Genomic DNA, 102,006 nt, shown 5'->3' on the forward strand with positions numbered 1-102,006 from the left:
TTCATAAAACAAACATTACTTTTATTGCAGACGACTGGCGCAAAGCCTTTGAGCAGATACTCAATTCTGAATGTTCACTCTTTGTAGGAACAAATAAAGAACTCCTCGAACTCATCAAACCTGACGTCTCTAAGCTCAACAGAGAAGTAGACGGGTACATGGTGTCTGATACACTCTTTAGAAGTACATTTAAAGTAGGCGGGTTTGTCTATCAGGAAAAGGAACTGATTCCTTTTCATTTAGAATATCTGCTTCGTGCTATAGACTTTTGTGAAACACATGAACTCCCTTATTCAGTGGACCGTCTTAAGTATACGAAGCATTTTACCCCGGTCTTCATAGATGGTAAACTCAAAAGTACACAGGCAAGCAAAAGTGCTAAAGTAGCTATCTTTACCGACAATCTCTCAGATATCACCAAAGCAAGAGAATATGTCATGAGAAGTAATATGTGGGTAAAAAGTGTTGTAATGACACCGCCTAAGACCAAAGTACCGGGTATTGACCACCCGCACTGGTTTGAAACAAAAGAAGAGTTACAGGACCTTCTTAAAAATATCCATTATAACTATGCATTTATCTACAATGCAGATAAAAGTATGTTAAATACGATCCAGGAAGAGTACTCACTTTTCTAGATATCTTTTTTACACTTGCAATGACTGTAAGTGTAAAGGTTTTCTCATAAGCACCATGTTTTTCCCATTATCAGCGATAAATTCAACACCATACTTTTTACAAAGTACTCTAAAAGTCTGCGCAGTAAAGAAAACGATATGTGTAGGGTCCTGGTGGTAATACCACTTTTTGAAAGCCTCTACATCATTGGGGTGAAACTGTGTCTGCAGTGCCAGGTAACCGCCCTCTTCCAACCGTCCCAAGAGACTCTCAAATACTTCTTTAGGCTGATGCAGGTGTTCAAACACTTCTGTAGAGACGATCAGCTCATATTTTTTATTTTCTACTAATGTGTCAGGATGATAGATAGGATCATAGTAGTCACACGCTATACCTTCTTTTTTAAGCATTGAAGCAAGTAAAGAACTTCTGCCGCAACCAAAATCAAGTGCTGTTTTCGGTGTGTTCACTAAAGGGAGTATGAAATCAAGGAATCGTTGGAAATACGCCTGGTATCCTGTATCATTTTCATCATTTTCATGCAGATTATATCGTTCTTTTTGTGTGTTAAGGTCCTGATGACATTCAGGTGATTTAAAAATATATTCACAGTTAGTACAATGATAGTAAGCGATATTTGTTTTCTTGTCTACAAAAGTTTCACATATATTATGACAAATATGACAGTCCATTTTACCCCTTTAAAACGATTGTTATGTTACTATTAAATCTATTAATTCAAGGACAAAACAGCATGAAAAGAAGAGACTTTATATCCGGAACAGCCATTGGAGCCACTGCTTTAGCACTAAGCGGATGTCATAGAGCTGAAGAAAAAAAAGCAGGGGCTTCTGCGAATATAAACCGGGGTAAAAAAGTAACTCTCAAACTTGCTACTTCATGGCCTGCACACTTTCCCATTATGGGTACAGGGGTAGACAGTTTTGCCAAACGCTGTTCTGAACTCAGTGGCGGGACGCTTGAGATCAAAGTCTATGCCAAAAATATTCTTGTCCCTGCCCTTCAGGTTTTTGACTCTACTTCTGCAGCACAAATAGATGCATTTCACTCCGGTGTCTACTACTGGAAAGGCAAGAACCCTGCATTCTCCATCTTTGGAGGCATGCCACTGGGTCTCACCAGCGAAGAGATGATCACATGGATGAAATTTGGCGGTGGGTATGAACTTTGGCGTGAGATGTACGGTAAATTCAACCTTTATCCTCTTATAGGAGGAACTACCGGACCGCAGATGGGTGGCTGGTTCAAAAAAGAGATCAACTCACTTGCTGATCTTAAAGGGCTCAAGATGCGTATCCCCGGGTTAGGTGGAGAAGTGATGAAAAAACTGGGAGTGAACCCTGTACTTTTGCCTGCCGGAGAGATCTATACTTCACTTGAACGCGGTACCATAGATGCTACAGAATGGGTAGGACCCGCGCTTGACAGTATGATGGGTTTTGCAAAAGCGGCACCCTACTACTATACGGGTTGGCATGAGCCTGGTTCTATACTGGAGATCACTTTTAACAAAGCCCGATGGGAGAAGCTCAGTACCGAACATCAAGCCATCATCACTGCAGCCAGTGAAGAGATGTCCGCTAATATGCTTCAGGAATTCAGATACAAAAATGCAAAAGCACTGCAAGGACTTCCAAAAAATGTAGAGATAAGAACATTTCCCAAAGATATGATGGATGCAGCCAAAGTAGCACTGGAAGAAGTACTGGATGCGGAAAGTGCTAAAAGTGAAGATTTTAAACGTGTATTAAAAAGTTACCAGGATTTTGTCAAACTCAATAAACCCTGGGATGATATCAGTACCAAGAACTTTTTAAATATCAGAGGGTAATACCCCTAAATCCCTTTAGGCATTCCAAAAAAGAAGTGTTACTCAACTGTGTATGCTAATACTTCTTATTGGTATATTCTATGAGATCTTTCTCACTCAGGTCCGCTATCAGACCCGTGAGGTTCCTCAATGAAAAAAGTTGTAACTTCTCACCTTTTTCCTTTTTCAGTTCAGACGAGAACTTGTTTTTAGAGAAGATGACAAAAGTATCGACATCCAATTGCGCTTGTGCACATTTTTCTTTGAGCTTTGTAAGTTCACTTTTATTGGCTTTTGACTTGGAGTACTTTGTGACACCTGCGATCATTTCACCAGACTTTCTTTTGATCAATATGTCGATCTCAACATTCTTGTCCCAATACCCACCGATACTAACGATAGGGTCGCCTTCAAAAGCATCTTTAAAACTCTTTTTGAGCATTTCAAAAACCAATTGATCATAGATAAGCGTAGAGAACCCTGCTTTCATGTGAGACCAGTGTGCTTTCATCTCTGAGTAGTCACCCGCTTTGATGCCTTTATAGTAAGGAGAGATACAGGCAAACCAAAAACGCATAAACGGTTGTACAAACAGGAGTTTATCAGAGTTTCCCTCTTCTTCTTTCAACGGTTTTTCTACAGATCTATCAAAAATCAAAAGATCGCTTTTGACAAGCCAATCTATAGCCTCTTCTCCCTCTTCTCTTTTTACATTCGCCTTTTTAAATGCAGAATGTTCCCGTCTGTCACCTGATGCAATGGCAGAAAGAAGTGCATGGTAGAGAGGTTTGCTCTTTGTCGTATGTGCAATGTCCCCATGAATGTATCTGTAGTTGCGAAGCACTTTTTCTTCTATGAGATCGTCGATGGGTTTAGAAAAGTCAATCTGCCACCCCATACCGCCAAATACAGCAAAATACTCTACTGCCTGTTCAAAGTCAGTAGCATTGTTTTGGTAACAAAAAGAACGGAAGTGTTGTAGTAGTGTCGGATTTTTCGCCATAAAGATACCCTTGAATTAATTCATAGATTATACCTAAGATGCTGTTATATCCCTACCATCTTCTATCATGTTTTATGTAGTTTATATCTTCTATCCTTATTTATTTATAACATTATAAGTGTCTTCAAAGCTTTACTAGCTAATATGGGCTTATGAAATTAAACGAATTACAATTAACCAACCCCTATTTAAAACTACCTTCTGAGTGTTATGATAGAGTGGCACCAACACCTCTTGTAGACCCCTTCCTTATACATGCCAACACAGATGTGGCCAAGGTACTCGATATTGACGAGGAGGAACTTCAAACCGAGGCATTTGTGAAGTTTCTTAATGGTGAGTATACATTAGAAGAGTCAGAACCTTTTGCCATGTGTTATGCGGGGCATCAGTTTGGGTATTTCGTACCAAGATTAGGAGATGGTCGAGCGATCAATATCGGTACGATCGACAAGTATAATCTACAGTTAAAAGGTGCGGGGATGACTGAGTATTCGCGTAATGGTGATGGACGTGCAGTACTGCGTTCAAGTATCAGGGAATATCTTATGAGTGAAGCGATGCAATGTCTGAGTATACCCACAACACTCTGTTTAGGACTGATAGGTTCAGAACATGATGTAAGACGTGAAAAGATGGAAAAAGGGGCTATCGTCTGCCGTGTGAGTTCTTCATGGGTTCGCTTTGGTACGTTTGAATATTATGCCCATCAGGGGATGTTCAAAGAGCTTGAGGCTTTGGCTGATTATGTCATAGAGGAGAATTTTCCGCATCATAGCGGTAAAGAGAATCGTTATACCCTGCTCTTTAATGATGTGATGATCATTACAGCCAGACTGATGGCACAATGGATGTCTGTTGGTTTTAACCATGGCGTAATGAACACAGACAATATGTCTATAGCCGGGCTGACCATAGACTATGGACCGTATGCCTTTTTGGATGATTTCCGCCATGAAAATATATGTAACCATACAGATGTAGACGGACGCTACAGTTTTGCAAACCAACCCGAAATCGCCAAATGGAATCTTCGATCGCTGATGATGGCCCTTAGTCCTTTAAGTAGTACGGAGAAAATGGAAAAGAACCTGGCGATGTACGACAAGATCTATATACGGTACTTTCACTACTATATGTGCAAAAAACTCGGATTGGAAGGTACAGTAGAAGGTGATCCTGAACTCATAGATGATATGTTGGACATGCTGGAGCAGCTCCATGTGGATTATACGCTCTTTCTTAGAACACTGAGTCACTATGAAGGAGACAGAAAGGCACTCTTGTCTACAGGGCTATACCATGAACCGATGAATGTATGGCTGGACAGGTACGATGAACGTATCAAAAACATAGATACAACCGTGAGAAAAGAGCAGATGCTCTCTGCCAATCCAAAGTATGTACTCAAAAACTATATGCTTCAAGAGGCGATAGATGCTGCTGAAAAAGGTGACTTTTCTGTGGTTTATGACCTGTTTAAAATAGCCCAAAATCCATTTGATGAACATCCCGAGTTTGAAAGATGGGCAGGTGCTACACCACAGGAATTTAAAAATAAAAAGCTCAGCTGTTCATCTTAATATGGAAAACTTTGAGATAGTCAAAGTGTAGAAATGATATACTAAAAAAAATACGCTATAAAAAGGAGACGGTATGAATCAGGACGAATTATTAGACCTATATCTTGAAAAGTTACGTGTATTATGCAAAGAAAAACTTGAAGAACGTGAGATCAGTGTCATAGAAGCATTGAAAGAGTCAATACTATATATTGAAGGCGAGATGCAAGAGTACTAAAGTATCCTCTTCCTTGTTGCAGATCAGCCAAACATCCCTCTGCTTGTCAATAACCCTGCAAAAGCTATTTTGTTATTTAAACCCTGATATCATTTTTCATAATCCCTTAGAGCCCAGCTTCTTTTTCTTTACTGAGGTCTTCATTTTCTACCGTCCAAAAAATGACTTGGTGTCTTTGAAGGATCCCCTGATCTAACACTATGTTACGCAGTTTTACATCAACATCAAAATAACTGACATACGCATACAGCATTTCAAAATCTTTATCTTTCAACGTAGAAGCCTTATCTATCAGTTTATGCAGCTTGACATGAGGGTTAAGCTTATGCATATACTTTAAAGCCTTATCTTCGAAACAAGAGACTTCTACCCAATCCAGTTTATTTTCTATCAGTTTGATGGTGATTTCACAGAGCCTTTTACAGGTGGAGGGGTTGTATTTGATCTCCAAGATAAGTGTTGCTTTGCCCTGTGTGAGTTGAAGGAGTTCATCCAAAGAGGGAATAGCCTCTCCTTCTCCTGCATCGAGTTTTTTTAATTGGGCAAGTGAAAGGGCTTCAGGTATGTTATCATAACCTGTTATACGCTTAAGATTAGCATCATGAAAGAGTATGACTTCTTCATCAAGACTCAATCTAAGATCAGTCTCTACACCATCTGCACCCGCCTCAAGCGCTTTTTGAAAAGAAAGAAGTGTATTTTCAGGATACTCCTTACTTAAACCTCGATGGGCAATTCGCTTCATAAAATCCCTCTTTTCTGTTATTATATCTTATGCATAAAAAATATGATATGGTTATTCTTGGTGCCGGTATTAATGGGGTAGCTATTGCAAAGGCACTGGCTTCTTCAGGGAAAAAAGTTCTCGTAGTGGAAAAAACACATATTGCTGCAGGGGCATCATCCAAATCCTCACGGCTCATACACGGCGGCCTGAGATATTTGGAAAACTTTGAGTTTTCCCTGGTCAAAGAAGCCTTGCATGATCAGAAATATCTTTTAGATACCTATCCCGACCTGGTCAAGCTACAGCCTTTTTATCTGCCCATCTATAAAAATTCTAAACGCCCTTCCTGGATGATACGACTGGGCTTATGGCTTTACAGCTTTTTCGCACAACATGGGCAGAGGTCAGAGGAAGTAGGGAAAGAAAACTTTTTAAAAGAGTTCACCGCACTTAAAGCACAGAACCTAAAAACTGTATTCCGATACTTTGACGGGAAAACAGATGATGATGCACTGACACACAGAGTAGCACAAGAAGCACAAGACCTGGGTGTAGACATCCTTGAATATACAGAGGTCACTTCCCTCCAATTTGAAGATACAACCATAGCGTTACACATCAATAACACCCTCATTCATACCCCAGTACTCATCAATGCAACCGGAGCATGGGTAGACGAAGTAAATGCAAAGTTTAACCTGCCCTCTTCTTACACCATAGAAAAACTCAGTGGTATACATCTTGTGATCCGAAAGGTACTGGTGCCTCATCCACTTATTTTAGAGACTTCTACCAAACGTATCTTTTTTATGATTCCTGAGGCAGAGTCAACACTCATAGGTACAACCGAACGAAGTGAAAACTGTAAAGTCGATGAGATCATCATCCATGATGATGACATAGAGTATCTGCTTAGAGAAAGCAATGCCTACTTGAAAACAGCGTTAAATCGTAATGATATTAAAGAGGTTTTCATAGGAACACGTCCCATCATAAAAAGTCAAAAAGACCCTTCTGATATGTCACGAGAATCCAAGATCGATCTGCATCATTTAGGGGAAAGTAAAGTACTTCATATCTATGGAGGAAAGTTAACCACTTTTCCTTCTTTGGCAAAACATGTAGTTAAGCTTCTACGGCTTTGATGACAGGTGAACTCTTACTCGATGCTTAACCAAACATCATTCTTGTTGCCAATAACGTGGCAAGAGCTGCCATCATAAAAATACTGAAAAACTTCATATAGTATCGGTTGTTGATCATGGTAGAAATGATGGTTCCCGCCACCAAAGCAACAGCCAATAAACCATAAAGCACAAACATCAACATTATAACCTCTTGAGGCAGTTCGAGAGGCTTTTCATCAGGCAGGACAAATGTCTGCAGTCCGATCGTCACGATCCAGATATAAAGCATGACAGAGAAGAAAGCTGTCCAAAATAAAAACTGAATTTTACCGCTTCGTATGAGCATCTATTTTCCTTTAGTACTTTTTATTGGTATAGGCTAACAAGTCATCTTTACTCAAGTGATCTAGTAACGAAGCCAGATGAGTGTGTGTTAAAAGTGTCAAGTCTGCTTCTTTCATCTGCTCAACTTCAGAAGAAAATCCATTTTTAGAAAAGAGTACATACTCCGTTATATCTAGTTCTGCCTTTTCACACTTCTCTTTAAGGGAGTTCAGCATGTTCATTTTTGCTGCCTCTTTAGAGTATTTGCACTCACCTGCCAACATCTTTCCGGATTTTCTTTTGGCAAGTATCTCTATCTGCACATGTTTATCATAGTATGAACCTATGGAAACGATGGGATCATCTGCAAACTTTTCAGCAAAGCTTTGTTTTACAAGTTCTAGCACCAATTGATTACTCAGCAAGATAGAAAAGTTCGCTTTGAGCTGATTCCATTTTTGGGTAAATTCACTAAAGTCACCATTCGAAATGCTCTTATAATGGGGAGAGATCACAGCAAACCAAAAACGCATAAAAGGCAATTCAAACAACACTCTGTCCGATTTCCCATCACTTTCTTTTAAAGGTTCTTCTACTGAGAGATCAAATTTTAACAGACTTTTCTTTTCCAGGTAGTCCATAGCTTCTTCACCCCTGTCTCTACCCACTTTAGCTTTTTTAAAAGCATCATGCTCATGATTCACACCTAAGGCTACGAGAGACAACAAGTTATGGTACACAGGGTTATTATGTGTATATCTTGTCATGCTTTTATGAAGGGCTTCGTAGTTACGCAGTACTTTTTCTTCTATGAGTGCCTCTACACTCTTAGATACATTAACATCCCACCCCGTACCACCAAATACTGCAAAGTACCCTAAAGCCTTATCAAAATCCCTGATATTATTCTGGTAAGCAAAAGAGCGAAAATGTTGTAAAAATGTTGGACGTTTTGACATAGGTTAGCCTTGTATTGATACATGAATTATATCCAATGTTTATAGTGTCTCTTTTTTTCGTTTTCAACCTTTGTATAAAAGTGTAGAAGTATGTCATATTGACATCTTTTTAATGATGATGGAAAAATTGGGGTAATCTTTGAATGCAGTCTGACTATGTTGTGTCAAACAACAGAGGCAACTGCTGTTTGAACCTCGTAGTCAAATCCTGACTGTGAGAGGTGGTGGATGATATGGAATTAACCATTCTCATCATTTCGATTATATTAGCTATTCTCAAGTATCTAAATAATCGTTAAAACCATTTAGAGGGAGCTTTGCGCTCTCTCTTCAAACATCATTCTAGCAGAAAATGCTTTGTATGTAAATAGTCACTATCATCATAAATACCTGAAGCTAAAAGTGTTACACTTATAGTGATTCACTTTTATTACAAGGTTTTTCGGCAATGGCGAGCTATTATCTTCTACTCATACAATTTCTTTTTGCGCTTATCGCGCTCTTTTTGTTTTGGCAAAGTGTAGGTTACTTCCGTCGTATGTGGAGATACAAGAGACTCAAAGCTATGCCCTTTCCAAGATCCTATGTGACCATACTGCAAAAGATACACCAGTACCAGACACTCGCACCCAAACAGAAAGAAAAACTCCACTTTATGATACTTCTTTTCATAGATCAAAAAGAGTTCGTAGGTGTAAAAATGAACATCAATGATGAAATAAAAGTTATCATAGCATTTTATGCCTGTCTGATGCGACTTGGATTTGAACTGGGTGAGAAAGACCATGTCAGTACCATCATAGTCTACCCCGAGCACTTCATCGTAGATGACTCACATACGATTGATGGCATACACCACACCCGCACATCAGTCCTCGAAGGGCAGTCAGCCAATGGCACTGTAGTCATCTCATGGCAGGATATAGCACAAAACATAGCTAAGCAGGGGAAAGAGAATGTCATCATCCATGAGTTTGCCCATGAGTTGGATTTTGAAGATGGCCTTGCAGACGGTACACCTCTTTTGGAAACTTCAAACTATCAAAAATGGTCTGAAGTTTTCTCTAAAGCTTTTACTATATTAAGAAACCTTCAAAAGATGCAAAAACATTCAGAAGGGCTCACACTTTTAGGTGACTATGCGCTCACGAATGAAGCTGAGTTTTTTGCAGTCTGCAGCGAACGCTTTTTTCAGACACCTAAAGCGTTCAAAAATAATTTTCCTGATCTTTATGCAGAACTTAAACGTTTTTATAGACTTGATGCAGAAAAGTTATACTCATCACATCCCGATCAAAATGAATGATGTTTTTCACGTAATTTTGGTTCGTTCCCACGATGTTCGTGGGAACCAGTAACCATTAAAAATACTTTTCAACCCATTTTATGATCTGCTTACTACTGCGTGCACCGGTAAATCTATCTATCTCTTTTCCATCTTTAAACACAAGTACCGCAGGGATATTTACTATAATGATAGTTGGGTTTTGTGTTTGAGCATTATCGTTGTTTATTTTTAAAAACTGTGCTTGTAATGGCATAGCCATAGCTGCGGCTTCAAAATGAGGTGCCATCGTCAGGCATGGACCACACCAAGGTGCCCAGAAGTCAACTATAATAGGTAGATCAGAAGTATGAATGAAGTAGTCCAATATAGCTAAATTTGCATTCAGTGGCTTACTTTCTAAAAGTGAGCCTCCGCACTCTTTACAATGTTCAGTAGTGTATGTCTCCTTCTTTTTTACACTGCTTACTTTAAGACAATGGGGACAAACAACTTTTATGTTCATAAACTAATACTCCATTATCTCTTTAAATTCCCAAATTACGCATAAAGTTTGAAGCGATGTCTGTACTTTTTAGTTTGAAAAATTCACCTGACCGTAGAATATACACTTTATCTATGGCCTCATAAAACAACTTAAGCCACTGTTCAAAAGCCTTTCTACTTATGCCTTCTATCTCGAAGTGTGGTGCCATAGGGTGTCCGTTATACCGCTCATCCCCCAAAGCCACAAAAGCCCAAAACTGACTAATGAGTACAAGATGTTCTTCCCATACCTCAGAGTTGATATCATCACCTAACTTTTCCACAAAAAATGGTCCTACCAACGTATCTTTGAGTACCATAGGGTAAAATGTTCTTACTAGTTTCTCTATATTCTCATCATTTATTGTATTTGCTAATTCTGTTTGCATCCTATGCCTTTCTTTATACACTTATGCTTTGTATTGATCTACATGAACAAATCTTTATTATTCAAAAACATATAGTGTACTATAGCAGATAATGTTTAGGATATAAATAGTCATACTTCCCTCCACTCCTCCTGTTGAATCTTTCATTTTATGCTTATTTTATGACATAGAGTTGTCATTGTCACCTGACCCCTATTTTATTTTGAGCACTTGATGTTTATCAAGAGTCATTTCTATATTTTTGTCTATAATATCGTAAAAAGGGATTATCAAATGGCATTACTTTACGCAGAACAAGTTGAATATCTAGATGTTGAGGAGATGCAAGCGACACATGAAGAAGAAATAAAAATTTTAAATGAAGTGGAAAAACTTGCTACAGGGTATATAATCAATAAATCAAACCTGAGTCAGTTAGAAGCAAAACTGGATGAATACATAGCACATGTCAAAGAGCACTTTACTAATGAAGAGCGTCTGATGAGAAAGTATGATTTTCCCTCTTATGAAATGCATAAAACGGCACACGATATGTTTTTAAACGATATCAATTATGCGATCAAACAATGGAAAAACTCTGGTGATGTAAAAAAAGTTATCAATTTTATCTTTAAGTCACCAGAGTGGATAGTTTTGCATATCAATACTGTGGATGCCCCCACAGCAGCATATATAGCAAAGAAAATGGCGCTTGAAGAAGAGTAGTTTATAAGAAGCTAAACTGTGTCCTTACTTTGGAAGTATAGGTGCTATATTGTTTTTAACTTTCATAATTAAGTCTCATCTTCAAAACTCTCAGGTAACTCCAACGCATCAATATTCCCCAATGCTCCAACCCCAGCTATACCCTGTAATGAACCATACATCTCTGTAGTGTTTTGAAGTACCCCATCTATCAGTTTCTGACGGCGCTTCCAGCTTGCCATGAGGGAGCGGCGTTCTTTGTCCAGCTCTTGTTGCATAGACATAAATCCGTCCACTATGGACTTAAGTTGCATGCTAAACTCATTACCCGTAAGGTAGTTGTATAAGAGTGTCATCTTGTCACTTTTGTTCTCTTCTTTTTGTACTGTCAAATGTACACGTATAAGGCTTTCACGTAGCAGTGAAACAGAACCCTTAAATTCATCAAGACTGCACACCCATATACCCTCTACAAAGCCCATTCTGTCCATACCGTTAGGATAAACAGATGTCACAAGGACACCCAAGTCTGCATTGACTTTGAGCATGTCCTGTTTTAGCTTGGTTACCCAGCTATCAGACCATGCTTTTGTGTTCTTGCTCTCATAACAGATGACACCACAGTTTTGAAGCTCTCGTGTGTGAATAGTCTGCACACAGTCTGCACCAAAAGCACCTTTTTTAACCTCATCTACAGTATCAAAAGGAAACTGCGAACTCAACCATGACTCGATGGCAAGTTCTAATGCCTCACCCTGTATCTGCATCGACCCCTGTTCTGCTTTACGCTTAGCATCATCAAGACTGCGTTTGAGCTGTTCCATCTGCTCATCTTTCTCTTTGAGTTTAAGGGCATTGGCTTCTTCTAATGTTTTTTGTATCTTCTCTTTCTCTTCAACTAACTTTTGACTAAGTGCTATCTCTGCTTCAGCTTTAGCACGAGAAGCCATTTCATCTTTTTCTCTTTTAAGCTTCTCTATCTCTACTTTAGCTTCATTGTACTTTTGCAACTCTTTAGATTTCTCTTCAAGCTCTTTTTGAAGCATAGCCATAGAGGCACTCTGTTCTTCAACAAGCTCTTTTTTAAGCTCCTCTTGAAGCTTGATACGTTCTACGCGTAACTGTTCTTTGGTTGCCTTTCGCAGTTCTTCATCAAACTTTTCTTTCTCTTCTTTAAGTGCATCTTCTTTTACTTTAAGTGCATCAAGGTGCGCTTTGTACTCTTTTCGCTTGGCTTCTATTTCATTTTGGAGTTTCTTTTGGTCTTGAAGGTGTTGTTGTTTAAACTTCTCTTCTATCTGATGATAAAATATCTCATCTATATCTATTTGAGTTCCGCAGTTTGGACATTTGATGGTATTTGGAGTGGACATGAGGCTTCCTGTATTCTGATTAGTATAATCATATCAGAAAAAGCATTGAGTTTGTGAAAAGGTGTCAAATTGACATGTTTTTACACCTCTTTTAAACTCAATCCCACCTTGTTCTTTTCTAAGTCTATACTTATCACCTCAACCCGTGCCAAGTATTGATTGACTGAGAGTACTTCCAGGGGGTGCTTGATACGTTTTTCGCTCATCTGTGAAATGTGTATCATTCCATCATTTTTAAGTCCTATATCTACAAAAGCACCAAAGTCAGCGATGTTTCGTACCACGCCTGAGACGATGCTTCCTTCTCTTAGGCTGTGTATGTCTGTTAGCCCTTGTTTAAAAGGAATGCTAGGCAGATCTTCACGTGGGTCAAACCCTGGTTTTGCCAACTCTTTGATGATGTCTTGTAAGGTGATCTCACCTACACCTAACTCTTTGGCTATACTTTTTGTGTCACTCACATCATCATACCTTTCTAAGGCTTTGGCTACTGCATAACTCTCCGGGTGTATACCTGTATTATCAAAGACACTTTTACCCCCACGAATACGCATAAATCCCGCAGCTTGTTCGTATGCCTTAGCACCTAAGCCTTTTACCTTTAACAAAGCACTCTTTGACTCAAAGATACCCACACTCTCACGATGTTTGACTATGTTTTCCGCCACAGTACTACCCACACCGGCAACATATGAAAGTAATGAAGCAGAAGCAGAGTTTACATCTACACCTACTGCGTTTACCAAACGTTCTACATTTTCATGAAGTTTACGCTCTAACAACTTTTGGTCTACATCATGCTGATACTGTCCTATGCCTAAACTTTTAGGGTCTATCTTTACCAGTGTTGCCATCGGGTCACGCAAACGACCCGCGATGGAGATGGCACCGCGTATGGTTACATCTAAGTCCGGGTACTCCTTGGCAGCCACAGATGAAGCAGAGTAGACCGATGCCCCCGCTTCTGAGACTACAGTGTAAGGAAGGGTAAGTCCATCCGTGTTAAGTTTTACAAAAAATGCTTGGGTTTCATTAGAAGCGGTACCATTGCCTATGGCAACCCCTTGAATGTTATACTTTTCCACCAGTCTAGCAACTACATCACGTGATTTTTCATACTCGTCACGTGGAGGTACGGGATAGATAACTGCATGGTCTAAGTAGGTACCATTTTCATCTATCACTGCCAGTTTACAACCAGTACGATAGGCAGGGTCTGCCCCTAGAAGTACTTTACCTACTACAGGTGGGCTCATAAAGAGTTGTGTTAAATTCTTACCAAATACTTCTATAGCAGAAGCATCTGCTTTTTCTTTGAGTAATCCAAAAACCTCACGTTCTATAGAAGGATAGAGTAAACGTTTAAAACCATCTTTATAGGCATCAAATAACAAAGTTTTAGAACTTCCCATATACTCTTTTAGTTTATAGCGCCCCAGCGTATCTAGGTAACGTTCTGTATCTATCGTTAGTTTGACAGAGAGTTCTTTTTCCTTCTCACCTCTTTTTATGGCTAAGTAGCGGTGTGAAGGGATGTAGGCTATCTTTTCACTATGTGATTTATAATTTTTAAAACTACCATTTTCTTGAAACTTTTTTGTGGCTTTTACCTCTATGACCCCATGACGTTGTACCATATCACGCAGCACTTCGCGTTCTTTGGCTACATCTGCATAGCGTTCTGCCACTATGTCTTGTGCACCACGCAGAGCCATCTCTACATCTTTTACTTCACCTTTTACAAACCGCTGGGCTTCTTTCATAAAAGCCTGTTTATCCAGCTTGGCTGACTGAAGTGTATTGGCTAAGGGTGTTAGGCCCTGTTGTATAGCTGTGGAAGCTCTGGTATTTTTTTTCTCTTTGTATGGTCTGTAGAGATCTTCTAACGCTGTCATCGTTTGAGCATTGTCTATAGCAGTACGTATCTTCTGGTCTAGGAGTTCTCGTTCTTTGAGTATGTGTAGGATTTCTTCTTTACGTTCCAAGAGTCTCTTTGCTGTCATATAAACATCATTAAAAAGACGTAACTGCTCATCATCAGCATTTCCCGTAAGTTCTTTACGGTAACGTGCGATAAAAGGAATGGTATCACCCTTTTCTAAAAGAGTGAGTATATTGGAGATTTGCTTTTCATTGAGGGTCGTTTTTTTAGCCAAGAGGGCTATGAGGTTTTGCATGGTATTCCGTTTGTTTAAATTGCTTATTATAAAAAAGCTAAAAGTGAAGCGGTTACAGCGACATTGAGAGACTCAACTCCACGCTGCATAGGGATGGCGATGCTTTTATCACACAGATCTTCTACACGCTTGCTGACACCTTCGCTCTCGTTACCCAGTACAAAGATGGTCTTGTTGCTGTAGCTTTGCTCTGTATAAGAGTTTGAAGCGTGTGATGAAAGTGTATAAAGCGATGCACCTTTACTTTGGAAAGACTTGAGCGTCTTGGCAAGGTCGGTCGTTTTAATGATAGGCATTTTGAAAAGTGTCCCTGCACTGGCTTTGATCACCAATGGGGATATCTGTGCCGCACCTTTGGTAGGAAGCAAGATGGCATCCACATTACCCGCTGCACACGAACGGATGATCATCCCCAGGTTCTGAGGGTTCGTGACACCATCCAGTGCAATGATACGATAGGCTTTGTGTGCATCCAGAAAACTCTCTTCGTCACCAAAATGTTCCAGTACGATATCAAGGGCTACACCCTGGTCCTGCTTGGCATTTTTAGAGATACGCGAAAGAGCCTGCTTATCGTGATAGGCTACTTCGATACCTCTTTTTTGGGCGATCTCTTTCATCTGTTCCAGAACAGCAGCATCTTTGTTGGATTTTGAAAAATGGAGTTTATGTATGGTGACAGCTTTATCTTCAAGTGCTTCCATCACGGCATTACGCCCGTATATGGTAAGCACTTTGTCAAAGAAAGCTTTTTTTTCTAGATACTCGGGAGTATCCTCTTTAGAGGTTTTTGGCACGTATTATTCGCCGTTCCAGGCTATTTTAGGTTTTCCATTCTCATTAAACTCAACAGCTGGCATACCCATGATGTTATATCCGGCATCCACATAATGGATCTCTCCGGTTACGCCTGAACTAAGGTCCGAAAGAAGGTACATACCTGAATTTCCTACCTGTTGGATGGTTACATTCTCTTTTAACGGTGAATGTGCGGCATTCCATTTAAGCATAAATGAAAAATCACCTATCCCCGCAGCAGCAAGTGTTTTGATCGGTCCGGCAGAAATAGCATTGACACGGATACCGTCTTTACCAAGATCTTCTGCAAGATACTTTGTAGTCATCTCTAATGCTGCTTTAGCTACACCCATGAGGTTATAGTTAGGGATGTATTTGACACCTCCATAGTAACTGAGTGTCAGTACTGAAGAGTTATCAGAAAGGATCGGCTTTAACTCACGTACTATCTCGATGAGTGAATAGACAGAAATATCCATCGCTACATCAAAGGCTTCTTTAGAAATATCATAAAAACGTCCGCTCAAACCTTCTTTAGGTGCAAAGGCTATAGAGTGTACGATAAAATCTATCTTACCCATGTCTTTTTCAAGTGATTCTTTCAGTGCTTTGATCTCTTCTGGCTTGCTTACATCACAAGGATGGAGTCTTGCTCCACACCCTAGATCTTCTGCGATAGGAGCCAGTTTTTGCTCAAATCTTTCATTTAAAAAAGTAATGGCCATTTCAGCACCCTGCTCTTGACAAGCTTTTGCGATACCATATGCGATAGACTTTTTGTTAGCGATGCCTAAAATGACACCTTTTTTACCCTTCATTATCATATAATGCTCCCAAGAAATTAATGGAGTAATTTTACCATTATTGCGTTAAAATGTAGAACTATATTTATTATAAATTGAGGCAATAGATGAAAAAAATACTTATTATGAGTACAGGTGGCACATTTAACAAGATTTATGACCCGATCAAGGGTGAATTTATCATAGATGTAGAGTCACAAGCCTTGAATGAGATCGCCAAAAAATGGCTGTGTGAATTTAAAATAGTGAATATCATAGGCAAAGACAGTCTTGACATGACCAACCACGACAGACTCGAACTCCTGGCAACGATCAGTCAATCTGAGTATCATCATATACTTATCGTACACGGAACAGATACTATGGAGCTCACAGCTGAATATCTGGCAGATGCAGAACTGGAGAAATGTATTGTCCTCACAGGGGCTATGGTTCCCTACAGTGTGGACCCGGTAGAAGCCACTGCCAATCTCTGTTCAGCCTATGGATATATCAGTGCTTTGAATAAAGAAGGTGTTTTTGTCGCTATGAACGGCGTTATGGGAACGTATGAGCATATAAAGAAAGATAGGATCAAAGGGAAATTTACCACACTTTAACGAGAGCAGTATGTTTATCCTTCATTAAATTTAAACTGCTATGATTAAATAAAAGCATAAGGTTAACATTTTATGGAAAAAGAATTTGATGGAGTTTCACTACTACGCAGCATACGCATTCTGCTCTTGATCCTGATCACTTTGTTGGCGCTTTTTGTGTTTTTACCAATCATTGAAAATATATGGGCTTCCATGCACTCAGAACCAAGATCTGTGACTGCAAGAGGCGAACTTTCACCTACAGAAAAAACCAATATCGAGATCTTTCAGCAATCCAGTCCGTCAGTGGTTTACATCACAACACTTGAAGATACGCTCAACCTTTGGACACGTGACATTACCCGTATACCCCGAGGTACAGGGTCAGGCTTTATATGGGACAGGCAGGGACATATCATTACCAATTATCATGTATTGCAAGGTGCCTCTGCTGTAAGAATACGGCTCAGTGACCAGCGTACTTTTAATGCCACACTCATCGGAGCAAGTCCAGAGCATGATCTGGCTGTTTTACGTATACCTATGACGACCAATATGCCAAAACCTCTTTCTATCGGTACGAGTCATGACCTGCAGGTCGGCCAGATCACTTATGCTATAGGCAATCCATTCGGGCTTGATCAGACACTCACTACAGGTGTAGTCTCAGCCCTCAATCGTAGTCTGCGCAATAACTATGGTTCGTCTATTGAGGATCTTATTCAAACGGATGCAGCCATTAATCCGGGAAATTCAGGTGGTCCGCTGCTTGATAGTGCCGGTAGACTGATCGGTATCAATACTGCTATGTTCAGTCTCTCTGGCACCTATGCAGGTATCGGTTTTGCTGTACCGGTTGATACAGTGAATCGTATCGTACCGCAGATCATTCAAGAAGGTCACTACCAAAGACCGAAACTGGGTATCACGATCAATGAAAGCCTCAATAAAGAGATCACCAAAGAGCTGGGTATCTCTGGTGTTGCCGTCATAGAGGTGCAACCAAACTCAGCCGCAGAGAGATCCGGTCTTAACGGGGTCATCATAAAAAACAATACTATCGTATCAGGGGATGTGATCGTCGGGATAGACCAACATAAGGTAGAGAATACAAAAATGCTTCTCTCTACGCTAGAAAAATATCATATCGGTGACACAGTAGAGGTAAAATTTGTTAGGAACGATCAAGTAAGAGAAGTATCTCTTACCCTGGAATAAAGTTTTTTCTTAACTGTGGTTATCTACGGTTGGAGGAATGATCTCTCCTGAAGCTTGCATACTGAGTGCTTCTGGATATTTTTTATAGTGTTTGCGTACTGCTTGGGCTAAAGCTTTTTTAGTTTTTTCATCTACAGGTGTCGGCATTTCATTCGGTAAAGCTTTAAGCAGTGCCTGAACTAAAATGTCTTGAGGTGGAGGCATTTTTTCTACCCAGCTTTCCAAGATATCTCTGCTCACATGAGAAGGGATAGAACCCATGATACCTACATCATTCTGATCATGTACAAGAAGCCCTGATGTGGTACCTCTATCCAGTGTAAGTACCTGGAAAAGATAGAGTGTATGATACGCCAGTTGTTCTTCTTTTTCTTCCTCTGTAAAAGTAGGATAGTCAATTAATTTTTTCGAAACAATTTCAATATATTTGTCTATCACTCTTTCGCCTACTTCTAATACAAATGCTTTATCTTCTTCAAAATTTCCGCTATTGTAACCTTCAAGATAATAATGGCTTACACCACGATGTCGTCCCAGTACCGGGATATAAAAATATCTGTCACCCTGTGCAGCACCCTCTTCGTAAAGTTCACCTGTGACTTTTTTGAGCATTTCAGAAAAACGCTTTTTATCTGCATCAGATTCACCTATGATCGAAGGGTTTAGATCAGCCATGACACGCCAATATCCTTCTCCGTCTCGCATCTGTGTCCAAGAGATGTGCATATGCATAGAAGGTGCATGGGGATTACGCGGGTGTATGATAGTAGAGATCGCAGTGGCTGAACCTAACTTTTTACTCTTGTCATCATCATAGTGTACTTGGGAAACATTGACCGAACCTCTGTCAAATACAACAGAGTCTCTGGCTTCATAACGTACACCTCCACCATGTTTACCTCCGTCACGTCCCCATGTCACAGCTTCACATGACTTGCCTTCTCCAAACTGTAAAGCAATAGAGTTTAGTTTTGAGACAAAATAAGCCTGCAATCCGTCTACAAGAGTATAGGCTTCTTTTGCTTGAGGTGACTTTGCAGGGATGTTCATAGATATTGGCCTTTATTTTTTATAGCATTATATCATAGTAATTTTTATTTCATTTCGTTACAATACCCACATAATAATTTATAAGAAAGAGGTACAATGAAACGACATTTTATAGTAACGGTATTAGTTGCATTAGGATTCTCTGGATGTACAAGTTCTATAGATCATCTCATAGAACCAAAGAAACCAGTCCAACCGACTCAGCAAATGCAAGCAGCACAGGTACAGGACTATTATGAAGAGCCTACTCCTGAAAAAAAAGAGGCGTATGAAAAGACTATGAGAAAAATAGCCTCAGGTATACAAGATGATCCTAATTATCAGAGACTTGCTCTTAATACATCTGAAAAAAAAGAGTGGTTTAAAAAGTTGACGTACAGACTATGGGACAGACAGATCACTCGACAGCAATTTATTGCAGAGGGCCTAAAAAGATATCCGAATCATGGATATGAACTGAATTTTATTGTCAGAGGATTTACCTTTAATTAAACCTCTGCTACGCATAAAGAATCGGGTCTACACTTCCCGCTTCTTCAAAACCTTTTAATCTCAATCTACAGCTGTCACAAACACCACAAGCCTTCTCTTCGGATTTATAGCAACTCCATGTATCTTTCAATGGCACATTAAGCTCTAAAGACTTTTGAACTATCTGACTTTTTTTCAAAGCCACCAATGGCATTTTTATCTCTAAGTTTGTTTCATCTTTTGTACCAAGATTGATCGCTTTTTGCATTTGTTCTATATAACTCTCACGACAATCAGGGTAGCCTGAACTGTCTTCTTCTACCACACCGATAAAGAGTGCCTGTGCACCATGTTTCTCAGCCACAGCAGCCGCTATAGAAAGAAAAATACCGTTTCTGAACGGCACATAGGTCACAGGGACACCCTCTTCCAACCCTCCGGTCGGTACATCGATCTTTTGATCTGTCAATGCAGAAGCACCTATCTGTTCAAAAAAAGGCAGATCGATCTCATACTTTTCAGATGCATTCACTGCCGATGCAACCTTCCGGAAGCATTCAAGTTCTTTCTCCTGTGTACGTTGTCCATAGTTAAAATGCAAAGCGATAATTTCATACCCCTCATTTTCCGCCATTTTAGCGCTCAAAGCACTGTCCATGCCTCCGGAAATAATACATACCGCTTTTTTCATAAAATTGTCTCCTTTTCACAGAGCAAAGCCCCGTGAAAATTGACCGAAGGGAATGCCTCCGGTGCCTTTCACTAAAGAATTGCTTTCACTCAGGAATCTTTATAAGTATTCTAAATTTTACTGCCATTTTACCAAGATTTGGGTAAACTTCGAGCATGATAGACTTAGATAATCAAACATCACTGGCAGTTGATTTGGAAGCATTGGAGAAGATAGCAGCATCTCTTTCTGACAAAGAAGTAGAGCTGATCATCACCGATGATGAAACCATACAGGAACTCAATGCAGAGCATAGAGGGAAGAACAACACAACAGATGTACTCTCGTTCCCTATGGAGGCACCTTTTACAGAACAATCTATATTTGGTATGCCCTTAGGTTCTATCATTATTGCAGAGTCATTTGTAAAAGATAAAGCAGCAGTATTTGGACACAGCATACAGGATGAACTCTCACTTTTGTTCATCCATGGTATGCTTCATCTGCTGGGCTTTGACCATGAGAATGATGATGGTGAAATGAGAGCAAGAGAAAAAGAGCTCATAGAACAGTTTGACTTACCAAAAAGTTTAATCGTAAGAACAGAGGAGTATTAATTTGAGTTTTGTTATTTTTGTTATCGCCATGGGGGTATTGATATGGGGTGCGGACCTGCTTATTGATCAGAGTGAACGCATCGCGTTAAAGTTCAATATACCGGAATTCATCATCGGTGCAACGCTCATAGCACTTGGTACTTCCTTACCTGAAATGGCAGCAAGTATCGCTGCAAGTCTCAGCAATAAACCTGATATAGCCATAGCCAACGTGATAGGAAGCAATATACTGAATATCACCCTTGTATTGGCCTCTGTTTTTCTTATAGCCACAAAGATCAATCCAAGCAGAGACTTTTTTGCCAAGGACAGTACCTGGGCACTGGTACCGGTATTGGTCTTTATATTGATGATACTTGATGGTATGATCACAAGATTCGATGCTGCGCTGCTCTTACTTTTAATGGGTGCCTACCTTCTCTTTCTTCTTCAAGATGCCAAAAATATGCCTGAAGAGGATTTTGAGGACCTTGATATAGGTACGTTCTCCTGGCCGAAAAGCATACCTATACTCTTAGGAGGATTTGTTCTTGTCATCGTTGGTGCACATTTTACCGTAGAAAGTGCTTCAGACATCGCTAAAAGCTTTGGGATCTCAGAGTGGATTATAGGTATTATCATGGTTTCATTAGGTACATCATTGCCGGAATTGGTTGTAAGTATCTCTGCAGCGGCCAAAGGAAAAGTGGATATGGCCATAGGAAACATCATCGGTTCCAATATGGCAAACACGACTGTGGTCCTTGGTGCGGCAGCCTTCACAAAACCTATGAGCATAGATGCACCTGCATATATCTTTGATATCGCTACCATGATCGTTGCAACGCTTATTCTTGTATTTATTACAGCAAACAAACTTTACACCAAATCAGCAGGTATCAGCCTCATCATTCTTTTAGGACTCTTTTTAGATAATACTTTACAAAGCATGTAACGTATTATCTTGAGCTGTTATTACCCACCTCTTCTGTAGCTGCTTCTCCTGTAGAAAAGTATCCTTCCCGGTAAAGCCATTTGTAGATATCTGCCACGATAGGACCTGCCGTACTACCACCATGACCTCCATGTTCAACCAGTACTGTGACAATGTATTTAGGATCTTCATACGGAGCATAGGTCGTGATCCAGGCATGTGAACGATGATAATAGGCTAACTCTTCCTCTTTCAGACGTTTCTGCGTAGATTGAGGGATGGAAGTGACTTGTGAGGTACCTGTTTTACCGGCAACAACAATAGGCAGTTTACTCATGGTTCTATATGCCGTTCCGCCTCTTACATTACATACATCATACATCCCTTTTCGAATCTCGTTCAAATAGTAAGTGTTAAAATTCAAAGACTTTAATTCAGGCTCAATTCTCTTACCATCTACTTCCCTTGCAATAAATGGCTTAGCAAGTGATGAAGTAGCGATCATACCTGTATAACGTGCTACCTGTAAAGGTGTGACCAGGTCGTATCCCTGTCCTATGGCTGAGATGACTGTCTCACCCATATACCATGGCTGTTTATAACGTTTCATCTTCCATGCTTTATCTGGTATAACACCTGAATATTCACGAGGCAGATCCACACCTGTTCTTACACCCAGACCAAACGTACGCAGATGTTTTGCCATCGCATTAATACCCACTTTTAAACTTTTGTTGTAAAAATAGACATCACAACTCTCTCGTATCGCTTTTCTCAGATCTACTTTACCATGCCCCCATCGTGACCAACATCTAAACTTATGTTTACTCGTACCCAGTGTGATATGTCCATTACAATATTCTTCTGCACCAAGTGAATTAGGCAGCGCTTTAGAAAATGCCAAGGCCATACCCATTTTAATCGTTGAGCCCGGGGGATAGGTTCCGTGTATAAATTTGTTGGTAAAAGGATGAGCGAGATCATCCTGTAAGGCATTCCAATCTTTAAAACTGATACCTCCCACAAAAAGATTAGGGTCATACGAAGGATAACTGACTGCAGATAACACTTCACCATTGGTTCGCATGACAATGGCTACACCCGTCGCATCTCCAAAACGTTCATAGATCATCTTTTGGAGCTCTATATCTATATTGAGACGTATATTTTTATTGTCCTTTGGAAGTTTTTTTTCAAGTACTTCTATGGCTTTGTTCGTTGCAGTGACTTTACTGATCTCATAACCTAGTTCACCCTCGAGTACTTTATTATAAAAGCGTTCTAAACCACTCTTACCTATTTTTCCCACTTCATTGGCCACCGGGTCTTTTTCATTTTCTTTTTTATTGGATCTTCCTGTATAGCCGACGATATGCGCTGCATACTTTCCATAAGGATAGTAACGCTTTGTTTCAGCTTCTATTTTAATATTATCTATTAAACTTAACTTTGGATAGGCACCCATCATATCTGAGTAATGTATAAAATCAACGACCTTTATATAGTTATGATTATAAGGTGAATTGTGTTTTTTATAGACTTTGAGCATCACTGTTTTATTGAGATCTGGAAACGTTTCAAGCAGTGTATCGATGACATTTTCCAGCTGATGGTTCTTTACTTTTAAGTGTGGTGCAATAGAGAGTGAAAATCCGATCTGGTTCATGGCTAAGAGGTTTCCACGGACATCTGTTATCTCCCCTCTTACAGGTTTGATAAACTGTTTTCTTTCTATATTCTCTTTTGCTAATCCCTCATAGTAAAAATTGGATTTAATACTGACATGATAGAGTCGTGTGATCATTACACCCCAAAAGATAAGGAAAACCAATACGATAAACTTATATCTCATAAGATCACCACCACCAACATATCTACTATAAGTGTATAGAGTAATATTTCATCTAAAATAATACTCTGGGTCTGAAAGATAAAATCATAAGAAAACAGGCACCCCAGATACATAAGATCTAAAAAAAGTACACTTAAAAGTGCTCTACATATGGTACATCTTCGGAAATGTTTTAAAGACGGATAGACAAGTATATAAAACAATAAAGAAGAGATCACTGTAAGAAAGATCGGCAACGAAAGATTGACTTCCAAATTTACCATATAGACGATAGCAAGTAAAATAAAGGATGCTTTTTCTCTCTCTAATCCCTGGACCAACATATACCCCATAGCACCTATCAAGAGAGGTAAAAAAACATAAATAGAGATAAGCATAGGATAAACAAAGATAAATATACTGGCGAATAACCAAAAAAAGAGGCCATGCTGGGCTTTTGTTACATGATCCATAAAAAACTCAGATTAAGCTAATTTGTAGACCAAGGCTACTTCATTACAAATTGGGAAATGAATACACTTAATACAATCCGCCCAGATCTTATGTTCAGGTATCACCTCTTTATCGATCTCTTTAAAGTTTAAGTTTAGGAAGAACTGGGGAAGATAGGTTAAAACGAGTACATCCTCTTCTACCCCTAGATTTTTAGCTTCATCCAGTGTAAACTGTACCATTCTCTGACCTATATTTTGTCTACGATAGGCTTCAGCTACGATAAGACTTCTTATCTCTGCTAATCTTCTAGAGTGTATATGCAAGGCTGTATATCCAACAAGTTTGTCACCATCTTTTGCCAAAACATAGGAGCGTATATTGGTTGCCACTTCATCTTCTGTACGATTCAGAATGATTCCGTCTTTTACTTCAGAGACAACCAATGCCTGCATTGCAGGGATATCACTCAATTTTGCTTTTACAAGTTCGATCACTCTTTTTCCTCATTCTCTTGTACGGTATCACTCTTACTTTTGGCTTCATCCTCTACACCGAAAATTGTTTGCAGTATGATTTGATGTACTCTGTCATGGCCATTCTTTTTCAAGTTTGAGAGTGTGATAGAACCGGGAAATTCTCTTTTGAGCTTTGCTCTCTCTTTTTGATTGAGTTTATCGATCTTCGTAAATACTGTCAGGTATTTCTGATCAGGACGAATAAATTCAGAGATATAGTGTTCAACATCATCATCTATCTTGGCATGAGGATGGCGGGCATCACGAAGATGGATAAAAAGACGTATAGAGACACGATGTTGAATAAATTCGACAAGGTTCTTCTGCCAAACTTCTTTTAGTGACTTGGAGACTTTTGCATACCCGAACCCCGGTAGATCTACAAAACGTACAGGGTAACTCTGTTCGTTGTACAGATATCTCGTTTCAAAAAAGTTGATCAGTTGTGTTTTCCCTGGTGTAGCTGAACTTTTGGCCAAGTTCTTTCTTTGTGTTAATGAATTAAGTGTGGAACTTTTACCTACATTTGAACGTCCCAAAAAAACCACTTCACTCATATTTTCAGGTAAAGAATCAGCAATACTTTGTGCTGATTTAATAAATTCTGCTTCTACTACACGAGGTATACTCACTCTTTATCCTCCATATCAAAAATAAATTTCACAGGTTTTTTATTACTCCCCTGAACATCTACACTTCCCGTAGACATGTCAAGCATGATCTCATCACCATCTACATGTCTTTTCTTGACCACATCATCTATCACTGCTTTTCCTTTTAAAACATAAAGTGATTTAACCATATCATATATCACTTTATCGGCACTGCCTTTGAAATGTTTTTCATCCTTTTTAAACTCAAAAGAGACTGATCCTATAGCTTCATATTTACTTGTTTCATTATTGTCACCAAAGTAGACGATGACTCTATCCGCATGCAGCCAGTCACCACCTTTGATTATTTTCGCATCACCTATAAAATGTACTTCTTTTTTTAACTCTTCTGCCTCCATAGAGGTAGAGGTTATTTTGACCTTTTCTGCAAAAAGCGCCTGTGTTAACATAAGTACAAGTATTATTTTCAAAAAATTCAAACTAACCCTTTGCAATCTATTTAGTTAAACATTGTACCATGATATTACTTGTCTGGTGTATAAAATACTGTACCTACAGTCGTACCTGTAGCCTTTTTTTTACGTATATCATACTCCATACTTTCTCCCTCAATGATATTTTGCCCCTTCACACCGGTAAAAGGTGATGTAATATGCAAAATTTCAGTTTTTTTATTGTAAACAGCATGTTCTGTTTTATACGTATAGCCATCTTTCTCCCGTAGAATAACATTACCATCCAAGTAAAGTAAGTCACCGTTAAATTTAGCTTTATTGGAAGAAAGAGACTCTACTTTGTCACTTAAATAAACGACGTCATCTAATGTTAAAACATTTTTGTCCATCACACCATGCGTAGCATATACCCGACTTTTAATGTTGTCTGTATCTACTTCTATCACAGTGGTATTGGTAAATTCAACTTCTTTGGTCAATGCTTTAGTTGGTGCCGGCGTATTACGTAATTTTAGCATGAGAGATCCTGCTATGATCCCGACGATCGCAATGGTCAATACATATTCTAATTTTATTCCCATAGCTCCAGATACTTCTTTTCAAGACCTTCTTTAACGATGAGATGTTCTATCATTTCACGTACAGCACCATCTCCACCTCTTTTAGAAAGCACTACAGTAGCGATCTTATCTACATAAGCACTTGCATCTCTTGGAACAAATGAAATTTTGGCTGCTTTTAACATTGTCAGATCATTAAGATCATCCCCTATGGCTGCCACATTCTCCATCGTGAGGTCAAGCTTTTCCAAGAGTGATTCCAAAACCTCTTTTTTATTATCTATCCCCTGATAAAAGTGTTCTATATGTAACTCTTTTGCACGTCGTGCTACAATCGATGAAGATCTTCCCGTAATGATAGCTACCTGCTTACCAAGTTTTCTCCATGAAGCGATAGCCAAACCATCTTTCACGTTAAAAGACTTGATCTCATCACCTTGTTCACTGTAAGTGATATGACTGTTCGTCATCGTACCGTCTACATCTAGTACAACCAATTCAATACTCACAGTACACCCTTTGTACTTGGAATACCAGCATTTTCATTCACAGTGACCGCTCTACGAAGCGCCACAGCAAGTGCTTTAAATGCACCCTCAATAATGTGATGTTTGTTTTTACCACGGTTATAGATAAGGTGAAGTGTTAAAGGAAGATTAAAAGCAAACGCTTTAAAGAACTCTTCCACAAGCTCCACATCGAAGTTCCCTACTTTACCACCGATAGGAAGTTCAAATACAAGATACCCACGGTTAGACAGATCTATGTCGCAGGTGATACTTGCCTCATCCATCACCACCGTTGCATTACCGAAACGCTCTATACTCTGTACAGGGTAGATCGCTTTTTTAAGTGCCTGACCTATAACGATACCCACATCCTCAACCGTATGGTGGTCATCTATATGTGTATCTCCCGTACAATGCACGTCCATATCTATATGTGCATGTTTTGTAAATGCTTCGAGCATATGGTCATAAAAGCCCACACCAGTGTTGATGTTTGCTTTCCCTGAACCGTAAAGGTTGAGTTTGACTGAAATTTGTGTCTCTTTGGTTTCTCTTGTTACTTCTATCATCTTTCTTCCTATATTGATTAATTTCTTACGATAAATGCGCCTTCTAAGTCATTATGCGCTTTAAAGTCCCTCGCTTCTTCTTCAGACCTGAATCCCATGAGCCATACGCGGTTTAGCGGTCCCCCATTTATATCATCAAAACGTCTTATGATGGTATTATAGCGTCTATAGATAGCGCTGTATTTTCTTTGATATGCTTTGGCACCCTGATAGCGTCTAAATGCACCCACTTGCACACCGAAATTAGAGAGCACCATACGTTGTTGCGTATGCTCTCTTTTCTGTCTAGCTATCGCTGCAGGTGACTCAACTTTTCCTGCAAATCCGACCACCTCTAGAGACACTTTAGCGATCCCCATTTTATCCAGTCCCAGCTCTTTACCCGCAGTATAACTACAGTCGATGACCCGGCCTCTCACAAAAGGTCCTCTGTCATTAATTCGTACGATCGTGCTTTTACCATTGACAAGGTTATTGACTTTTACCATCGTATCCATAGGCCATGTTTTGTGTGCTGCGGTTCTTGCATGCATATTATAGACTTCACCGTTACTTGTCTGTTTACCATGGAAATTAGGTCCATACCAACTTGAGATCCCATGCATGACCTGTCCCACTTCTACATATGTTGGATTGTAACGTTTGCCCAAGACCTTATAGGAACGCATGGTAGCTTTATGTCTCGCCGCACTTGTATATTTTGTGGATTTAGCCCCTTTAGGTTCCGGTCCACACCCTGTAAAAAGAGTACTAGCCCCTAAAATAATGATCAATAATATTGGGGATGTAAGTCTCTTCATAGTACCTCGGTGATGCATTTATATTTAGGGAGATATTATCACTTTATTTGACTTTGTTTTTGCTTGATATACTAATAGTTACAATGCTCTGTGATAATCATTTTTAAAGCTTCTATATCTAGCGGTTTCACGGCATAATCATCCATACCTTTAGCCATATATTTTGCTTTGTCTCCTGAGGAAGTATTTGCAGTTAGTGCAATGATAGGGACATGTTTCAAATGATGTTCTGCTTCATGGCCTAAAATATGCATACAGGCTTCGACACCATCCATAACAGGCATTTCGATATCCATAAATATAATGTCATAGGCATTTTTTACAGCCATATCAACAGCTTCATTCCCATCATTCACCACAGTCACCTCTAAACCAAGGTTTTCCAAAATGATCTTTATGAGTTTACAGTTGATCTTATTGTCATCTGCGACCAGTGCATGAAGTCCTTGAAACTGTTCGGTATTTTCTACAGTATCTGAGGTCAGTATTTTTTCTTTCTTTTGCTCACTTGCATTCGTTAAAATTCTGATCGTTTTTGCCAGGCTGATAGGCGTCAGAACCACATCAGTAAAATGATGTTGTTTGGGATTTATACGTGCTCTTAAACTCCCATTTGTCAAAAGTACAGATTTGCACTCCAAAGCAGCACACTGTTCCAATTCACCTGGCAACCTCGCATAGTGATGATCAAATATCATAATATCAGGTAAAGCTGCAGGTTTGTCAGATTCAAAAATCTCTTCATAATAGTAGAATGAAAATGCTGCACCCAAGTGTTGTATATAGGTTTGGAGATTGGTATCTAACTGACGGTTGATACTCTTTACAGGAAGGGCAAGACCTACAGAAAGATCAGAAAAATCTGTATAGACACTAGGTTCATGGTCTTTGTTTTTTTCCAATGGTAAGGTAAAGAAGAAAGTCGTTCCTTCATTTTCTTTACTTTCAACTTCAAGTTCTCCACCCATAAGCTGAACCATTTTACGTGATATGGTAAGCCCAAGTCCCGTGCCGCCATATTTACGACTTGTGCTTGCTGTAGCCTGTCCATAAGCTTCAAAAATCGTCTTTTGTTGTTCTTCACTCAGACCGATACCGCTATCACTCACAGAAAACTTTAACTCTACATGATCTTTGTCACTGCTTACACCTTCAACAAAAAGATTGATCCTACCATAAGCATCCGTGAATTTAATGGCATTCCCTATAAGATTTGTCAATATTTGAGATAGTTTTGTAGGGTCTCCCATGACATAAGGTGATGAAGTCGGATCGACCAACACACCGAACTCAATATCTTTTTGATCTGACATTTGTGCAAAAGATGCCACGGTCAGATCGATGGTCTCGAATAAATGAAAAGGTATATGTTCGATCTCCATTTTTTCTGCATTCATTTTAGAAAGGTCCAAAACATCATTCACTATAGCTATAAGATTGTTAGATGAATTTTCGATCAAAGAGATGAACTCATTCTGGTCTTCTGTGGTCTCCATCTGTTTAAGCAGTTTTGTAAACCCTATAATACCATTGAGCGGGGTACGAATTTCGTGAGACATGGTAGATAAGAATTGACTTTTTGCCTCGGCTTCCTCTTCAATTTCTTTTCCCCTTTCCTGTAAAAGAGAAAAAATATGAGTAATATAACTATAAATTTCTTCTCTTTGTTGTATATTTATCCCCTTGTCATCATCTGCTAAATGATTGATACTATCTAGTACAGAAACAAGTGCTCTGTTTTCTCTTTTTTCTTTACGATGAGCAAACCATACATATCCTATGGACAACAGACTCAACACTACGATCACCAACAAAGAGATAAAAAGCCCTGGATCAGTAGCATCGAACTTTTCCCATTCTCTATAACTCCAATAACTACTAAGCATCAACAATAAAACAAGAGGTACTATACGGATAGACATATCTGGCAGATTTTTTTTCAACATTTCTTCCCTTTTATATATAATGCAAATATAATATATTATTATTTTAACATATTATCAAATATTTTCTTCTTTACCGGAATCACTAGCAAACTATCTAAGACAAGAAAATCATTTTTTAAATGATTAGTAGTGATGATCTCCTCTGCATCTACTTCATATAATGCAGCAATACTTTCGACAGTTTCTCCAAGTGCGACATTGTGAGAGATCATATGTGACTTAAAGACTTTCTTTTTGTCAGGTAACTGGTATCGTAAGTAAAAAGCATACACCTTTTCTATAGGAATCGTGATCTTGTAAGTGGATTTCTCTTGAGGTACCCTACCCTCTTTTAAACTTTTGTTCAGACTTAAAAGTGTTTCTTCCTTCATTTTTAATAAGCTTGCAATCTCTTTTAGTGGTGTTCCGGGAAGTACATTTACCTGTATGAGAGTATTTTCCAGCATATCATCTGTGTTATTGCTAAAGCCTAAAGTGGAATTTTCACCTATCATAGCAAGAAGAAGGATTTTCTTCATATACTGACGTGTTTCATGAGGCAGATATTTCAAATTTCCATCAATCAAAACACTTAATTCATCTGTTCTAGCACGTTTAATGGCCCTGCTTACACAGCCTTCTCCACAATTGTAGGCCATTGCTGATAAATACCATTTGCCAAACTGTTTATGAAGTGTATTGAGATAATCTATCGCTGCAGATGTAGCATTGACAGGATCACACCGTTCATCATAGCTCTGGCATACAGTCAAATTATACTCTTTTGCCGTTGCAGGCATGAACTGCCATAGACCTACAGCTTTTTTAGGAGAAACTGCATCTGTGGAAAACCCGGATTCTACCATAGAAAGATAGATAAACAGATCACTCACACCATCCTCTACAAGAAGTCCCTGCATTGTTGGCAATAACTCTTTACCTCTAAGTAAGGAACGCTTGTAAAATGATTTTAACTTCTTTTCATTTTTTGAGACAAAAGAGATAAACTCTTCATTATACAGATAAGATTCATCTACATCAAATTCATGAAATACATATGTATAGCTGGGGTACTTATGTTCCAATGAGATTGCATAAACGGAACTTACACATAGAGTATAGAAAAATAAAATACTTTTAAAATATCTTATCGTTCTATGCATATAGATCAGAACCTAAAAAGTCTTTGGGCATTTTGTGTACTTAACGTTTCGATCTCATTTCTGCTGATCGAAGAGAGTTCAGACATTTTATCTGCTACAAGGGTCGTATAACTAGGCTCATTTCTTTCACCACGATGAGGATGAGGCGTGAGATACGGTGCATCTGTTTCTATCACCAATTTATCTTGAGGAATTTTAGGATAGACATTGATCAGTTTTCTGGCATTTTTAAATGTCAATACGCCACCTATACCATAATAGAAATTCTTTTTAGCAAGTTTGAGCAAAGACTCATCGGCATTATAACAGTGTAATACACCTCCCTCTTCACCTGCATATTCATCAAGCAAAGCCAGACAATCCGCACTGGATTCTCTTACATGGACGATCAGTGGCTTTTTCAGCTCTTTTGCCCAAAGTATCTGATCTATAAAAACCTCTTTTTGCAATTTTTTCTCTATTTCAATTTCATCTTCTGACTCTGGCAATCTGAAATAGTCCAACCCGCATTCACCAATTGCAACACATTTTGGATGCGTCACATAAGGTTCCAAATACGTTCTGTCATATGCACGGGCATCATAAGGGTGCACCCCCACAGCAAAATAAATATTTTCATGTTGTTCAGCCAGCTCAACTGCCCTCTGCAATGTTTTAGGATCCGCCCCTGGTATAATGAACTTTTCTACACCTTTTTGTCTGGCATTTTCCAAAACCTGCTCTATATCGTCATTATACCGTTCATCATCCAAATGACAATGTGTATCTACTAACATACCTATACCCTGTATTTTTGTTACATTATAACAAAATTCTATTTTTTCATCTATGTTTCAACACAGCTGTAATATTAAATAAGATATAGTTAAGTCAAATTATAATTGAGAAAGGCAATTATGCATTCATTAACTATCATCTCTATCTTTGTTTTTATCGTCGTTTTAGTTATCTTTCTCGAATATAGAAATGAAAAAAAATATCAGGAAAATAAATGTCAAAAACGTCAAGCACCAACTACTAGTACTAAACGTACCACTTCTTCAGAAGAACCTAAAGTAGTCACTCCTAAACCTACACGAGTACCAAAACCTGAACCAGAAGTAAAACCCGAACATGTAGTGGAGGTCAAACCAGAACCAGAGGTAAAAGAAGAACCAAAACCTGAACCTAAAAAAGAAGTACCTGCAGAAACAAAAAAATTGCCTGAGGCGAATTATCCTCAGTTCACCCATGTTCGTCTAATAGAAATGGGACTTTCAGATGAAGAAGCACAAGAGTTTGTCGGTGAACTTATACCGCAGATTGAAACAGAGATCCCTCTTATAGAAGCAGCCATACAAGAAGGAGATTTTCATAAAGTAGAAAAATTGACACACGGGATCAAAGGTTCAGCAACCAACTTGGGTACAGGTGGCGTCGCAGACCTTTTGAGTGATTATAATACCTATGTAAAAACCGGGACAGATGCTGACATAGCCAAAGCGTACCTCGAACATCTCAAACACTATAATAATGAGCTCAAAGCACAATATGCTTAAGCTCTTAACTTTTTAGCAAACTCCAATGCTTCATCCGTAGGATTTTCTCCTGCAATGATCCTCGCTATTTCAGAAATACGACTCATATCATTGAGTACTTCTACCTTACTGTTCTGCCCTACTTTTGTTACGACAATATGTTGTCCCGCTTTTGCCGAAAGATGCGGCTGATGAGAGATCGCAAAAACCTGGTACACAGATGAGAGTTTATGTATCATCTCTGCTATCGCGATGGATTCATCACCACTCACATTGGCGTCTATTTCATCCAGAATAAGCACACCTTGCTTACTCTTATCCGCAGGGATCGTCGTTGCCATCAGAGCCAAACGTACACGGTTAAATTCTCCTCCACTCAGTGTGGCTGTTTTTGAAGATCCAAGCATCACCTCTATACTGTCCATTCCGCTTTCTGCTAAAGTTCCAGAGGAGAATACAAACGTCAGTGGAGGGAGTTTGAGAGTTCTCAAATACTCTGCTAAAGATTTTTCTAGCATCTTTGCTTCTTTTTGACGTGACTGAGAGAGTTTTGAAGCGATGATCTGTAACTCTGAAAACTCCAAAGCTAAAAACGATTCCAACATACTCTTGTCTTTTTCTATATTTTGATATCCGGAAAGTTCTTTCTCTTTAGATTCTTTATAGGCTAAAGCTTCTTCTATACTTCCATAACGGTTTTTCAGTGTTGTAAGGTCAGCTAGACGATCCAATACTTCTTCTACATTGACCTCTTCGAGTTCATCTGCAAGATTTTCTGTCTCTTCAAAATCAGCACGAAGTTGATTCATTGCATCACTAAATAGTGACCCGTCTTTATCTAAAAGCCTATAGACCTCTTCAACACTTGCTTCTAAAGAAAAAATGTCTGTGGCGCTTGAAAGTGCATCTTTTATCTTGTCAATACGAGAAAGCTGCTGTTTGATCTTGAGCAACTCTTCTTCTTCCCCTGCTTGCGGGTTGATAGAAGCTATTTTTTCTACTTCATACGTAGCATACTCTATGAGTTCAGCAAGCTTTGCTTCATCTTCTTTTATCTTTGAGAGCTCTGAAACTTTTTCTTTATAATTTCCATAACGTTTTCTATACTCTTTTAAAGACTTTTTAAACGTTTTATCTTTAGTTGTAAGCTGATCATCGATCATCTCTAACAGTGTTTCAGACTCAAAGCCGCCTTTGTCACGTACAGACAGATACTTGACATAAGGCAGAAACATTTCACTCAAAGCCTTTTTAGAGATATTTTGCCCATCTATAAAATAACGAAGCTTCTCTTTTTTAAGTGTTTTTAATGTCAGATCATTCTCAAGTTCATAAGCATCACTTTCTAATCCGAGTGGCTTAAGCAAATTCACTTCGCACAGTGCTGCCGCACCTTGCGTAGTGTATCCAAAACTGGAAAGTATCGCAGACATCAGTACAGATTTACCTGCTCCACTGGGTCCGGTTAAAACTACCAATCCATTTTCGAACTCTAATTCTACTTCATCAAAAGTAACAAGTTCACGCATATATAAACGTTCTATCAATTTTCATCACCCCATGAAAGTTTTTCTCTCAATACAGAGAAATAATTGCGTTCTTTTCTATGCAAAAGTTTTGCACCCCGTTTTGCACCCCTGATCACCAGTACATCTTCCGGAACCATCTCATAATCATCTTGTCCGTCTATCACTGCAATGACACGTTCTTCAGGGGAAGAAAGCTCGATCGTAAAATCAGCAGGAACAACTAGAGGACGCTGTGTTAAAGAATGTGCCAATATGGGTGTCATAATGAGTGCCTGTGTCAATGGATACATGACAGGACCGCCTGCTGCAAGATTATATGCAGTTGATCCTGTTGGTGTCGCAATGATCAGTCCATCCCCTTTATAGGTATTGAATCTTTCACCATCAATAGATGCATATATGGTTGCGATCTTCGAGACTACAGGACGTGTGATAACCACATCGTTAAAAGCAAAAAATGGCTCTTTTTGACCATTTTTTCTTTCTATATACCCTTCTATCATCATACGTTCATCTATGCGATATTCATCTCTGATCAGTTGTTCCAAAAACAACTCTACATCATCGATGGTCACATCAGCCAGAAAACCTAAATTGCCTGCATTAATACCCACAACAGGTTTATTATGTCCATGAGAACGACGCACCAGTGAAAGTAAAGTACCATCACCGCCCAAAGAGACTAAAAAATCTGATTTTTCACACATTTTTTCAAAAACCATCCCTTCTAGACCTACCCTCTGCGCTGAACGTTCTGCTAAGATCACAGAAATTCCTTTAGATTCGAACTGTGCCTTGATCCGTTCATAAAGTGTTTTTATCTCTGGGTCATTGGGTTTTAAAATAAACCCTGCAGTTTTTATCTGTGATAATTTTTCATTACTCATCTTTTTCCTGACTCTATTTAAAAAATATAATTGTTAGAGTAGCATAAATGTACTGTTAGTTTTTGAAAATATTTCATATTGCCATATTTTTAAGAGTGAATTTAACCCTAAACTACTTTTTGATATAATCGCGCCATTATAAACAGATAGGATAGTCATGAGAACACATTATTGTGCAGAAGTAAATGAAGAACATATTGGACAGGAAGTTACCGTTGCAGGTTGGGTCTCTTCCCGTAGAGATCATGGTGGACTTATATTCATCGACCTTAGAGACAAAGATGAAGTAGTACAGCTTGTTTGTGATCCAGCAGACAATGCGAATGCGCATAAAATAGCTGAGGAAGTCAGAGATCAATTTGTATTGATAGCTAAAGGTAAAGTACGTGCCAGAGGTGAAGGGCTGGAAAACCCTAAACTTAAAACGGGGAAGATCGAGATCGTAGTTGACGATCTTACTATAGAAAACCGTTCTAAACCTATGCCTTTTGACCTCAATGATGAGAAAGTAAATGAAGAGATCAAACTTAAACACCGTTATTTAGAACTGCGTACACAAAGATCTTACGATATCTTCAAACTTCGTTCAAAAGCAACAATCGCTGCACGTAACTCACTTGATGAACTGGACTTCCTTGAAGTTGAAACACCTATCATTACCAAATCTACACCTGAGGGTGCGAGAGATTACCTTGTACCTTCGCGTGTACACCCTGGTGAATTTTATGCACTTCCGCAGTCACCACAGCTTTTCAAACAACTTTTGATGGTTGGTGGTTTCGACCGTTACTTCCAAATAGCAAAATGTTTCAGAGATGAAGACTTGAGAGCAGACAGACAACCTGAGTTTACGCAAATAGATGTTGAAATGTCTTTCTGTGATCAGGAAGACGTAATAGCAGTTGCTGAAAAACTGATACATAATGTATTTTCAGCATGTGGTTTTGACATTCCTACTACATTTAAACGTATGCCTCACTTTGAAGCGATGGAAAAATACGGTTCAGATAAACCAGACATGCGTTATGATCTGGCAATGGTAGATGTGATAGACATTTTTGAAAGATGTGATAATGAGATCTTCTCAAAAATAGCAAAATCTCCTAAGAAAAACCGTATTAAAGCACTAAAAGTGCCAAAAGGTGATGAGATCTTCTCAAAACGTCAAATGAAAGGTTTTGAAGAGTATGTACGTAAATTTGGTGCCTCTGGTCTTGGTTACTTCCAAATGAAAGAAGATGGTCTTAAAGGTCCACTTGCCAAATTCTTCACTGAAGAAGACATTCAGGCTATCATCGACAGATGTGAGCTTGAAGTAGGTGATGCTGTCTTCTTTGGTGCAGGTGAGAAAAAACTGGTATGGGATTATATGGGTCGCTTCCGTATCTATCTTGCAGAAACGATGGATATCATTCCTAAAGATACGTTTGAGTTCTTATGGGTGATGGACTTCCCTATGTTCGAAGTGGAAGAAGGTAAGGTTAAAGCACTTCACCATCCGTTTACACAGCCAAAATCACTGGATTATGAAGATATCGAAGAGATTGAGTCTATCGCTTATGACATCGTACTTAATGGTACAGAGCTCGGTGGTGGGTCTATCCGTATCCATAAAGAAGAGGTTCAATCAGAGATCTTTAAATTGCTGGGTATCGATGAAGAAGAGGCTCAAGAGAAGTTTGGATTCTTACTTGATGCACTCAAATTCGGTGCACCGCCACATGGTGGTTTTGCCCTAGGTCTTGACAGACTGATCATGCTTATGACCGGTGCTTCAAGTATCCGTGAAGTCATCGCATTCCCTAAAACACAAAAAGCACAGTGTCTTCTTACACAAGCACCAAGCTTTGTAGATGCAGAACAGCTTAAAGACCTGAGCCTTAGAATCAGACAAACACCAACAGCATAAAATAAAGGAAAAAGAAACTATGAAAAAACTATTTTTAATCATTGGCGCACCAGGTTCAGGGAAAACAACTGACGCAAGCATCATCGCTGAAAAAAACAGTGATACTATCGTACACTACTCTACTGGTGATATGCTAAGAGAAGAAGTGGCAAGCGGAAGCGAACTGGGTCAAACGATAGAAAGCTACATCTCTAAAGGTGCACTTGTACCACTGAACATCATCGTCGATACCATCGTATCTGCTATCAAAAATGCTCCTGTAGACAATGTTCTTATCGATGGTTACCCAAGAAGTACAGAGCAAATGACAGCATTTGATGAACTTGTATCTAAAGAAGATGACATTGAACTTGCATCAGTGATCGAAGTAAGAGTAAGCGAACAAGTAGCTAAAGACAGAATCCTTGGCCGTGCTGCAGAAGCTAAACCAGGTGAAGAGCGTTCAGATGACAGCGTAGAAGTATTCTTCGACAGAATGAAGATCTATACTGATCCATTGGCTGAAATTCAAGCATTTTACACTGAGAAAAACTTATTAGAAGTGATTTCTGGTGAAAGAACGCTTGAAGAAGTCGTTGCAGATATGGAAGCATTCGTAAAGAGCAAAATCTAAAACAAACTACCCACTTCTCTAGTGGGTAAACCAGCATCTTTTAACTTTTAGACTATATACAATTTCCCTCCAATTTTCTCAAAATATAACTTAATTTTATTTATTTTATATTCTAAAATTATAAAACAAGATAATATTATACAATTATTAAAAGAGATAATATAAAATAGTTAAATATCCTTTAACATTCAATATAATTTAGATACTATAAAAAATCTACATTAACTAACAAGGACAAGGTAATGAACATAAGAACAACAAGAACATTAGGGAAATTGATCACACTTTCACTCATCACTTCAACGATGATACATGCAACAAACGGAGATAATCTTATCGCTGTAGGTACTAAAGCAAGAGGTATGGGTGGTGTTGGCATTGCTATGAGTCATGGTGCAGAATCTGCATTAAGCAATGGTGCACTTATAACAAGTGTGGAAAGCAATGAAATCGGGTTTGGTGGTACGGTGTTTATGCCAGATATTAAAACAGAAATTAAATCTAGTTTTTTTGCTGATGGTGAGCTCACAAGTGATGCAGATATGAATATGATTCCAGAAGTATCACTTGCACATAAGATCGATGAAAATTGGTACATAGGTGTTGGTATGTGGGGTACTGGTGGAATGGGTACTGATTACCAAGACAATGAGCCACAAAATGCTTCTACTGGAACATTTGGTAACTTTAGAATGGTTACAAACCTTCAACTTATGCAGTTTGGTATACCTATCGCCTATAAAACGGGTGGATTAAGCCTTGCCATCACACCTGTACTTCAATATGGAAACTTAGATATTAATTACGTCATACCAGCAAATGGATTTGGAGCGGGACCAGCTACCGATCAACATATAGGTGCTGGACTGGCACAGGACTTTGGTTTTGGATATAACTTGGGACTTGCCTATGACTTATCAGCAAATGGAGTAGACGGTCTTACTTTAGGTGCAATGTATAAATCTGCCATAGAGATGGATTATGATTATCAACTCACTAATGCTGTTGCTCCATTTCAAGCATTTGGTCCAGCTCTTCCTATAACAGATACACTTGAACAACCTGAAGAATTTGGTGTAGGTATCGCATATAGTATGGGTCAGCACACTTTAGCATTTGATTACACAAAAATAAAATGGTCTGATGCTAAAGGCTATAAGGACTTTGGTTGGGATGATTCTGATGTTTACGCAGTAGGTTATCAATATACAGAAAACGAATGGACCCTAAGACTAGGCTATAATCATGCAGATTCCGCGGTAGTAGAAGTACCGGAGGCAAGACTAAACTTCTTTAACCTTTTAGGATTCCCTGCAACTGCAGAAGACCACTATACAGTGGGTGCTAGTTACGAATTCAGCAGACAGTTTTCTCTTGATCTAGCCTATGTGTATCAAGACAATAATAATGAAACATATGATGTAAGTGCCTTATTTGGACCAGATGCAACTGTAAGCACTGATCATGCAGAAGACAGTGTTTCTTTCCAGTTAGCCTATAAATTTTAATCACTGATCTAACTTTTAGATAGAGATGCTTTAAGCATCTCTTCTAACCTCTTATTTGCATTTAATCTTTATTCTTCTCAACTTCAATGTTAGTATCTATGTTCTTACTTTGTATTGTTTAACTTGTTTTCTACATCTAATATTGTCATCACATCCTGATCTTGAGTGGAAATCATAAGTTGTAGATCCCCGTGTCAAGCACGAGGATGACGTAAATGTACTTTGTTCGCAGAGCAAGGATAATGTAGATCGAAATAAATCTGAAGCAAATCCTTACTCTTTATCGTCTTTTTTCTTTTTAGACTTTTTCTCTTTTTTAGAATCTGACTTATCTTTATTTTTTTCTTCTTTAATACTATCTTGTATTTTTTGATCTTTTGTAGTGTCTAATTGCTCTTGTTTCTTTTCTTCTTTTTCTTTCTGTATCTTAGCCAATTCAAGTTTGAAACTTGTGCCTTTATCTTCTTTGATCTTTAACGCTTTTTCATACGCTTCAATAGCTCTATCCAGGTCTTTTTTCTGAAACTGCTTGTTACCCATGTTATGTAGGTTTATGAAATCACGTTCAGCTTTTGCTTTTTCATATTCGTGATCTATGGCATCTTCAGTCTTTAAATTTAACAATGCTTTTACTTTATCGATCAAGCTGCTTAATGTCATCTTATGCTTCTCATCAGTCTCTGTTTCAGATTTATTAGGGAAGAATGACTTGACCTTATCTATAAATGTAGTAGTATACCCTGTTACTTTATTTTCTTCTTTACTCTCATCTTCTTCATACTCCGAAGTACCTTCTGTCTGTACGAGTTTCTTCTCTTCATCTTCTGTTTCTTTTTTGCGAGGGAAATATGACTTGACATTATCTATCAGAGTGCACCATGTAGTCCTGTCTGTTTCTTCACACTCATATCCTTCGTATAGCAGCGTATCATCATGATGTGTTATTTCTTTCTTATCCTCATCCTTTTCTTCTTTTTTTCTAGGGAAAAGTGACTTAAGATTATCCGTCAAAATACACCATGTACTACTCCGATCTTTATCTTCAAATTCATGGTCATGTGGCATCAAGGCCTTTGCATTATCCATCAATACAGGGATGAAGTACAATGAAACCAGTGTAGCCGCTATACTTCCAAAAATAAGTGCTACACCTAATCCACCGAAGATAGGATCTGTTGCCAGCAATAAACTACCGAGGATGATGGCAATAGCAGTAAGCATGATAGGTTTTGCACGTGTAGCTGTTGCAACGGCTATGGCTCTTTTCTTCTCAAGACCTTCATGGGCGATCAAAGACTTTGAAAAGTCTATCAGCAGTAATGAACTTCTAGCACTGATCCCCATCAGTGAGATAAAACCTATTAGAGATGTCGCCGTAAGAAAGAAATGTGTATCTGCTGCATAGAGTGATATCTTATCAGTGATCCAATGCCCTACAATAACCCCTATTATAGAAAGGAAACTCCCCACAAGAACAATACCGCTTAAAGCAAAAGATTTATAATACACAACCATCAGCAAAAACATCAACACCAAAGCAGCGATAAATGCACCACCCAGATCCCGGAAGGTATCAAGAGATACTTTCATTTCACCATCCCAGCGTATAAGTACTTCATCCCCAGTCTCTTTGTCTACTGCGATCAAATCAAACATATAAGTGTTGATTCCTGGCACTTTACTCAAAGTATATTCATCTTTAAGTAACTCTAGCATCTTTTCTCTGGCTTCAAGTAAAGGATATACTTGACTTACCATATCACATTCTGCAGTGATCGTCACCATATTTTTAAGGTTTTTTCTAAAAATAGTAGGACTGGAGTCCGCACTTTTTACCTCAACTACTTCACTTATAGGTACCATCATTCCTTTATCATTCATAAGCTCTAATGAAAAGAGTTTATTGAGCAAAGAAGTTTCTGTATCTTCGTCAACTACACGTGTTTCATCATCAAGTCTCAGAAATATAGGAATTTGGTCTTGCTGGTTTTTTGTATTTTTCTCAGCTATGGGCATCCCTTTGAACGCAAGATAAATGATCTGGTTGACCTGCTCCACATTAAGTCCGCTTAATATGATCTTTTCCTTGTCCGGTACAAGATTATATTTGGTATAGATGTCATCCTGCATTACATCGACATCAACCAGTCCTTCTGTATCTTTAAGTATCTTCGCGACTTTAGCGGACATTTTTCGTAATGTACTCTCATTTTCATTATAGAGTTCCACAACGATCGTTGCTAAAGTTGGAGGACCCGCAGGCATCTCAATGAATTTGATAGAAGTATGAGGGACTATATTTCCACATTCATTTTGGATAAGAGGCCGTAAACGATGTGCCATCATATACGTAGGTTCATCACGATCATTTTTGTTTGTAAAATTAAGGACTATCTCTGCCTGGTTCTTCATCCTTTTAAGTGCACTTCCCTTGACCAGTCCTGCATAATCAAGCGGTGCCCCCTGCCCCAGATACACCTCCATATCTGTGATCTCTTTTTCTTGTTTCAAATAGTTGACAATACATGTTGTAACGGATTGTGTTTCTTGAATAGATGCATTTGTAGCAGTATCGACATAGATACTCATAGTATTAGCACTCTTCCCTGGAAGCATACGGGCAAGTACCAGTTTCGTAGGTATCATCATGACTGCAGCTCCCATAGAGAAAAGAACAATGAGAGTCACGATCCACTTGTTACGTTTGCTGTTAATGATGTTATAGACAATTTTTTCCATCAATTCTCGTCCTCAACACTCTTTGGATGACTTTCAAACTTAATAAACTTACGGGCTAGATATGGAGCAAAAACATACGCAACAAAGAGTGAAATAGCAAGTGCAACCGGTACATTCAGAGGAATAGGCTTCATAAATTGTCCCATCATACCTCCAACAAATCCCATAGGGATCATCGTAAGCATAATAGCGATAGTTGCAATGTTTGTTGAAGGACCTATCTCATCAGTTGATTGGATGATGATCTCATCAAATTCAAGTTCTTCAGATTCTTTAAGATGCAGTCTTCTATGTATGTTCTCAATCACAATGATCGCATCATCAACGATCAGTCCCAAACTCAGGAGGAATGCAAACAGGGTGATACGATTGATCGTCTGATCGGTCATTAATGCAATAAAAAGTGTGGTCGCAAGTATCATAGGTACGGCAATGGTCACAACCAATGATTCTCTCCAACCAAGGAAAGGTACCAGGATCAATGCAATAATAAGTATAGTGATCTCTAAGTGATGTACAAGTTCATTGACCGCTTCATTCGCCCGTGTACCATAATTACGTGTCACTATAAACCCAACGCCATGGTTCAACAACTTTTCTTTATTCTTTTGTATCTCCTCTATCGCTCTTTGTGCTATATTTACGGCGTTGGTTCCTTTCAGTTTAGCTATGGTCATAGTGATCTGGTCCCCAGCATCACGAAATAGAATCGGTCCAGGTTCTTCTTTATCCTCACCAGAGGCATCTTCTTCTCCTGGCGTATATTCCTGGTAAGTAATGGAAGCTGAATCATAATTTTGGATATCGTAGTTATATTCCACTTTGGCAATATTTTTCAGATAAATAGGTGATCCTCTATACTGGGCAATGATTAATTCATTAAGATCTTCCACATTATCCAAGGCATTTTGCACACCAAAGACGATAAGCTTGCCTTCTGAAGTTCTTGTGTCTATCTCCGGTGCATTCGTGGAAATAGACCTGACAGATTGTGTCACCTGCCCTAAAGAGATGTTATAAGCAGAGAGTTTATGCAAGTCTATCAAGATATTGAACTGTGGTTTCTTCACACCTTTGAGTGTGGTTTTTGCTACATTATCAAGAGCATTAATATCTTGTTGAAGCTCACGTATGATCTTATAAAGATTGATCGTATCGATCTCTTTATTGCCTGCTTTATAAAATGCTACGGTAAGTATAGGGATATCGATATCGATGTCAAAAGGTTTGACCAACGGAGGCATGGTACCTTTGGGAAGTTGATCCATGTTTTGCATGACTTTATCATAAAGTTTGAGGTTGGATTCTTCCCTGTTTTGACCGATAAAATACTGTACGTTGATCATACCAACATTATTCATCGCAGTACCGTAAACATGTTCTACACCTTTAATCTCACGTATACGTCTTTCAAGAGGTTTGATGATAACATTGGTGATCTCACTAGGTGTAGCCCCAGGTATAGCAACGATGATAGAACCACCGCTCACTTCTATCTGAGGATCTTCTTCCCTAGGCATGATCTGCAAAGAGAGAAACCCCAAAAGTAAAATAGCAACAGCTAATACAGGGGTAAGAGGATTACTTAAAAATCCTTTTGCAAGATGTCCGGCAATATTATTTATTTTATACACTTCCATATATAAAGTATATCAGTTCTACGCATAAATATAAGTAGTATTAATCAAATTAGTTATGATTAATCAATGTTTAATTCATAATTATTTCTTTTAGAGTCACTTTAACATTTTCCCCTAAGGCATTTACATTATAACCACCTTCTAAAAAAAATACAAAAGGAACATCTGCACTATCCAATATGAGCCTGACTATGCGTCTTATACCTTCAGTCGTGATGTTAAGCTGTGCCAAAGGATCACTTTCATGCAGATCATACCCTGCTGAAACTAAAATGACGTCAGGGTTAAAGCCTTTGACAAAGGTAGGCAGATCATTTTCATAGATATCGAGTAATTCGATGTCAGTGCTTCCTGCCATCACTGGAAAGTTCGCAGTATATCCACTGCCTTTACCCTCACCTATATCTGATTTGGCACCTGTACCAGGAAATATATAAGCCTGGTGTGAAGAAAAATAAAATACTGAATCATCATCATAAAAAATTTCTTGTGTTCCATTGCCATGATGCACGTCGAAATCTATGATCATCACTTTTTCATACCCTATACTCTGTGCATATCGTGCAGTTATAGCGATGTTATTGAAAAGGCAAAACCCCATGGCTTGTTCTGGTCTGGCATGATGTCCAGGAGGTCTTACGGCACAAAAAGCCCGTTCGAATTCTCCAGATCTTATACCATCCAACGCCACAACTCCTGCCCCTGCAGCCATTCTTGCTGCATCAAAAGAATCACTACTGCAAACAGTATCAGAATCTATACTTCCACCATATGCACATATATGCTTTATATTTTCGATGTGATCAGCAGAATGTACAAGTTCCAGCATATCTTCTGAAGTACTTATAGGAGATTTTAATACCAATGATGGATGCAATGGTTCAATGGCCTTATTAATAGCCTTCAGACGCTCTGGAGACTCGGGATGCATTGCACCCGTATTATGCTGTAGATAGATATCATCAGTTATATATGCTACTTTCATGACACTATTATACTCTATTTTTCAGTAGTGCTATCTCCTCTTTTAATGTTTCTATCTCTTTTTTAAGTCTTGCATTCTCTTTCTTTAAGCTATAGGGTTCTTTATTTTCTTCTTGAACGATAGAATTTTTTACCTTTTTCTCAACATCATCATCTAGTAAAATATAGACGACATCTTTACCGTTTTCTACTACTGTCTCTGTTGGAACTTGACCTGATTTGGTCATTTTCACCACATTGAATATACTTAATTTATGTTTTGCCGCATATGCTTTAATACTTAATTTTTTCATCATGATCCTCACAATTTATTTACTTTACTAAGATATAATAGGACAAATTTCATAAGGATTACCACATGTACATTAAAAAATTAAACCCAATGATGCTATTACTTCTCATCTCTCTTTCTTTTACTCAATTTTCATTTGCAAAACCAGCTGTCCAACTCAATGCAGATGTTGATGCAGCCATCAAAAAATTTGAAAAAGAAGTGGTAGGGGGACCAGAATTTCTTTCAAAAGTCAAAGGTTATCTTGTCTTTCCTTCTGTCATAAAAGGTGGATTTATCTTTGGAGGTGAGTATGGAGAAGGTGCCCTACGCGTAAATGGGACTACAAGACACTTTTATAGTATGACATCCGCTTCCATAGGATACCAAGCAGGTGTGCAAGAGCACTCGGTCCTCATTGCCTTCCTTTCAGAAGCCTCTTTAAACAATTTTATTCAAAGTAACGGATGGGAAGCCGGTGTAGATGGTGCTATCACTGTGGCAGACTGGGGTAAAAATAAAGATATCTCCTCTATCAGTTATGAAAAACCTATTGTTGCATTTATCTACGGTGCAGAAGGCTTAATGTTAGGTGTCAGTATAGAAGGTACAAAATTCCAAAGAATCATACCTAATTAAATTTTTATTTCATTCTTTTGATGGAGATACTCCTCCATCAAACATACTTGCATTCTCTTATCCATACATTTTAAATTCTTCTCATTACCTTCTTTATATGCCTGTTTCTTTTTTATACATTCGTTCTACTTACTTTAATTATCTTTTGTGTTATAATAATATAATACCAATAAATAAGGACAAGTGATGAAAATATTGAAGTATATACCTATGTTATTTGTAATACTTTTAGCATTTACAACTACCTCTATGGCGACACTAAATTCTAAAAGTGAAATTGACAGGGATGCAAATGATGCACTCAGAACATTTTATAAAGAAGTCAAAGGTTCCAAAAAATATTTGGAACATGCGAAGGCTTACCTTGTCATCCCGGACATTAAAGAAGTAGGATTTTTTGTGGGTGGGAAATATGGTGAAGGTGCACTGCGTGTAGGTAACTCCACTAAAGCATATTACAGTATCACCTCTGCCTCTGTTGGTTTCCAAATGGGAGCACAAATGTATAATATGATCATCGCTTTTACTTCTGATGCTGCACTTAATAAATTCCTTCTATTAGACGAAGATGAATGGGAAACAGATGTAGATGGTAAAATAGCTATCGCAGAGTGGAACTCTAAAGAAGAGCTTGATGATGTTGATTATGATGATGATATGGTTGCTTTTATCTATGATTCAAAAGGAATGATGGGTAGCTTTACAATGGAAGGTACCAAATTTGAAAGAATCAAACCCTAATGAAAACTACACCTGAAGGACAAATAATGAAACTATTGAAAACTCTACCCCTTGTATTGGCTATGCTTCTGGCATTGACTGCTAACTCTATGGCTTTAGATGACACAGCTGAAGAAATTGATAATGATGCGAATGAAGCACTCATAGTGTTCTATAAAGAAGTAAATGGCGGTAAAAAGTTTTTAGACAATGCAAAAGGCTACGTCGTATTTCCTGAGGTAACCGAAGGAGGATTTTTTCTTGGCGGTAAATATGGCGAAGGAGCACTGCGTGTAAATGGTGTGACTGAAGGGTACTACAGTATTACATCTGCATCGATGGGAATGCAAATGGGGGTGCAACAATATTCTTTGATCATAGCCTTTACATCAGATCAGGCACTCAAAACTTTTATGCGGGATGATGATTGGGAAACTGAAATTGATATAAATGTCGCTATGGCTGAATATAATGCTGAAGAAGAAGCAGATGATGTTGACTTTGGTTCCAATATGGTTGGATTTGTATTTGATTCTAAGGGGATGATGGGTAACTTTTCATTTGAAGGTACTAAATTTGAAAGAATAACACCTGATAAAGACTAGTGGTTAAAACGATCTTTATAAGAACACTTCTGGCAGAGCTCTTCCACCGCTTTGCCTTCTTTGAAACCCTCTAACATATTTACCGCACGTTTTGAAGTTAAAATTTCATACAGCGTATTTTTATGCAAGTCTCCAAGTTCTATGATCCCATCACAATCCAAACAACAGGGTACCACTTTCCCACTGGCCAGGATAGCCACATGTGATTGTAAGCCCTGGCATGTGCCATGACCGTATACTTTATTGTTTAAAGAGGGCCATTCAAAGTAGTTGTCAAAATGTACAAGGATTTTAGAGGCTAGACGCAGTGACTTCGGTTTCTCTTCATAAATAGTGTGTAGATCAAGCTGGGTATCAAAAGCAGACGCAAGTTTTTCAAAGAGTGTTTCATTAAATGTTCGTTCACTCATCATCTCATCTAAATTCCATACACGCAAATTAATAAAAAGGTCTTCTTTCCTGTTCAGCTTAGCTTCACATAACGCAAGTACGGGATTCATGTACTGTTCAAATGTAATAGAAGTATCATTTTTATTGTAACTATTGAGTGAAATGTTGATCTGTTTGACACAAGGATGGAAAAGTGTATCATAAGAGTGTTTCTTTAAAAAGTATCCGCTGGTTGTCAGCATCGCTTTAAGCCCATGTTTATGGATAATATCTAAATAAGCATCCAAGTTAGAGAGTGTAAGAGGATCACCTACCACATGACAAGCGATCTCTTTGGTATACGATTTGGCTTGGTTGACCATGGATTCAAAAAAGTCCAGATCCATCTCTTTAGTGGGTAACGCTTTTGTAGGACAAAAGCTGCAGGAGAGTCCACATACATTTGTAAGCTCGATGTAAATACGGTAAAACTTCATAGAGGGTTATTTCATACAGATAGAAAGGTCAGTGATATTTTTTGCACGATTCACACAGGGTATGCGAGATTGCAGATCTATAAGTTCATCTTCTATTTTATCGAGTAATATATTTTTTCGTTTCTCATCCCAAAGTATAATGTCCTCATCCTTCTCTCTTCCCATTTGAGCCTTCATTTGACTAAAATGTTCCATACATTGATTGGCTGTAAAAGGGTCTTCAACTGTCTGTAGACATTCTCGTGTTTTCATCATAGATCTTAAGAGCTTAGGTAAGAGTTTCTTTTGTCTTTTATAAATATCTTTAGAAATGTGGTTAATAAACTTTCTCCTCTCTTCATCTTTTATCTCGCTGCTACTGTAACTTTCATTCATATCACTGAGACCAAAAGCAGTTTCTTTTAACATTTTATAAAAATTTTCAGCTTTATGTACATTCTTGGTTTTAATATCATGTTTAAAAAGCGCAAACTCTTTTACAGGGAAATCAGGGACGCCACACGCTTCATTGGAAGTATTTATATCAAAAATGACTTTAGTTGCCTCTTTTACATACAAAACATCTAGTACATGGGACTCTAACTTAAGAACAATATTTTTATAAATGCATTTTTTTATACTTGCTCCCTCCCACACATCACAAAGAACACCGGCAACAGTTTCCTCTCCTGTTTTAGTAAAAGAAGCTGTTTCATCATGACCATGGATATCATAAGAGCTTTTTTTACGTTCCAATAGGTGTTCTTTTGTATAATCAGCAGTGATGACTGTATCTTTTGTATGTTTTTCCAATCTCTTTACATGCTGTTTATGTTTTATGGCGCCCGTAGTCAATACTACTCCGCTCTCTTCTTCCAGCTTCACTTTACCCCAGTCCTTAAAACGCAATTTTGCCTTACCTTTTATACTGAGATTTGTTTCAGGGGTCAATTGTGTTCCGCCACTGATCTCATAAAGAACCATACCTGATTCTACTTCAAATGGATGTGTTGTCACTTCTGCTTGCAGAAATGTAACCCCTCCAATGAATAAAATCTTTTTCATATGATGCCCAATAGACATAAGCTTCCTTATCTGCAGATGATACATTAATGAGAGTATTGTAACATAATTAAAAACTATAAGAGATATCTACAAACAACATGTCGTTATCTTTAATAGCATCAAAACTTAAAGTCCCACCTATATAATCTACAGCTCCGATATTCGTATTGATCCCCTCACCTAGTTCATACTTTATCCAAGCCCTCTGAAAACCACCTTCATCAAATTTTTCACCGTTCATAAATATAAGATAATTTGCCGTCAGTGTTGCATGCATAAAGTCAGAGCTTATACGAAATGCATGTTGATAACTATGTTTATTTAATGGATTGAGTTCTTTCATAACTCTTTGATCATACTCACCGATATCTTTATGCACCAAATCATAGGAGATCATTGTATCGGCTATACCTTTATATTCAAACCCCAAAAGCAAGTCTCTTCTAGTGAATTCCTCCTCACCTGTTGTTGAATATTTGAGTCCATCAAAATATGCGAATTCTGTTTTTAATAACCAAGATCCATGAAGTACATTCAATGCCGTACCAAACATATTGATTTTATCATGTTCTATGATGCTTGTTTGACCAGAGGAGACAATATATCCTTCATCATCACGTATGCGTGCTGCATAAAAATTGATGTCCCAGCCTGTAAATTCACCACCTACAGAAAGTGCATAGCTTACATCAGAGTATTCTTTATCATCAGGAGCGGGTAATGGTGCAGGATAAAAAACCGAGCCAAAAGGCGGTCTCTTAGTAAAACGTTGTTCCAGTATCGCAATGGGTGTTACTCGCCAATCTCCTATGAAATAGTCAAATTTCGCCATACTTACAGGTAGACGCAGGTTTTCTATATCTACCATACCTGGTCGACGGTTATCCAAGGGGTTAAGTATATCTGTTACCCGTATAGTATCACTTCTCCCCCATACAACAACCTGACGCCCTAGTTTCATGTCAAAATTATCTGTAATGGTTCCTTGAATGTAGGCATCAAAAAGCTCTACTTCACTTCTAAGTTCATTTAACTCGTCTTGTGAGAACTTATCACTTCCCCGAATGTCATACATAGCATCATAATAGGCTTTAGCATTCGTTTTAAATTTAAAACCATTTTCAAACTTATGTTCATAATCCAACTGAAATGAACTTTTGAAAGATGAGATATTGTCATGAGGTTTATCCGTATAGAGTGAATATACTGCTTGTTGCGTTAATTTTCCGGTAACTCCTGGCAATGAATATGTCGTATCTTCTACTTCCATCTCAATACCTGCGGTGGAAGTATCATCAAAACCATCTAGTAATGCATCTTCATCTGTATTTTCTTTTTCATCCATACTGTCAAAAGGAGTATCATCAAAACCACTTAATGCTTCATCCAGCTCATTTGCGTGACCTCCAAGGCTCAATAGGACTATGGCTGTAAATACTGAAAAACGTATGCTATACAACTACAGCCCCTTCTCTAGTCTACGCGTGGTAAACATATTGTCATCAATGGCCCTATTGAGTTTTATGTTAGAAAACTTCAAGAGGGTTTTGTGTAGAGTACTTTTACCTTTTTTTGTTGTCATCGTCATCTCATCAATAAGCCAAACTCCACCTTGTTTATGAAGTTTCTTAACATCCAGATATTTTTTCCTGTTATTTTTCATAAACCCGATAGAACGAACCACTACATAATTATCCTGTCTTACAAGTGCTATACTTTTTGTATATCCTGACTCTTTCACTACTTCAGATGTACGAGGTATGGCTTGTATCATCCATGCCTTGTTTCCTCTTACCTTTGTCTCTTTGAGTAATTTAAAATCATAATCTTCCAAATCTCTATCAGTCATATCAAAATAGGAAAAGTCTGATCCCATAAAGCTCGAACTTTTGTCTGAAGTCGGAATACGTTTCACTTTTTTAAGCGCTGGAAGGTAAAGCCACTGGTCGTCATCTCTACTCGAATCATCATAATCATACGTCAAAAAAGCTGTGTTCTTTACATCTGCGGGACTCTTAAAAAACATGATACGGTATTCATCTTCTCCAAAATCTTTTCCATAGGATTTGATATCTCGATCTCTTGTATTACCATTTTTATCTATAAGTACCATAAGCATATCTTGTTCCAATGTTTGACCATCATCTCTGGCATCTACTTTTTCCATAATGGCTCTTGCTTTTGGATCATCTGCAAAAAGATTGGTTGTTAGTAGTGTAGCCCCTAATGTAAGTGCTAATAATATTTTTTTTCCAGTCATTTATTCTCCTTTGATTATTTGATCCATCCGCGTTTTGCGATCACGATCATGAGTGCAGGAGCAAGTAACAGGTCAGCTAAAAGTGCCAATACGATCACAGAGCCTGTAAGCAGTCCAAAGTTTTGTACAGAGATCATATTTGCCATCATGTATGCGTAAAAACCTAATGATAAAACTATCGTGGTGATCACCATCGCTTTACCTGTTGTAAAGAAGGTTTGCTCTATGGCTTTGGCACTGTCCCCGCTCTCCAGGTAGTATCTTCTAAAATTGTGTAGGAAGTGTATAGTGTCATCCACCGCAAGTCCTATAGCAATAGAACCGATAAGCAGTGTGAACATATCGAGTGGAATATGGGCAAAATACATCAATAATAATCCCATAATGATAGGTGTTAAGTTCGGTATCATACTGATAAGCCCTATGCGCACGGAACCCAAAATAAGCATCATCATAAAAGTAATACCAACAAAGGCGATGAAATAACTTGTCACTGATGAACTTACGGCATGAGAGAAAGTATTGATCAGTAGAGGGATCATCCCTGTGGTCACAATGACATCATCAGGAAATGTTTTTGTTGCTATTTCTTTGACATATCCCAACACTTGCGTAGCACGTACAGCATCTGTCCATGGAAGTTTAATACTGATACGTGCTTTAGAAATCTGGCTGTCTACCACATCTTCCAAATCATCTGAACCTGAGTTTTCAAACAGTAACAACTCTTGAGAAACAAGGTCAGCATTGTCTGGAATTGTATAATAGGTTTCTTTATTTTCATGCAATGCTCTGTTGGTCTCTTTAACAATCGTTGCCAGAGAGACCACTTTTCCTATATGTGTATAGTTATCCACATACTGTTCCATCTCTTTAGAAAGCTTATTGAGTTTTTCAAGTCTTATCGGGTCATTCCAGCCATTCTCTTTTTGTGTATCTATGATCAGCTCTATGGTCACTGAGCCGTTGAGTTTTTCGTCTATCGTTTCTGTAGAGATGCGGTCATAACTGTCCGGTTGGAACCATTTAAGTGGATTATGTGAAAGCTCTATCTTTATAGCCGCAGCCAATGCCACGAATACCAATACGGTACTAACTACAATAATACTTTTATAATGATTAACAGGAATCACAGCAAGTTTTTTCATAAATCTATCTAGTTTACCCGCTTCAGTTTTCACCTTTTGTTTCATTTTAGTAATACTTAAAAGTGCAGGAAGTAAAGTAAGTGTTAAAAATAATGAGATCATCACTCCAAGTGAAGCAAACCTACCCAAATCTGATATAGGCGCTACTTGAGAGCCAGAAAATGATCCCACACCGATCGCAGTGGTCACAGATGTCATGGCAATAGCCAGTCCCGAGTGTTTCAGTGTGTATATAATGGATGCTTTTTTATTACCAGATGTATTGAACTTATCAAAAAAGATAGAGAGTATGTGTACTGTTGCACCAATACTGACAGCTAAAAGAAGTGACGGAACAATTTGTGTAGGAAGCTTAAAGGCTACCCCGCTCCATGCCATGGTACCTACCGTTGCGAGCAAAGAAAGAATGATCACGATCAGTGGATAAAATACTGCTGAGGCACGTCGAAACATGACAAATAAAAAAACAAGTATGATAAGAAAAGTAATACGCATGAACTTTTGCATATCTGCCTGCATTTGCGATTTGAGAGCATGGTTCACAGAGGGGGAACCTGCTACGTATATCTCCACTCCCTCTTTTTTATACTTTTGGGTTATGGCTAATACTGCTGAGACCAACTGTGCATTTTCTCTATCGGTTAAAAATGCTCTTTCTTTGGTTTCACTTGCTCCTATTCCTGCATCTTCTTCAAAACCTTCATCAAATGCATCAATATCTGACACCTTTTCTTCACCTTCATGAGAGTAAGCATCAGTCTCTATGATCAACGTAGTCATCTTTCCATCTCTACTGATAAAAAGATCTTTATAAAAGTGTGATGTGAGTGCACGCTGTTTAATAGCCTCTACTTCTTCTTGTGTAGTAGGAAAAGGTTCTAATAGATCATCAGTGATAAGTTTATCTCCCTCTCCTCTGGTATTTCTTACGTTATACAATGAAGTGATATCATCTACAAAAGGTACATTTGATTCAATCTCTTCATGCAGTGTTTTAAGTGTTTCAAAAAACTGTAGCGTAAAGATATTATCACTTTTAAGGGCCACAATCACTCGCTCATCACGTCCAAACTGAGCTCTGAAATCATTATATTCCAAAAGTACAGGATCGTCATCATGCATAAACCCTTCTGTAGAAGTGTCCATCTTTATCTGTGGAACATGAGAGAGAGGGAAAGCTAAAAGTATGACAATAAACATGATAACTTTTAGGGGATTGTCATATATAAATGCTCCCATCTTTCCCATGAGATTTTCTAGCTTGTTATGCATTACTATCCTTTTTTTCATAAATATATAGTCATATTATTTACTGTTTATGTATTTTATTATTATTACTTTATAACTATGTTATAAGTGTTACTAATTATTATTTTATTTTTTGATACTCTTTATCTTGATAAAATATCAGTGCCTCACTGTATGTATCAGAGCCTTTAACCATAAAACTCATAGATATCAACATACTGCATAAGCTCACACTGAATATCTAGTTACGTAATATTAAACTTTTCCTTTTTCATACCATTTTCTAAGCCATGCATCCATCGGGTACATGATACGGTAAATAGCAGGAACCACTAAAAGCGTCAAAATAGTAGAACTCATTAATCCTCCAATGATCGCCAGTGCCATAGGTGCATTACTCTCATGCCCTGCGCCGCCTCCAAATGCCAAAGGAAGCATCGCACCTATCATGGCAAAAGTGGTCATCAAAATAGGACGAAGTCTTTTTTCACCCGCTTCCAAAATGGCTTGATTCACCTCTTTACCTTCTTTGATCGCCTGATTAGCAAAGTCAACGACCAAAATAGCATTCTTCCCGACCATACCCAATAAGAGGATGATCCCAATCATTACAAAGAGACTGAAATTGTTTCCCGTCAAATAGAGTGCCACGATAACCCCTGTAAATGAAAGTGGCATCGCCACCATGATAATGAACGGTTGAATGATCGACTCATACAATGCAGCAAGGATCAAATAGATCAAAATGATCGCCAAAAGTACTGCAGCACCGAACGCTGCATTGGTATCAGCCATATTCTCAATATCACCCGTATAGCGGTAGTTATACCCCGCAGGTAGTATGTCTCCTATTTTCTCATCCACAACTTTCATGATCACATCCAAACTGGTCTCAAACATTCCTGATGTCACCATTACTTTTCGCTCGCGATCATAACGGTTAATAGATGATGTACCCGTATGTTCTTCAAAAGTGATCAAACCTTCAAGCGAGACAAATTCACCATCACTGTTTTTGATCTGCAGTTTTTTAATATCATCAATAGAACTGCGATATTTATCTTCAAAACGCAAGGTAATGTCAAACTCTCGTCCATTCTCTTCGTAATATGAGATGGCTCTATCACTGGAATATGCACTCGACAGGATACCTGCTATCTCGTCGGCACTCACACCGGAACGCTGTGCATTTTCTCTTAAGATATTTATTTTTATCTCAGGTTTTCCACTCTCATAATCTCTATCTATACCTACCACCCCTTTGGTCTGTTTAAGCAGATCCATGAGCTTTTGGGTTGTTTCGTTCAGTACATCAAGATCATCCCCTGTGACAACGATCTGTACGGGTGCATTACTGCTTCCCGTATCAAAGGGCGCAACTTCTTCAACCGTAACGACCATATCTTTGATCGTTTTAAATGCATTGGTATATTGCTGCACGACATCTTCTTGTGAAACGGACCTCTGTGCTACGGGCTTGAGTTTCGCATAGATCTTGGCTTTATGGATCTCCTTGGCACTGTTATAACCAATGGACAATACTGAATATTCTATATTCTCATCACTCTGCATCTTCTCAAGCATAGGCATCATTTTTTTCTTCATTTCTTCCAGACTTGTTCCAACCGGAGCTTTGGTAAATACCTGAAACTCACTGTTGTCCTGCATCGGTACGAAGTCCATACCTGTAGAGAGTTTGGTTGAGGCAACCAATACGCCTATCGTTACCAAAATAGTGATCCACTTAAAACGGATCAATGGTTTAAGCAGAGCTACATACGCTCTGTCAAGTCCAACAAAAATTGGCTCTGTCAAATGGAAAAATTTACTTTCCTTGGAACTTAAAACACGTGCCCCAACCGTCGGTATGAACATGACCGCTACCAAATAGGAAAGTACAACACCTGCAGCTACCGTCATGGCAAAAGAATTAAAGAACATACCCACAATACCATCCATAAAGGCAACAGGTACAAACACGGCAAGCAACACTGAAGAGATCGCTAAAATAGAAAATGACACCTCTTTGATCCCTTCAAGAGAAGCTTGAAACGGCTCCATTCCTGCTTCCATCTTTTTAGTGATATTTTCAATCACAACGATCGCGTCATCAATAAAGATACCAATGGCAAGTGTAAGTCCTATCAGTGTGAGTTTATTTAAGTCGTACCCCATCCAGTCAATAATAGCAAACGTACCAATGATGGATGTTGGAATGGCAAGCGCTGAAACAAGGGTTGCAGTAACATTTCTAAGGAAGAAAAATACGATGATGATCGCCAGGATCGATCCGTAAATAAGATCGAAGGTTACATTATCAATATTCACCATGATCTTATCGCTCTGATCTTGAAGCAATTGCAATGTGTAATTATCCCCGGCAATGGTTTCAAGACGAGGCATCACCTCTTTTACCCCTTTAATGATATCCAGTACATTTTCACCAGAGATCTTTTTCACTTCAAGCATCACACCTTGATTCCCATTGTACGAAGAGTAACTGCTACTGTCACTCAATCCATCTACAACACGTGCCACATCTTTCAGTTTAATTCCCGGTTTAATGATCAATTCTCGAAGATCATCTACACTGATAGCATCCGCTTTCACTTTGATCACTGTCTCTTTTTGATCACTGATAAGCTTACCTGCTCCCTGGTTAATATTCTGAGCAGCAACAATATTTTGAACATCAAGTGCTGTGAGATCATATTTATTGAGTTTAAACGGGTCAACAAAGATCCGTACTTCTCTATCTTGATACCCAATGATATTGACTTCACCTACCCCTTTGATCCGCTGCAGTTTGGGTTTGAGCTTTTCATCTGCCATTCGCATGAGTGCAGTGACATCACCTGTTTTCGTCGCAACAAAAAGGTTAATCACCACACCACTTGCACCCAATTTTTTCACGATAGGTTTCTCAACTTCATTGGGCAGCAGTACAGAACCTATCTTGTCACGTACATCATTGGTTGCTTCATCGATATTCTTAAAAAGTTCAAACTGTATGGTAACCGTACTAAAACCTTCATAGGAGGTTGACATCAGTTTATCGATCCCATCGATCCCGCTGACAGCTTCTTCCAGTTTATCGGTTACTTTGGTCTCGACTGTACTGGCATCAGCTCCATCATAGGTGGTTTGAATGGTGACCACAGGAAAATCAACATTGGGAAAAAGATTCACTGGCATCGTGTTATACGACATCAATCCAAATACAATAAAGGACAATACGCCCATCAGTGTTGTGATGGGTCTGTTTATAGCAAATTTATACATTATTCCCTACTTTACTGTTATGTATCCGTCACCAAAGAGTCCTACAGGGAAACTCTCAGCTCTGACCTCAGCCAACATCTTTCGTGATTTTGCATCTATGGTCGGATAAATCTTATAAATGGTTCCATCATACACTCTGTCATCCCCATCTATCTTGTATTTAAAACTATCACCAACCTTCACTTTGCCATGATATTTTTGATCAAACTTGAGTATCAGTTTTCTTGCTTTCAGACTTTGTATATCATATACTTCCGTGATCATTTGGCCACTGACCACATCACCGATCTCTATACGCTTTGCAGTAATGATACCATCAAAAGGGGCACGTAAATAGGTTTTAGCTAAAAGTGCCTCCTGATACTTGAGTTGCACTTTTGCATTATCATATTTGTAGGCATAACTTTCAAACAGGGAAACATTAATATGCTGCTGAACCTTTTTTTGTCTCTCATAATCACTCTTTGCATATTTCAATGCTACTTTTGATACCTCAACCATCGCTTCAATGTCATCATTGAGTAACTCAGCTAAAAGTTCATCTCTTTTTACTTCAGAACCGATATCCACATGCATCTGTCCCACAATACCGCTGCTGCTGAATGCCAAAGAGGCACTCTTCTCCGCTTTTACATCAAATGTTGCATAGATCTCCTCTGCATTCAAATGCAGCACCGCCAATAATAAAACTACCATCTTCTTCATCTAATAAACTCCTTTGGGTCTTTCCCTGCATAGTAATAATAGATCGATTTGCCGATCTCATAATCATAAAGTGTCTCTTTGTAGCGTGACTGAGCCAGTGTTTTTTGCGTCAGTGCATCAAGAAAAGCAATATTGTCGATCAAACCGACTTCAAATTTCTTTTTGAGCACATCATACGTACTTTTTGCAGCGCGCAAAGCACTTTTGGCACTTTTCAGTCTGGTACGTATGGTCTCCAAACTTTTTTGTGACAGGTTATAATTCATCTTTTGTTCATTTTTTGCATAATCGATTTCAGAAAGCAGTGCCATTTTCTGATATTTCACTGCTTCACTTTCTTTAGACATTCTGTCATTATCAAAAAGCCTCATATTGACTGAAATCATTAATTTGTTCTGATGGTCTAGCAATAACCCATCTCCAGAAAAGTCTCCCATAGAAACGGTATCATCAAAATGTGATTTGTTATAGATATCAGATATATTTACCTGAGGTCTATAGCCTGCATGGATCGCCTTAGAGTTTTCACCTACCGCATTGGCATTGGCTTGAAGCATTTTGATGTTTTCAAAGATTTCAAATCGCACATTATCCGGTTCTTTGAAATAATTCTTTTTTAACTGTATCACAGGCAAACCGCTAAGAAGTTCCAGGTTTCTTTCACTTGTTAAAAGTTCCAGCTTTGTGTTAGCCATCGTGTAATTATTACTGTCATACTCTGCTTGAAGTTTATCTACCTCTTCTTGCGTAGAAAGACCTGCACTTTTAAACTTTCTTATACGTTTTATCTGTTCTTTCAGTTCAATAGAACGCTCATTTAATGCTTCCAATGTCGCTTTGAGTTTCTGTAATCCATAATAATAGCGCACTATCTCTAATGTAATACTCTTTTCAAAAGCACGTTTTTCAAACTGAGCTGCCTCATGTTCATAGCGTTTGGCACTCAGTATGGCACTTTTCCTACCCCCGTCATAGAGCTCCAGGTTCACCGTTGCAAAAGCTGTCGACGTTTGTCCTGGATTCACAAGATTATTTGGAGAGACATAACTGTGATTTGCTCCAACATCCACTGTCGGCCAGTAAGCACTTTTAGCCGCATCCACTTCTTCTTGTTTGGCTTTGATCCGTATCTCTTTCGCTGTGATCAACCCATTCTCTTTATTGGCATTCTCTACCAATGTTTTTAAACCATAACTTTGTGCAAAGACAAACAAAGGTAAAAACAATCCTAACACTATTCTCATCTAATATCCTTCTTTTGAATAAGCGTAAAAAAGGCTTCAACAAATTGATCGATATGCATTTTGGCATCAATGCAATCAACTTTTGATTCTACCACCATACCTATAGAATACGTATGCAACATCCCGACCAGATCTTTGGCCTCTGTTTTGATCTCTCCCTTGATAACAGCATCATCTATGATCTGAGCCAATATGGTCAGGAACTTTTCACGACATGCCCTACTGAACTCTATCATCTCATCTACATTTGATGTCAGTGAAATAGCTAAAAATTCTCTATAGATAGATAACTGTTTTTCATAATACGGATCACTGTAGAGTAGAGACAAAGATCTTTTGATCTTTTCTTTGGTACTTATATCTTCATCGATAAGTTCATAAAGCCGCTTTTCATGTTCCGAAATAAACACTGAAATGATCTCAAAAACGATATCTTCTTTATTGCTGAAGTACTCATAGATCGTACCTTTACCTACGCCTGCGCATTCTGCTATTTTGGAAATTGTAATATTTTTTATACCATGTTCAAGTAACAAGCTTTTGGAAGCAAGCGCTATAGAACGGCGTTTTTCTTCTTTATTTACAACAATTGGCATACTGCTCCTTTATATGACTGACCGTCGGTCAATTAAAGAAGTATAGCACTTTTTGTTTAGAGTGACATTTGGATCACTTGTTTATTTTCACTCTTTTTTGATTTTTTAAAGCATGGAAAGTTAATACGCAGCTTCATTCTAACTGTTCTTCAACCTATGTATCAGTACGACCAAAGTGACCCAAAAGAGCCCCAGCCCTATTCCCGCGATCACGTCACTCAACCAATGTACATTTAAATACACTCTGGAAAAAGCAATGATGACCGGCCACACTATACAACCCATCCATAACAATAACTGCAAACTTATGGAATGCACTCTTTTAGCAAAGATCAAATAGACAGCCAGTGACATTGCCGTTGCCATTGTTGCATGCCCTGAGGGAAAAGAATGGGTTGCTATCGTAAGTAACTCTGAACTCGGTCTGGCACGCTGCACGATCATTTTGATAACAACAAAAGATATATTTGCACCAAAGACAGAAAAGATATAGAATAAAAGATCGTTATACCATTTTTTATAGATCAAAAAGAATATCATGAAGATTGAAAAAACAAAAATGCCCATGGCACCGTTGAAGTTGGTCAGTGCCACCATAAACTTAGTTAATAATGGGGTCTGAACAGCATTAATATAAGTCTCTATCCATCGATCTATCACCAGAATATATTCTTTTTCTATCACATCTTCGGCCATTTTTGCAAACAGATAAAAGCCTAGAATATTCATCATGATGAGTGCTTTGTTTTTTAAAAGAAATGTGAGTATTTTAGTTTTCATGACAACCCTTCATCAAAAGGAAAAGTACTGTCAGTACCAATGACATTTTTATTTATGCGTTTCATCATTTTACACTGTCTCACTGTCATTCAAAGGTATCATAACTTTCCTTCTCATCCATAGACTCTTATACAAAATTCGAACCCTATACTCAGTAAAGAAGCCAGCAAAACATACTAAAGTTTCTTCACTCCTCTGGCCACATCTTCTTCCAACTGTCCAAATGCTCTGTTCATAGCATCTACGATACTGCTGGCATCGGCTTTCGTTGGGACTATGGTATTGAACAATTTAAGACTTCTTTGCTCTGTACGCATATTTTTCACTTCCCAACTAGCATCAAGATATACGCTATCTCCTTGTGCAATGAAACGTGTTACCTGCACTTTTATCTTGATGTCTGGCTGCGTGTCTGTACCCCAAGGATACGCATAGACACTTGGCTGTTTAAACTTTTTCTGTAAAAAAGCGATCAGTCTGTGGGTTAATCCTGTATCCATATCTTCAGCCCATTGTGAACCGCTTAGAAATGTAACCTGACTTGATGATTTTGCTACGGCGATCTCTCTTTTAAAAAGGTACTTAGGCACTGTGACCTTCTCTACTCCTATAACGTGATTTGTGTGCGCATAGCTCACTGTGGGTTGAGAAGCTGTTGAAAGTACATAGTAGTTAGAGAGGGTACAGCCACTGACTATAAATAAAGTACCCCATGTTAATAATAGTTTGATTCTACTCATTATTTATCTCCAAAAATAAGTGAATTTGGTTTACGGTTCATCAGTTTTAGGAACTCTTGCATCTCTTGAGAGGTCTCTGTCACCTCTTTAAGTGTTTGAGAAACTTGATGTGTTAAGAGTGAATTACTGTCATATTCCTTGAGCACTCTTTTAGCTGTACGGAGTGTTTTTGTCAACTCATTCATCGTTTTATTCAGTTCATCCGGCATCGTTTTAAATGATTTTGTACCTGTCATTGCATTAAGATTATTCACTGTCTTTTGCAGATCTGCCACGATTTTCTGTATAGGCTCTGTATTCTGATCAACCACGTTATTGAGAGAGGTAACCAGCTTTTCAACCTTATCTACTATCCCTACTGCATCATTAGGAAGGGAAGGGAGAAGGACATAATGTGCTCCTTGCAGTATATTTCTGTGTGTCGCATTGGTATCGAAAACCAGATCAACAAAAAGTGTACCGGTGAAAGGATCTGTAGAAGATATTTTCGCACTTAAGCCGTCTTCTAAAGCCTTATAAAATTTTTGTTTGCAAGTTTTCATATTATCTTTTTCAGAAGCAAAAGAGGATAAGTCTATATCTACCAGGACTTTACCAAGTACCTTATGTGTATGCTTATTATACGAAAGCGAAATATCTTTTACACGACCTACTTCATATCCTTCATACTGTACCAATGCACCTTTTTTGAGTTTAGCAATAGAGTCCTCAGTCAGGATCTCAAAAGTATTAATAAAATCCCCACCTCTTCCAATGATCTGTCCTTCTGCAAGGTTGGCATTTTTGTAAAGGCGGAAAACAAATTTCTTAGGTACTGTGTCAGAGCTATCCTCCCCCGTAGAAGAGAATTCTATACCCCCTTGTACCAAATGCGTCACAGGAGCTACATTGACATCCAGCCTGCCATGTACAAAACTTACATCAACCGCACTCTTAACCCAGAACTTGGAACTTCTATGCACATAAGGTACATAGAGTTTGTTGATAAATACTGCAAACTCTACACTCTGCCCATCAAGAGAAATGTTCACATGTTCCACTTTACCCGCCATAATATTTTTAAAATACACCGGTGTACCTTGTTTAACATTATAGCTTGAAGGGGCCCTAAGCTGAATATAGGTACCCTCTTCCGTATATCTATACGCTTGGTTCAAGCCCTGAAAAGAATCTTTTGGCTCTCCGCCTTTGGTAGCAAACATATCAATATAGGTTCCGGAGATCAACGTCTCCAAGCCTGAAACACCGGAGATCCCTACTTCAGGTTTCACGATCCAAAATTTCGCATTGGTATTAAGGTATGGAGTTGCAAATTTCTCCATTCTTGCGATCACCGTCACACCCTCACCATCTTCTTGCAATACGATCTTTTGTACTGTTCCTATAGGGACATTTCTATATTTGATCTGACTCTGCCCTGCATTCAATCCTTCATTTTCCGGAAAAACAATTTTTATTTCAGGTCCCAACTCAGAGAAATATTGATAGGCTAGCCAGCCGGCTATAATGAGTGCAATGAAAGGTACGATCCATATGGAAGTGATCAAATTGAATTTACTGGATTCTTCTATCTTTGGTATCTCTGTTGACATCTATTTATTTTCCTTAATGAGTCGTTCGTCGAATGCATGGGCTGCCAAAAGGGTAAAAAATACTGAAATGGCAAATGCCGTTGCTGCAGTTCCTGCAATGATCTCAATATTGGCCAAATGTATTAACGCTGCAAGTATAGCTACGACAAAAACATCGATCATGGACCATGGGCCTACTGCTTCAGTCATAAAGTAAAGTTTATATTTATTAATTCTTTTATCTTTCCCTATAGGGTATTTTACACTAATAAGCAAATAAATCAAAACAAGAAATTTTAACACAGGAATGAGAATAGAGGCAAAAAAAATGATCAATGCTATCGGATAAGAACCTTGCTCCCATAACATGACAATACCACCAAGTATCGTACTGCTATGCACTGCTCCAAACTGCTTCGTGATAAGCATAGGGTAAAGATTGGCAGGAATATAGGCGATCATAGCGGTAATCAGATAGGCCCAACTTTTTTCTGTACTGAAACCACGATGTCTATAGATAGAAGAACCACAGCGTCGACACTTATTCTCTTTACCTTTATCTATATTGACAGCCCCGCATATGGGACAACTTATGAGTTTATCTTTACTTACTTCTATCATGACTGATTCTCTTTCACACAGCTGACACCTGAAAAAATTCTTTTTCGTAGTCTCCATATCTCAGTAACGTGTATACTTTTAGTAAGATACAGATCGATCAGTACAAAAGCCATCAACGCCCAAAAAGCAATACCCATATGTATCTGTGCATATCCTATCAATTTTACCAATGCCACAAGAATACTGATCAAAAAGATGTCACTCATATTCCATGGCGTGATGTGTGAAATCAATAGAAGCAACTCTTTGCTGAGCTTCTCTCCTCGTTGACGCTTTAAAAGTATAAAAATAAGCATGTTGATGGTAAATATCATTAACGGAAATATAAAGATCAGAAAACTGCAAATGAGTCCGACCACATAAAAACCACTGTCGAAGAGGCTGATGAATGTCTGCGTAATAGTAATAAACTGTTCATGTCCCAATATCTCTATTTTGACCAAGGGAAATAGATTGGCAAGCATAAAAAAGATAAGCCCTGTCATACTTAGAGCCAGTCCATGATCGATAAGCTTACTGTCATTCCTATAAAGTATCGCTCCGCATTTGGAGCAACATGCTTTTATACCATCTTTGATAGGCACTTCTTCATGCAGGGTATGACACTCTTTACATAGTATAAGGTTATCTAGTTCATCTTCATTTTCAAGTTTCATAGATATAATTATAGCTGATATAACTAAGGACACTAATGCGCATTCTTTCTATTGGTAAAACATTGCAACATGACAAACTCGATATTGTCTCTATAGAAGAGTCCTCCTTACATACATTGCCTGATATAGAAGCATTTTCCTATATTATCATCTCTGGAGGGGATGGTACGATCAGACGTGTCATCAAACAACTCCATAAGATGGCATACTCGGCACGTTTCATACTCAACCCTACAGGCTCTTTTAATGTCGTTGCAAAACTGCATCAAGTAGCAAAGGTCCAATCTGTACTCGATGCCTTAGCGAACAATAAAACACTTCAAACAAAAAAACACCACTACTTTACACTCAATGATGAAGTCTTTCTCTTCTCTGCAGGGAATATGGGTGATCTACAGCATATCTTTCTTGCTGAAACACTGCGTTTTGGTCTGCTAAAGAACAATATGGGCAAATATTTGCTTGCTTTACTTTTCTTACTGCCATTGCACCTCATCATGACCCCCTTCATGCTACTGAGTTCTAACCGTTTTTTCATCTTCACCCCTGCATCATTCATCAAAAAATTCGGTAGTTTTTACGGAGAGGTCAAAGAGATGAAGATCGAGTTGGAAGATACCTATAATCATATAGAACTAGATGGTGACATTGTCACTATAAGAGATAATCTCCTTCATATTAAACCAGCAGGATTCATAAACATTATCACGAAGTAACAAGATTCTCGTAATATTCTACAACACGTCTATCTACATTAATGGCCCTTTGCAGATACTGTGTCAGATCGCCTCTATTGAAATCTATTTTCAGATTTTTTGGGTTGATCGCACGCGATATGGCCACATAGAACTGGCTTGGTGCGAAGATGTTATCTACGTTACATACAAGGTTGTCTATGCTCATCCCCTGAGACTTATGTATGGTCACGGCATAGGCCAGTTTCAGAGGAAATTGTGAAAGTGTGGCAAGTGACATGGTCTCAACGGTACCGTCATCTTTTACCTGCATATCAACCATATCGAAGTCATGTCTTTCGACACGCACGAATTCATCCTCTTTCTCTACGATGAGATGGTCCTCTTCTATTTTTCTTAGTATCCCTCTCTCTCCGTTCACGAACTTCCCCCATTTGTTCACCGTAAAAAGGATGGGAACTCCCTCTTTGAGCGTCAAATGTTCGGAGATAGGCAGCATGTTTTTCCAGCCTGCCAGCTTCTTTTCATGGACGGAACCGAACATTTCTATGTTTGCAAAGAGTATGGTCTCTTCCGTATCCAATTCATTGATCTTTGCTCTGTTGGTCTGTTCCACTTCCATGTTACGTCCAAAAAGATAGGTTGGGTCTTTCTCCATACCTTCTGTATTCCAAAGTTTTGTCATATAATTGACTACTTCCTCATCACATTGACCTTTACGGACCTTGGAGAGGATATGGGTGAACTCTGCATCCGTGGTACGTTTCATCTTGGTAAGTTCAATGACTGTCAGATCAAATCGTTCCCAAGCCATACTCTCAAAAGCATAGAGTTTTTCCCCGAAAACATCAGATCTATTTTGCTGTTTTTGCACCGGTGGCAGCTGAAAAAAGTCTCCCACAAAAAGTACTTTTCCCAGATATCCATAATGGTTCAGTCTGTAGGCTATCATATCCATCAGTTCAGTACTCACCATGGAAATTTCATCGATAATAATAAGATCCGTAGCTTTGAGTATTTTTTTCAGGTCTGAAAGGCGGCTCTTAGCACGTTTGTCTCCCGCAGCCAACTCCTCAAAATTCTTGGCGATACCAAACACAAAAAAACTATGTACCGTAAAACCTCCGATGTTCACTGCACTCACACCCGTAGAGCCTAAAGAGACTACCTGTTTTCCTCTTTTTCGGTAGTCAGAGATTACCTCGTTGGTGATGTAGCTCTTTCCAACCCCTGCACCACCTGTTAAGAAAACATTGGAATGTTTCAGCGCTTCTAATACATCGACTTTATCGCTCAAGATCCAGCCTTGTATCCAAATGTACACCATGTGTATTTTGCGTATGTTTCATGTGATTAAATGCAGAGTATTCCTGAATAGAGAAAAGTACTTCTCTTGCCAGAAGAGAAACAGTAAGAAGTATAAATGTGATGATGTATTTATTCATACAGTAATGCCCGATATTTTTTGAGTATTATACTGTAACAAACTTTTGAGGGTTATCAAAGCTCTTATGTGGTCGTTTAATATCCCATCAAACATACAACCCTCCAAATCTATCACTATAGGTTAGATAAAGTCGCAGATCAAATTCAAACTGATGGTATGCCGGTTCGATATGGGTGCAAAGTTTGTAGAACGCTTTATTATGTGCTTTCTCTTTCATATGTGCCAATTCATGTGTCACTATCATCCGTAAAAAAGATTCAGGGACTTTTTTAAAAACATGTGAGATACGTATCTCATTTTTGGCTTTAAGCTTCCCTCCTTGTACACGTGATACAAAGGTATGTGTTCCAAGCGAAGCGTGGATATCACGTATCTTCGGATCATAAAGTACTTTGGAAATAGGTGAAGCATTGCGCATGTGGGTATTTTTGAGTTCCTGTACATAACTGTAAAGACTTTTATCGGTAGTATAGTCATGTGTTTTGGGATATTTTGAGAGAAGATACTCTCCGAGTTTATTTTGATCTATGAGGGTTTGCACCTGTACTTTTAACTGGGTATCGTAACCATTAAGGTATTTTAGCATGAAGAATTATATCTCTTTTGAGTTAATTTTAGATACTATAACAGTATGATATTTGATAATTTAGATACACTGCCTACAACGTTTGGAAGTAAAAGAAAGCCCCCTGCAGTACAACGTAACTACCGTTCAAACATGATGCTCAATCCACTTAACCTCAAGCATTTAAACCGCATAGATGAGCATGATGCAGATATGATAACCCTCAACCTTGAAGATGCCATTGCACCCTCACGTAAAAAAGAAGCCCTGCAGAACATCGCTTTCTTCCTCTCATACATGGAACACTCGAACTCCTTCATCATCGTGCGTACCAACCCTTTAGATGAAGGTGGAGCAGAAGAGATAGCATTTTTGAATGATTTTGGCTTTGATGCAGTGCGTGTGGCCAAGGTAAAAAACCAAACTGAGATAGCTCAGGCTCTTGCACTTCTCAGCGCAGATAAAGAGTTGCATATTTCACTGGAGACAAAAGAAGCCTTTGAAAAGTTAAGTACATTGCGTATAGATGAACGCCTTACCACAGCGAACCTGGGTATTTTGGATCTTCTTACTTCACTTGATTTACCCCAGTCATTAGTGACACTGGATAATCCAACCATAGACTACATTCTCTCAAAGTTTTTAGTAGATGCAAAAACTGCAGGTATACACCCCATCTCATTTATGTTCCAGGAGTACAATGACACAGAAACCTTTAGAGCCTGGTGTGAACGAGAAAAGATGATGGGTTTTGAAACCAAAGCATGTATGGGTCCGAAACAGGTCCAGGTAGCCAATGAAATATTTAGTAAGAACAGCTATGAAATAGAAAGGGCTTTGCATATTAAAGAAGCTTTTGAAACCCATACTGCAGAAGGCATCAATGGATTCATGGATGATAAATACGGATTTATAGACGAACCGATCTATCGTGACAGCCTATTGGTTCTCAATAATAGTTAAGGGTAACAATTGAGATTTATTAAACTGTTATTGCTTACACTTCTTTTACCTTATTTTCTAGTTGCAAATGATGATCGTCCTCCTGTTCCTTATGATTTTCTAGCCAAAAAAGAGGTCAAAAACTTTATCAATATGATGGTTAAAAAACATCATTTCACACGCAGCTATATGACTGATGTACTGGAAAGTGCAAAACTTGATCGTGACACACTCGCCCGATATACAGGAAAATATAAAGTAGGTACCACCAATGGTCCATGGGAACGATACAAGGCACATGTTCTTGATCCTGTCAGTCTAGACAAAGCGAAACAGTTTAAAAAGAGATATTATCAGACATTGCTAAAGGCAAGTAGACAATATCAGGTTGACATGGGTTACATTGTTGGATTTATAGGAGTGGAAAGCAAGTTTGGAGAATATAGTGGAGACTACAATGTATTAGATGCTTTGAGCACCCTCGCCTTTCATAAAAACCGTATGAAAAAGTTTTTCAAGTCTGAGTTTGAACATCTCTTTTTAATGGCTAGAGAACAAGGCTATGATATCACAAAACTGCAGGGTTCTTTTGCCGGAGCCATGGGTATGGTACAACAAGTGCCTTCTGTATTCAGAAAGTATGGTATGGACTATAATCGTGACGGGAAAAAGGACCCATGGGATTTGGAAGATGCCATTGGAATCATAGCAAAGTTTATGCAGAAAAACGGTTGGAGAAAAGGTGCACCTGTTGCTGTACCAAGTAAATTTAAAGGAAAACGCTATACGAAGCTTAAAACAAGTCACAGACGAACATTACCATTGAGCACTATAATAAAACATGGTATTACGCCTTTAAAGCCTTTTAATGAGCCTAAAGCCTATCTGCTTAAAAATCGTAACCTTAGCCATGATGATATCTGGCTAGGCGCAAAAAACTTCCGTGTACTTACACGTTATAATAATTCAACAAGCTATGGTATGGCCATACACCTCATTGCTGAAGAAGTCAAGTAAAAATATATTTTTCCTCAAAAGTAATTCTAGGGATTGACTCCTCGAAATAAAACCCTTGAAAGACATCACAGTCTATCTTGATTAGAAAAACAAGCTGTTCAAATGTTTCCACGCCTTCAGCCACAATATTCAGATCAAAATTCTTTGCTATTGAGATAATGGTGCTGATCATTTTCTTATCATCTTTACTGTCATTCAAATGTAATATGAACGATTTATCTATTTTTACTTCATCTATAGGTAACACTTTTAAATAACTAAGTGAAGAATACCCTGTGCCAAAGTCATCAATGGAAAATGAAATACCGACTTTTTTTAATCTATTCATCACACTAATCACTTTTTTCATATCTTCTGCGAAGACATGCTCGGTGATCTCAAAATATATTATTTGTTCATTCTCTTTTTTCGGAAAATAGATTTTGATCAAATTATCTACTTCATCTACAAATGTGTCACATAACAGTTGTCTCATACTAATATTTAGCGAAATAGATTTTAATTTCTTACCTTTTTGGTTCCATCTATTTACACTTTTAAATGTTTCTTTTAGCACATAGCTACCCACCTCTAAAATCAATCCTGTATTTTCTGCTATGGGTATGAACTCTTCTGGATCAACTACACCTAACTCATAATCATACCATCTGATGAGGGATTCACAACCTACAAGTTTTTCATCTTTATCAAACTGCGGCTGATAAAATACATCTATTTTATTTTCTTTTAATGCATAATGAAGTTTCTGTTCTATAAGAAGATGTCTTTCAACCCTCTGTGCAAGATCTTTATTAAATACTATAACCCCATCTCGTCCTTGGGCCTTTGCTTCATACATAGCTATATCTACTTCTCTAATAAAATTTGAACTATACATAAATGAAGGGTCAATTTTATGTACTCCAATGCTTGCACTGATATGAAGATGATGACCATCAATAATATAAGGTTTTCGAATGACATTTAGCAATCCCTCTGCAAAACTACATGCAGGATCCCTATTAAATTCGTCTTCATTTAACTCTTTGCTTATCAGGATAAACTCATCACCACCTAAACGTGCCACCATATGTGTATCTTTTACATACCGTTTAAGACGTTCGGAGACGTCTATCAATAACTTATCGCCAATATCGTGTCCCAGCGAGTCATTAATGGTTTTAAAATGATCCAGATCTATCAGGAATATACATGCAGTTTTATGGTTCACTGCCAATCTTTCATTCAAAGACTCCATATACTCCATAAAATACCGTCGGTTATAGAGCCCCGTCAAGATGTCATGTTGGGCTTGGGAATAATTCTTCTGAAGTAATTGATTTGTATTATAGGAGGCATACAATAACACAGACAAAAATATAAGAGAAAAAATGGACAAAACGTATCCATACCATGTATCGATAAGTGCAAAATAGATGGTCAAAGGCAACATCAAAGTAACTAAAATAGGGACAAATAATTTTTTATCAGAAATAAGCAGGGTTGATGCTACAACAGAAGCACCCAACTGTGTAAAAATGGCTATATAATGTAAATGATACTCATCATGTCCGACATACATCACAAATATCAATGACCAGGAAGAAAAAATGACATACATGAACCATGTAAGTTTTCTATACCATTTTCTTAAATGGTCTTCATCCATTTTATGTGTAGCAAATTCTTTATAAAGTCTCCACCCATAATATGAAGTACATAACAATATACCATACCATACTAATGCGGGACCAGCAATATTAAAAATCCAACCAACTATGACATAAACAAGCCCTGGTATAAGGGAAAGCCCAACCATTACAAGAATTTGTTTCTGAAGAAAAGTATAATATTTTTGATGCTTCATACATCTATTATATAATAATTTTGATATTTATTATATAAGTATGACTTTTATCTTAATCCTCAAAAATTATAATATCATATGAACTTTTCGTAACCAATGCTTTGCTTGAATGTACAGAACCATGACGGTTTACTTTACTCAGTTCTTCACGTAATTGGTCTATCTCTTTTTGCATTTCATCTATCTGTTCTTTAAGCTGCAGAACAATATCAACCCCCGCAAGGTTCACACCCATTTGACGTGTTAATCGTAAAATGAGTTTCATACGTTCAATATCACGCTGCGAATAAAGACGCATGCGCCCCTGAGTACGTGAAGGTTCAACCAAACCTTCACGTTCATACTGTCTCAATGTTTGGGGATGTATGTCTAACATGGTAGCTACTACAGAGATTAGGTACACGGGTTCGTCATAACTATGCATATAAAATCCTTTAGAGTTTTGCTTCGATCATCGCTTTTAGTTCATCATCCAATGTCTCTACATCAGGTAAAACCACATTGGCAACAAGATACAAGTCACCTTTTAATGCTGTTTTTCTGTCAGCGACACCTTTACCTTTTAGCCTGAATTTCTGACCATTCTTCGTATTCTTAGGTACTTTGAGTGAAACCTCTTTTTCTGGTGTATCTATGGCGATCTTACCTCCAAAAAGTGCTTCTTTCAAAGGAACATCAAATGTTTTATAGAGGTTATCACCTTTTCTTTCATACTCATCCGAAGCTGCAACTTCTACCTGTATAAGAAGGTCTCCTACATGTCCTTGGTATTGTTTACCTTTACCGCGTACACGCATGGTTTCACCGCTTTTAATGCCTGCCGGGATCTTAATGTCAAAATTCTGACCATTGGCAGAAACATTGTGTTTACCGCCATTGATCGCCACCATAAAAGGTACGGTGATACGTGCTTGCATATCGAGGTCAGGAGCACCAAACCCGCCAAAACCGCCTTGCGCTCCACCAAAACCGCCACCGAAGCCACCACCGCCTCCACCGAACATTTGTCTGAGTATCTCATCGAGGTCAACACCTCCGCCTTGTCTCTGTGCAAAATCATGGAAATTCTGTCCCCCGAACATTTGATCACCAAATTGGTCATATTGCGCTTTCTTCTCTGGATCTGAGAGTACTTCATAGGCTGCATTGATCTCTTTGAACTTCTCTACAGCACTCTCTTCTTTGTTAATATCCGGGTGGTATTTTCTTGCGAGTTTTCTATAAGATTTTTTAATTTCGTCGGCAGAAGCGTTTTCACTGACACCGAGCGTTTCATATAAACTTTTTGACATAGTATTCCTAAAATAATGGTTTTCTTTATTTTAAAAAATTATATCAGAAAAGTTTAGTCAATGTCAATCAAGTTGGATGAAATTATGGTTGATATGGTACTGTTTTATAGCCTTCATGTATCATCTTCATAATGCCACCTTTGAGGTTAGTGACCTTATAGCCTAGCCTGTCTGATAAAAATTCAGAAACAATACCCGTACGACTGCCTACTCTACATATGAGTGCAAAGGGCTCATCTTTCTTAACAACCATATCTAATTGTTTCAAAAAAGTCTCAACATTGAAATTGCCTTTTTCATCAAAAAACATAATGGTATAAGAACCTTTTACGATCCCTGTTTCTCTCCACTCTGCAGGAGTACGAATATCGATGATCTTTATATTTTTTTCAGCAAACTGAGGTGTTGCCCACACTTGCGTTAACTCTGCCATCAATGATGCTGTCATAAGGCATACACCTATAAATAGTTTCTTCATCTCTATTCCTTATAGTAATGATAATATGAGTTAAATCTTTTACATTATAACCAATTACAGTAAAGTAATCGTAGATTTCACACCCTTTAGAGTACAATACATGATGAATTTTATAACGATTAATGACATACACTTACCAGAACTCAACATTTACCATCAGTTCAGAGACAATGCTTTTACCTCTGACAACAGCTTTGTAGCTGACAGCCCCAAAGTAGTAAACTTGCTTCTAGAGACAGATATCCGTGTCAGAAGTATCCTGGCTACACAAGAGTATTATGATACTTACTCACATCTTATCAAAGAGAAAAATATTCCTCAACTTTTTGTCGCAAGCAAAGCCCTGATGCAAGAGATTGTAGGGCACAAGATACACCATAATGTAATGATGCATGGCACACGTCCGGAACCAACACCACTGGATGAACTTGATGACCAAATCATTATGCTAGATGAGATAAGTTCTACACAAAATATAGGCTCCATCGCACGCTCTGCTGCTGCAATAGGCATAAACTCATACCTATTGCCTGCACATGGACCACACCCCTACTCCAGACGGGCACTTAGAGTCTCCATGGGACATATCAGTATGCTCAAAACACATTTATATGATGATATACATGAGACTATCATGACACTCAAAGAAAATGGCTACCGCATCTATGCCGCAGAGGTCACGCATGACTCCACACCTCTTGCCTCTGTCAAAGTCGTAGATAAATGGGTACTGCTTATGGGTCATGAAGGTTCAGGCTTGTCAGATGACATATTGGATCAGTGTGATGAAGTGGTCACCATAGAGATGACAGAAGGTGTGAAGAGCTTTAACGTAGGAGTTGCCGCTTCCATTATGATGTATCAATTTAAACAAAGAGTTAACCATAATTAGTATTAATAGTTATAAATAAGTTTAAAAACCATTGTAAGTTAATTCTATTTTTGATATACTCAAAATATATTAAAAAAAAGGGGTATATCATGAAACGTATATTATTGTATCTAAGTGTGGCTCTTGCATTGGCAGGGTGTACAACTAAAGAGGATTTTGTTTTATTCCACGAAACAAATATAAGTGAACCAAATGCGGAAAAACAGGTAATTGACTTAACCAGTGTTGCCAAATATGAATATAAGATCCAACCACATGATAGGATTTCTATTACAATGTACAATCATCCTGAACTTGGTACAACAAGTGCTGCGAGTCAAAGACAAGATACCACAGGTGTATTAGTTGATGCAAATGGGTATGTGAGACTACCACTTGTTAAAAATGTACATGTTGCCGGACTTTCTCAAAGAGCAGCACAACAAAAGATAGAAAAAGCCTATTCTGCTTTTCTTGAAGATGCAGAACTCTATTTGGAAGTGCTAAACAAAAGAGCCTACATTCTAGGAGAAGTACGTAAACCTGGTGAAGTTATGCTATTTAATGAGAAAACTACACTTTTACAATTGTTAGCTAAAGCAGGTGACTTGACAGATTCTGCTAACAGACATGCGATCGTTATTTTGAAAAATAGATACAATAAAGTCTATACAGAGACTGTTGACCTAACAGGTACAAACTCCATCAAATTAGCCAACCTAATGATCTATCCTAACGACATAGTTTATGTAGCTCCAAATGATATAAAATCTATCAATGTTGGTATCAGTGAAACTAATCCAGGACTACAACTCATAGGAAATATCATACAACCAGCTGTTCAGGTTAAATACTTAAATGATTAATTAGAGAAGATAATAGATGCAGCAGACCGATATAAAGAGAAGTGATCAAATGCATAATGAGAATGAATTTGATTTAAGGGAAATATTTGACACTTTTCTATATTACAAATGGTCGATTTTAATTATTACATTCTTAACAGTGATAATGGCTGCTACTAAACTTTATTTCAAGCCTAATATTTACAGTTCATCAGCTGTCATTGAAGTCAAATCCGTTGCCGGTGGAACACAAGGTGGCAATGTACCTGGTAGCGACTTTTTAGGTCAAGCCTTCACTGCTTTTGGTAGTTCAAATGTAAATAAAGATATAGAGATCTTAAAAACTTTTCATGTCAATAATCCTGTACTCAATAAAGTAAACTTTCATACACGATATTTTGTAGATAAAGGGTTTAAACAAGTTGAAATTTATAGCAATGTTCCGATAAAAGTAAAAAATGTGACTATTTTTAATACAAAAATTCTAGGGCATCAACTTAAAGTCATCCCTGTAAAAGATGGCTATCATCTTCAAGTCGATAATACCTTGAAAAATAAAATGTTACATTTACTATTTGACAAAGAAATTATTGAGTTGGATGATCAACAAATACTTCCTTATGGTGAACCTATCAAAAATGCCTATTTTGAATTAACAGTTGAAAAAAAATATACGATAGACCAACCTATTTATGTTATCCTCAACAGTAATAACAGAGGAATATATGAAAGTATAAAAAATAATCTTATGATTACCCAAATCAATCAAGATGCACCATTAATAAATATTACTTATGCTGATACTATTCGTGTAAGAGCGGATACCTATGTTAATGAGCTTGCTGAAAGTTTCATACTTCAAAGTGTAGCTGAGAAAACCAAAGGCAATGACAGAATCATAGACTTTATTGATGAACAGCTCAAAGAAATAAAAAGGAAACTAGATGATTCTGAAAAAAAATTGGAAAACTACAGAATAGAAAATAAAGCGATTGATCCGAAATTACAGGGTGCAACATATATTGAGGAATTAAGTAAGATTGATATTGAAGTCTCACAAAATGAACTCAAAGAAATGTTAATGAAAAACCTTCTTGCCTTTATAAAAAAAGGTGAAAATCTTGATGCAATGGCTCCACTGTTGATGGAATTGAATGATCCATCTACACTAGCTCTTATTACCAAGCTACAAGAAGCGCAGATTAAAGAAGAAGGATTACGGGCGGAGTATTCTTCTAAACATCCTGGGTTAATTGCCGTGCGAAAACAGATCAAATATATTATAAAAAAACTTATATTAAATGTTCAAAATTTAAAGTCAAGTATGTTACATAGAAATAGAAATCTTGCAAAATTAAAAAGATCTTATGATAAAAACATTGAATCACTTCCAACACAAGAGAGAATTCTCATTAATCTACAGAGAAACTATGAAGTAAATGCAGAAACCTATAAATATCTTCTTAGAAAAAAATCTGAAAATGAAATGCTTAAAGTGGCAATACTCTCAGACTATAGGATTATAGACCGTGCATATAGCAGTTGGAAGCCTATTGCTCCAAAACGAGCTCTTTTTCTAATTGTATTTCTTTTTCTTGGTATAATACTAGGTGTTATTCAAGCCTTTTTACGTAATTTTATGAATAACAAGATCCAAAATAAAAATGATATCGAAAACCTGACTACATTACCAATTTATGGTATTCTTCCTACATTAACACAAAAAGTGATTCAACTTGAAGTCTTCAAAGATACAAGGTCACCTTTTGCAGAGAGTTATCGAAACTTACGTACAAATTTACAATTTGCCCGGAAAGAAAACCAAGCTAATGTTGTTTTAGTAACTTCAACAATTTCTGGAGAAGGGAAAAGTACTACTGTAGCGAATTTAGGTGCAATTTTTCAAATGGCAGATTTAAAAACCATAGTTGTCAATCTAGACTTAAGAAAGCCTACACTTCATCATTATTTTAATGTACGTAATAATACTGGTATGAGTACCTATTTGAGTGGGAAAAGCAGGATTGAAGATATTATTCAGTCAAGTGAATATAAAAATTTAGACATTATTTCCTCCGGTCCTGTTCCGCCTAATCCCTCAGAACTTATTCTTACCGATAAATTAAATGAATTAATGGATACGTTAAAAGAGGAATATGATTATATCTTTATAGACAGTGCTCCACTAGGTCTAGTAACAGACACGATGCATCTCATGCAATATGCCGATCTAAATCTCATTGTTTTTCGTGAGAATTATGCGAAGAAATCATTTGTTACAGACTTAAATAGTCTAGTAGAAAAACATGATCTTAAACATATAGGTTTAGTGATCAATTCCGTAGATGCATCTTCAGGCTCATATGGCTATGGGTATGGATATGGATATGGATATGGTACAAGTGATGAAAGTCAGAAAAAAAATAAAATTATAGAGTTTTTTAGAAAGAATTTTAAATAGATTTCCTAAATCTTAAGTTCTGATTTTGAAATCCCATTACCGTAGCCTTTTTATGAATTAAATAACGTCCTTCATACCTTTTACGGTATAGATGGTAAATGAAAATACTAAAAGAAGCCCGAATAATTATTTAAACAACATTTATCAGTATCACTTATATTCTCAATGACGTCGTTTTAGCCGCTGATCAAATAAATTTAAGTATATAGAAAACAACAATATAAATAGAAGCAAAGAAAGAAAATCACTTGCTTGACTTACCTGATATCCTATAATCGAAAATATCATTTGCATCATAGCCAAGATTATGACTGTATAGCGGATATCTCCTTTAACATTAAACAAAAAATGGTGCATGTGATTTTTATCTGCATGGAATGGTGATCTATGACGTCGCATACGTCGTATCATTACGATAAAAGTATCTAATATAGGTAATGCAACAATAAACAAAATAGATACAGGCGTAATGTACTGCGCCGAGTGTATACCTAAAATCGCTATCACCATTCCTAATGAGAGTGAACCGCTATCACCCATAAATACTTTTGCAGGGTTCCAATTAAACAACAAAAATGCGAGAAGTGTTACGATAAAAAATGACGATAATGAAATGATGAACTCGTCATGATATTCTAAACCTATTGCCAAAAAAGTAACAAGTATCACGATAGAGATAGATGCGGCCAAACCATCTAATCCATCCATTAAATTCAAGGCATTGGTATACCCTGCTATAGCAAAAAAAGTAAAAGGGAAGACCAACCAAACTGGTAAGATCATTTCATAACCAAAATAAGTTCCCAATGAAAATATAGCAACATCATGAAGATATAATATGATTGAAGAAAAAAAGATAAAGATAAATTTTATTATCGGTGAAATATTTTTCAAATCATCCCACACCCCTGCTATAAAGACTACAGCAATAGCTGCATAAATATAATAGTATGTTTTTAAATACTCAAGATCAAATAGAAACAGTGTAATAAATACAGCCAGAATAAAAGAAATACCCGCACCTCTTGGTATAGGTTTTTTGTGTACACTTCTTTCATTTGGAATATCAATCAACCCTACCTTCTTAGCAAAAATCATGAGTATCAACATACCTGCTAAAGAAATTAAAAAAATACTATTTAATAATGAAATCTCCATAAATAAATCCTTTACATTATTCCATCTTCTGCTATAGTTATAATACTATAATTTGTAGATACTACAAAATATAGTATTTTATTGTATACATGAAATTTCATAAATATATCAGAGTAAATCCTAGTGCAACAAGTGCTGAATACTTTTGGTCTCTTTTTCTCTTGAAAGTCGTGAAATTACTAGCAATGGTGGTTTTACATGCAGTCCTGACAGTAAACACTTTGATATAATGTTTTTATTGATGATAGCATTGGGACTTTTCTAGCACTTCTTTAGAAGAAAATTTATCAAATAATCTCTTCTTTTCCTAAAATAAACATCCAATACGGATCAGCTCTATGAGCTGATCCGTATTTTAATTCTTCTAGATATCACTACCTCTCAACTTAAATCTCATCAAAACAAAAAGTTTAATATCGTATTTCATCAAATAAATTGATCATAAATATCAAGATAGATATATTATCATTTTATATTTTTTTCAGTTTAATTATGTATTATTGCACTATGACTATGACTTAAGATATTATTTTATCATAATTTATAGTAATAAAAGTATTGGGCCAAACCTGTTGTGAAGCAGGGACGGAAAGCTTCAGGTCTTTTGAAAAAAAGATAGCTGGGTTGCATTTATTTAGATACATCGTATCTCAAACGATAGTTTTAAATAAATTATAACTTTTATATAAAGTTTATAATCCTAATCTTAATAAAAATTCAGGCATATGGGTAATATTGAGGTAACACTCTTTTAATATAATTCCCATCAAGTTAGTGAGAAAAGCCAAACCTATTGTGAAGTAGGGACGGAAAGCCAAGGGTCTCATAAATAATAATGAGATAGCCTAGTTGCCTTTGTTAAATACAAAGTAATGCTATATATTATAGTGGTCTAAACCGTTCTTCATAGAAACATCCTTTCTATTTCTTCATAACTAATTTTCTTCACAACACCACGTCCATAAAAGAAGGAAATTTTAAACAATGTTTAGACTTAACAATATCAAACAAAACGTACTCATACTCTCATGTGCAACTTTACTTGTAGGTTGTGGCGGTGGAGGAACAAGTACTTCAACGGATTCAACTTCAACAGATATCACTACAACCTCAATAGCAAAAGTAGTGAAGATTGATATCATTGTCACAGCTACAGAAGATTCTGCTACCATCGAGTGGAATCCTTATGGATATACTACAAAATTAGTAGAGTATGGTACAAGTAATAAGTATGGTTCAGTAGTTGCAGTACAAGAAGAAGGCACTGTTACCTTATCAAATTTACAGGCCAATACAGAATATCACTATAGAACAGTCTCCGAAGATGAGAGAGGTAGACTGATTGTAAGTAATGATAACACATTTACAACACTTGCAAGTACACAACCGATCGTAACTGATCCCGTTCCGACAGATCCAATTGTGACAGATCCAGTTGTAACTGACCCTATCGTAACAGATCCTGTTCCAACTGATCCAATCGTAACTGAACCAGTGCCAACTGAACCAATCGTAACTGAACCAGTGCCAACTGAACCAATCGTAACTGAACCAGTGCCAACTGAACCAATCGTAACTGAACCAGTGCCAACTGAACCAATCGCTGAAGAGACTCAAGCTCTCTGTCTAGAAGGTGATGCAAAAATTGAAGGTCATATTACGGATAAAGATACTGGAGTAGGATTAGTAGGTATTCAAGTCAATATAGGTGGCTGCATAACAACAACTGATGCTCAAGGTGATTATATACTAACGAATATAGCTGCAACTGATAAAGCAGTTGTCACGTTTAATGCCGACGGTTACTATAAAAACAGTACGATCATTCAAATAGATGCTGCATCCCCAAATTACACAGTTGTTGAAATGGATAAATATATTAGCCACTGGACGTATGACAGCCAAATTGTAGTTACTGGAGCCCATATCGATATACCTTCCGGTATTTATATCAATCATGATGGAAGTCCATATATTGGACAGGTCACTACTGGATTATCTTATCGTACCAGTACAGAAAAAAGTACCGACATAACATTCCCTGGAGAATATAAAGGGCAAGACAGTTATGGGAGCATCGTTCCTTTCGTCTCTTACGGTTTTATGGTAGTGGATCTGCAAGATGAAGCTGGCAATCCAATAAGTGTATCTGAAGATATGACTTTAATATTTGAAGCTACAGGGGCAACAGAAAACATTATCCCACTTTGGTACTATGATTATGCACAAGGAATGTGGATAGAAGAAGGTTATGCGACTCGTCTGGCAGATGGAACATACGAAGGTACCGTTTCCCACCCAGGGACCTGGAGTCTCAACCAACCTATCGAAGAAGCCTCGGGTATCTATACAGATCGTATCCTCTACCCAGATGGAACACCTGTCAAAAACCTAAGGGTACATGCTGTTGGTGACAACTGGATCAGTACCGATCTTAGTACCGATGAGAACGGTATGTTTGAAATTGAAGTAATACCAGGTCATGCGTTCACATTAGAATCATATCACTACACTGATAAATACAGTGCTGCATACAATGGTTTGATAGCTGCTGTAGCTCCAGGTGAAATAGTTGATAACTCTAGCTTATAATTATAAAACAAGCAAGTAATACTGTAGTAATACTCTTATACTAGAATTTGACCACTGGAAAAAGCCAAACTTGTTGTGAAACAAGGACGGAAAGCTTAGGACCTCAATGAATGAGATGGCCGGGCTGCCTATATGCTCCGTTTTAGAGAAGTACATTCTCAAATGTTTCACAACACACTTTTATCATATTTATAAAGAAAAAGGTAATACAAATGTACTTATACAAAAAAACACTGAGCATCTTTATGGTGATGCTTGTAACTTTATTCACTGGATGTGGAGGAGGAAGTGGAAATTCATCTATAGAAACAGAAGATTATTACACCGATTACACTATATATACTGATCGTATCATCGATACTGATAAGAAAGCGGTACCAAACCTAAGAGTGGATGCTATTAGTGACAACTGGATCAGAACCGATCTTTCTACTAATGAGAATGGTGAATTTGAAATTGAAGTAATACCTGGAGAAATGTTCACATTACAAGTATATGACTACGATAAAAATACTTATGCCACATATTCTGGTAAAATAATAGTAGATGCTGCAGGCAATATTGCCTATAAAATTTAATTAAAGAAAGGATTGAATTATGAAAAAAATACTTTTACTCTCGTTTACCTCACTTACAATGCTTATGGCAGATTTTACATTAGAAGGAAGCAAATTAACTCCTGTTGTAACAGAAACAACACCGTACGAACAGCCAACTTCGGATGCGAGTACTTCTAGTGAATATCTGGAACCAATAACCCTACCTGCATGTGATGCAAATAATCCAGAAGTACAGTTTATCACAAGTAATACTGACTGGAGTACAATAAATAATAGCAGTAAAAGAATTTTTTGTGTCTCTCCTGGGGACTATAGATCACTTGGAAATATTAACTTGACTGCAAGTGGTACATCTGAAAAGAGACGCTATATCATTCTTAACAACGGAAATGACTTGCATCCAGGAAAACTACTTAGTACACAAGTAGCAAACTATGCACTTACTTTTAATGGTGCGAATTACTGGATAGTGGATAGAGCTGCAGCTATCGAAAATAATCTTATAAGTTCATTTTTGTTTAACGCGACTTCATCATATAATATTCTTAATAGAGCTTTTACCCATGAAATAATTACTTCAGTACAGTTAAAAAGAGATGCGAATAATAATACGATACAGAACTGTAGATTTCAGAATATGACACATGCAGGACGTTTACTCGATAATCCAACCATATCTTTTAAAGATTGGAGCTCAACAGTATTTTCTATTAAAAATACTAAAATAATTAACAATGAGATAGTAAATTCAAACGATGGTATACAGACTGTTATTCCCATGACACCAGAGGTTACGGCGAATGTTGAAGGTACAATTATTGATAATAATCATATCTACATAGACTCTTCTATATATACTGATGGAAATGGTAACTATACTCCTAGTGGAACTTATGCTTTTGCTGAAAATGCAATAGATTTAAAAATAGGCTCTTTAAATGCACAAAACCCTATTATCATTACAAACAACCACATGTGGGGGTATAGAAAATCAGATAATTCATCAGGTAGTTACTTAAGTGACTTCGGTGCTGCTGTTGGTTATCATTACGGAATCGGTAATATAATACTTAACAACAATGTAATATTTGACTCAAATGTAGGTATTAGTGGTGGTGACTCTTTGTTTGCCGATTATGCCATTTATGATGGTGAAATGAAAAATAACTTGCTATATGAATGTGGAGCAGTTGATGGTATGACTGGCTCGTATTATTCCCTAAGTATAGCTGGAGCAAACAATATAGATATGCGCTTCAACACTATAGTAAATGCCAATGGAACAGCATATGCCAGATTTTGGTATAATTCAAGTGGCACAGTGTGGACTGACAATAACATAATTAATTCTCCTACAAACATTATATTGGAAGGCAACTCAGGGGGAACATATTCACCTAATAATAATTATGCTATAGGAACTACCGATTATGTATTTACAACTGATAAATTTACGAACAGTCCAAGAGCCATTACACTCATAAACGCATCAATAAATAATTAACACCTACTGTCTTTATTTGAGACTTAATATAAAATTTTGGGGTTAAATTATTGATTTTCAGAGCTGACTCTATTACATCAATAATTTTTAACTTCAAAAATTTAATTAAAACCCTATGAATATTAATTAAGATTCATAGGAAAGAGTACCCTCTCCCCCTCAAGAGAATTAATTGTGTTTTGTATCATTGACTTTTTATGGTTTCTAAATTTTAATAATAAATACAATTTTTCGAACTAAATGATTAAAGATAAGGCACATGATAATCAGTTTTTCTTTGTTCACTACAAAAGAGAAAATATATGATACTGTAATTTTATATATCCTTATACTAAGATTTAAGGAACATGACAATTGACTTATTCGTTCATATCTACTTAAGAAACGTGCATTTATTAATGTTTCAAAAAAGAAATCATAATAATTTAGAACAAGATAAAACACAAATACAATGATGTTATAATATAGAAAGCCCAGATAAAGTATTAATTAAAAAGATAGCACTTATACTAAGAATTAGTGCTTTAAAATGCCTGACAATGTTAAAGAATAAATAATTGTTTTATTATCCAACCTTTCCAATGCATGGCCTGAAAACAATATCTCTTCATTGTTAATCGCTCCGATGGGAAATTTAAATCTTCCATATTGGAAATATTTCGGATTTAATGAATCTTTTTTCCCTTTATAGAGTTCTTTCCATTGATATCCATCATTACTAAACCAAATATATGAGTATATGTCATGATTCACTTCAGATGGCTCTACTGCTGTAGATATGGCAGCATATTCATCTGAATTAACAGATGAGAGGACTGACCCCTGAAGCTCCTGCAGACAATGCTCTTTCCCATTCTTTCTATCTAACCTGTAAATATAGTTTTTGTCATATTCAGTATCAGTCCCATAAATGATAAAATCTTTAAAAAACAATAACTGAACTGCCCGATACTTCTGCCCTCCATGTTTAAAAATTTTTACTGTTTCAAAACTATCATTAGTATAACCAATGATACATTCACCATCTAAATCACCTGTCGCAAACCACAACAAATCCTCATATTTGTCATAGAATATACCATGCACATGTCGTATAGTACTTTTAGGGAAAGTATGGCATATCGTCCAAGTTTTTCCCGAATCTATTGACTTGAAAATATGTACTTCTTCTCTATCAGGGTTACTAAGATATTCTCCAAAATAGAGGTATCCTTTACTGTCCTCACACATATTCAAAGGTCGTGTTCCTCTGCTTACATTAAAAGTTTTTCTATAGATTTTTTCATTTTTTTGAGCAACAAAAATACCCTTTTTACCTATGGCTACCCTACTTCCATCCTGCAGTATAAGAAGATATGTAATTTCTGTCCGAAATAGTCTTGCCAACAACCTACTTGTATTAGCAATCAAACTATACTTAAGATCTTCTATCTTACCATCAATTTCCCATGACTTTCCGCCATCAAAACTTTTAAATATTTTGTAACCTTTAGCCGCATAAATGACATTATTGCAAATATTTAAGGCACAATAGCCTGATAATATTTTATTATTTGGCATTATTTTAGAGATTCCTATCTAATTTAATCGTTTTAACTTTTCCCCAATCAATGCATTCATTTGCTTCTTTCAAATCCATAAAGTCAAAGTCATTAAGTAATCTGTCAAGTTTATTTGAGGTGCTTTTTAATCCCACATAAGATTTAAATCTTCTAAATGCTGAAAGCCCTTCTATCATTGGCTGATCATAATCAAAATCTCTTGGATGAAGATAGACCATGACATAATCAGATTTTTTCATGAAGAATTTAATAAGTGGGTATGGGATCAGTCTGAAATAACCACCACCGGAAAAAATAATATTTTTTCCAAATATCGAGTAAAGATTGATAGGAAACTCTTTAATTCTGGCACCATCTATTTCAACATATGCCGGTTCTGCATGACCAAATTCTTTAAAACCACCATGTGCTCTTCTTGCAGGGAATACCGAACAGTCTATTTCGACACCATGCTTACTAAGCTCTTCAAGCATCCAGGTATTTCGATGCTTGAGAGAAAAACCAGGGGCTCTATATGCCCTTACCTTTTTGCCAACTACATCTTCAATAGATTTGATCGATTGTTCAAGATCCTCTCTAAACTCTTCTCTATTGAATTCATAAGCGAGCTGATGCATGTCTGAATGACTACCAATCTCATGCCCGTAATTATCAATCTTTTTAACAATTGTAGGATATCTTCTCGCTACCCATCCTATACAGAAAAAAGTGGCTTTTTGATTGTGTTTTTCCAAAATATCTAAAATTCTATCCAGATTCTGGTGGATTCTACATTCAAGTTGTATCCATTGTTTTTCAGTTTTTGTTGATGGATTATCCAAAATATGGAACCAGTCTTCTATATCAAATGTCAATACATTCATTTTAGTTCCTTTGTGCAATTTTCTTTGCGGGTACCCCACCAATGATGATATTTTTTTCATCAAAACTTTTGGTTACTGTTGAACCTGCCGCCACAATAATACCATCCGCCAAGCTAACACCTGCAGTAATAACACTGTTTCCTCCGATCCAAACATCATTCCCAAGTATGATATCTTTTTCCACTCTCTCCTGGTAAGTCATAGGTCCTTTACCAAGTCCATATCCGTGATTTGATGCATGAAGCTGTACACCCGGTCCAATAAGCACATTATCACCTATGATAATTTTAGATCTTTTACCTGCCCAGACAATGCAGTTTGTAGTAATTCGTGTATCAAAGCCAAAAGAAATATTTTTTGCATTACGTATAGAAGTTGTCGCATGCACTCTATAGGGTCCATTTGTTGTAATATCAAACTTCCAATACACATGTTCAAACAGATAATAAGCAAATGAAGACGCTATTGATTTTATAAAATTAAGTGAAAAAATAGACTTGAGGACAATTATGAGTTTTTCAGTTGTACTCATCTGCGACTTATTATATTCATCTATCCTATTCTGATTCATATTAAACCCTTTTCACCTGATGCAGGATTGTCAACATTTTTGATGCAAGCATTTTTCTATCGAACTCTTTAGCAAGTAGTGAACAACCTTGTTTAAGTTCATTATAAAGCTCATTATTTGATGAAATTTTCTTCACACTTTCTAAAAATTCATTTTTATTCTCCGGTTCAAAAACCAATCCTGCATGATGCCTGCGAACAATATCTTTTGCTTCACCTTCCACACCAAGTAAGATCGGTTTCAACATAGATGCTGATTCAAAAATTTTTGATGGTATAAGAGAAGCATGAATATCGGTTTTGGTCAAAGGGATCAAAGCTACATCAATGACCGATATATAATCAGCGACTTCATTTTTTTTCACAGGATCCAAAAAAGTCACATTCTTTAACCGTAACTTTTCTGCCAAAGCAACAACTACCGATTTTTTTGCACCTGTACCTATGAATAAAAAATGAATACGTTCATCTTTGATCTCACTGATGCACTCAACAATAAACTCAAGGCCATGTGCTAAACCATGGGTACCGATATATCCGAAAATAAACTTGTCTTCCAAACCAAGTTGATGTAAAATTTCTTGATTTTTATCTTTAGGTTGAAATAGCTCTAAATTTGCTCCATTCGTGACTATATCTATTTTAGATGCTTCTATACCCCTACTTACAAGATTTTCTTTAAGCCCCTTAGTCACTGTAATGATAAAGTCTGATTTTCTATAAAGACATAGTTCAAATTTTACCAGGAAATCAAGTATTTTTTTATTTTTAATAGCCCCTGTATCTTTAATACCTTCAGGCCATAAATCTCTGAGTTCAAAAACCCATGGTTTCCGTCTTATTTTAGCGAGTACACAACCAGCAAAAGCGGTAAAAAGCTGAGGGGATGTTGCAACTATCAAATCTGTTTTGACAAATAATCCAGCAATTATCGCACTCATTGCATAACTAAGGTAGTCAAAAATTCTTTTCAAGGCCCCTTTATTCTCTACCATATAACTCCATACCCGTATGACCTTAATACTATCTATGATTTCTGATTGATAGAGTTTATTTTTATAACCATCATATACTTTTCCATAAGGGAAATTCGGATTACAAGTGATAACTGTTACTTCTATGCCTTCTTTTACCCACTCCTTGCAATGTTCAAACGTTCTACTAGCAGGGGCATTACTTTCTGGTGGAAAATTATCTGACAGGAAAAGTAATTTCATAGTTGCATCTCCATTTTTAGATGATCGCTAAATACTATTTTGGCTGTAAAGGCCTTTATGATTCTATTGAACTCCCCACTATATCCATATTCTTCAATATCTAAACTATTTGCATTATATATAGTTATTGTTATTCCTAATAGTATAATATTATTACCTTTAACTTTTGGCGAGAGCCCAGGATAAAAATGTAAATAAGCAGTGTTTGTATGGACCCCTGAGCTCTCAATACTGTCTTCTATAATGATAGCTCTTTCATGTGACGTAAATTTTCTTGTATGTAAGACACCAATATGTCTGTACCCATCATGTGTTGCCTCAATGTAATTCTCTTTTTCTTCCAGATGAATGATTTTTGCACGCCTTCCAACTCTAAAACCATCCCAAACCTCACTTTGATTCATACTATCAACCTCAATCGTATTATGTGATAATGTTGAACGCTCCAAAGTTCGCCTCATATCGGTTTCATAAGTAGAAAGACCGGTATCAACGATAAAAGGTTTACCATCCATATAAAGTTCAAAATTAAAAGTATCACTATGTGCATGTCCAGGAATATAATCCGGACCTATATTTCCAACATCTATGATCATTTCATAACGCCCGTTTTTTATCTTTCGATAACCACTCTTGCTTAACTCTATTTTTTCTGTTTTTACATTTAAGGCAGTCGCATATGCATTAAGTTCTCTCGTCGTCGGTGCAATATTGTTTGTACTGTCATTTAACAATGGTATATCACCATTTTCATAGGTCATAGTATTGAGCCAACCAAGCATTATTTCGGCTTTACTGATCAATAGATCAAGTAACTCATCGTTTTTCCAATTATTATTTTGAATAAGATTAACACAATCAAGTACTCTAAAGAGCATTATTTGATGATACATTGGACTCAGTTCAAAATGTGCTCCATCCTCTAATATCTGTTCTTTAAGTTCAGCACTAAATATTTCTTTTACTTTTAAATATAACTTTTCATCCTGAAAATAATAGGCTCCAAAAAGCAGGGAAAAAGCATTTTCCAAAAGATGATTACCTAGTATATGATACTCAATATTATCAATGAGTATCATATACTGTGCATAAAGAGAATCATTAATTTTTTGATCTTTGATTTTATGTTGTGACAAAAATTTGATCCAATTTATTCCACGTAGTGAAATTGGAAATGGCATATATCCATCTTTTATCGCGTCTGATTGATCAATAAAATCATTTATTAGCCTGATGCCATCTTGTTTAGAAAATGCATTCTGGTTCAAGTAATCAAAATATGTTAGATTATAAGTCCATAGTTTCCCATATCCTGAATAGTTCCAATCGATCTTTTTATCAAAATGATGCTCTATATTTAAAAAAGTAAACCTATTATACTGATAGATTAAACTTGAAGGTATACTTGGGCTAAGATTAATAATATTTACCTGGGATTTTAAAGTGAGTGGATATTTAAAATGATAGAGTTTTCGCCATTTCGTACGGGTTATATAGTATAACCTATAGTAAATTTGCTTCATTTTTAAATAATAGATTGTTCGAAGCAAAAGAGAAATACGGTTTAAATCACATTTCAATACCAATCCTTTTTAAAAATAAATTCGTTTGTTCTTCACTGTTAAAATTGGAAAATGATTTTAATGCATTCTCAGAAAGTACAGCATATGTTTCATGATTGATGGACTCAATCGCATTTTTAAGTTGAGCACTCTCTTTTACATCAATTAGCAAACCATTCATACCATCCTGTACCATTTCCATAATACCTTGAAGTCTTGTTGCTATAACCGGTATACCTAATGAAAATGCCTCTATAATTACGCCAGGATAGCCTTCCCTGTATGATGGTAGTATTAACACATCATAAGAATCTAATACATCTATAACATCCGTTGGATTTAATGAACCTCCATAGTTAACTTTTTTTTGCTGGAATAATTCTTCTGTATATTTACTTTCTAGTATTGGACCATATAAGTCCAATGTATAATAATCATCATTTAACTGATCTGAAATAGCAATAATCTCATCTATTCCTTTTTCTTCATTAATAGTACCTATATAAATAAAACGTTTATTAAAACTTCGAGGAATTTTAGGGGTAATAACTTGTTTTCTTACATTTGGGAACCAATACGTATTTTTATTAAACTTATGAAAATAGTTAACCAAGTATTTCGTTTCAAAAAAATTTACGTTCGTATTTTTTAAAACATATCTAATTATAAATTTTTTTAAAAAATTAGAATTTTTATATACAGAATCTAAATCACCAGCAAATTTTCTAATACTTGTTTTTTTTTTGAATAATTTCGATAAAAAAACCATAATAGGTCCTAGAAGTATTAAACTATTATTAGTTGCCTGCAAAGAAATAAATTCATATTTACCGAAATGTTTAATTAATTTAAAAGAAGTAAATAAATAAGCAATGGTTGGATTCGGATAATTTTCTTTTAAAGTATCAATTACATCAAATACAATTTTTCTTTCATTTAATTCATTTAAAAGTAATTCAAATAATACTACTGTACCACCCGTTTTTGACGGATCTTTTTTATTTTTTAAAGAACCGATTAATAATAATTTTGACAAAATACTTCCCTTCAAAATCTATTTACTGAAATTTATCAAAAAACAAACATATTCTATATAAACTCTTAAAGTTTTATCAAATAATAAAAAGTATTAAGTGATATGATACCAAATATATAATATGACAAAGCTCTTTTTATTTCATTATTTGGAACAATGAAAAATACGTATAAACTTGTGATATAAATAATGGGATAAACGCTCATCATTCTTCTTGCCATAGGTTCTGATGACATTAAAAATAAAATTGCAATTGCTACTATAAGCAAGTATTTGACTTTTATATCAATGAGGACTCTAATATTTTTTTTCATCACAGCATAAAGCATCGCTATAAATATAAATGGCCAAAAAATTCCACTTATTGCTTCTGGTAGTCTATCCATTGCTATAAAAAATGGGAAAGGTTGCATTTGACCAAAAAGTACCTTAGCTATATAACTAAAAGGAAAAGGAAGTTTATTAAAAATGAGTGAGATAGAGTCCGCTGATGATCGGGCAATTGCCCTTGTAGTATTTCCTTCAGTCAAACTTACGATCATCCCAATAATTTTCTGAGACATCAATATAATTATAAAAGAGAACAATCCTATTAATAAAATATAAAATATCAATTTTAACGATCTGGACTCTAATGTTCTGACATAAAGATGACCATATAAAAGAATTAATCCAAATAGAACTAGTCCAGATTCAGTCCTTAAATACACCGTCAAAAATGCCACTATGAAAAGTAGTATAATGTTTTTATAACTATTTGGCTGCAAGAAAATATAGATAAATACAATATATGCTAATGCAACATCAATATCCCTAAGTAGAGGAGTAGAGTACATAAATACTGCTGATAATAGAGAATATGCAAAAGTTGCATTGAGTACAAAAGCTCGGTCTGTAAATTGATATTTTAATGTTGAGTATAAAACCACGGAAAACATTCCACCAAAGAAAGGTGAAAGAAGCTTTTGTACAATGATCGTATTATTCCCATCGATCGCAATCGAGAAAGACGCAATAAGAGCAGAAAACATAGCATGTAAAGGTTGTTCATGTAATGGATAGGAAGCAAATGTAAATAGCTCAAAAAAGTTTTTCTCTCCAGAGATATAGGGTAAAGCAAGATTTGAAAAATTGTAGAAAACTGTTTCATCATGAAAAACAGTGGGTGGCATATCAGGAAAAAATCTTAATAAAATATAATAGTTTATTAAGGAATAAACTAAGTACAATGAAAAGAAAAAAACAAATAGTTTCATTTTAAAAATGATCTCATTCTTATTAGAAAAAAGAGTAATCAATATTACACCTATTACAATCATGAATATATGTAAAATTACAGGTGCTAAACTTCCTCCTAAAGCAATTGTACTTAATAAAAATAGAGATAGTAGAAGTGTCATTATAGATATAATGTCTAAATTAATTAAATTATTGGTAGCGTTTCTTGTTGTATTCATTTAGAATTGTCTCACTTTCTCATAATTTCGTTTCATAAAGCTCCAAATATTGTAATGCACATACCTCCATAGTATATTTTTCTGTATATAATTTTATGATCTTATCTTTATCTCTTAAAGGTTTTTCTATAAAATGATTTAATACCTTTATATAGCTCTCAACGGTTATTTGTTCTGATATGTATCCATTAATACCCGGAATGATAATATCAGAAGGTCCACCAGATGGAGTTGAAAGTACAGGAATGCCCATAGAAAATGCTTCTAATGCCGCTATCCCTAATCCTTCATAATTTGATGTTAGACAAAAAGCATCTGCACACACTAAATAATCGGCTATATTTTCTTGACGACCGACAAATTTGACCTTATCTGAATATTTATTTTCATTTTTACATTCTAATAGATAAGATTGTTTCAGTGTTCCATCATATCCAACAATACATAAACAAACATTACGACCATTATCGAGCAGTTCATTGAATGCTTTGACTAACAAAAGTGTATTTTTTTCTTTAGAAATACGCCCGATATATAAAAATACTAAAGTGTTATTGTCTTTCTTTAACGTATTGATATATTGAGCAACAACTTCTGATTTAGAAGAAGTTGTCAGTTGAGAGCTCCCATTATAAACGACTGTTTCAAAATGTGCCCCATAAGTTTTCTTTACTGTTTCAGAAACACTTTGACTAATTGAAACAGGTGTAAAAATTGCAGGAAAGCCATTAAATAATAATTTGATATAACTGCGAATATATTTATTATACTCTTTATGTGCCATAGTATGTACTGTATAAATGGATGGTATCCTTTTTAGTAAAATAGGAATTGAAGTATAAACTAAAGCTCTACCGTTTAAATGAATTATATTTGGTTTTACTTCAGAAAGTAGTTTATAAATTTTATAGATTATTTTTAAACTATATCCACCACGTTTGTTTAAAGATATTACATTAACATTTCGAGAAATCATCTTCAATAATAGCTGTTCTTCACTAATATCATCAAGAATGCAAAGATAAACTTTGTGTTCAGAGATATCTGCTTGTGTATTACAAATATCTACACAAAACTTTTCAGCACCTCCAGTATTGATACTTGTCAATAGATGTAATATTTTCATAAATTGATATTCCTTGACTTTTTCTGGTTCAAGATATTTTTATGATAATATTTAAACATAGGTAACTTATTTAAGTATGGATTTTATAGATTTTTTCAATTGAAACATTCTATATGTCCCCAAAAAATATGATAATAGACGTTCATCTGTTTTCAGTGTATTAAGAGGTTTTTTGAATCCTAAACTATTCATCTTCCTTTTACATTCCAATGTTAAATCTTTATGTAAAGGGGGAATTCTATATAAAAATCTTGAATAGATTAGTGCTAAACTCCTGCGAACTTCAGTCTTTTCCATATCATCTTTCATAAGTTCTATATATGTTTCAAACGTTTTTAAATTTGATTGCAAAGCTTTTCTTGAAATCTGATTTGAAATACTGTTTTCATTATCTTTTCTGTAGTATCCTATACTATCTTTAACAAACACTATATTACTTGCTTTTATTACTACTCTGGCAAAAAAATCCCCATCCTGGTTTCTTGCCAAACTTTCATCCCATCCTCCACTCTCTGCTACCAATACTCGAGGTACAAGCCATAAATGCGTAATTACAGCCATCCCACTTGTCCATAACTCAATAAGAAACCGTGTTGGATCATCATAATTTTTATTTACAGGCAGATCTTTCCATATTACATTTTCAATACTCTTTTGAAATGTACCCCATCTTCCAAATACAAGTGTTCGATCATCTGCGGTTTTCAATACTTCCATCTGAAGACGGATCTTATCTGGATGCAGTAGATCGTCTGCATCAATGTACTGTATATAATCTCCTGTAGCTAACGCAAAAGCTCTGTTTCTTGCTACGGGAGCACCAGAGTTTTTTTGGGCTTCAACTTTGATATTTGTATGCTTCTTTTCATACTCCCTGGCAATATTTAAACCCGAATCAGTTGAACCATCATCAATAATGATAATTTCTATATTTTTATAGGTTTGATTCAGGCATGAGTCAATAGTCTCTGCTATATACTCTTCAGCGTTATATAATGGTATCAAAATAGAAACTTTTAAATTATTCATCTTTAAAATATACTCCACTTAAATGTATGTCCATATTAAAAAAGTATACTCTCTTTTTATTAAGAAATTAGAATATAATATATAAGTTTATTTTTAAAAAAATAAATGTCATAATTTATTATTGTAACTTAGGAGTAGATAAATGAATATATTAATGTACTCAAATTCTTTTGGTGGGCACACACCAACATTTATAGGTCAGGATGTAGAACACCTGTCAAAAAATCATAATTTAGTTTATGTCTGTAATACCATCCTTGATGCCAAAACTACATCCTATGATAATATCAAAGTTATACAAGAGTATCCTATGAGTTTTCTACAAAGAGCCTTATGGAAATTTGATATCTCTTTGAACTATAAAAATAAACATTTTCGAAAACATCTTGATCGTATTCTTGATGAATGCAAACCAGATCTTATCCACTGCCAATTTGGAATTGAAGCTTTAAGACTGATTGATAATCTTCATAACAGATCAATTCCTGTGGTTATCCAATTTCGTGGATTTGACGCCAGTAAAATGTTAAGAAAAAAATCATATATTAGACGCCTTAAAGAAGTATTAGACAGAGATAATTTTTATTCCATTTTTGTAGCAGATTCTCTTCGGAAAAATCTTCAAAAACATGATATAAATGTCCAAAACAGTATGATTTTACACAGTGGTATCAACTTAACAAAATTTATTAGGGAAAAAAATAAAGAATATGATGATTATATTTTTCTTCAGGTCTCATCTCTGGCTGAGAAGAAGGGTCATGAATACACATTGAAAGCATTTGCTAAATTTTTATCCATACAGCAATCAAAAAATTTCAAATTGATTCTGACAGGTGAAGGAACAAGGAAGGCTTTATTAGTAGATCTTGTTGAAAAATTGAATATTATGGATTATGTTGAATTCGTCGGTTTTGTATCACCTAAAGAAGCAAAGGAACTAATGCAAAATGCAGATGTTTTTGTCCATCATAGCATAACAGCTCAAGACGGAGATACGGAAGGGATACCCAATGCACTTATGGAGGCAATGGCTATGGAGCTACCCGTTCTAAGTACTTATCATTCAGGTATATCAGAACTGATAACCGATGGTATCAACGGCTACTTAGTCAATGAGAAAGATGTAGACAACTATGCATTACGTATGGCAGATATCGTTGGGTGGGGAAGGATGAAAGTAAACAGAGATGTTATCGCAGAAAAGTTTGAAATTGGAAAACATATTGCAAAACTTGAGGAATTTTATTTGACAATGATCAATAAATAGATAAATAAATTTAGGAAATATCTTTAATTCCCACCATACATGAAATAATTTAGAATAATATTATATAATCATATAAGCTGATGTGGAAAGAGGATGATACTATATGCTATTCAATTCTTATGAATTTATATTTCTATTTTTTCCTATTACCTTTTTCATCTATTTTTATCTCAATAAAAAACGTTTAACTGAGATCAGCAAAGGCTTTCTTGTTTTTTCCTCTCTTTTCTTTTATAGTTGGTGGAACATAGCTTATCTTCCGCTTATATTGATTTCCATGCTTTTTAACTATACTATTGGCAACCAACTCTCGAGATATGAGCAAAAAAAAAGATGCTGCACTAGAAAGAAACTTTTGGCTATAGGTGTCATTTTTAATCTTGGATTACTAGGGTACTTCAAATATTCAGACTTTTTTATAGAGAACTTTAATACTGTTTTTGCTACTGGTGTTTCTCTTTTACATCTCGCCCTACCCCTGGCAATCAGTTTCTATACTTTCCAACAAATTGCCTATTTGGTCGACAGCTATAGAAAGGAGACGAAAGAGTATGACTTTTTAAACTATGCAGTATTTGTGACTTTCTTTCCCCAACTCATAGCAGGCCCTATCGTCCACCATGCTGAAATGATGCCTCAATTTGCCAACATACGCAACAAAATCAAAAACTATCATAATATTGCACTTGGTCTTTTTATTTTTTCAATGGGTCTTTTTAAAAAGGTGGTTATTGCAGATACTTTTGCAGTATGGGCGACCAACGGATTCGATGTGGCAGAAAAACTTGAGATGATAGAAGCATGGGCTGCATCACTAAGTTACACCTTTCAACTTTATTTTGATTTCAGTGGTTATACCGATATGGCCATCGGTATTGCCCTACTTTTCAATATCAAACTGCCTATCAACTTCAATTCACCCTATAAAGCCTTATCAATTCAGGACTTTTGGCGTAGATGGCATATGACACTCTCAAGATTTCTGAAAGATTATGTCTATATACCTTTTGGCGGTAACAGAAAAGGAGAAATAAGAACTTATATTAACCTCTTTACTACTTTTTTACTTGGGGGTCTTTGGCATGGTGCAGGATGGACTTTTATCTTTTGGGGTTCCCTACATGGATTTGCTCTAGTGATACATAGAGCCTGGCAGAAACTTGGGATGAGATTACCTACAATTTTTGCTTGGTTTATAACCTTTAACTTTATTAATATTTCCTGGGTATTTTTTAGGGCTAAAGAGTGGGATGATGCTTTAAAGGTGTTACATGGCATGTTCTTTGGTGTACTTATACTACCTGTTCCATTGGCTGAAAAACTTGAGTTTTTAACTCCATATGGAGTAAAATTTGGTAATTGGTTAAATGCAGTGAACGCTGACAGAGAAATATTCGTATGGATACTTGTTGCTTTTGTTACTGTCCTTTTCTTTAAAAACTCCATGCAGCTGCGTAGCAGTTTTAAACCAAATTTTTTCTATATGGTCTCAACAGTTTTGTTTTTTCTCTCCATTTTTATACTGTATAGAAAAAGTGAATTTATCTATTTTAATTTTTAGGAAGGGGAGAAATGTTAAAGTATAAAAACTATGTCAAAATACTCTCACTGATGCTTGTCATTTTATTTGGTAGTGCTTTTATCTATGTTTATCATTATGCAAAAAGCTATCCCTTACCATTTACATACAGGATATCATTGGATGAAAAACTTAGATTTATTAGGGATATGCCAAATAGAGATCAAGTAGATACTATTATTGTAGGCTCATCTCTAGGCTTGAATAACATACAAGGAATCATTTTAGAAGAGTCATCAACGGTAGTAGATCATGTGCTGAATATCTCAGCATATGGGTTAAAGATGACACAAGTTGAAAAACATCTTGATCTTATTTCTGTTTTTCCAAATGTTAAAAGAGTCATTTATTCAACACAGTTTCCAGATTTTTCAGATTCTTTTAAATTTGAGAACTATGACATTGACTTTGTAAAAAAATATATCCATCTTGGCAAAGGAAAGGTTGACTTGAAACATGCTTTTTATGGTTATAAAAATATTATCCAATTTGCAAAAAATCATTGCTTCTGGGAAGAAAAATATAGAGGAGACATGTTCAACTTTGGACTTGCCTTTGATCGTACAGGAAGTGTCCCTCTACAAATATACGGGGACGATATTAATAAAGATAAATTCTTTAACCCTCACCCCTTAAAGCAAGATATAGAAAGTTTTCATGCTTTGTCTAGAGTTTCTAAAAAAATACATCAAAATAACATAAAGTTTTATTTTATCGTAGGCCCCTATCGTCAACCGCTTCTTGATAAACACGAAGACTTGCGAAAAACAATGGAAAACTTTATTGTTAAAACAAATAAAATTATTACCAACAATGGTGGTTTTTTTCTTAATTTACATCCTCAATTGAAACTGAGTGATTATTACTTTGTTGATCGTTTTCATTTGAATGAGCATGGCAGTGTATTAACAGCAAAAGCCATTGGAAAGTTTATTGATAAAAGTGAGTGAGTGTAGTTTTACTATACTTTATAAAAAATATTTAATGGAGAAAATAGATGAAAGATCTTCTGATTACCATTGCAATACCTGCTTATAACAATGAAAAAAGCATACAAAAAACTATAGACTCTTGTCTAGCACAAGATACTGACATTAATTATGAAATTCTAATAGTTGATGATGCCAGTTCAGACAGCACACCTGAAATTCTTGCTCAATATAACGATGAAAAAATAAGAGTGGTGACCCTTGATGAAAGAATTCCTCTGATTGCAAATCATAATGTCTGTTTTAAAAATGCTTTAGGAAAGTATGTAGTTTTCTGTCATGCTGATGATACACTGGAAGATCATACCATTGAAACCTTTGCAAATAAACTGAAAACAAGAAATTATCCCAAAAAATATATAGTCTGGGGACATAGTATGTTCAGAGACTTTTCATACAAAGCCATCGAACAGGCTAATTTCACTTATAATGAAATAACCGTAGGCGAATATGCTCCATTAATGTTTCTCTATGGTGGGCTCTCACCAACTGGTACTTGCTACAGTAGAGAATCATTTTTAAAAATGGGTGGCTTTTTAAAAGTAGATATGAATTCTTCACCATCTGATATGACAACAATGATCTATCTTGCCATGAATGGTTTTAGATTTGAAATGATCGACGAAATGATTCTCAATAGAACTGCTGCTTCTACAGCTTTGCAAGAGGCTGGTGAAGACCGTTATTTAGATGAACTTGATGATGCTTTTAAATATTTAATCAAACAGGTAGACCAACAAAGTATCTCTAAACTGATAAGCATGTCAGCACAACAAAAAATAAAACCTTTCTATTTTTACCATGCTGTCATCCAGGATGGCTATCATAAAAAACAGATTAAAACCATTATAATGAGAGAAATAATTAAAAAACCATTGCTGTTAAGAACTCTACTGATACGCAAGCTGATAAAGAGACTTTATTCATAAATATACTTCATAGGTGTGAAACCGGGAAACTTTATACTATTTTAAAGCTTGCCATTAAGAGTCTCTAAAATATTTTTCTTGTAAATATTTTTTATTTTAACTACAAAAAATAATTCGTTACTTCTCACAGATCTTTTATAGTAAGAATAGTTAGTGTCTTCTTCGGCAAAAATATCTCTTCGAATCTGCTTCCATGCCAACTTCATAGCACCTTTGGAAGAATGCCACTCAGTATCTAGTCTTAAATCATGCATTGCCTCTAGGGCGAATAGTTTATCTTTTTGCTTATCAGAAGATAAAGGGTGTGAGTAAATAGTATCAAAATATATTGTATCCCCGAAATGTGGTGGAAGGGAGATAGCTCCACCTGATTTCCCATATGGGTAGTATTCATTTGTCACACAGTGATTTGTATAGAGATACAAATCACCATCCTTGATCCCAGATTCCTTTATAGCATCAATAAGTGCCACTGTTGTTAGCTTATGATCTGGGTGTGTATCCAATGCCGGATAGGGTGTTACTATGATATTCGGTTTAATTTTATCTAATAAATAAATAAGATTTTTCACAAGTGAATTCCAACTTGAATTCCCTGTTAACCCAGTAGCAAGTTTGGATATATTTTGCTTTCTATATGTGTTTATATCTAAGGTATCTGTATAATATCCCTTCACTTCTTTTGATTTATCGCTAAACATACTTATTAACGATCTATCAAAATAACCAAGGTTTAAAATATGTTCCGATGATATACCTCCTAATAAAGGTACTGTAATACTATCCCATGTTCGCAGCTCTCCTTTTTTTAAATAATGTTGTACTTTATTGTTATATATTTCATTATATTTAAATTTGCCGGTATCCCCAGCAGTAACAGTTATTACATATGATTGATTATTGTCACTGTAAAGTCCATAAGCTGCTATTTCTGCATCATCTGGATGGGGTGCAAGAACAAGAATTTTCAGTGTTTTGATATCTTTATTTGCAAAAGATACTGATTGTAAAGTATTCTCATTGAGAGAAATATATTTTTCTTTAAGTGTGATCTCAGTTTCATGATTGGCCATTAACGAACTGATATTTATATACCTTGTTCCTTTGGCTCCATGTTCAAAATACTGTGTAACGAAGAGTTCTCCAGCTTTGAGTTCAATACTGGGTTGAAGATATTTACCCATGAATGTGCTTTTTACATTTACTTTTAGAAATACCGACTTCTTTTCATTTTCATTACTTGCCAATCTTATCTTTCCATTTTCAAGCTTCAGATCAATTATCTTGGCATTGGTTTGATTAAAGTCATATAGATAACTTTTACTTGTATCATAAGGGTATAGTGCAGATCTTTCTTTGATTACTTTAACAATAAAGAATACCATGATGAATACAATAGTTATTAAAAAAAATAAAAGAAATTTTATATTACGCATATTTCTCTCTTTTTTCTTGAATATAAATATATAACATTAATACTTCCTCTTAACCAGTCGAATGACTTTTATGATGATTCCTTTCAAAAACATTGTAATGTATTGAATCCCCTGTATTATGAAACTTTTCAATAATAATTTAGCATAATAAAACTTTCCATGTACGACAAAAGAATACTCCATAACCTTATTGTAAAAATAGTCACTTAAATGTTTATTACCTATTCTCGAATAATACATATAAAGGGCAAAAAATGTCTGCTCATACATTGCAGCCTTTTCATATATCGATTTACTTGAATAATCACTATCGCCATGTTGTCTATATTTAGCTGCTTTAATATCTTTTAAAAACTTACCTTTCCCATATGCCCCCAACATCGAGCCTAAAAAGTTATCATCAATGGGAGCACAATAATGTTCCATTGGATACTCTTGTATTATATCTACATTTCTGAAACACACTGCACAGATACCAGTACCAAGAAATCTCTTTTGTATTTCAAGGGACTCCCTGTCCTTCGTGTTCCAGTTAAAAGTACTTCTCCTCTCTTCACCTTCATAAATTGCTTCCAATGATGAATAAGTTACAACATATTCATCATTCTTCTCTAAAAAATCAACATGCTTCTGAAGATTTAGAGCATCAGTCCAATAATCATCTCCATCACACGGAGCAATATATTTTCCTCTAGCACGCTGCATATTTTTTATAAAATTCATCCGCACACCAATATTTTTTTCTAAAAAATTAGCATTTATAATATTGGGGAATTTTTCCATATATTTTTTAATTATTATTACTGTTCTATCAGTAGAACAGTCATCATCTATGACGATTTCAAAGGGAAAATCTGTCTCCTGCATCAGAAAACTATCTAATGATTCAGCAATGAAGTTTTCAAGATTGTATGTTCGAGTACAAATACTTACAAGTGGTGATGATAGATCACCTTTCCAGTTCTTCATAATTTCAGCTTCTGTACGCTCTATCATCTATGTATCCTTTTTCTAAACATTGGCATTATCTGTTCTAAAAAGTAAATATAGGAACCTGTATTCATCAGATAGTTGATAAGGATATATACAAAAGTAAATATACTTCCTTTTATCATTAACATGATAATGTTTATTTGATTTAAATTCTCAGTAATTAAGTTCGTAAAAATAACTACAAAAATTGCAATACTAGCTTGCACAACAAAAGGCTTTGCAAATATTATGAATGATAATTTAATTTCACGTGAGGCAAATAAAATATTTAAAAAGAGATCCCATAGTCCGACAACTATCAAACCATATAGAAAGGCGTCCATGCCCCAAATATATAAGACTCCGAAATTAATAAATGCTATTAGTACCTTATAAATTGCCATTCGTAACACAATCTTAGATTTTCCTCTACTCATTAGTATATTCATCAATAAAGCACCTATAGGACGTACAAACCCACTTAAAACAAGAATCTTAAAAATATATACAGACGGCAACCACTTATCTCCAAACAGTAAAACAATGAGTTCTTCGGAAACAAGATATAAAACACCAAGAAGCAAGAATGTAACAAAATTAATAATCCCAAACCCTTTTATCACAATTTGTTGAAATCTAAGCAGATTATTTTGTACTTTACTTAGCACTGGGAATAGAATGCTCATTAAACTCTCAGACGAATATCTGATTACAAAAAGATTTAATGATTTTGCCCGCTGATAGAATCCTAAAGATGTAGCATCAAAAAGTTTACCTATGATCATATAGTCTAACCGTGTAAAAACATTATCTATTAATCCTGTAAGAAACATTCTAAAACCAAATCCCCATAAGTGTAATAGTGCTTTGAATGAAAACTGTAAAGATGGTTTCCAGTGTGCTGTACTCCAGATCAGAACATTATAGATGATACCTTGCAATAAATTCTGTGTAACTAAACTCCAAACCCCTGCACCATAAAAAGCCAATAATACACCGACTACTCCACTTGTGAATGCAGAGATAAGACTCATCTTGTTTATAATTTTATAATTTAATTCTTTTCTTAATTTGACACTTTGAACACTGGATAATGCAGAGAGGATAAATGCAACTGACATCACTTCAGCTAAAGGGATCAATTCCGTATTGTTATAAAAATCAGCTATTTGTGATGCAGAAAAATAAATGATGAGACTTAAAAGAGAAGCAATAAAAATGTTGAAATAAAAAACAGAACTATAGTGGATAGGTAAAACTCTACGGCGTTGTATCAATGCGCCACCAAGACCTACATCAGTAAAGATTTCAGCGATCCCTATGATTACCATCACCATAGCGATCAAGCCAAATTCGGACGGTTCTAGTAACCTTGCTAAAAATATGGAAATGACAAAACCCATTCCACTGCGGGCTATCTTTCCAAAAAAATCCCAGATAAAGGCTATTTTGGCTTTTTCTTTTAAATTATCCAAGATAAAAAAGTCCTAATATAAATCTGGAGTAGCCATTATGACTACTCCATATATAATTCAAAGAAAAGATTATTTGATAAATCTTCGTCTAAATGGGTAGAAGAGTCCTAAGGCTATCATAAGTAGGAACGTCATATCAAAGTTCTTACTATTAGGGTTATATGTACAACCACCACCACTACTATTCGCAACAACTGTATCTATACTTGTATCCTCTACCACATTTACGGTTCTTGTGACCTGAGTAGCTTCATTGCCAGCAGAATCATTGACATCATAGGTCACTATATATTGTCCAAGTACATCGGTATCAACTGGATTAACTGTTACAATATTTCCTGTAATGTTACCATCTACATTATCCACTGCAGTAGCACCAGCATCTATGTATACACTTCCTTTCAAAACATTGATCGGAGTATCTCCAAGCAGAGTAATAATAGGGATAGTACCATCAACAACATTCACTATTCTTGTAACCTGTGTAGCTGCGTTGCCTGCAGAATCATTGACATCATAGGTCACTGTATATTGTCCAAGTACATCGGTATCAACTGGATTGACTGTTACAATATTTCCTGTAATATTGCCATCTATATTATCCACTGCAGTAGCACCGTCATCAATATATGTGCTTCCTTGCCAAACATCTATCGGTGTATTTCCAATGAGAGTAATCACCGGCGGTGTTGCATCCGCCGTCACGGTCACTGTTCTTGTGACTTGAGTGGCTGCATTTCCTGCAGAATCATTGACATCATAGGTCACAGTATAGACTCCTACAGTATTGATATCTACAGGATTGACTGTCACGATATTTGCTGTGATGTCCCCATCAATATTATCAGAAGCTGTTGCCCCTTCATCAGTATAGGCAGTTCCCAGCTCTATGGATACATCTGAACCGGTAAGGGTAATCACCGGTGGTGTTGCATCCGCCGTCACGGTCACTGTTCTTGTGACTTGAGTGGCTGCATTTCCTGCAGAATCATTGACATCATA

The 102,006-nt window shown here is 36.6% G+C and carries 98 protein-coding genes and 3 riboswitches (1 of these 101 cut by a window edge); of the genes, 32 read left to right on the top strand and 66 right to left on the bottom strand.

Annotation, left to right across the window (positions count from 1 at the left end; translation table 11 throughout):
- Positions 1 to 638, top strand: the 3' portion of a protein-coding gene (locus tag LDM93_RS04490) for a hypothetical protein (RefSeq protein WP_223890893.1). The gene continues 343 nt to the left of window position 1, outside the view; 638 of the gene's 981 nt are visible here — the last part of the coding sequence; the start codon falls outside the window, past its left edge; the stop codon is at positions 636 to 638.
- A 9-nt stretch (positions 639 to 647) separates the two neighbouring features.
- On the opposite strand, the gene LDM93_RS04495 is transcribed toward LDM93_RS04490, so the two are convergent.
- On the bottom strand, positions 648 to 1,310 hold the full coding sequence (locus LDM93_RS04495; protein WP_223890895.1) for a class I SAM-dependent methyltransferase: 663 nt from the start codon (positions 1,308 to 1,310) through the stop codon (positions 648 to 650).
- 62 nt (positions 1,311 to 1,372) lie between these two features.
- Between LDM93_RS04495 and LDM93_RS04500 the strand changes: the two genes are divergently transcribed.
- Complete coding sequence (locus tag LDM93_RS04500; protein WP_223890896.1) at positions 1,373 to 2,470, top strand: TRAP transporter substrate-binding protein; 1,098 nt, start codon at positions 1,373 to 1,375, stop codon at positions 2,468 to 2,470.
- A gap of 55 nt (positions 2,471 to 2,525) precedes the next feature.
- On the opposite strand, the gene LDM93_RS04505 is transcribed toward LDM93_RS04500, so the two are convergent.
- Positions 2,526 to 3,452, bottom strand: a complete 927-nt coding sequence (locus LDM93_RS04505) for a DUF234 domain-containing protein (RefSeq protein WP_223890898.1) — start codon at positions 3,450 to 3,452, stop codon at positions 2,526 to 2,528.
- 152 nt (positions 3,453 to 3,604) lie between these two features.
- Between LDM93_RS04505 and LDM93_RS04510 the strand changes: the two genes are divergently transcribed.
- Both LDM93_RS04510 and LDM93_RS04515 read left to right on the top strand, forming a co-directional pair.
- Complete coding sequence (locus LDM93_RS04510; RefSeq protein ID WP_223890900.1) at positions 3,605 to 5,035, top strand: YdiU family protein; 1,431 nt, start codon at positions 3,605 to 3,607, stop codon at positions 5,033 to 5,035.
- Positions 5,036 to 5,108: 73 nt separating this feature from the next.
- A complete protein-coding gene (locus LDM93_RS04515) occupies positions 5,109 to 5,252 on the top strand; it encodes a hypothetical protein (protein WP_155993765.1) in 144 nt (47 codons plus the stop codon).
- A gap of 106 nt (positions 5,253 to 5,358) precedes the next feature.
- Here the strand turns inward: LDM93_RS04515 and LDM93_RS04520 are convergent, their stop codons facing one another.
- A complete protein-coding gene (locus tag LDM93_RS04520; RefSeq protein WP_223890901.1) occupies positions 5,359 to 5,997 on the bottom strand; it encodes a glycerophosphodiester phosphodiesterase family protein in 639 nt (212 codons plus the stop codon).
- A gap of 29 nt (positions 5,998 to 6,026) precedes the next feature.
- Between LDM93_RS04520 and LDM93_RS04525 the strand changes: the two genes are divergently transcribed.
- Positions 6,027 to 7,124, top strand: a complete 1,098-nt coding sequence (locus tag LDM93_RS04525; RefSeq protein WP_223890902.1) for a glycerol-3-phosphate dehydrogenase/oxidase — start codon at positions 6,027 to 6,029, stop codon at positions 7,122 to 7,124.
- Between the two features lie 25 nt (positions 7,125 to 7,149).
- Here the strand turns inward: LDM93_RS04525 and LDM93_RS04530 are convergent, their stop codons facing one another.
- Together LDM93_RS04530 and LDM93_RS04535 are read right to left on the bottom strand one after the other, a co-directional pair.
- Complete coding sequence (locus LDM93_RS04530) at positions 7,150 to 7,452, bottom strand: hypothetical protein (protein WP_223890903.1); 303 nt, start codon at positions 7,450 to 7,452, stop codon at positions 7,150 to 7,152.
- A gap of 10 nt (positions 7,453 to 7,462) precedes the next feature.
- Complete coding sequence (locus tag LDM93_RS04535) at positions 7,463 to 8,389, bottom strand: DUF234 domain-containing protein (RefSeq protein WP_223890905.1); 927 nt, start codon at positions 8,387 to 8,389, stop codon at positions 7,463 to 7,465.
- Between the two features lie 448 nt (positions 8,390 to 8,837).
- Here LDM93_RS04535 and LDM93_RS04540 point away from each other — a divergent pair, with 448 nt between their 5' ends.
- Positions 8,838 to 9,695, top strand: coding sequence for a zinc-dependent peptidase (locus LDM93_RS04540; protein WP_223890906.1), 858 nt, complete (start codon positions 8,838 to 8,840; stop codon positions 9,693 to 9,695).
- Between the two features lie 55 nt (positions 9,696 to 9,750).
- On the opposite strand, the gene LDM93_RS04545 is transcribed toward LDM93_RS04540, so the two are convergent.
- Entirely contained in the window at positions 9,751 to 10,179 is a 429-nt protein-coding gene (locus LDM93_RS04545) for a thioredoxin domain-containing protein (protein ID WP_223890908.1), read from the bottom strand.
- A 22-nt stretch (positions 10,180 to 10,201) separates the two neighbouring features.
- On the bottom strand, positions 10,202 to 10,588 hold the full coding sequence (locus tag LDM93_RS04550) for a group III truncated hemoglobin (RefSeq protein WP_223890910.1): 387 nt from the start codon (positions 10,586 to 10,588) through the stop codon (positions 10,202 to 10,204).
- 273 nt (positions 10,589 to 10,861) lie between these two features.
- Between LDM93_RS04550 and LDM93_RS04555 the strand changes: the two genes are divergently transcribed.
- Positions 10,862 to 11,293, top strand: a complete 432-nt coding sequence (locus LDM93_RS04555) for a bacteriohemerythrin (protein ID WP_223890912.1) — start codon at positions 10,862 to 10,864, stop codon at positions 11,291 to 11,293.
- A 68-nt stretch (positions 11,294 to 11,361) separates the two neighbouring features.
- On the opposite strand, the gene LDM93_RS04560 is transcribed toward LDM93_RS04555, so the two are convergent.
- The 4 genes from LDM93_RS04560 to fabI form a co-directional block, all read right to left on the bottom strand.
- Entirely contained in the window at positions 11,362 to 12,645 is a 1,284-nt protein-coding gene (locus LDM93_RS04560) for a DUF2130 domain-containing protein (RefSeq protein WP_223890913.1), read from the bottom strand.
- An 80-nt stretch (positions 12,646 to 12,725) separates the two neighbouring features.
- Complete coding sequence (locus LDM93_RS04565) at positions 12,726 to 14,822, bottom strand: helix-hairpin-helix domain-containing protein (RefSeq protein WP_223890915.1); 2,097 nt, start codon at positions 14,820 to 14,822, stop codon at positions 12,726 to 12,728.
- Between the two features lie 26 nt (positions 14,823 to 14,848).
- The gene (rlmB, locus tag LDM93_RS04570) at positions 14,849 to 15,619 is read right to left on the bottom strand and encodes a 23S rRNA (guanosine(2251)-2'-O)-methyltransferase RlmB (RefSeq protein ID WP_223890916.1); all 771 of its coding nucleotides are present in this window, start codon (positions 15,617 to 15,619) and stop codon (positions 14,849 to 14,851) included.
- Positions 15,620 to 15,622: 3 nt separating this feature from the next.
- Entirely contained in the window at positions 15,623 to 16,444 is an 822-nt protein-coding gene (fabI, locus tag LDM93_RS04575) for an enoyl-ACP reductase FabI (protein ID WP_223890917.1), read from the bottom strand.
- 86 nt (positions 16,445 to 16,530) lie between these two features.
- Here fabI and LDM93_RS04580 point away from each other — a divergent pair, with 86 nt between their 5' ends.
- Both LDM93_RS04580 and LDM93_RS04585 read left to right on the top strand, forming a co-directional pair.
- On the top strand, positions 16,531 to 17,022 hold the full coding sequence (locus LDM93_RS04580; protein ID WP_223890918.1) for an asparaginase domain-containing protein: 492 nt from the start codon (positions 16,531 to 16,533) through the stop codon (positions 17,020 to 17,022).
- 72 nt (positions 17,023 to 17,094) lie between these two features.
- Positions 17,095 to 18,219: a S1C family serine protease gene (locus tag LDM93_RS04585; RefSeq protein ID WP_223890919.1), complete on the top strand. Its 1,125-nt coding sequence runs from the start codon at positions 17,095 to 17,097 to the stop codon at positions 18,217 to 18,219.
- A gap of 9 nt (positions 18,220 to 18,228) precedes the next feature.
- Here LDM93_RS04585 and LDM93_RS04590 read toward each other — a convergent pair whose 3' ends face one another.
- Positions 18,229 to 19,269 carry a coproporphyrinogen III oxidase gene (locus tag LDM93_RS04590; RefSeq protein ID WP_223890920.1) on the bottom strand — a complete coding sequence of 347 codons (1,041 nt, stop codon included), beginning with the start codon at positions 19,267 to 19,269 and terminating at the stop codon, positions 18,229 to 18,231.
- A 96-nt stretch (positions 19,270 to 19,365) separates the two neighbouring features.
- Here LDM93_RS04590 and LDM93_RS04595 point away from each other — a divergent pair, with 96 nt between their 5' ends.
- Positions 19,366 to 19,761 carry a hypothetical protein gene (locus LDM93_RS04595; protein WP_223890921.1) on the top strand — a complete coding sequence of 132 codons (396 nt, stop codon included), beginning with the start codon at positions 19,366 to 19,368 and terminating at the stop codon, positions 19,759 to 19,761.
- 7 nt (positions 19,762 to 19,768) lie between these two features.
- On the opposite strand, the gene queC is transcribed toward LDM93_RS04595, so the two are convergent.
- Complete coding sequence (gene queC / locus LDM93_RS04600; RefSeq protein WP_223890923.1) at positions 19,769 to 20,431, bottom strand: 7-cyano-7-deazaguanine synthase QueC; 663 nt, start codon at positions 20,429 to 20,431, stop codon at positions 19,769 to 19,771.
- Between the two features lie 155 nt (positions 20,432 to 20,586).
- Between queC and ybeY the strand changes: the two genes are divergently transcribed.
- Positions 20,587 to 21,027, top strand: coding sequence for an rRNA maturation RNase YbeY (gene ybeY / locus LDM93_RS04605; RefSeq protein ID WP_223890924.1), 441 nt, complete (start codon positions 20,587 to 20,589; stop codon positions 21,025 to 21,027).
- 1 nt (position 21,028) lies between these two features.
- Positions 21,029 to 21,961, top strand: a complete 933-nt coding sequence (locus tag LDM93_RS04610) for a calcium/sodium antiporter (protein ID WP_223890925.1) — start codon at positions 21,029 to 21,031, stop codon at positions 21,959 to 21,961.
- Between the two features lie 4 nt (positions 21,962 to 21,965).
- Here the strand turns inward: LDM93_RS04610 and mrdA are convergent, their stop codons facing one another.
- From mrdA to LDM93_RS04670, 12 genes are all read right to left on the bottom strand, one after another.
- Positions 21,966 to 23,792, bottom strand: a complete 1,827-nt coding sequence (gene mrdA / locus LDM93_RS04615; protein WP_223890926.1) for a penicillin-binding protein 2 — start codon at positions 23,790 to 23,792, stop codon at positions 21,966 to 21,968.
- Positions 23,789 to 24,244: a hypothetical protein gene (locus LDM93_RS04620; RefSeq protein ID WP_223890927.1), complete on the bottom strand. Its 456-nt coding sequence runs from the start codon at positions 24,242 to 24,244 to the stop codon at positions 23,789 to 23,791. Before LDM93_RS04620 ends, mrdA begins: the two co-directional genes overlap by 4 nt.
- Before the next feature lie 12 nt (positions 24,245 to 24,256).
- On the bottom strand, positions 24,257 to 24,721 hold the full coding sequence (locus LDM93_RS04625; protein WP_223890928.1) for an N-acetyltransferase: 465 nt from the start codon (positions 24,719 to 24,721) through the stop codon (positions 24,257 to 24,259).
- Complete coding sequence (gene yihA / locus LDM93_RS04630) at positions 24,718 to 25,374, bottom strand: ribosome biogenesis GTP-binding protein YihA/YsxC (protein WP_223890929.1); 657 nt, start codon at positions 25,372 to 25,374, stop codon at positions 24,718 to 24,720. Before yihA ends, LDM93_RS04625 begins: the two co-directional genes overlap by 4 nt.
- Positions 25,371 to 25,835: a lipopolysaccharide transport periplasmic protein LptA gene (gene lptA, locus LDM93_RS04635; protein WP_223890930.1), complete on the bottom strand. Its 465-nt coding sequence runs from the start codon at positions 25,833 to 25,835 to the stop codon at positions 25,371 to 25,373. The genes yihA and lptA overlap by 4 nt, the downstream gene beginning before the upstream one ends.
- A gap of 44 nt (positions 25,836 to 25,879) precedes the next feature.
- Positions 25,880 to 26,392 (bottom strand): LPS export ABC transporter periplasmic protein LptC, encoded by a 513-nt coding sequence (gene lptC, locus LDM93_RS04640; RefSeq protein WP_223890932.1) that lies wholly within the window; start codon positions 26,390 to 26,392, stop codon positions 25,880 to 25,882.
- Positions 26,383 to 26,880: an HAD family hydrolase gene (locus LDM93_RS04645; RefSeq protein ID WP_223890933.1), complete on the bottom strand. Its 498-nt coding sequence runs from the start codon at positions 26,878 to 26,880 to the stop codon at positions 26,383 to 26,385. Before LDM93_RS04645 ends, lptC begins: the two co-directional genes overlap by 10 nt.
- Entirely contained in the window at positions 26,877 to 27,449 is a 573-nt protein-coding gene (gene hisB / locus LDM93_RS04650) for an imidazoleglycerol-phosphate dehydratase HisB (RefSeq protein ID WP_223890935.1), read from the bottom strand. Before hisB ends, LDM93_RS04645 begins: the two co-directional genes overlap by 4 nt.
- 17 nt (positions 27,450 to 27,466) lie before the next feature.
- Positions 27,467 to 28,249, bottom strand: a complete 783-nt coding sequence (locus tag LDM93_RS04655; RefSeq protein WP_223890936.1) for a septal ring lytic transglycosylase RlpA family protein — start codon at positions 28,247 to 28,249, stop codon at positions 27,467 to 27,469.
- Between the two features lie 71 nt (positions 28,250 to 28,320).
- Positions 28,321 to 30,195, bottom strand: coding sequence for an ATP-binding protein (locus tag LDM93_RS04660; protein ID WP_223890938.1), 1,875 nt, complete (start codon positions 30,193 to 30,195; stop codon positions 28,321 to 28,323).
- Between the two features lie 38 nt (positions 30,196 to 30,233).
- Positions 30,234 to 31,259: a lytic transglycosylase domain-containing protein gene (locus LDM93_RS04665; protein WP_223890939.1), complete on the bottom strand. Its 1,026-nt coding sequence runs from the start codon at positions 31,257 to 31,259 to the stop codon at positions 30,234 to 30,236.
- Between the two features lie 83 nt (positions 31,260 to 31,342).
- A complete protein-coding gene (locus tag LDM93_RS04670) occupies positions 31,343 to 32,113 on the bottom strand; it encodes a TatD family hydrolase (protein WP_223890940.1) in 771 nt (256 codons plus the stop codon).
- A 120-nt stretch (positions 32,114 to 32,233) separates the two neighbouring features.
- Between LDM93_RS04670 and LDM93_RS04675 the strand changes: the two genes are divergently transcribed.
- A complete protein-coding gene (locus LDM93_RS04675; protein WP_223890941.1) occupies positions 32,234 to 32,875 on the top strand; it encodes an Hpt domain-containing protein in 642 nt (213 codons plus the stop codon).
- Here LDM93_RS04675 and LDM93_RS04680 read toward each other — a convergent pair.
- Both LDM93_RS04680 and LDM93_RS04685 read right to left on the bottom strand, forming a co-directional pair.
- Positions 32,872 to 34,401: a DNA recombination protein RecN gene (locus tag LDM93_RS04680; RefSeq protein ID WP_223890942.1), complete on the bottom strand. Its 1,530-nt coding sequence runs from the start codon at positions 34,399 to 34,401 to the stop codon at positions 32,872 to 32,874. The genes LDM93_RS04675 and LDM93_RS04680 overlap by 4 nt on opposite strands.
- Positions 34,398 to 35,270, bottom strand: coding sequence for an NAD(+)/NADH kinase (locus LDM93_RS04685; protein WP_223890943.1), 873 nt, complete (start codon positions 35,268 to 35,270; stop codon positions 34,398 to 34,400). The genes LDM93_RS04680 and LDM93_RS04685 overlap by 4 nt, the downstream gene beginning before the upstream one ends.
- A gap of 157 nt (positions 35,271 to 35,427) precedes the next feature.
- Between LDM93_RS04685 and aspS the strand changes: the two genes are divergently transcribed.
- The 3 genes from aspS to LDM93_RS04700 all read left to right on the top strand — a co-directional run bounded on the left by aspS (position 35,428) and on the right by LDM93_RS04700 (position 39,300).
- A complete protein-coding gene (aspS, locus tag LDM93_RS04690) occupies positions 35,428 to 37,179 on the top strand; it encodes an aspartate--tRNA ligase (protein ID WP_223890944.1) in 1,752 nt (583 codons plus the stop codon).
- Between the two features lie 19 nt (positions 37,180 to 37,198).
- Entirely contained in the window at positions 37,199 to 37,792 is a 594-nt protein-coding gene (locus tag LDM93_RS04695) for an adenylate kinase (protein ID WP_223890945.1), read from the top strand.
- A 242-nt stretch (positions 37,793 to 38,034) separates the two neighbouring features.
- Positions 38,035 to 39,300: an OmpP1/FadL family transporter gene (locus LDM93_RS04700; protein WP_223890946.1), complete on the top strand. Its 1,266-nt coding sequence runs from the start codon at positions 38,035 to 38,037 to the stop codon at positions 39,298 to 39,300.
- Between the two features lie 273 nt (positions 39,301 to 39,573).
- Here the strand turns inward: LDM93_RS04700 and LDM93_RS11325 are convergent, their stop codons facing one another.
- The 4 genes from LDM93_RS11325 to LDM93_RS04715 form a co-directional block, all read right to left on the bottom strand.
- Positions 39,574 to 42,039, bottom strand: a complete 2,466-nt coding sequence (locus LDM93_RS11325; protein ID WP_255586207.1) for an efflux RND transporter permease subunit — start codon at positions 42,037 to 42,039, stop codon at positions 39,574 to 39,576.
- Positions 42,039 to 43,679: an efflux RND transporter permease subunit gene (locus tag LDM93_RS11330; protein ID WP_255586208.1), complete on the bottom strand. Its 1,641-nt coding sequence runs from the start codon at positions 43,677 to 43,679 to the stop codon at positions 42,039 to 42,041. Before LDM93_RS11330 ends, LDM93_RS11325 begins: the two co-directional genes overlap by 1 nt.
- A gap of 70 nt (positions 43,680 to 43,749) precedes the next feature.
- A complete protein-coding gene (locus tag LDM93_RS04710) occupies positions 43,750 to 44,664 on the bottom strand; it encodes a histone deacetylase (RefSeq protein ID WP_223890948.1) in 915 nt (304 codons plus the stop codon).
- A gap of 7 nt (positions 44,665 to 44,671) precedes the next feature.
- On the bottom strand, positions 44,672 to 44,956 hold the full coding sequence (locus tag LDM93_RS04715) for a hypothetical protein (RefSeq protein WP_223890949.1): 285 nt from the start codon (positions 44,954 to 44,956) through the stop codon (positions 44,672 to 44,674).
- Between the two features lie 65 nt (positions 44,957 to 45,021).
- Here LDM93_RS04715 and LDM93_RS04720 point away from each other — a divergent pair, with 65 nt between their 5' ends.
- From LDM93_RS04720 to LDM93_RS04730, 3 genes are all read left to right on the top strand, one after another.
- On the top strand, positions 45,022 to 45,573 hold the full coding sequence (locus tag LDM93_RS04720; protein ID WP_223890950.1) for a YSC84-related protein: 552 nt from the start codon (positions 45,022 to 45,024) through the stop codon (positions 45,571 to 45,573).
- A gap of 186 nt (positions 45,574 to 45,759) precedes the next feature.
- Positions 45,760 to 46,314: a YSC84-related protein gene (locus tag LDM93_RS04725; RefSeq protein ID WP_223890951.1), complete on the top strand. Its 555-nt coding sequence runs from the start codon at positions 45,760 to 45,762 to the stop codon at positions 46,312 to 46,314.
- Positions 46,315 to 46,340: 26 nt separating this feature from the next.
- Complete coding sequence (locus tag LDM93_RS04730) at positions 46,341 to 46,898, top strand: YSC84-related protein (protein ID WP_223890952.1); 558 nt, start codon at positions 46,341 to 46,343, stop codon at positions 46,896 to 46,898.
- On the opposite strand, the gene LDM93_RS04735 is transcribed toward LDM93_RS04730, so the two are convergent.
- From LDM93_RS04735 to LDM93_RS04800, 14 genes are all read right to left on the bottom strand, one after another.
- Positions 46,895 to 47,764: a radical SAM/SPASM domain-containing protein gene (locus LDM93_RS04735; protein WP_223890953.1), complete on the bottom strand. Its 870-nt coding sequence runs from the start codon at positions 47,762 to 47,764 to the stop codon at positions 46,895 to 46,897. The two genes, LDM93_RS04730 and LDM93_RS04735, sit on opposite strands and share 4 nt — an antisense overlap.
- Positions 47,765 to 47,770: 6 nt before the next feature.
- The gene (locus tag LDM93_RS04740; RefSeq protein ID WP_223890954.1) at positions 47,771 to 48,826 is read right to left on the bottom strand and encodes a hypothetical protein; all 1,056 of its coding nucleotides are present in this window, start codon (positions 48,824 to 48,826) and stop codon (positions 47,771 to 47,773) included.
- 49 nt (positions 48,827 to 48,875) lie between these two features.
- Positions 48,876 to 50,267: a DUF1302 family protein gene (locus LDM93_RS04745; protein WP_223890956.1), complete on the bottom strand. Its 1,392-nt coding sequence runs from the start codon at positions 50,265 to 50,267 to the stop codon at positions 48,876 to 48,878.
- Positions 50,268 to 51,068 (bottom strand): outer membrane lipoprotein-sorting protein, encoded by an 801-nt coding sequence (locus LDM93_RS04750; RefSeq protein WP_223890957.1) that lies wholly within the window; start codon positions 51,066 to 51,068, stop codon positions 50,268 to 50,270.
- Between the two features lie 14 nt (positions 51,069 to 51,082).
- Positions 51,083 to 53,488 (bottom strand): RND family transporter, encoded by a 2,406-nt coding sequence (locus LDM93_RS04755; RefSeq protein WP_223890959.1) that lies wholly within the window; start codon positions 53,486 to 53,488, stop codon positions 51,083 to 51,085.
- Between the two features lie 231 nt (positions 53,489 to 53,719).
- Positions 53,720 to 56,746: an efflux RND transporter permease subunit gene (locus tag LDM93_RS04760; protein ID WP_223890961.1), complete on the bottom strand. Its 3,027-nt coding sequence runs from the start codon at positions 56,744 to 56,746 to the stop codon at positions 53,720 to 53,722.
- A 6-nt stretch (positions 56,747 to 56,752) separates the two neighbouring features.
- Positions 56,753 to 57,451: an efflux RND transporter periplasmic adaptor subunit gene (locus tag LDM93_RS04765; protein ID WP_223890962.1), complete on the bottom strand. Its 699-nt coding sequence runs from the start codon at positions 57,449 to 57,451 to the stop codon at positions 56,753 to 56,755.
- Positions 57,448 to 58,695: a TolC family protein gene (locus LDM93_RS04770; RefSeq protein ID WP_223890964.1), complete on the bottom strand. Its 1,248-nt coding sequence runs from the start codon at positions 58,693 to 58,695 to the stop codon at positions 57,448 to 57,450. Before LDM93_RS04770 ends, LDM93_RS04765 begins: the two co-directional genes overlap by 4 nt.
- Positions 58,692 to 59,291: a TetR/AcrR family transcriptional regulator gene (locus LDM93_RS04775; RefSeq protein ID WP_223890965.1), complete on the bottom strand. Its 600-nt coding sequence runs from the start codon at positions 59,289 to 59,291 to the stop codon at positions 58,692 to 58,694. The genes LDM93_RS04770 and LDM93_RS04775 overlap by 4 nt, the downstream gene beginning before the upstream one ends.
- Before the next feature lie 138 nt (positions 59,292 to 59,429).
- Positions 59,430 to 60,071 (bottom strand): phosphatase PAP2 family protein, encoded by a 642-nt coding sequence (locus LDM93_RS04780; RefSeq protein WP_223890967.1) that lies wholly within the window; start codon positions 60,069 to 60,071, stop codon positions 59,430 to 59,432.
- Between the two features lie 176 nt (positions 60,072 to 60,247).
- Positions 60,248 to 60,811 carry a membrane integrity-associated transporter subunit PqiC gene (locus tag LDM93_RS04785; RefSeq protein WP_223890968.1) on the bottom strand — a complete coding sequence of 188 codons (564 nt, stop codon included), beginning with the start codon at positions 60,809 to 60,811 and terminating at the stop codon, positions 60,248 to 60,250.
- Entirely contained in the window at positions 60,811 to 62,403 is a 1,593-nt protein-coding gene (locus tag LDM93_RS04790; protein WP_223890969.1) for an intermembrane transport protein PqiB, read from the bottom strand. The genes LDM93_RS04785 and LDM93_RS04790 overlap by 1 nt, the downstream gene beginning before the upstream one ends.
- Positions 62,404 to 63,003 carry a paraquat-inducible protein A gene (locus LDM93_RS04795; RefSeq protein WP_223890970.1) on the bottom strand — a complete coding sequence of 200 codons (600 nt, stop codon included), beginning with the start codon at positions 63,001 to 63,003 and terminating at the stop codon, positions 62,404 to 62,406. It lies immediately after the preceding gene.
- A complete protein-coding gene (locus LDM93_RS04800) occupies positions 63,000 to 63,659 on the bottom strand; it encodes a paraquat-inducible protein A (RefSeq protein ID WP_223890971.1) in 660 nt (219 codons plus the stop codon). The genes LDM93_RS04795 and LDM93_RS04800 overlap by 4 nt, the downstream gene beginning before the upstream one ends.
- 35 nt (positions 63,660 to 63,694) lie before the next feature.
- Between LDM93_RS04800 and LDM93_RS04805 the strand changes: the two genes are divergently transcribed.
- Positions 63,695 to 64,375, top strand: coding sequence for a diacylglycerol kinase family protein (locus LDM93_RS04805; protein ID WP_223890972.1), 681 nt, complete (start codon positions 63,695 to 63,697; stop codon positions 64,373 to 64,375).
- Here the strand turns inward: LDM93_RS04805 and LDM93_RS04810 are convergent.
- The 3 genes from LDM93_RS04810 to LDM93_RS04820 form a co-directional block, all read right to left on the bottom strand.
- Positions 64,365 to 65,651, bottom strand: a complete 1,287-nt coding sequence (locus LDM93_RS04810) for an ATP-dependent RecD-like DNA helicase (protein ID WP_223890973.1) — start codon at positions 65,649 to 65,651, stop codon at positions 64,365 to 64,367. The two genes, LDM93_RS04805 and LDM93_RS04810, sit on opposite strands and share 11 nt — an antisense overlap.
- Positions 65,641 to 65,799 carry a hypothetical protein gene (locus tag LDM93_RS04815; RefSeq protein WP_223890974.1) on the bottom strand — a complete coding sequence of 53 codons (159 nt, stop codon included), beginning with the start codon at positions 65,797 to 65,799 and terminating at the stop codon, positions 65,641 to 65,643. The genes LDM93_RS04810 and LDM93_RS04815 overlap by 11 nt, the downstream gene beginning before the upstream one ends.
- Before the next feature lie 87 nt (positions 65,800 to 65,886).
- On the bottom strand, positions 65,887 to 66,387 hold the full coding sequence (locus tag LDM93_RS04820) for a YgjP-like metallopeptidase domain-containing protein (RefSeq protein ID WP_223890975.1): 501 nt from the start codon (positions 66,385 to 66,387) through the stop codon (positions 65,887 to 65,889).
- A 45-nt stretch (positions 66,388 to 66,432) separates the two neighbouring features.
- Here LDM93_RS04820 and LDM93_RS04825 point away from each other — a divergent pair, with 45 nt between their 5' ends.
- Together LDM93_RS04825 and LDM93_RS04830 are read left to right on the top strand one after the other, a co-directional pair.
- A complete protein-coding gene (locus LDM93_RS04825; RefSeq protein ID WP_223890977.1) occupies positions 66,433 to 67,329 on the top strand; it encodes a CoA ester lyase in 897 nt (298 codons plus the stop codon).
- A 9-nt stretch (positions 67,330 to 67,338) separates the two neighbouring features.
- Positions 67,339 to 68,325 carry a lytic transglycosylase domain-containing protein gene (locus tag LDM93_RS04830; RefSeq protein ID WP_223890978.1) on the top strand — a complete coding sequence of 329 codons (987 nt, stop codon included), beginning with the start codon at positions 67,339 to 67,341 and terminating at the stop codon, positions 68,323 to 68,325.
- On the opposite strand, the gene LDM93_RS04835 is transcribed toward LDM93_RS04830, so the two are convergent.
- The 4 genes from LDM93_RS04835 to LDM93_RS04850 form a co-directional block, all read right to left on the bottom strand.
- On the bottom strand, positions 68,318 to 70,171 hold the full coding sequence (locus LDM93_RS04835) for an EAL domain-containing protein (protein WP_223890980.1): 1,854 nt from the start codon (positions 70,169 to 70,171) through the stop codon (positions 68,318 to 68,320). The genes LDM93_RS04830 and LDM93_RS04835 overlap by 8 nt on opposite strands.
- 52 nt (positions 70,172 to 70,223) lie before the next feature.
- Complete coding sequence (locus tag LDM93_RS04840) at positions 70,224 to 70,595, bottom strand: heat shock protein transcriptional repressor HspR (RefSeq protein WP_223890982.1); 372 nt, start codon at positions 70,593 to 70,595, stop codon at positions 70,224 to 70,226.
- 10 nt (positions 70,596 to 70,605) lie between these two features.
- Positions 70,606 to 71,463: a DnaJ C-terminal domain-containing protein gene (locus LDM93_RS04845; RefSeq protein ID WP_223890983.1), complete on the bottom strand. Its 858-nt coding sequence runs from the start codon at positions 71,461 to 71,463 to the stop codon at positions 70,606 to 70,608.
- An 82-nt stretch (positions 71,464 to 71,545) separates the two neighbouring features.
- Entirely contained in the window at positions 71,546 to 71,941 is a 396-nt protein-coding gene (locus tag LDM93_RS04850; RefSeq protein WP_223890984.1) for a rhodanese-like domain-containing protein, read from the bottom strand.
- Positions 71,942 to 72,041: 100 nt separating this feature from the next.
- Here LDM93_RS04850 and LDM93_RS04855 point away from each other — a divergent pair, with 100 nt between their 5' ends.
- From LDM93_RS04855 to LDM93_RS04865, 3 genes are all read left to right on the top strand, one after another.
- Positions 72,042 to 72,833, top strand: a complete 792-nt coding sequence (locus tag LDM93_RS04855; RefSeq protein WP_223890985.1) for an RNA methyltransferase — start codon at positions 72,042 to 72,044, stop codon at positions 72,831 to 72,833.
- Positions 72,834 to 72,922: 89 nt separating this feature from the next.
- Positions 72,923 to 73,678 (top strand): polysaccharide biosynthesis/export family protein, encoded by a 756-nt coding sequence (locus LDM93_RS04860; RefSeq protein WP_223890986.1) that lies wholly within the window; start codon positions 72,923 to 72,925, stop codon positions 73,676 to 73,678.
- Positions 73,679 to 73,694: 16 nt separating this feature from the next.
- On the top strand, positions 73,695 to 76,118 hold the full coding sequence (locus tag LDM93_RS04865; protein WP_223890987.1) for a polysaccharide biosynthesis tyrosine autokinase: 2,424 nt from the start codon (positions 73,695 to 73,697) through the stop codon (positions 76,116 to 76,118).
- A gap of 162 nt (positions 76,119 to 76,280) precedes the next feature.
- Here the strand turns inward: LDM93_RS04865 and LDM93_RS04870 are convergent, their stop codons facing one another.
- Complete coding sequence (locus LDM93_RS04870) at positions 76,281 to 77,276, bottom strand: glycosyltransferase family 4 protein (RefSeq protein ID WP_223890988.1); 996 nt, start codon at positions 77,274 to 77,276, stop codon at positions 76,281 to 76,283.
- Between the two features lie 552 nt (positions 77,277 to 77,828).
- Positions 77,829 to 77,908: riboswitch (cyclic di-GMP riboswitch) on the top strand.
- A 141-nt stretch (positions 77,909 to 78,049) separates the two neighbouring features.
- Positions 78,050 to 78,133: riboswitch (cyclic di-GMP riboswitch) on the top strand.
- Positions 78,134 to 78,260: 127 nt separating this feature from the next.
- Here LDM93_RS04870 and LDM93_RS04875 point away from each other — a divergent pair.
- The 3 genes from LDM93_RS04875 (at position 78,261) to LDM93_RS04885 (ending at position 81,932) form a co-directional block, all read left to right on the top strand.
- Entirely contained in the window at positions 78,261 to 79,868 is a 1,608-nt protein-coding gene (locus tag LDM93_RS04875; RefSeq protein WP_223890989.1) for a fibronectin type III domain-containing protein, read from the top strand.
- Between the two features lie 53 nt (positions 79,869 to 79,921).
- Positions 79,922 to 80,000: riboswitch (cyclic di-GMP riboswitch) on the top strand.
- An 80-nt stretch (positions 80,001 to 80,080) separates the two neighbouring features.
- Positions 80,081 to 80,446 carry a hypothetical protein gene (locus LDM93_RS04880; protein WP_223890991.1) on the top strand — a complete coding sequence of 122 codons (366 nt, stop codon included), beginning with the start codon at positions 80,081 to 80,083 and terminating at the stop codon, positions 80,444 to 80,446.
- 19 nt (positions 80,447 to 80,465) lie between these two features.
- Positions 80,466 to 81,932 (top strand): hypothetical protein, encoded by a 1,467-nt coding sequence (locus LDM93_RS04885; protein ID WP_223890993.1) that lies wholly within the window; start codon positions 80,466 to 80,468, stop codon positions 81,930 to 81,932.
- A gap of 516 nt (positions 81,933 to 82,448) precedes the next feature.
- Here LDM93_RS04885 and LDM93_RS04890 read toward each other — a convergent pair.
- The 9 genes from LDM93_RS04890 to LDM93_RS04930 form a co-directional block, all read right to left on the bottom strand.
- Positions 82,449 to 83,492, bottom strand: coding sequence for a hypothetical protein (locus tag LDM93_RS04890; RefSeq protein WP_223890995.1), 1,044 nt, complete (start codon positions 83,490 to 83,492; stop codon positions 82,449 to 82,451).
- A gap of 4 nt (positions 83,493 to 83,496) precedes the next feature.
- A complete protein-coding gene (locus LDM93_RS04895) occupies positions 83,497 to 84,357 on the bottom strand; it encodes a polysaccharide deacetylase family protein (protein ID WP_238480474.1) in 861 nt (286 codons plus the stop codon).
- A 1-nt stretch (position 84,358) separates the two neighbouring features.
- On the bottom strand, positions 84,359 to 84,928 hold the full coding sequence (locus tag LDM93_RS04900) for an acyltransferase (RefSeq protein ID WP_223890997.1): 570 nt from the start codon (positions 84,926 to 84,928) through the stop codon (positions 84,359 to 84,361).
- 1 nt (position 84,929) lies between these two features.
- Positions 84,930 to 86,144: a glycosyltransferase family 4 protein gene (locus LDM93_RS04905; RefSeq protein ID WP_223890998.1), complete on the bottom strand. Its 1,215-nt coding sequence runs from the start codon at positions 86,142 to 86,144 to the stop codon at positions 84,930 to 84,932.
- Positions 86,141 to 87,724, bottom strand: coding sequence for an alginate lyase family protein (locus tag LDM93_RS04910; RefSeq protein ID WP_223890999.1), 1,584 nt, complete (start codon positions 87,722 to 87,724; stop codon positions 86,141 to 86,143). Before LDM93_RS04910 ends, LDM93_RS04905 begins: the two co-directional genes overlap by 4 nt.
- Positions 87,714 to 88,742 (bottom strand): glycosyltransferase, encoded by a 1,029-nt coding sequence (locus tag LDM93_RS04915; RefSeq protein ID WP_223891000.1) that lies wholly within the window; start codon positions 88,740 to 88,742, stop codon positions 87,714 to 87,716. The genes LDM93_RS04910 and LDM93_RS04915 overlap by 11 nt, the downstream gene beginning before the upstream one ends.
- Before the next feature lie 65 nt (positions 88,743 to 88,807).
- Complete coding sequence (locus tag LDM93_RS04920) at positions 88,808 to 90,199, bottom strand: hypothetical protein (RefSeq protein WP_223891001.1); 1,392 nt, start codon at positions 90,197 to 90,199, stop codon at positions 88,808 to 88,810.
- 19 nt (positions 90,200 to 90,218) lie between these two features.
- Positions 90,219 to 91,325, bottom strand: a complete 1,107-nt coding sequence (locus LDM93_RS04925; RefSeq protein ID WP_223891002.1) for a glycosyltransferase — start codon at positions 91,323 to 91,325, stop codon at positions 90,219 to 90,221.
- Positions 91,326 to 91,391: 66 nt separating this feature from the next.
- Entirely contained in the window at positions 91,392 to 92,354 is a 963-nt protein-coding gene (locus tag LDM93_RS04930) for a glycosyltransferase family A protein (RefSeq protein WP_223891003.1), read from the bottom strand.
- Between the two features lie 142 nt (positions 92,355 to 92,496).
- On the opposite strand from LDM93_RS04930, the gene LDM93_RS04935 reads away from it, so the two are divergent.
- From LDM93_RS04935 to LDM93_RS04950, 4 genes are all read left to right on the top strand, one after another.
- Entirely contained in the window at positions 92,497 to 93,624 is a 1,128-nt protein-coding gene (locus tag LDM93_RS04935) for a glycosyltransferase (RefSeq protein ID WP_223891004.1), read from the top strand.
- A gap of 103 nt (positions 93,625 to 93,727) precedes the next feature.
- Positions 93,728 to 95,185 carry an MBOAT family protein gene (locus LDM93_RS04940; protein WP_223891005.1) on the top strand — a complete coding sequence of 486 codons (1,458 nt, stop codon included), beginning with the start codon at positions 93,728 to 93,730 and terminating at the stop codon, positions 95,183 to 95,185.
- Between the two features lie 11 nt (positions 95,186 to 95,196).
- Positions 95,197 to 96,153 (top strand): hypothetical protein, encoded by a 957-nt coding sequence (locus tag LDM93_RS04945; protein ID WP_223891006.1) that lies wholly within the window; start codon positions 95,197 to 95,199, stop codon positions 96,151 to 96,153.
- Positions 96,154 to 96,200: 47 nt separating this feature from the next.
- Positions 96,201 to 97,121, top strand: a complete 921-nt coding sequence (locus LDM93_RS04950) for a glycosyltransferase family 2 protein (RefSeq protein WP_223891007.1) — start codon at positions 96,201 to 96,203, stop codon at positions 97,119 to 97,121.
- 41 nt (positions 97,122 to 97,162) lie between these two features.
- On the opposite strand, the gene LDM93_RS04955 is transcribed toward LDM93_RS04950, so the two are convergent.
- The 4 genes from LDM93_RS04955 to LDM93_RS04970 form a co-directional block, all read right to left on the bottom strand.
- On the bottom strand, positions 97,163 to 98,557 hold the full coding sequence (locus LDM93_RS04955; RefSeq protein ID WP_223891008.1) for a PIG-L deacetylase family protein: 1,395 nt from the start codon (positions 98,555 to 98,557) through the stop codon (positions 97,163 to 97,165).
- A 36-nt stretch (positions 98,558 to 98,593) separates the two neighbouring features.
- Complete coding sequence (locus LDM93_RS04960) at positions 98,594 to 99,553, bottom strand: glycosyltransferase (RefSeq protein ID WP_223891009.1); 960 nt, start codon at positions 99,551 to 99,553, stop codon at positions 98,594 to 98,596.
- On the bottom strand, positions 99,550 to 101,004 hold the full coding sequence (locus tag LDM93_RS04965; RefSeq protein ID WP_223891010.1) for a lipopolysaccharide biosynthesis protein: 1,455 nt from the start codon (positions 101,002 to 101,004) through the stop codon (positions 99,550 to 99,552). The genes LDM93_RS04960 and LDM93_RS04965 overlap by 4 nt, the downstream gene beginning before the upstream one ends.
- 69 nt (positions 101,005 to 101,073) lie before the next feature.
- Positions 101,074 to 102,006: immunoglobulin-like domain-containing protein (locus LDM93_RS04970; protein ID WP_223891011.1), on the bottom strand; the 933-nt coding region annotated here is incomplete at its 5' end.

It is taken from the genome of Sulfurovum sp. TSL6, from assembly GCF_019972115.1.
Classification (GTDB): Bacteria; Campylobacterota; Campylobacteria; order Campylobacterales; family Sulfurovaceae; genus Sulfurovum.

Excerpts from the sequence above, each read along its gene's own strand:
- LDM93_RS04730 (WP_223890952.1), top strand. The coding sequence starts at position 46,341 with ATGAAACTATTGAAAACTCTACCCCTTGTATTGGCTATGCTTCTGGCA.
- LDM93_RS04955 (WP_223891008.1), bottom strand. The coding sequence starts at position 98,557 with ATGCGTAATATAAAATTTCTTTTATTTTTTTTAATAACTATTGTATTC.
- LDM93_RS04565 (WP_223890915.1), bottom strand. The coding sequence starts at position 14,822 with ATGCAAAACCTCATAGCCCTCTTGGCTAAAAAAACGACCCTCAATGAA.
- LDM93_RS04525 (WP_223890902.1), top strand. The coding sequence starts at position 6,027 with ATGCATAAAAAATATGATATGGTTATTCTTGGTGCCGGTATTAATGGG.
- LDM93_RS04765 (WP_223890962.1), bottom strand. The coding sequence starts at position 57,451 with ATGAAGAAGATGGTAGTTTTATTATTGGCGGTGCTGCATTTGAATGCA.
- LDM93_RS04920 (WP_223891001.1), bottom strand. The coding sequence starts at position 90,199 with ATGAATACAACAAGAAACGCTACCAATAATTTAATTAATTTAGACATT.
- aspS (WP_223890944.1), top strand. The coding sequence starts at position 35,428 with ATGAGAACACATTATTGTGCAGAAGTAAATGAAGAACATATTGGACAG.
- LDM93_RS04555 (WP_223890912.1), top strand. The coding sequence starts at position 10,862 with ATGGCATTACTTTACGCAGAACAAGTTGAATATCTAGATGTTGAGGAG.
- LDM93_RS04790 (WP_223890969.1), bottom strand. The coding sequence starts at position 62,403 with ATGTCAACAGAGATACCAAAGATAGAAGAATCCAGTAAATTCAATTTG.
- LDM93_RS04585 (WP_223890919.1), top strand. The coding sequence starts at position 17,095 with ATGGAAAAAGAATTTGATGGAGTTTCACTACTACGCAGCATACGCATT.
- LDM93_RS04865 (WP_223890987.1), top strand. The coding sequence starts at position 73,695 with ATGCAGCAGACCGATATAAAGAGAAGTGATCAAATGCATAATGAGAAT.
- LDM93_RS04725 (WP_223890951.1), top strand. The coding sequence starts at position 45,760 with ATGAAAATATTGAAGTATATACCTATGTTATTTGTAATACTTTTAGCA.
- fabI (WP_223890917.1), bottom strand. The coding sequence starts at position 16,444 with ATGATAATGAAGGGTAAAAAAGGTGTCATTTTAGGCATCGCTAACAAA.
- LDM93_RS04710 (WP_223890948.1), bottom strand. The coding sequence starts at position 44,664 with ATGAAAGTAGCATATATAACTGATGATATCTATCTACAGCATAATACG.
- LDM93_RS04520 (WP_223890901.1), bottom strand. The coding sequence starts at position 5,997 with ATGAAGCGAATTGCCCATCGAGGTTTAAGTAAGGAGTATCCTGAAAAT.
- LDM93_RS04550 (WP_223890910.1), bottom strand. The coding sequence starts at position 10,588 with ATGCAAACAGAATTAGCAAATACAATAAATGATGAGAATATAGAGAAA.
- LDM93_RS04940 (WP_223891005.1), top strand. The coding sequence starts at position 93,728 with ATGCTATTCAATTCTTATGAATTTATATTTCTATTTTTTCCTATTACC.
- LDM93_RS04935 (WP_223891004.1), top strand. The coding sequence starts at position 92,497 with ATGAATATATTAATGTACTCAAATTCTTTTGGTGGGCACACACCAACA.
- LDM93_RS04515 (WP_155993765.1), top strand. The coding sequence starts at position 5,109 with ATGAATCAGGACGAATTATTAGACCTATATCTTGAAAAGTTACGTGTA.
- LDM93_RS04820 (WP_223890975.1), bottom strand. The coding sequence starts at position 66,387 with ATGCTAAAATACCTTAATGGTTACGATACCCAGTTAAAAGTACAGGTG.
- LDM93_RS04685 (WP_223890943.1), bottom strand. The coding sequence starts at position 35,270 with ATGAGTAATGAAAAATTATCACAGATAAAAACTGCAGGGTTTATTTTA.
- LDM93_RS04700 (WP_223890946.1), top strand. The coding sequence starts at position 38,035 with ATGAACATAAGAACAACAAGAACATTAGGGAAATTGATCACACTTTCA.
- LDM93_RS04695 (WP_223890945.1), top strand. The coding sequence starts at position 37,199 with ATGAAAAAACTATTTTTAATCATTGGCGCACCAGGTTCAGGGAAAACA.
- LDM93_RS04895 (WP_238480474.1), bottom strand. The coding sequence starts at position 84,357 with ATGAATGTATTGACATTTGATATAGAAGACTGGTTCCATATTTTGGAT.
- LDM93_RS04505 (WP_223890898.1), bottom strand. The coding sequence starts at position 3,452 with ATGGCGAAAAATCCGACACTACTACAACACTTCCGTTCTTTTTGTTAC.
- LDM93_RS04760 (WP_223890961.1), bottom strand. The coding sequence starts at position 56,746 with ATGTATAAATTTGCTATAAACAGACCCATCACAACACTGATGGGCGTA.
- LDM93_RS04900 (WP_223890997.1), bottom strand. The coding sequence starts at position 84,928 with ATGAATCAGAATAGGATAGATGAATATAATAAGTCGCAGATGAGTACA.
- ybeY (WP_223890924.1), top strand. The coding sequence starts at position 20,587 with ATGATAGACTTAGATAATCAAACATCACTGGCAGTTGATTTGGAAGCA.
- LDM93_RS04675 (WP_223890941.1), top strand. The coding sequence starts at position 32,234 with ATGCATTCATTAACTATCATCTCTATCTTTGTTTTTATCGTCGTTTTA.
- LDM93_RS04590 (WP_223890920.1), bottom strand. The coding sequence starts at position 19,269 with ATGAACATCCCTGCAAAGTCACCTCAAGCAAAAGAAGCCTATACTCTT.
- LDM93_RS04950 (WP_223891007.1), top strand. The coding sequence starts at position 96,201 with ATGAAAGATCTTCTGATTACCATTGCAATACCTGCTTATAACAATGAA.
- LDM93_RS04500 (WP_223890896.1), top strand. The coding sequence starts at position 1,373 with ATGAAAAGAAGAGACTTTATATCCGGAACAGCCATTGGAGCCACTGCT.
- mrdA (WP_223890926.1), bottom strand. The coding sequence starts at position 23,792 with ATGAGATATAAGTTTATCGTATTGGTTTTCCTTATCTTTTGGGGTGTA.
- LDM93_RS04510 (WP_223890900.1), top strand. The coding sequence starts at position 3,605 with ATGAAATTAAACGAATTACAATTAACCAACCCCTATTTAAAACTACCT.
- LDM93_RS04530 (WP_223890903.1), bottom strand. The coding sequence starts at position 7,452 with ATGCTCATACGAAGCGGTAAAATTCAGTTTTTATTTTGGACAGCTTTC.
- LDM93_RS04825 (WP_223890977.1), top strand. The coding sequence starts at position 66,433 with ATGATATTTGATAATTTAGATACACTGCCTACAACGTTTGGAAGTAAA.
- LDM93_RS04780 (WP_223890967.1), bottom strand. The coding sequence starts at position 60,071 with ATGAAAACTAAAATACTCACATTTCTTTTAAAAAACAAAGCACTCATC.
- LDM93_RS04580 (WP_223890918.1), top strand. The coding sequence starts at position 16,531 with ATGAAAAAAATACTTATTATGAGTACAGGTGGCACATTTAACAAGATT.
- LDM93_RS04715 (WP_223890949.1), bottom strand. The coding sequence starts at position 44,956 with ATGAAAAAATTAAGTATTAAAGCATATGCGGCAAAACATAAATTAAGT.
- LDM93_RS04560 (WP_223890913.1), bottom strand. The coding sequence starts at position 12,645 with ATGTCCACTCCAAATACCATCAAATGTCCAAACTGCGGAACTCAAATA.
- lptC (WP_223890932.1), bottom strand. The coding sequence starts at position 26,392 with ATGGGAATAAAATTAGAATATGTATTGACCATTGCGATCGTCGGGATC.
- LDM93_RS04545 (WP_223890908.1), bottom strand. The coding sequence starts at position 10,179 with ATGAACATAAAAGTTGTTTGTCCCCATTGTCTTAAAGTAAGCAGTGTA.
- LDM93_RS04875 (WP_223890989.1), top strand. The coding sequence starts at position 78,261 with ATGTTTAGACTTAACAATATCAAACAAAACGTACTCATACTCTCATGT.
- LDM93_RS04840 (WP_223890982.1), bottom strand. The coding sequence starts at position 70,595 with ATGCATAGTTATGACGAACCCGTGTACCTAATCTCTGTAGTAGCTACC.
- LDM93_RS04540 (WP_223890906.1), top strand. The coding sequence starts at position 8,838 with ATGGCGAGCTATTATCTTCTACTCATACAATTTCTTTTTGCGCTTATC.
- LDM93_RS04495 (WP_223890895.1), bottom strand. The coding sequence starts at position 1,310 with ATGGACTGTCATATTTGTCATAATATATGTGAAACTTTTGTAGACAAG.
- LDM93_RS04785 (WP_223890968.1), bottom strand. The coding sequence starts at position 60,811 with ATGAGTAGAATCAAACTATTATTAACATGGGGTACTTTATTTATAGTC.
- LDM93_RS04905 (WP_223890998.1), bottom strand. The coding sequence starts at position 86,144 with ATGAAATTACTTTTCCTGTCAGATAATTTTCCACCAGAAAGTAATGCC.
- LDM93_RS04855 (WP_223890985.1), top strand. The coding sequence starts at position 72,042 with ATGATGAATTTTATAACGATTAATGACATACACTTACCAGAACTCAAC.
- LDM93_RS04870 (WP_223890988.1), bottom strand. The coding sequence starts at position 77,276 with ATGGAGATTTCATTATTAAATAGTATTTTTTTAATTTCTTTAGCAGGT.
- LDM93_RS04750 (WP_223890957.1), bottom strand. The coding sequence starts at position 51,068 with ATGACTGGAAAAAAAATATTATTAGCACTTACATTAGGGGCTACACTA.
- LDM93_RS04850 (WP_223890984.1), bottom strand. The coding sequence starts at position 71,941 with ATGAAGAAACTATTTATAGGTGTATGCCTTATGACAGCATCATTGATG.
- LDM93_RS04960 (WP_223891009.1), bottom strand. The coding sequence starts at position 99,553 with ATGATAGAGCGTACAGAAGCTGAAATTATGAAGAACTGGAAAGGTGAT.
- LDM93_RS04620 (WP_223890927.1), bottom strand. The coding sequence starts at position 24,244 with ATGGATCATGTAACAAAAGCCCAGCATGGCCTCTTTTTTTGGTTATTC.
- LDM93_RS04770 (WP_223890964.1), bottom strand. The coding sequence starts at position 58,695 with ATGAGAATAGTGTTAGGATTGTTTTTACCTTTGTTTGTCTTTGCACAA.
- LDM93_RS04885 (WP_223890993.1), top strand. The coding sequence starts at position 80,466 with ATGAAAAAAATACTTTTACTCTCGTTTACCTCACTTACAATGCTTATG.
- LDM93_RS04805 (WP_223890972.1), top strand. The coding sequence starts at position 63,695 with ATGCGCATTCTTTCTATTGGTAAAACATTGCAACATGACAAACTCGAT.
- LDM93_RS04535 (WP_223890905.1), bottom strand. The coding sequence starts at position 8,389 with ATGTCAAAACGTCCAACATTTTTACAACATTTTCGCTCTTTTGCTTAC.
- LDM93_RS04835 (WP_223890980.1), bottom strand. The coding sequence starts at position 70,171 with ATGAAGCATCAAAAATATTATACTTTTCTTCAGAAACAAATTCTTGTA.
- LDM93_RS04815 (WP_223890974.1), bottom strand. The coding sequence starts at position 65,799 with ATGAATAAATACATCATCACATTTATACTTCTTACTGTTTCTCTTCTG.
- LDM93_RS04655 (WP_223890936.1), bottom strand. The coding sequence starts at position 28,249 with ATGAAGAGACTTACATCCCCAATATTATTGATCATTATTTTAGGGGCT.
- LDM93_RS04845 (WP_223890983.1), bottom strand. The coding sequence starts at position 71,463 with ATGTCAAAAAGTTTATATGAAACGCTCGGTGTCAGTGAAAACGCTTCT.
- LDM93_RS04800 (WP_223890971.1), bottom strand. The coding sequence starts at position 63,659 with ATGAAACTTGAAAATGAAGATGAACTAGATAACCTTATACTATGTAAA.
- LDM93_RS04720 (WP_223890950.1), top strand. The coding sequence starts at position 45,022 with ATGTACATTAAAAAATTAAACCCAATGATGCTATTACTTCTCATCTCT.
- LDM93_RS04925 (WP_223891002.1), bottom strand. The coding sequence starts at position 91,325 with ATGAAAATATTACATCTATTGACAAGTATCAATACTGGAGGTGCTGAA.
- LDM93_RS04945 (WP_223891006.1), top strand. The coding sequence starts at position 95,197 with ATGTTAAAGTATAAAAACTATGTCAAAATACTCTCACTGATGCTTGTC.
- LDM93_RS11325 (WP_255586207.1), bottom strand. The coding sequence starts at position 42,039 with ATGGAAAAAATTGTCTATAACATCATTAACAGCAAACGTAACAAGTGG.
- LDM93_RS04775 (WP_223890965.1), bottom strand. The coding sequence starts at position 59,291 with ATGCCAATTGTTGTAAATAAAGAAGAAAAACGCCGTTCTATAGCGCTT.
- LDM93_RS04660 (WP_223890938.1), bottom strand. The coding sequence starts at position 30,195 with ATGTTGAAAAAAAATCTGCCAGATATGTCTATCCGTATAGTACCTCTT.
- LDM93_RS04755 (WP_223890959.1), bottom strand. The coding sequence starts at position 53,488 with ATGCATAACAAGCTAGAAAATCTCATGGGAAAGATGGGAGCATTTATA.
- LDM93_RS04860 (WP_223890986.1), top strand. The coding sequence starts at position 72,923 with ATGAAACGTATATTATTGTATCTAAGTGTGGCTCTTGCATTGGCAGGG.
- LDM93_RS04740 (WP_223890954.1), bottom strand. The coding sequence starts at position 48,826 with ATGTCTATTGGGCATCATATGAAAAAGATTTTATTCATTGGAGGGGTT.
- LDM93_RS11330 (WP_255586208.1), bottom strand. The coding sequence starts at position 43,679 with ATGGAAGTGTATAAAATAAATAATATTGCCGGACATCTTGCAAAAGGA.
- LDM93_RS04735 (WP_223890953.1), bottom strand. The coding sequence starts at position 47,764 with ATGAAGTTTTACCGTATTTACATCGAGCTTACAAATGTATGTGGACTC.
- queC (WP_223890923.1), bottom strand. The coding sequence starts at position 20,431 with ATGAAAAAAGCGGTATGTATTATTTCCGGAGGCATGGACAGTGCTTTG.
- LDM93_RS04595 (WP_223890921.1), top strand. The coding sequence starts at position 19,366 with ATGAAACGACATTTTATAGTAACGGTATTAGTTGCATTAGGATTCTCT.
- LDM93_RS04670 (WP_223890940.1), bottom strand. The coding sequence starts at position 32,113 with ATGTTAGTAGATACACATTGTCATTTGGATGATGAACGGTATAATGAC.
- LDM93_RS04890 (WP_223890995.1), bottom strand. The coding sequence starts at position 83,492 with ATGCCAAATAATAAAATATTATCAGGCTATTGTGCCTTAAATATTTGC.
- LDM93_RS04795 (WP_223890970.1), bottom strand. The coding sequence starts at position 63,003 with ATGATAGAAGTAAGTAAAGATAAACTCATAAGTTGTCCCATATGCGGG.
- LDM93_RS04880 (WP_223890991.1), top strand. The coding sequence starts at position 80,081 with ATGTACTTATACAAAAAAACACTGAGCATCTTTATGGTGATGCTTGTA.
- hisB (WP_223890935.1), bottom strand. The coding sequence starts at position 27,449 with ATGATAGAAGTAACAAGAGAAACCAAAGAGACACAAATTTCAGTCAAA.
- LDM93_RS04930 (WP_223891003.1), bottom strand. The coding sequence starts at position 92,354 with ATGAATAATTTAAAAGTTTCTATTTTGATACCATTATATAACGCTGAA.